Genomic DNA, 115,343 nt, shown 5'->3' on the forward strand with positions numbered 1-115,343 from the left:
AAAAAGAAATTGAAGCAAAATTCGGCGACGAATTCCGAAAATACAAACAAGAAGTCCCCCGCTTCCTACCCCGCATACCCAAAAAGAAAACTCCTACGCAGTAAGTATGGGGAGTACGCTTGGCGGATCACAGCACGTTTCCTGAAAGACACCCAAAAGGGCTTCTTGTTTTGGGCTAAGTAGCCTTGTGTCCTGCAGAAGGTGACCCTGCCAAAGCGCGGGCTGCGTTGCATGGGATTGTTCCCTGTTTTCATGTTTTGATTGAGGAGATAAATGGTTTTTCAACTGCGATTTTGTACTTCGAAGTCAAGAAAAATCTACGGAATCAACCAAAAATGACTCCGCGAGCCGAAAAAACCATGGATACCCAAAGCGTTTCTGTTTTAATCACTGGCGTTTCTTCAGGTTATGCTTTTTTTGGTTGTTTTGGTTGAGCTTTACTCTGCTTGAGCAGTTTCTTTTTGTTTTATGCAGGCGTTGTTTCTTCTTGGAAGGGCAGAGCTCGAAAGAAAAAAACGTTGACCACTATTTCACAAAAAAAGAAAAGTCTGATTTGAAGCGGAAAGGAAGAGTGGGAAGCCAGAGAAAGCGGGTTATGTGTATTCGCGGAAGGTATGGTTACATTTAGTGCATCGGAAAAACTGTGTAGACGCTTCATCTCCACCGCGAGTCTGCACCTGCCAGACGTACACTTGCATGTTTCCGCATTTGGGGCACTCCATACGCATGGTTGGCAGGGTATTAACTTGGTCTTCTTTTCCGATTATGGTTAATTGCTGTTGCAGGTCATGCTTAATGACTTTGCTTCCTACTTTAGCTTCTGTTGGCGTCTCTTTTGCGGGTTTAACATAGCTGCATTTTGGGCAGACGATTGAAACGCCATTTTCGGTTTTTTTGGGTACAAGCCGTGAACCGCATTCAGGGCAAAACTCCATGTTAACACCTTTTCTCTTCAACAAAGGCGCTCAAAACGATATAAAATTTGTCCCTTAACGCCTAAACAAAGGTGTTATGATGTAGCTTTTGGAAAGCTGGACTTGCTAACTTAAAATAATACCCTGAGAGTTTCGTGGTACCAAACGGACTTCGAGACATATGACAACTCATAAACCCAGCGAGTGGCAAAAAATCGACCACGCCTTTGCGTATTTGGCAAAAGCAGACAAACTTCCTCACCGCACCGAAGCAGAACAAGTGATGCTTCAACAGCTTCCTCTTCGCGTCCACAGAATTCTTGACTTGGGGTCAGGCAACGGTCGAACGCTTGCTCTGGTGAAACTCAAGCACCCCCAAGCGGAAGGAGTTGCCTTGGATTTTTCGGAGCCAATGCTTGAGCAAGCGCGCAAACGCTTCAAGGATGACCCTTCCGTTACGGTTATTCAGCATGATTTCAGCTTGCCCTTACCTGACTCTCTTGGCTGCTTTGATGCTGTCGTTTCAAGTTTAGCCATTCACCATCTTACGCATGAACGCAAAAAGACGCTTTATCGAGAAGTGTTTGGGTTGCTTAACTCGGGCGGCATATTCTGTAACTTAGAACATGTTTCATCCCCGACCGACGCACTGCATTTGCGTTTTATTGAGCAAGTCGGACAAACACCTGAAACAGAAGACCCATCTAACAAGTTGCTGGACGTTGAAACTCAGCTGAAATGGCTGGGAGAAATCGGCTTTGTTGATGTAGATTGTTATTGGAAATGGCTTGAACTCGCGCTTTTAGTGGGGTTCAAACCATAAAACTGTTAACATGCTTTTCCACAGTCTGACACCGTGGTTTAGTTGGTACCTAAAAGTGTTTGTTTCTAATGGGTGCATTCAACGAACTGCTCAAACAAATCAACGCATTGAACCACTGCGCCTTCATCAACTAAGTGGGCGGTGCCATCTGAGCAGTAGACTTTTTCACCCTTGTTGACTGAGCGGAACCGTTTGCTACATATTTTGAGTTGAGAGCAGCCGTCACAATCTCGCGACAACATTCTTTTCAGTTCACCTCCTTGCCTAACATCTATAGATATTTTTCCTTCTTTTAGGTGTGTCCTCCATAATCTATATACTATATGTAGTAAGATTGACGATGAACGACTCCAGCCATATGCCCAAAACAAGCCCAAAATGCTGTTTCGGCGAAAAATCATAAAGTAAAATAAAAGTAGGAAAAAAGAGTAGGACGCAAACTTTTGTTAAATTTTCTTCTTTTCAAGAACTTGCCGGAAAGTTTTTCCGCAACATTCAAACAAGCCGATCGTTAATTGCGTCCTTTTACCTGGCTTTGTCTGGCTTACCAGCCATCTTCCAGGTTTTTTTGGGCGATTTTACATCTTTCCCGCAATCGGGGCATTTAGCCATCTTCATACCTCCCAGTTCACCGATATGTAACCTTTTACAATAAAACATTTTCCGTACATCTACCAAATGAAACAGTGAAGCCCCATCGGAGACATTACCACGATTAAAACGTTAGTTATGTTACGCGGGCAGCTTTTCTTCGTGAGCTTCCATAATGGAGGCAACGGGCACATTTATTCGATTAAATGCCGCCAACACACTTTCACGGTTTACCCCGTCAACAACAAAAACCACACTGCCATACTCCGAACAACAATAACAAGACCGCAACGTAACGTTGCTAATGCCTGCATCCATCAGTTTTCTGGGCGCACCTACCGCACATGCATGCGGCTCCTGAACGGGACTTAAAATCGCCGTGTTCACAATAAAGGTAGGCACAAAATCGCTTCCTGCAATAAACGCAGGTTTAGGCGCTTATAAAAATCTGTGACAACACCAAAGCAATTACAAGGGTCACATAAAACTGCCGCTTTAAGGGAAAAGTTCAGAAGCCACTTTCTTGTAAACGTTGAAGTCAAAATCTGAAAACAACACAAAAAATACTTCTTCCACACTGTTCTCCCTGGACTCCAAAAAACGTTTCACTGCCCTCAGAGCAACTGGGCAGGCTCGCTCAATCGGATAGCCATACACGCCTGTACTTATCGAAGGAAAAGCAACTGAACGCAACCGGTTAGCAACAGCTACTTTCAGCGAATTAACATACGACCAAGCCAACAAATCGGGTTCCCCGCGGGTTCCGCCTCGCCAAACAGGACCAACCGTGTGAATAACCTTTTGGGCTTTCAAATTTCCGCCTGTTGTGATGACGGCTTGACCAGTTGGAAGCCCGTTTGGGTAGGCGTTTTGACGAATTTTTCGGCATTCTTCCAGAATTTTTGGTCCGCCTTTTCGGTGAATTGCGCCATCGACGCCTCCGCCGCCCATCAGAGACGAGTTTGCGGCGTTAACAATTGCGTCCGTAGTCATTTCTGTTATGTCCCCTTTAACCAGCAACACCTTTGCGTGACCAATATGAAATGTGTCCATTTCTGTTTCCTTCTACATAAGGGTGGTTAGGGTTTGCCAAAGGGCTGAGCTGAAGAACCACGCACCAAACCCAACTAGTATGGCGACGCAGAAAAAGGTGATGCCTTTGTGCACTTTTGGGGTCCAGAATTTGTGGGACTTAAAAATCACCACAGCCACCACCGTATACCATACCAAGTCACATGACCAGTGAAGCCCCGCGAAAATGGTGAAACCTGCTAGCCCAAACAGTTTCGCATTCAAAATCAGCGCGGTTCCTACGGTTAGCCACCACAAAATGAAAGCGGGGTTGGCAGCTGTGGTTTTGACTCCTGCAATAAGGGAATCCTGAGCTGAGCCAGCGTATTTCTCTTCAGGCTGGTTGCGTTTCCTAAACGTCTGCACCCCCAGATACATCATGAGTAAACCGCCCACGACGCCGATGCCCGCCTGTGCGTACCAGGGGATTTCAAATTCACTTAGCAAAAAGAAAATCAGAAACATTAAAGGAAATTCAACCAGCCCGTGTCCCAAAGCGATGAGTACCCCAGCGTTTTTGCGTTTTAGGGATTTCTCAATTGTAACCGCAAACAATGGACCTGGCAGAAGCACCCCTGACATTGATATGAACGCAACTGATGTAAGAAACAGCGGAAAGTCAGTGATAAGAGCCACGTAAATCAAGCTCCACGATGCAAGGGTATGGTTTGTATTGGCTCAAAAATGTTCCTCGAAGGTTACGTTTTTCCGCCCAACTTGTTTTGCATTACCGCGACCACTTCGGCGCTGTCTTTGGTTGCCGCATAAGCGTCTAGCAGGGACGCGTTGAGTTCAAAGAATGTGTGGCCCCACGTGAAAACTGAAAGCAGCTGCTTGGCTTCCTCCTGAAAACCCGCGATGTAAAGGGCGCCAGCCAACGCCTCAACCGTACTCAGCTTGGTGGCTTTGGCAAAGTTGGTTGGGTTGCCTGCGATCAAAACAGGCAGACAACGGGAGGTTCCGCGTACATGGTGTGACAGAACCTTTTCTGCGTGCTCCCAACTGCAATCTAATGCCACAAGACCAGCTTCAGCAACGCGTTCTCGGTCGGCGGGCGAAAATGCAGTTTTGGCAAATGGGTTGAGCACTATTGCTCGTTTAGGGAGCCACCGCGTCTGCTTTACTATTCGGGCTAGACCGTGTCTTTTGAGTTTTAGGGCGGTGCAGCGTTTGGGGTCGCATTGGTTCGCGTGGTAGATAGTTATGTTGATGCTAAGTGTTCTTTCCACTGTTTTTTTGCACCTTCACGTGACTTGCGGGGTCATTAAGTACTTGCGCAAGATAATCCAAAAGATCAGTTGCCACAAGGTGGTAGCCCAGCTTTTCAGCCGCAAAATCTCCTGCAGCGCCATTAACAAATGCCCCTGCCACTGCAGCCTCAAACGGATCAGCTTTTTGCGCCAGAAAAGCTCCAACAACACCCGAAAGCACATCGCCTGTACCGCCCACTGTCATTCCTGGGTTGCCTGTGAAGTTGAGTTTAACTCGGTTTCCATCCGAGATTATGTCAACTTTACCTTTCACCAAAAGCACAGCACCTAACTCGCCTGCGCCGCGTTTAACCTCTTTGACCCGCTCATCCAAGTCTTCAGGCAACGGTCTACCTGTCAATATGGCGTATTCTCCGCCGTGAGGCGTTAGCACAAGTGGCACCTTTAAAGGACGCTTAAACTCTGCAAACGCCTTCAACCCGTCTGCATCAAGAAGCAACGGTTTTCCAGCTTGCTCGACCATTTCAACGCAGGTTTTCATGAATTTCTTGGTCTCAGGTTCCAACCCTGCCCCGGGACCGATAGCCACCGCATCGACGGAAGCAAAGTAGGGCTTTAATGTTGCGATGTTTTCGGGGTTTAGGTTGCTGCCTTCAAGCTTGATGGTTATGAAGTTGGGAGACATTGAAGAAATTGTCTTGGCTGTTTTTTGGGGAGCCGCTGTGTACGCTATGTCCACTCCCGTGCGCAGGGCAGCCATAGACATCAAAGCAGGTGCACCTGAAAAAACTTCACTGCCTCCAATGAACAGTGCCTTACCAAAATCACCTTTATGTGCACAAGCGCCCCGTTTTCTTGTAACTAAAAATACATCGCCGGGACCTGCAAAGTTTTCCAAATCTTTTGGCAAACCAATGTCAGCAACGTAAACCGCACCGGCGTAGGTTTGGGCTGCAGCTAACCCTGCTTTAGGTTTGTAAAACGTCACTGTAACATCGGCTTTGACGGCGTTGCCTAAGACTTCACCAGTGTCTGAGTCAATCCCGGTTGGTACATCAACCGCCACTTTAGATGCTTTAAGAGAGTTAATGTATTGGACAAACTGTGCTATGCGCCCTTTAAGTGTTCCTTTGGTGCCTGTTCCCAGCAAGGCGTCTACTGCCACGTCGACTGGAACTTTGGGCACCTCGTCAACGGAGTTCGCTTCAATTGTAGGTATGGTCTCCTGAAGTTTTCTTAGGGCAACCCAGTTTGCTAAAGAAGCTGGATGTGCGATGTCTTTGCCTTTGCCCACCAGAACCACGGCGACCCTGCAAAACCCCATCGAAAGCAAATGCCTTGCTGCAACAAAGCCGTCGCCGCCGTTTCCGCCCAACCCGCAGAAAATGATGACCCGTTTGTCCTTGGTGAAGTCGGCGTTGATTTTTGCAGCGATGTTTCTGCCTGCGTTTTCCATTAGTTGCAGAAGGGATATGCCGAAGTACTCGGCGTTTGTTTCTATGGCTCGCATGCCGCGGCTGGTGATGTATTCTTGATGCATAGCGATCTTGATAGGTTATGCTGGTTATGGAAGATAAGCCTATCTTTGGACTTTTCTTGGAATTATGTGTTTGGTTCTTGAAAGGTGAAACGCGGAAAAAGTTTATTCACAACAAGGCTACATAGTATTGTTGAACCTTTTCAGCCCCAGAGATGCGGCTGAGGTTCTTAATTGTGAAGGTGAACCTTGTTTGAACAAAACTCCTGAGTTAAATTTAGGCAGCAAGGACGCATTGATCATCACCGACATACAGAAAGATTTCCTTCGGGGAGGCGCGTTACACGTTCCTGACGGCGACCAAATCATCCTCGTCCTAAACGACTACGCCAAGCTCTTCAAAGCCGCAAACGCAACCGTTATTGCTTCCCGCGACTGGCACCCCCAAAAACACATGTCTTTTCGCGAGCAGGGTGGTCCGTGGCCTCCGCACTGCGTTCAAGAGACCGAAGGCGCCAGCTTTAGCCCTGACCTCAAACTGCCAGAAGGAACCACAATTATTTCCAAAGCAACAAACCCCGCCAAAGAAGCGTACTCCGTGTTTGATGATACGGGTCTTGAGGAGCAGTTAAAGGCGGCAGGTGTGTCACGGGTTTTCATCGGCGGCTTAGCAACCGATTACTGCATTGTGAATTCCGTGCTTGACGCAACATCAATGGGGTTTGATGTGGTGGTGCTTTCGGATGCGGTCCGTGGCATCGACGTAAACCCTGGGGATGTTAACCGCGCTTTTGAAACCATGCGCCGCAACGGGGCGGTTCTGCTTACATTAACGGCTTTCCCAGAACCTGAACCACTTTCAGGCGCCGTTAACCCTGTTGATGTTGATGCGGATAAGCCTTTGACGGCTCATTACATCAAGAAGAAAGCGCGTATGCGACCGCGGGGTTCTTATAAGCAAGTTCGTCGTGAAAGAGGTTAGTAAAGTGAGGGGAATTGTGTGGTTTCAAAGTTTAAATTATTCCTTCATGGAGAGTGGGTTGATTCTCAGTCTGGCGAGACTTACCAGCGGGTAAACCCCGCCGACCCCGACGATGTTTTGGGAGAGTTTCAGAGAGGCAACCCTGAAGATGTCAAAACAGCTATTGAAGCTGCTGTAGGCGCCTTCGAATCTTGGTCAGAGACGCCTGCACCTAAACGGGCGCACTATTTGCTTAAGGCAGCCCAGTTTCTAACAGAGCAGAAAGATGTTCTTGCCCGATGCATGACCCGTGAAATGGGCAAAACCCTTCAAGATTCAAACGCTGACATCCAAGAAGCCATTGACGTAGCGTATTATGCTGCTGCTCAAGGACGACTTCTCAATGGGTACACTGTGCCCTCTGAGAAGCCCGACAAGTTTGCCATGACCTTAAGGCTTCCAATTGGCATCGCAGGTGTAATTTCTCCATGGAATTTTCCCATTGCAATCCCCGCCCGAAAACTGTTTTATGCGTTGGTTTGTGGCAACACCGTTGTTTTAAAGCCCTCCTCAGAGACGCCTATCTGCGCCGTTAAGCTGGTGGAGTTGCTTGAGAAGACGGGACTTCCCAAAGGCGTAGTAAATCTGGTAACAGGTCCAGGTGAAACTGTGGGCATGTCTCTGGTACGGGACAAGCGAGTGGGCGTTGTGAGCTTTACGGGGCATAAAAACACTGGAGAAACCATTGTGCGCGAGGCAGGGCTTAAGCGGGTAAATCTTGAGCTTGGCGGAAAGAACCCTCTTATCGTTATGGATGATGCAGACCTAAAACAGGCGGTTGAAGGCGCCCTTTGGGGTGGTTATGAAACAACTGGTCAACGCTGTACCGCTGCGTCCAGAGTGATTGTTCACGCAAAAGTCAAGGAGCAATTTGAGCGGATGCTTCTCGAACAAATTCGAAAACTTCGGTTGGGCAACGGATTAGACCACAAGACCGATGTTGGCCCCTTAGTTAGCAAAGCGGCACAAGACAAAGTCCGCAGCTACGTTGAAGTTGGCAAAGCCGAAGGCGCAAAACTGCTCACCGGCGGCAAAATCCCAAGCAACATGGAAGGGTGGTTCTTCGAACCAACGTTATTCACGGACTGCACAGGTAGCATGCGGATTTCCCGAGAAGAAATTTTTGGTCCAGTTGTTTCACTGCTTACTGCAAAGAACTTGGAGGAAGCCATCATTTTAGCTAACTTTGTTGAATACGGGTTGAGCTCCTCAATATACACAAACAACATCAAAAACGCATTTATCGCCATCAATAAGCTGCAAACGGGCTTGACATACGTTAACAGCTCCACCATAGGAAACGAAGTGTCATTGCCTTTTGGCGGGGTTAAACAGTCTGGAAATACTCGTGAAGATGGTCCAGAAGGGATACGCGAATTCACCGAGCTCAAAACCGCCTACATTGACTACTCAGGGAAACTTCAAAAGACTTTTCTCAATTAGCCACCTTTTCCCGTTTTCTTTTTCTTTGCGTTACTTGTTTTTTATCCTTAATATTGTCTGTATACAAAAGCATCAACAAACCTCTTTTTTAGCCTCCAACCCCCCATTTTTGGTTGCGTTTTCAGGTGCATCCGGTCGAAATTTTTCGAAGCGAGCCCAACCTTATATAATCATGCCCAAGATTCTTAAAAAAATCGTGCAGGGGGACAAAACAGCCCGCGCAAAACAGCAAAAAAGCGATACTGAAAACACAACAACGACCGAAAAGCAGTTTTCAAAGTTTTTTCCGCATACTTACTCACCCAGTAACCTCCTATTAGAGGCAACCCGCCCCCTTTTGATGGGTTACGCGACGCCAAGGACATGCAAACGGGGCAAAACTTGCCTTAGTAATCGATTTTTGGGGTTCTGGACGGGCGTTTCATCTTTTTCGTTTCTTCGAAAAGACACTGAATGTTGATTTTTTACAATAAAACGTTAAAAACCACCTTTAACATAGGCTGTTTTATGTTGAATACACGCAATTTGCCGCTTTTCCTGCAAGTCAGAGCGTTAAGGATGGCGAAGATAAGAGAAAAACGAGAGCGAAGGGCGAGAGTTTTGAGGAACACATTTCAGAAGGTTCGGCAGATAAGGACGGGTGAAATGGGCTGTGCATGTTGGTGGCGAGGATTTGTGGAGATTTGGGTGTTGTAGGGCATACAGGGTGTTTGGTTGATGCTTTTGTATACGGCGCTTAGGCAACCTGGTTTTTCAAGGCCATTTAAGGGTTGCTCGTTGTCGCGAAACACGGATTTTTGCAGATCTATCGCCATTTTTTGGGGGGTAGCCTGTGTCTATTGAGCGGAATCTGTTAATTTCGCTCCTAAAAATGACTGAAAAAGGAGCTGTTAAACAAGAAGAAATCAACATTGACTCGAAGCTGCCCAAATCGGCAACATCATTTTTGCTGCAAAACCTGCAAAGTCAAAACTTAGTTTATCTGGAAGGCGACAAAATAACCGTTAACCCTCAATCTCGAATCAAACTCGCAGTCAAAGCAGTACAAATAGGCGCCGACGTTGAAAACGTAAGTAACTACCTAAGCTGGCAAGAATTTGAATCCATTGCAGCCCTCGCATTAGAATACAACGGATACACCACAAAAAAGAACATGCGTTTTAAGCATAATGGACGTCGCTGGGAAATCGACGTAGTCGGATGCAGAAAACCCTTAGTCCTCTGCGTAGATTGTAAACACTGGACCCATGGCATGCACTTCTCAACCTTACGAAAAATGGTTGAAGCGCAGTCAAACCGGGTCGAGGCATTTGCAGAGTTTCTGCCCAACAAGGCAGCCGATTTGCCCTGTTTGCAGTGGGAAAAAGCAAAATTTATCCCCATCATTTTGTCACTGGTTCCGTTTGGAGAAAAATTCTATGGACAGGTGCCTGTTGTGCCCGTTTTGATGCTGCAAGATTTCATCAGTCAAGTCCCGCTACATGTGGATTCGTTACGACATGTTAACCGCGTCTTTAGCCACCTATGACATGATTTTCAGCAACGGTTTTTTAGCGAACTTTACTGCAGGATACAAACTAACCAAGAACATGCCTAAGAGAGCAGCAAAAAGCCACCCCACGATTTCAAGCACCGCAAAACCAGTAACAACAGGGTTAGCCATCAAGATTATAATGCATGTTATAGTCCCAAGCGACGCCCCTACGCCCAAGCTGGCAAGTAACACCGTCAGGCTCTGCATTGCCAAGATGTTGATAATGGTTCGGGGTTTGGCTCCGGTTGCGCGGAGTATGGCGAATTCTTGGTGTTGTTCGTCAATTCCAAGCATTAGATAACTAATTAGGCAAATTGCCGCGGCTGCAAGGGCAAGGGCGGGCAAAAACATAATCACATTCCAAAGCGAACCAAGAAAGCCAATGTTCTCGTTAAGCACTTGATTGAGGTCTAATGCAACAAACTCTGGATAGTTCTGGCTTAGCAACGTTTGAATTTGGGACAGGGTCGCCGAAAAATCCGCCGAGGAAGCTACAGTTAGTAGCAGAAGGTTAGGACTTAACCCAGTTATTGCTTCGAGCTGGTTTAAAGGAATGTAGGTTACGTTTCCGTTGTTCAGTGGGTCTACGCAGACGCCGCTGATTTTGAAGCTAACATTCTGCACGGTTACGCCTTGCATCAGTGGGTCTGAAGGTATTGTTTTGGTGCCAAGCGAAGAGCGAGTTGTGAGTGGAATGTAAATTGTTTGCGCAATAGAGTCCCCTATAACCGCCTGCAAATCGGAGGTGCCATTGAGGAAAAAGCCTTTAGTAAAGGGCACATTCCCCAGAGTATCGGCGTCAACGCCAACTATAAGTGAGCCACTTTGCCTATGGTCCCCCAACGTAACCGTCGCTAATGTTTCCGGATCCACGGTAAATCCGCTTTGCTCAAGAATTGTTGCATACCAAACCAGCCGTGCATCAACATTGTCGATGTTTGGTGTTTTGTTCAAGTCTTCAATTAAGGCTTGGGGAGCTGCAAGTTGGGAGTTTGAATAGTCAAAGTCACCATTTGCGGTCTCTCCTGAAAAAGAGAGAAGCAGCTGCGTGTACTGGGCAGCCAGGTTTTTGTCGGCAACCAGGATGGTGTTTTCGCCTGTTGCCTGCGTTAACCAAGAGGAAGTTGTGTCGCGGGCAATTATGCCGCCTGCAATGGATACGGTTAAGAGAAGAAAAACCACGGAGAGAAAAAGTACGATGCGGATGGTTGCCGATTTTCGGCGAAAAAGACTCCGAGAAGCAATACGCAAAGTTAAGGCTCTTTTGGACAGGGGTTTGAGTTTGGTTTCTTTGCTTATTCCAAAGTATTGTACGGGGGAGAGGGCTTTTATTGGAGAAGCACGTGCAGCTTCAAACATGGGTTTTGCCCCAAAAATTAATGCAAACACAAAAAAGACCACAAACACCAAGGGGGCAAACCAGAAATTTGGTGTTTGATTATAAACGTGGAAAATGCCCAGATTTAATACGAGGTAATCTGCGGCAAATCCAACTGCGACACCCAACACGCAGCCCAGCAAGGTGACAAACAGCAGCTCGGTGAAGAAGTATCCAAAAACCAGGCCGTTGGGGCAGCCTGTTGCCTTCATCAAACCATAGTCTCGGGTGCGTTGAGCCATCAACAAAAACACGATAAACGAGATAATGACGGCGCCCACAACAAAAAACAAGAAGCTCACAAACACCAAAAATTGTGAGAGCACATTGGACACACCGACAGTGAGGGTTTCTTGAGAAACAGAAGCAATGCCTAAGCCTATTTGTCCGCTGAAGAGCAAAAGAAACAGCGTCGACGCAACGCACGTGGTCAAGCTGAGCACGGTTAAACCCGTCTGGAGCCTTCGGCGAAGCAAGTCGTTAATGGGAAAGGCAGTTTCACTCATGTGGATTCGCCAGTTTTCCCTCTTCCAAATAAAACGTTACATCCGCAAGGGGCATTATGTCTGGATCGTGAGTTGAAACGATAACGGTTTTCCCCTCCGCCTTAAGCGCTTGTAGGATTTGGATGATTTTCTGCCCGTTTTTAGTATCCAAGTTGCCAGTGGGTTCATCTGCCAACAGCAGTGGGGGGTCGTTTGCGAGCGCCCTAGCGAAGGCGACGCGTTGTTGTTCGCCGCCGCTGAGTTGCGCGGGAAAATGGTTGGCGCGGTGTTGCATGCCAAAAGTTTGCAGGAGGTCGGAGACTTTTTTTTGGATTTCCGTGGGGGCGGTTCTTTTCCACTCCATTGGGAACGCGATGTTCTCAGCTACGGTTAGGGTTGAAACCAGGTTGTATGCTTGAAAGACAAAGCCGACTTGGTTGCATCGGTACTGCGCCAAGATATCCTCGTTTTGTTCTGCCAATTCCAGGTCAAAAACTGTTAATTTGCCGCTGGTGGGTTTGTCAATTCCGCTGATGAGGTTAAGCAGGGTAGTTTTTCCTGCACCCGAGGGTCCGTAAATGGTTACGAATTGACCTTGCATAACGTTGAGTTTTATGTCTTTGAGGACTGCAACTTGGGTGTCTTCCATCGGGTAAGCTTTGCAAAGTGATTCAGCGCAAACTACGGGTTTGGGTTGGGGCAGCATAACATGAAAATGCTGCTAGAACATAATATATTTTGAGGTACAATCCTTTACTGGACTAAAACGACTTTTCCAAATGTATGTTTCCGCGGTCGCGTTTGAGGATGCGAACTTTTTCGGGAAGTTTATCTTTTTCCCAGTCAGCCCACGGAATTTCCTTGAAAGTCCATTTTTTGCCCAGATGCGCTGCGATTACTGCATGCTTGAACTGCTGATCGGTTGGGATGAGTTCATTAAGGAAGCGGAAGAGTTTGTCGATTTGGGTTTTGGGAAAGTAGGCGTAGTAGGTGGCGTTTTTGACTTCAAATGCGAAGGAGTGTTCGTTTTTTCTGGCCATGATGTCTGGGAGAGGACTAAGGCTGGGATTGCTGACGGGTATGCGCACGGCGTGGTAGCCGTTTTTTTGGAGCAGTTTGACTAGAACGCTTTCGCTGTAGAAGCCACGTTTGCGCCATCGGCGAAGAGCGATTTTGTCGATTTCTTTCATTGCTTGGTTTCCCCCAGTTTTTGGAGGTTTGTTTGTTGGGTTGGCGATAAAAAAGTATTGCACATGGATATGACGAAGTTTGGGTGATGCTTTTGTATACGGCAGGCTTGTTTCAGTTACATGCTGGTGAATTATGGTTACATAAAAAACAAAATCGAACACCAATGCAACCAATGTAACCACATGAGGAAACTCCACCATGTAGCCACTGAAAATCTATCAAACATAGCCTACATCTGCAGCGACAAAACAATGGCGTCATACGACCTCTCAGGGAAAACGCAGGACAGTAACAACACAAGTAAACGCCAAACAAACACCTCAAAGCAAAAACAACAAAACCAAGAAAAAAAGAAACCCACCAAAAAGACGCCAACCACACAGCCAAGTCACAGCCTCAAAAGAACATACCTAAAAATCACGTTTTCCTGACCGCCCCCTAAAACAAAGAAACCCCCAAAAACCAAAACATAAAAGCACGCCCCTCAAAAGAAGGCGCTCTCGCTCAAATTGTGGTCAAGGAAAAAGTTTTTTGTCAAAGTTTTCTGAGGCGGGTGAAAAAACCTCTTGTCACTCGAAGGAACCTCGAAGGAGGGCGGTTTTTGCTTCGCATGGGGATTTTCGGGGGTACTTATATGAGGCTACGGTAATCCCCATGGGTTAGCCCTTAGAGACTAGCAAATACGCCCAAAATAGGGCGTTTTTACGATTTTACGCAATTTTTGCAGTTTTAGTTTTGTGTTCTAGCTGAAAAAATACCGCTGTTTTTTGAGGCTTTTCGATTCGTCTCCATACCAACGAATCAAGACCGTTTTTTACACAATAGACCCTAAAATAAGTCGTTTTTGCGCAACTAAGGCGTTCGGTCAAGCGAATTTTTTACTGTCTCCGAGGCAAACTGTTTTGTCCCCGAAAAACTCAAACAACCCAAAAAGCCTCACAATTGAATTTACGTGTTAACTAAAAAGTCAACCAGACGTGCCCAGCCAAACAACTCGAGGAAGCAATCTTTGACGGCCCACATGTACCCTCAACCAATCAAAAGTGCACCCTCATTGCCCCCGACGGGAACGAACCGTCAAAAACTAAAAAATACAAACATGCAAAAACCCGGCGGAAGGCTCTGCCCACAAAGCAAACCTGTATGTCTTAATCAGACACATCTAAGCTTTAATTTGACCTTCTACAACTCATTAAAAAAAGCAGTTTAGCTGGTGAGGCACACCGCCATTTTTTGGTAGTTAACTTTGTAAGGGAGTCCAATCGCCCAGTTGGACACGCTCCGAAAGTACGAGAAGTCAAACCAATTTTTTCTAGATGGTTTAGTGTTTTGACTGACTCAACTTTTTTAGTCAACGGACCAAAAAAAATTTTTGATTTCACTTTGCTTATCGGGGAAACCGTTCTATGAGGAAGGTTTGGCTTCACAAAAGCCTGCTAAACCTGTGGGTTTTATATGGTTGGTAACATGACGTTTTGAGGCATTGGTGACATTAGTGATTATGGTTTACACCACCAATATCGGGCTCACCAAAATAAACAATCAAAGCAAGCACAAAAACCGTATACAAAAGCATCAACAAACAACCCTTAGCGCACTTCCTCAAAAACCAAAAAAGAGCCCAGCAGCGGCAACCGGAAGGTCAAATCACAAAACCCGAAGAAAGCACTCCAACAATAGCGACCGCCTGTTGATAACAAGAGAAGCAATCGCCCAACAGAAACTGCTCTCAGAACCAAACCGCATAACCAGACAGGCAACCACCCGTTTTTCAAAACCGCAGTTACGTAGCCAAGTGGATCAAAAACAATCAGCGACTCAAAACGCATCTACAAATTAAATACGCATTGAAGAGTCTGTCTACAACTCAAAAGGCAAAGAGCTACAGATAGACTTTGTTAAGAGACAAACGCGTAAGAGGATGAGCATAAAGGGGGGTTGGTAAACAAGCTTCCGTGCTGTTCAGTTCAAACGATGACAAGAAATTCAGCCAACTCTTGAGGGGCAAGTAAGGTTTCCCTGTTCTGACACCTCAGTAACGAATGCTCATGCAGGTCAAAACCCCACACTTTGCCTCACATGCAATTCCAGGAACCCTTTTCCCGTCAAGCAGTTCATCAGCAAAGTGTGTCTGAACGACGGCAGAGTCGTCAGCAACGTAAGGCCAATACTTGCCTAAAAAATAATCGTTGGACTCTTTTTGCCAAGGTAGCAGTTAAAGCCACAACACCGCTTAGAACAAGCTCATTCTTAAGAACACTTGAGTGCACGGTTACTGGTTAATGGTTGCCCGCCAATAGAATGCTATGAATGGAGCAAGTGTCGTCAGGTTAACAAAAATTTGCGAAACCGGGTACGGCATGAGAAGCTAGGACACTATTGTTGATTACCCACAGTAACATTGAAGCGTTTTTGTGTAAGCACAAGCTTGTTTCTAAACCACAGGCGTCTGAATCAGAGTCACGGCACATTTACAAACGGGTTGTCAATCTGGCGGTGCTCTTTTCTTCAAAAGGAGAGACTGTCGTAGGGTCTATAGGTTGTTCTTATTCACACAAATATTTTCAGTGTAAAGCAACGTAGAAGAAGCGCGTATGCCCGATCATGGACTGCTGTATCATCGGTGATCACTCGGTCACACCTTGTCTGAGGTTAGCAGAAGAAAACCTTTTCAGCAATACAACCGTTACTTGGTTTGGTGAACCTATGTCCAGTTTTAAAGTAACCAACACCCACGTAAAGTTCTCCACCCAAGGCGAAATCGACTTCATTGACCTTTCCGAGAAAATTCAAGAAACGGTTTCGAAATCAGGCATCCAAAATGGCATAGTCCACGTTTTTGCACCTCACGCAACGGGAATTCTGATTTTAACAGAAAATGACCCTGCTCTGTTAAGGGACATCAAAGAGTTTTTGGAAGAACTGGCACCCAAGAACCAAACGTACAGCCACCCGTCAAATGCTCATTCTCATTTGAGGTCCATGATGTTTCCGCCTGACAAAACATTGCCTATAATTGGGGGCAGAGTGAAGTATGGAACTTGGCAATCCTTGATGTTTGTGGAAACAGATGTTTACCCACGGAACAGAACCGTCATTATTCAGGTCCTGGGTGAAAACTGAAATCTTTTTCAAAATTTTTGTTTCTTCGTCACCCGTAAAGGGAAAAAACGCGGTAAAAATGGGAAATTCCACTCATAACGCCAAAAACACAGCTATGAACACAGACATTTTTGCCATGAAAATGTGAATCGTGACCATTCTATAAAATTTCGAAAACAAAAATTCATCAAAACGGTGCCTGCCTCCAATAAAGTCACTGACAAAACAAAAACTGGAAGCATTTTTCTCCACAATACATGTAGAATCTGCAGCCATTGCATGCTCGACCGGCTGTTCACCAAAAGCACTTGCGGCTGCAGCCAAAAAAATAACTAAAAACGGCGCGAAACCAATCAAATTTACCTGACTTAGGCTCAAGGGTCTCGCTTAGCAGGGTATTAAGCGGTTAAGAAGAGCTCTTACCTTTCAGTTACGGGCTTAAAGTTCTCATCTGGGGCTGCCAAGTTTATGATTATATATAATTCGGGACTCTTCGAACAAACACGAACGAGCCAGACAAAAAATCAGGCAGCTCTCAAGGGAACAAAGGAAAAACAAGGTTTTCAAAAAAGGTGTGTTCGGTTGATGCTTTTGTATACAGAAAAGAATATGCAAGAACCACGTACATAACGTTAAAGATGCCCCCAAAAAGCAGGGTACAAGCGGTCAAACAGAAGTTGGTTTCATCAAGTCTTTGACAGTGGTGCCGACCGAAAGCTCGCAGGCTAAAACTACTTTTCGCAGTTTCCCTGGCTGGGACAAATGGAAAAGAGCATGAATTTAGCTTAAGACACACAATTTCTACGCTTAGAAGAGGAATTTTTAGCTGTTTATTGTAAAAAATCAACATTCGAAATATTTTCGACACTAATAAAATTGACAGATAAAAAATCAAACCGCAAAAACACCAAAAACAACTAACCAAACTACCCCGAAAAAACAAGTCGACCAAAAATTAAATCATAAAACCATCTTAAAAGTCACTTCAAAATTAAACAATCGTTTTTTGTAACAAGAGACAAAAAAGGCACACCCAAGACACACCGAAAAAACCCCAAACCAAGCCCCAAAAAGGCTGTAAGACAAAATTGGCGCGCCCAATCAGAGCCTTGCCCGCCAGTTGGGCCAAATTTGCCAACAAATACGCACAGAAAAGCAGAGCTAACAGTCCCTATGGAAAAGGGGATTTCATGATTATATAAGGTTCGGAGCTGTTCGAAAAAAAGCGTTTATGACAGGAGGCAGGTGCAGAACGGGGAAAGGAGGGAGACAAGGTTCAAACTTGGGAAATACAGAAGGGCTATCTTCGAAAACACGGTATTGCAAGACCGCTATTGGCCCTTTCAGAAGGGCTAAAGGAACTGAAGATATACAGGTGCACCTGCTTAAGTAAACATCAGCAGGGGAAACGCAGAGAAGCCATGCGTAACGGTTGAAAGGCGTAGATGCTTCCTGAAGCAAAGCTAGAGAAACAAAAGAAGTTAGTTGTGTTTTTTTCGAGGTTTTTGACCCAGCAAACCTTCAGCGAGCTTTAAGTCTACGGGCGTGTTCACATTGAAAAAAGTCTTCAGCTGCGGATCCATTTGTTCAATGACCAACGTTGAAACATACCGCACCCCACCCAAATTCTCAACCATATCCGAAACCTCCAAGAACTCGTCTTCAAGCGCCATAAGAGCAGCTTTCAACGCGCTCTGTGTGTGATAAACGGCATGCAACGGTTCAATCCGTTGGTCAGTCCACCGGGGAATCGCCGCGGTCCTGTTGTGGCAGAGCTCGAAAAGCAAATCCAGAACCTCAACCGAAACCAGCGGCATATCCGAACCAACAAGCAAACTGTATTCGCCGTGGGCAGCCTCAAGCCCAACCACTACACCAACCAAGGGCCCCTGAGCGTCATCATGGTCCACGATAAACTTCACTTCAGGCTTCAAGAATTGGGTGTACTCTTTAACCAAGTCCTCAGTTTTTGTTACGACAATAACTTCGTCAACAACCCCACTGACGGCATCGACAACACGCTGAAGCAAGGGCTTGCCCTTTAACTCCACGACCGCTTTGTCTTGTCCGAAGCGTTCAGAGAATCCACCAGCGAGCACAATTGCAGAGCGATTCAAAGGTTTTCCTCGGTATACAACCCCTACGCGTGGCATAAAGCCTTTACTAGAAAAGAAGCGCGTTGAAGAAAGAGGGAAGAAAAGCTTAATTGACTTCGTTGGCGTCGATTTTCTTTGCCATTTCAGTCAAAAGCACTGAGAATGGGTGGTCGGGCTTATCCTGGGCGAAGATAAAGTTTCCTTCGGCACGCAAAATATCGCAGAAGCAAGGAACAATGCCTAACAAGGGAACTTTGTAGATGTTCTTGACACGGTCGTAAAGTTCGTCACGCCGATTTTTAGAGTTATAGTCTAAGACCTTGTTGAGCACGATACCTGTTTTCTTCTCAAACAGGTTGTAGAGCTCTTTGAGCATGCGGCTGGTTCCATCCACATCCGAGCGGTCACCGGTGGTTGTCACGGCAACAAGGTCTGAGGCAACGATGGCATTGATGGAGCTGTACTGCATGCCGGGGCTTGTGTCAAAGACGATGTAGTCAAATTGTTTTTCGTTAAAGAGGGCGCTTCGCAGATGCAACAGGCGACCCAAGGCTCTCATTTCCCATTTGCGATCTTTGGCGGACATGTCACGAATGGCTTCGGTGGCGGGGTTTGCTAACCCAACGTTGAGGGTGCCTTTTCCTGGAACACGGGTGCTGATATCAACAAGGACTTTGTTTATGTCGCAAGTGTTGTTTAGGTAATCGTTAAACCAGTTTTCAGTGCTTGAAATTTTGAGTATGGCGAAAAGACTTGGTGCTCGAAAGTCCAAGTCAAAGAGGCAAACGTTCTTGCCTAGTTTAGCAAATGTAGCGGCAAGATTCACAGAAAGTAAGGTTTTGCCTGTTCCACCTTTGTATGAGTGTACCGCGATAATTTTTCCCATTCTTATTCCCCGCCAGTTTCCCGTTCCGCATAGAAATAAGCTTTTCTGCCAGTGCGTTCCTTTTTCAGGTAACCCATCAAAACAAGCTGGTTAAGATAAGCACTTTCCACGGCTCGGGCTCGGGAGGTTTGCTGGGCAATTTCGTCAGCTGTTGCTCGACCTGACCGGCAAACGGTCATGGCAGTTTTCCGAAGATGGTCAGGCATAGAAAGCAAAGTCATAACATCTAATGGCGTATCTTCAATGGGTTGAGAAACACCAGTACGGTCATGCTTCTGTAGCTCAATCATGACTTCCATTTTTTCATTCAACCGCTCTAAATTCTCGCGTATCTTCTCCAAAATCGCCACAGGCTTTTTTCCTAAACCCATATCTTTACTCAATGACATCCCACTTTGATTGCGTGCCCTTGTACTACAGTAGAACATAATTGTTTATTAAGTGTTACGATACAGAAATATGAATTTGTGACTTGTTTGTTTTTGCTCAAAAGAAGCGGGTACAGTCAATACTGCCACAAACGGGCATACAGACAGTTGAATGTTAAAATCAGGTAGTAAGGAGAGGGTGGTTTAGTAGGGGATGGGTGTTTGGCTTCGGGCTTCTTCAACGATGGGCAACACTTGTTTGAGTTCGCGGAAGTACTTCAGCACGGTTATGCCTCGTTGTGTGACTGCGAAGACGACTCTGCGTTTGCCGATGGTTCGTTCTTCAACCAGACCTTGTTTGATGAGGAAGTCGAGGTATTCTTTAAGGACGCTACAGTTGACGTTAGCTTTATACATGATGTGCGTCAGCTTCAGTGGTCCTCTGTGCGCTAGCACCTTAAGAATGTCGATGTACATTTCCAGTTTACTGCGTCTCATGATTAACTCCAACTCCGATTTCATATATAGCGTTTATGTATTGAAAATTCATAGTTTTCATCATGTTTTGCATCAGCATCCACTTCCGAGGCTCACACGGTTTAACACTTTTAGTCTATTTTCGAATGCAGTAACCATGTCATCTATCAATATTTGTTGACATTCTGTCGAGAGTTGCTTGATTTCATCACCAAATACATTAACCATTTTTGTTTCCAATTCATCTCGACTTTTGACACCAGTATTTTGGTTCAAGGCTTTTACACCAGTCCATTGACCACACATAGGTGTTTGGTATTTAACTGCCTTATGAAAACAAAATATGAATCCCCAATTCAGAACGCTCAACAACCGCCATCAGCACGTTTCCACTTCAAACTCAAAAGCCCAACCGCCAAACATACAATTACAAAACGCAAGTTCAGGTTTAAAAAAAAGATATATGCCAAGCATACTCTACATCAGACAATTAGGCAAACAGGCGAACACGATGACTTCAAACAACAACGAAACCAACAATGAAATGGTCGTCACCCCATGGGAAGTGAAAGGCAAAGTCGACTACGAACGGCTAATACGCGAATTCGGAACCCAACCCCTCACACCCGAACTTTTAGCCAAACTAGAATCCCACACCGACAAACTCCACCTGCAGATCGAACGCCGCATATTCTTCAGCCACCGCGACTTAGACACCGTTTTGAAGCTGTATGAGCAGGGCACCAAATTTGTACTTTACACCGGCAGAGGTCCTAGCGGTCCAGTCCACATTGGACATCTAGTTCCTTGGATTTTTACACGGCACTTGGCAGAAAAATTTCACACACGACTTTACTTCCAGATGACAGACGATGAGAAATTCATTGTAGGCAACGACACAAAACTTGCTGACACACGCAAGTGGAGCTACGAAAACACTTTAGACTTAATTGCAGTTGGATTCAAACCTGAAGACACCTTCATAATTTACGACACCCAAGACATGGACCTTCTCTACGACATCGCCCTTGAAGTTGCCAAACGCATCACATTCAGCACCGCACGTAGCACGTTTGGTTTCCAAGACAGCACCAACATTGGCTTGGTGTTCTGGCCTGCCATACAAGCGGCGCCATGTTTTATCCACAAAAAACTCACGGGAGAAAATGTACCTGCCTTAATCCCCGCCGCCATAGACCAAGACCCATACTGGCGTGTAACTCGAGACATAGCCCAAAAGCTTGGCTACTACAAACCTGCCCAGATACACTGCCGTTTCCTACCCGGCTTGGGTGCAGGAGGAAAGATGAGCGCCTCTTTACCGGAAACCAGCATTTTCACCGTGGACCCGCCGGAGGTTGTGAAAAAGAAAATCTGGAATGCTTTCACAGGCGGTAAAGGCACGGCAGCCGAGCAGCGGAAACTGGGCGCCGACCCGTCAATCTGCAGCATATTCCAATACTACGTTTACCTCTTTGAGGAGGACAATGCGAAACTGGAGGAACGGGAACGTCGATGCCGCTGTGGTGAAATGCTTTGTGGCGAATGCAAAAAAGACATAGCAGAAAAACTTAACAAGTTCCTTGCAGAACACCAGAAGCGCCGCGAGAAAGCCAAAGACGTTATCGAAAAATACCACATCAAGCGATGAAGAAACATCAAGCTCAACTCGCGATAAACTTTTTCAGTGAATCACGTTAGCGGCGGTAGATATGCTTCTGCACGTGCAGGGCGCTTAAGGATAGCAAAGTGCAGTACGATTCACATGTACTAAGCGTAATCTTTTTTGTTCAAACTAGAAAGGGGTAACAGTGAACAGTTTGTTGTTAAGCAAAGTCAGTTAAAGAAAGTGAAATCCATGTATGTCCAGTTTTTATTCCGCCTGAAAGCATACAACAAAATCGGACAGAAAATTCAACGCAGCCCTTGAGTACACAATAAAGAAATGTATATAATTAAAGTAGACATGAAGCAATAGTATACCACAAGCAATCTCTTTAGAAATACAAATTGTATTTCTCCAAAAACACAACCCTGTATTCAAGACCGGAACTTTTGCAGGCGTTTTTGCGCAAAGGGTTGCCAAATCGAAAAATGAAAGTTGGATGTACATAGTGTCTGAACATTTACCTGAATGGCCTGAACCAGGCGACTTAGTAATCGCCACTATCGAAAGTTTAAGGGATTATGGAGCCTACGCAAACCTTGACGAGCACAACAGACGCGGCTTTCTACACATCTCCGAAATCTCCAGCGCCAGAATAAGAAATATCCGTGACTTTGTACGGGAAAAACAAAAGATGGTGCTCAAAGTTATTCGAGTAAACGCAGAAAAAGGGCACATTGACTTATCTCTAAGACGCGTGACAAAACGGGAAAGAATCGAAAAAATCAAATCTTGGAAAAAGGAACGCAAAGGTGAAGCTATTCTTCATGCGGTAGCCGAAAGATTAGGGTTGCCCACACACGAAGTCTACCAGCAAGCGGGCGTTATTCTTGAAGAAAACTACGGCTTATACGAAGGGTTCGAAAAAGTCGTGAAAGAGGGCATCGAAGTTCTAACAAAGCTTGAAATACCTGAAGAAATGGCTAAAGCTATCGTACAAGTTGCAGAAGAACGCATACGAATTAAGATGATAAAGGTCAAGGGCACTCTTGAAGTTCGCTGCATGAAACCCAATGGCATTAAATGTATTCAAGCGGTCTTCAACACCGCCAAGAAAGCACAAAAAGCAAAAGATGCTAAAATCGAATTTGCAGTAATCGCCGCTCCTAGATATTGTGTGGAAGTTTCAGCAGATAACTGGAAACGTGCTGGAGAACTCTTGGAAAAGGTTGGTCAAAGTGTGGTGGCGAACATAACCAAAGCAGGAGGACAAGGCGGCTTTAAGAAGGATGTTAGGCGGTAAAACATGCGTTAAGAAAACAAGAAAATGATGGTGTCAGGTGGAAAAAATTGGTAAAGGCACCAAACCAACTATGACCAGGCAAAACGATGATTACGTTTTGCTTCAATAGAAGCCCACAAACGTCGGGAAGCTTTTGAGGGCTTCCCATGAACGTCTCATGAAAGGGCTAAAAGATATGGGATGTGGGCTATGATAGTCGCATGAAGTATAATGGAGAAATAGTTGTAAGTAACGTTGCTGACGAAGATGTCATTTTCGTTTTCGTCAAGAAAAACACAAACTCATCATTTACTTAAACAAAAAGCAATCGGGGGAGAAAACTCTGCTACCTAATGTACCATGGTCGCAGGAAGCACCCGTAGATGGTTCATCTGCATTTTTTCAACGCAAACCCAACTGGAGATTAGAAAACCAGTTTGTGCTCGTGAAGAATTGCTTCGTATTCAATAAGGCCTATTTTTTTGATGCCGCCTTGAAAATGTGACCGCGCTTTTCCACCTCTATGCGCAAATGCCTCTTTTCCTTTTAAGCACTCAAGCGGCAGGGGTTTGCGCCATTTGTCTACCGCAGTGACAAAAACGCCTTGGTCTGAATCTATGAAGTCACGGTGAATAAGGAGTTTTTTCTGAGTTTCATCTAGCTGAGTGTATGCAGAGTCTAAAATGCAGTTTCCGATAAAACGACCGCCATCTTTATGCACCAAATAAAACAAAGCGTGGTCGCCTTGCTTTAACAGAGGGAGGTTAACTTCAGGTTTTCCGTTTTCTGAGCGTTCTTTAATTGCCCAAAAGCCTTCCTGAGTGCGGTGTTCAAAAATGGTGTATCCTCTTCTACCATATAACCCGCCTATTTCGTCTTTGACTTTAAAAATCCAGTAGTTCGTCACGGTGTTTTCTCCATTTGTGTTAGTTTTAAGGGGTCAGGTAAATGCTTTGCTGAGCCGTTGTCAACTGTTCTTGATACTAAACAAACATCTTGAGTATGTGTGCAGTATCTTAAAGGTTCAGGTGGCTTGTGAATGAGAAGGGACAGATTTTCATATCTGTCGGCAGCTTGCCAAACAGTTTGCTTAGTAGCTGTAGCAGGTGTACCCACTGTAGGTTAACTAATCGTGTCATAAACGAAAAAATGTGTTGGCTAAAAGTGGCGCATATTGTAATCGTTAAATTAATTAATATAATTAACCAATCAAAAATTGAGAGAGAACAATGAATTATAAAGAACGGCAAGAAATAATTAAAAAATCGCCAATATCTTTTCAATACCTTAAGCGGTTCAACATTGGAGCAGGCACACTACAGCTAGTAAACGGGTTAGCAATACTATCGCTAACTTTTCTTTTGACATGGCCTAAAGGCACCGACATCTACACATTCTATCTTCAATTCCAACATGTCACCCCAACATCGCCCGCCATCTTTGGATTCCCCAGCCCACAAGTTATCTTTACCGTGGATTATCTTGGTGTGGTGCTGGCGGCTTTTCCTTTGATTTCGGCGTTTGCTCACTTCATGATTGCGTTTCCCAAAAATCAACAGTACAACGAGAACCTCAAAAAAGGCATAAACCCCTACCGCTGGTATGAATACGCTTTCTCCAGCTCCATAATGATTTGGGTCATCGCCACGTTTGTGGGCATCTGGGATTTCTGGTCGCTTGCAATGATTTTTCTGCTTAACGCAATGATGATTATGTTCGGGTACCTCATGGAAGTCATTAACCAAAAAACCGAGAAAACAAACTGGTCCGCCTTCATCTTAGGCTGCATCTCAGGCGGGTTCCCCTGGGTAGTGCTGTTCGCATACTTCACGGGCGCAGTTGTAGCAAGCGAGGGCAACGTGCCAGCGTTTGTTTACACCATTTTTGCGGTTTATTTGGTGCTGTTCATGAGTTTCGCGGTGAACATGGTTTTGCAGTACAAGGGTGTAGGACGCTGGAGAGACTACCTGTATGGGGAACGCGCCTACATCGTGTTAAGTTTTGTGGCAAAAACGCTGCTGGTTTGGCTAGTGTTTGCAGGGCTGTTTCGACCATTCTAAATCAACCCCCTCTTTTTTTGTCTATTTGGATGCTATTAGCAATTGAATGCAGAACCTATAGAGGGGTAGAGGTCTGTCAAAACGTAGCCTACCTACCACACCAGAAGAAGCCCAAGAAAAACCATAAAAATTGGAACTCAATGAATACGAGGCGTATTGTTTGGTGGACGAGGCTAGCTTAAAGCCGTCGTTTAAACCGTCGTTACACAATTGATAGGTTTGTGTTAATCTCGCGATATAATGCGTATTTGATGCTAAACAAAGAGCAGTTAAAAGCGAGAAAAAGCATCACATCTCACTAACATCTCAAATTTTATTTTTAGTACCCTTTAAAAATCAGGGTACCGTCAGATAGGAGAATTTAATATTTTGCTCGGGGTATTCTGTTAGCCATATCACGCCTATTCTGCCCCCGCCAGTCCTGTAGAAACTGGACACAACAAAATCATATCGCAACGTATCGGTTATCCAGTCTGTAACAAGAGCGTCCCAAGTCCCACTCACACACTTCTTGTAAAATATGTGATTTTCCGTAGGAACTGAAGACCAGAAACAGTACAAATCACCTGAAGAAGTATCCACAGTTAAAGTTGGCTCTAATGAGCAGTAATAATAAATTTTTATCCAACTATAAACATCTTGAGGGAAACTCCAAATAGCAGTTCGATTAACATATTTTATCGTTATTCTATAGAGAGGTTCGCTCAATTCATTGTCTCCTAAGTAAGTAGCTGATCTATAAACTATATGAATAACATCTCCTTTAGTTACAACTGAAAACTGGGCTGAACTAATGCTGTTTGTAATTGTCTCTGGATTTCCCCAAGAGGAGCCGTTCCAAAGCTGCCCAAAAAGACTTGTACCAGAAACGTAGAGAACGTAGATTTTGCCAGATGATAAGGGAACTAAAGTCACGCCAGTGCTTGAGGTTATACTGTATGGAAAACCAGTCGCAGTTGACCAAGTTCCATTATTTAAGGCTGACTTTATGACACTATAACTCGCACCAGTATAGTAGCTTATAAAAGGGTACCCATCTGAATCCACAGCTATAGTCGGAGTGCCGCCGACAAATTGAACTACTCGCGGATTATAGGAAGACCACGTTATTGTCCCGTTTGCGTTTGGCAGTCCCCGCCTGTAAAACAAGCCATTCCAAGCATATGCGTAATGCACATATGTCCCGTCAAAATGAATCGCTAAATGGTCTCCAGTTCCGCATTGAGCTATTTGTGTTTCAGCGCTCCAATTGGTTCCATCAGTGGATGTTTTATAGGTCAAACAGGCGCTTTTACTATAGAAAACCCAAAAACGACCATTAGCAAAAAAGGTTTTACGTTGTGAAGGGTAAACTGTAGCGTAACCATCACTTGTTGTGTCTACAACAGAAGGTGCGTTTATTCGGAGATAATTAGCAGTGAGGGTCATGTTTGAAAATATGGATAACGTTATGGGATTATCGTAGAAAGTTTCATTAGTGTAGGTATAACTTCGGAATGAATAACCGCTTGGAATACTAACTTGAATCGTGTGAACGCCTAAAGACATATTGAATGTACCACCTGTGGTTCCACAAGGCTGCCCATCTATAGTGACATTAGCTGTAACAGCGCTTCCAAAATCGTCAGCTGCTGGAATTTGCACAATATAATGGGAATAGGCATAGTTAGCGGTAACGGTCATGTTTGAATAAACAGGTATCCACGCGGGATTATTGCTGTTCGTACAGCCATTATATGTGTAGTTCTGGAAAACTAGGCCGTTTGGGATAGTTACTTGTATTGTGTGGTCACCTGGTAAAATGTTGAAGCTGTTTCCTGTAGTTCCGACCAATTGGCTGTCTATGTACACATTCGCGGGTACGGAGCCTCCAACGTTGTCGTATGCAAGTACCTGTAGTGAGTGAAAAGTCGGTGTATCGGAGGTATTCATGTATGCAAATCTTAGTTCAGGATTTGGGTACGGCGTCGTCCATATGACGCCAGTTTTGTTTTCGTAACTTCTGGCGAAACTAGCTATAACAGAATTTTGAAGGGAGTCACGTATCCAATCCATAGTTGAGGACCACGTTCCATTGATACATGTCTTGCAATAAATATGGTTGGCTCCTGAGCCAGACCGTGGAGCCCAAAAAAAGCACAGGTTGTTTGTTGACGATTCAATGCATAAACTTGTTATGGCACGAACGTCTGAGCGCTGCACTATTTGGGGTGAGCCCCAGCTCGAAGTGCGTTTCGCGTGATACAACGCACAGATGGGGTTGCCCCATTCGTCATAGTCTATTATGGCATCATAGGTTATGTGGACAACATCGTTTTGGCTGACAATCGAATCGCAATATGCGACTGGCAGGTTTTCTTCGTTTCCCCATGAAGAGCCATTCCATAATCGCCCTAGACCAATACCGACCCCATTGTAAAGGAGATATACTTTATTCGTGGCCAAGGGAACTATTGAAACGCTCCAAGGTGCACTACTGCCCCATGATGTTGGGGTATATGGAAAACCTGATGCTGTAGACCATGTACCATCATTGGTAGAAGACTTTATGACCATAGGGACATAGCTTGGATTATACCCGTTATATCCTATGAATGGGTAACCATTTGAGTCGACACAAATAGTGGCGGGCGCACTGTAACCTTGACTTAATACTCTGTATTCGTTTGACCAAGTTATAGTTCCGTTCGCATTGGGCGTTCCTCGTCGGTAATTCATCCAGTCATTCCATGTGTTCACGTAGTGAACATAAAATCCGTCGAAGTAGATAGAAAAATATGTGTTGGACCCACACGTGGTTACGTGAGTTGATAGACTCCATGTGATTCCGTCCGTGGACGTTTTGTAAGCCATGTAATAGTATTCATAATATTCGCCTGGTTCAACAAAGAAAGACCAGAAGCGTCCGTTCGCATAGAAACTTTTACGTTCTGTCGGAAAAGGTGCACCCGTAACAGAAGTTGAAGTTATTGTGCTTGCTTTAGGGTCGGACCATGCGTAGTGTACTGTTACTGTTGTATCCTGACTAAATATTGTAGTGCAGGGGTTAGTGTAAAGAGTGTAGCTCCGATAAGTGGAATAGTGAAAGGCATAGCCGTTTGGGACGCTTACCTCAAGTGAGTGGTATTCGGAGGATACGTTAAAGCTTTGTCCTGTTGTTCCTCGTAGCTGTCCATCGATATAGACATTCGCGGTTACTGGACTGCCTACGCTGTCTTCTGCCTCCAACGTTAGCAGGTAGTAGTAAATTTGGGGTGGTGGAGGCTCATAAATCGCCACCGAATGAGGCATAGACCATTCGCTTGATGCCCCTCCCGTATCTTGGGCGCGAACTTTGACGTTAAATTGCCCTGTGGATTCCCAGAAATGTGACGCTGTGACCTGCGTCCCACTTGCATTTGGGCCTATTGTAGTATGTTCTGTGCCGTCTCCCCAATCAAAAATGTAGTAAATGTTATCACCGTCAGGGTCTATTGCCTGCGCAGTGAAATCATAATAGTAGCCCATGATTAATGAGGACGTTGGACCGTCAAGAGAAAGTGCAGTTGGCGGGTTAGGCGGAGGAGGAGGAGGAGCTGTATAATACGCTACTATCGTTTGATCTGAGTTTATCTCTATGTTTACCGGGTTGGTGTAGTAATCTGTTCCATTGTAGCGGAAATGACTAAAAGTGCAATTATACAAAGTTGCATTGACACCAACACTGTAGCTCCCAGAAATCAACCTAGGATCCTTACCTATTTCCTTAAAGTCGGTACTGTTTATACTAAAAACTGGTGACATAAGGTTCCCATAGTTATCCCGAGCATCCAACATCAACATAGGCTGATACAACTTAATGTCACCATTACCATAAACCCTCAGCCAGCCTTCCCCTATTTCATAGCCGAAACGGGTCATCCATTCATACTCACCACTGTCTGAATTAAAACGGTACATCGGCCAGATTGCTGTAAACCCTCCATAAAGCGGCGTTTCATCAAAACTAGTACAGCCCGCAAAGTAGTCCTGCGACGCACGGTCTAACGCCTCATTTACCGTATAGTCAGCCGTCAAGGCATAAAAAAAGAACTTCTCAAGCCACAAATGATAAGGCGGCCAAACTGCGGTAGTCTCATTCCATATCCCTATTGTTTGGTTTAGAGCCGCTGATCCCCAGTCAAAGCCTATGTAGCAAAAAGCACCATTATCTGAACAATTGTACCCGTCGCCACTCATATAACCCGTGAGAGGGGTTGTAGTATTTGCGCCCACCATTTTGTGAGTCCACGCATATGGCATTCCCTGAACATTACCAGAAGTAGAATTTGGGCCGTTACCGTGATCTGTGTTAGCTGACATACATGCATTGATAAAAGCAAAGAAGGTGTTGGTTAAGGTAGTCTGGCTGGCTATATCCATATCATAAAGCATATGAGTACCATAATAGTCACTTAGTTCCATTGCATGTGTCCAGTTGTTTTCGTCTAAGTAATAATCTAAGCCTACATTGTCCTCAAAAAAATAGTGAAATTCGTTTGGAGCAAGCTGATAATTACTTGCACCAACGCCATGGTCAAAATCAACTACTGCAACACGAGGATAGTTTTGTTCATTATAGGAAATCTGGTACAAAATATCGTCTTTATATGAGCCCTTGTTACCCTGAAAGTCACTGGCGCTGTATCCGTTACTGGCGAATAAATTATTAATGTATTGAGCAGTGGCTTGCTGCTGTGAAACTTCTGGATTTGTTTTGCGCATACTTGACTTAATGGTATAATTGTATGCGCCCATACTTTCGGATCCCCAAACGGTGGAGCGCCCCTGCAAGGGAGTGGCGTCAACTGTTGAGATCGGAATTAAGAGCATTGACAACATAAGAACACAAAACAACACCCCGCTAACTTTGAACCAGCGAGGTTTTAGTAGAGTATTAGACCGAAAATGTTTCTTTTTCCATCTTAACCAGAGCAGACCAGCACAAAGCGTAACAGCGGCAAAAACTGGAACCGCGATCCAAGTATCCGATACCGAGTTTACCTTCGCGTCAACCGTAAAAGCTTGACCATTGGAGAGGACAACTGTGCAATCTTCAATAGCGGCAACTAAATCAGCTGGCGGATCCGAAGTGGAAACCCGTTCGTGAATATAGCAGACATCTTTTGTATCAGCCCAAAGGTAAACGTTCATGCCGTACACGTTGCCAGGGTAAAACTTATCTAAACTAACCCAAACATGCCGCAACGGAAAAAGTTCAAAAAGGTCTTGGCTATGCGCTTTATCAACATAAAGCGAAGGAGCAAAAATTGTTTCAATCATCATCGCGTTTGTTACATTAAACTTCGTAACTACAAACGTGCTATTGCCCGATGCTTTCGAAGTGTTATTGCTTGATGGTGCTATCCACGAATAAGTTTTCGCGCTTGCCATCGCTGTGTCTATTGCTTCTTCCTCTGAAAGGTTTACGCTTGTGCTACCGATTCTGTAGAGGTTCCAGTTGTCAATGAAGCATTTTAGGAAACCATTCTCGTAACGCAAGACTACGCACTTATCTGGCGCTTCTATTCCATTATATGAGTAGGTCCAACTGAAAGTTGTCGAATTCTCTTTAGAGGTTACTTCAAGCTTCATGTTTCCAGATGCTGCCGTTGAATTCTTGTTAGGATCAACCGTAGTGAGTGCTGATTCCAGTTTTCCGTAAAGCACATTTCTAGAATAGGTTTGGTAATTGCTAAGGAAGTCTTGAGCAGTTTCAAGGACGGTAGCGGCTGTTTTAGTTAGGTGTGGGAGCCTTCATTCTCAAGCACGTTTATCTTTTGCAGGTTCCCGTTTACGAACGTATGAACTATGTCCAGCTTGCTTCCGTTAGACTCAAGAGCATAGCGCACGTTCTCCTGAGGAAGAAGTTCTAAGTAAAAATCTTGATACTCGCTCTTTTGGGCTGACTGGTATTTTGTGAGGTCAAGACCCACCACCTCATTTGATATTGCTAAGCCTTCTTGTTGTTGAGTTGTAATGCTTTTTGCATGTACGTTAGGAGTTAATGTGGCATATGCGCCCAAAATCAAAATTAGCGAGAGAAAAACTATTGTAAAGTTTCGCTTAGACTGCCTAATCATAACCTTGTTTCCCCTCTTTTCCTCAAAATCCAAAAGCAGCAAGCTTTGGATTTTGCTCCCTGAGTACCCTTTGTTTTCCGATTTGCTTTTAAATTTTGCCATCAACAACGCTGTTCTTTTGGAGGAACAGGCTGTTCTTCAGGGAGAGTTAAAAAGGAGCCTACCCACACTGTATATTAAGGGACTAAGCTTGAACAAGCGCCTAGCAGTTATCTTTATCCTCACAAGCCTCATCAGCTTACTCACTGTTACAGTTGGACCCACAAAAGCAAGTTCCCAAACCATCATCGTACCCGACGACTACCCAACCATAACCGACGCCATAGGCAACTGCACCAAGGAAGACACAATTTTCGTTAAAAGCGGAATATACGCCGAGCAGACACTGGTTATAAACAAGACACTCACACTAATTGGCGAAAACGCTGAAGACACAATTATAAATAACATAGACTCCCACGCCATGGTTGAGTGGCTAGGTGGTTATCGTATGCCATTTGGAATAACCACCGCTGTAGATGTTAAAGCAAACGATGTAAAAATCTCAGGTTTCACCATAACCAACGCATCAACTGGCATCACCACAGAAGGTAACGAAACAAAAATAGTCGCCAATATCATAGAAGGACTAGACACCGATGGCGGCTATGATATAGGCATCAGTGCAAGCGGCAAAGGCACTCAAATTATAGATAATATTATAAATGCTGCAAATGTGGGCATCTTTGATAGCGGCTCATATCAAGTTATCATGCAAAACATTTTTAATTCAACAAGTTGCACCGTTGGCCCTTATGGACAATACAATATCATCGCAGACAACATCTTATACGGGTCGAGGGCAGGTATTAACTTACAGGGCAATTTGAATGTAGCTTATAACAATACTGTTGTAGATGGAGACATTGGAATTGAAATCACTGGCGTTAGTAATATAATCTACAAAAACGTCTTAAACCAAAATAATCTGGGAATCGAAATAGGACCATGGGCTATAAATGATTTTTTGAGTAACAACATTGTATGTGCAAACACAATAACCGATAACCAGCGCTATGGCATCATAATCGCTTCAGGTAGAAATAACACTGTTTATGCAAATCATATTGCAGACAACAAGGAAATCGGCGGCATGATTGCATGGAATCAATCATCCGGCATACTCTATAATGAATCTGACAGAGAGAGATGGCAGGGGCGGAATGCTGATAACAACACCTTTTACAACAATAACTTTGTAAACAATAGCGCATCTGAAGCTACTGATTGGAGTTGGCAAGGCACCAATTCTTGGGATAATGGCAAAGAAGGTAATTACTGGAGCGACTATAACGGCACAGACGCCAACGGTGACGGCATAGGTGATGTATCATACCCAGTAAATAAACCGTATAGGATACTAATCAGCAGTTTTCCTGAAGCCCAACTTCAGGATCCAACGGTAGTAAACCCTAACAACGTTTCTGACCGTTATCCGCTTATGGAACCCTTTGACACCGAAAGCATAACCATAGAGTTACCTGAATGGGCAACTGTTACCCCCCACCAAATCCCTTCATTTTCGCCTTCACCAAGCCCACCTCCAACCCAACCCCCAAGCCCCTCTCCAACACCTAAAACAACCCAAACCCCAAACCCCACACCAACATCAACAAGTGCACAAACACCCTCACCACCCCTAACAGAACAACCTTCGCCTTCAAACTCAGTTCCACCAACAAGCAACAATTCTAGCAGGTCAACAGACGCGTACTGGACAGCCGCAGCCGCCGTGGTAGCTGTGACCATAGTAATCATCGCAGCAACACTCATGCTCAGAAAACAGCACAACAGCAAATAAGAGACCAACTGTTCCTCTACAAGAACAAAACGTTCCCCAAGGAGAGCTAAAAAGGAGATTGCATTTTACCATCTGTGACAAAGGATGAATAAGCACATTGCGGTTATCTTTGTTATCATCAGCCTGACCGCTTCAAATACAATAACACTCCAGCCTGCCCAAGCAAAATCTAAAACAAGTGTTGTCCCAGACGATTTCCTCACCATAGCAGATGCAATCGGCAACGCCACAGACGGCGCCACAATTTTCGTTAGGAAAGGAACCTATCAAGAACACTCAATTGAGATAAACAAAACGTTATCGCTTATAGGCGAAGCCCCCAATACCACCATAATAGAGGACATAGACCCTCAAGTGCTCGTACTTCCCACCCAACTTCTACCAGAAAACAGCGCACCAATCAAAATTGCCGCCGATAACATCAAAATCTCAGGCTTCACCCTCACCAACGGCGGCAACGGCATCTCAGGAACAGGCAGCCAGACACAAATAACCGACAACCTCATAACAGCACCATATGGCTGCATAAACCTCAAAGGCTCAAACATAACCATCACACAAAACATCATAGAAAATAACGCTAACGGTGGCCTCAGTGGTTATGGCATCAAATGCAATGGATACTACAACACAATTGCTTCAAACAGAATTACTGGACCAAACAACTATGCAATTACCATAGAACACGAAAGCTCCTTAAACGTAGTATGTAACAACACCATAGTAGATGCGGGCAGTATACACGTATACGGCAACAGAAACGTAGTTGCCAAAAATAGCCTAACTCATGGCGGCATCTCAATAGACGGAACATCTAACACTGTCTATTCAAACAGAATCGAAGGGTCTGGTTTTGGTCTTGTTGGCTATAACAATACTTTCTATGCGAACTACTTGACATACGCTGTAAACGTTGGAAGCAACGTAGAAGATGCAGCAAATAATATTTTTTACGATAATAACTTTGTCGGCAGTACACAAGTTGGGGGCTGGATCGGCGTACGTGGACCTAACTTTTGGGATAATGGTGTTGAGGGTAACTTTTGGAGCGATTATAACGGTACAGACAGCAACAACGACGGGATAGGCGATTTTCCATACACAATTGACGCTAACAATCAAGACAACTACCCACTTATGGCACCATATAACATAGACAGTGTAATCGCAGAACTGCCAGAATGGGCAAACACCTCGCCGCCAACACCGCCTTTTCCGACACCCACACCGACTTTGCCTCCAAACACCTCAACACCAACAACAAACCCAACCACAACAATCACCCCCACTCTAGCCCCAACCACAACACAAACACTCCAACCTTCACCATCAACCCCCACACAGCAACCAACACAACTCGACTCAGAACCTTCAACAGGCAAAAATACAGGATTGCAAGCCAACATGCTCTTGATAGCCACAGTTACGGTCATAATAATTGCATTAGGGACAGCCTTAGCAGTGGTCTTCAGGAGAAGAAAAACCGACGCCTAAAACGGGCAAAAAGGTCCAAAAAGTGCTTGGCTAAACTAAACTTTAAAAAGCGGACGGTATAAACGCAAAAGCAAAATCCCTAAAACGCAAAAATAAATCTCGAAGAAAAACATTCGAATAGTAAAAAAGAGATTAAATTAAGCATATTTTGGAAGTTTGTTGGTGGACGAGGCGGGATTTGAACCCGCGGCCTCCACGATGCCAACGTGGCGATCATGCCAGGCTGATCTACTCGCCCAATTGAGGATGTTTCTGAACCTTAACCACAGCTTTACCCTATAAGCGTTTCTTTATTTTAGCCCTGTACTGTTGGGCTTTCAAAGCAAAGCAAACACGTTTTTCCCACAAACCCAGAGTTTTCTATATCTATGAGGGCTTGAGTTGTTGTGAGCAACTGTTCTTCGAGTACGCCTACTTGATTGAGGATACAAAAGGTTTATGTTTGTTGCTTTTAGCAAAGTGGCTGGGCACGTGAGTGATTTGGCTGTAAAAGCGAAGCTGGATTTCAAAAATATGTTGACTGATTGTGGGTATGGCGAAAAAGTTGTGGATGCACTTTGGCTCTGGTATGATTTTAGCGAGAAAAAGGGCGTTGCCAGTTTTTAGTTTTTGTGTGTGTAGTTTTTTGTACGGACAACTGTTTATCTCTCAGAGCGTGATTTGTTTTCTTAGCAAGGAATATATGAGCTTACGTAGTTAGAATTAGGATTAACAATTAATACCCTTACATTTGTACTAGGATTCATTTTTGGGATTCGTTAGCCTTATTAGCTCTACACTGCAATTATAGCAACGTGAGGATTCAGAGCAAATGTCGGAGAAACCACCATCCAAAGATGAAGCATTAGAAGCCTTGGACTTCATCGTTAACGTTCTTAAAGAACACGAAAAAGACTTAGACAAACTGGTATGTGAACTTGGCACTGTGGCGGGTCAACTTGGCGAATCGGGGGAAATTAACGACAAAGTCAGAAAAATCGAAGACAAAATAACCAACCTGCAAAACGAAGTTTGTACACTGGTAAAATCCTTATCCAACCAACCAACACAGACAACAGCATCAGGGACTCCTCAAACCCTAAGTACACAAATAACCCAAACTCCGCAAGTACCCAAATCTGAAACCTCAACACCCAGATGGAACCCAAACATACCCTTACTTTTCCGATGCAAAAAATGGGAAGACTTCCAAGCAATATCACTCAATGCACAAACAATCTCATTCACAATCAAAGAAGACACCCAAACATTCGAAGCCAACGCAATAAAAAACAACCAAATCATCAACTACAACGGACAAACCCCAACAATCGCAAACCTCCTAAAAATGTACCTAAGCAAAGAACTAAACGTCACCGAAAACCAAGTCTTAGAAGGCGAAATACTCACCAAATAACACACACAATTTCACGAAACTTCCACCCTAATTCTGAATACACAATCCTTTTATAATTCAGTCTCTTAAGTCTTGAGATGTAGCATGAAGGGTGATTGAGGTTGAAGGCGCACCATAGCCAGAGTACAGTTTTCCGTTCTCGAAGCCTTCTCCTTTCTCCTCGATAACGGATGGCTCTTGGTAGCCAACACACAATGACCTCACCCTTCTTGCGTAATTACTTGAGTTGCAGTGAATGTGTTTTTGGGCGTCGCTAGATGAAAGCGTGTGGAAGTTTTGCAGAAGTGTAAATCTAATCTGGGCTGTTTTAGGTGAAAGTAGAAAACAGAAAGGTTGAGGTTAAAAATGGAAAAATTGTTGTTAGCTTGGGGGGATGGCTTCTTGAAAAGTGTTTAATTCCACGTTCAAAGCGGGTTTCACTGCTTCGGAGACTCGTGAGGCTACGATGCGTTTGATGTTTTTTTCGCTGGCAATGTCAACGATGCGTTGGGTTATTATGCCGTCAAAAACTAAGGTGTCAATGCCTGAAACCTGCTGCAGACGTTCAGCTAGTTGGCTGACGGGGAGCCGCTCAATTTGTTCAAGTTTGTCGTTCATGAGAACCGCTTCAAGCGAGCCTACCAGTTCCTTGGCAGTCTGAACTACCTGTTCAGGGAATGTGACCTTTGGTTTTTCAACACGTTCAGGTGCCTTTTCGGGGCGTTCGACTTTTTTGGGTTTAAACAACTCAGCTACGGAAACCTTGCCTTCGATGGCGTCGGCGATTTCTTTACAGCTGCATTCTTCAATCTCTTTACCACGAGGAGCACGACCAACATATTTTATGCTAGTTACTTGCAGCAATTCTTTAAGAATCAGGTCACCACCGCGGTCACCATCTAAAAGTGCCGTCGCCTCTTTCTCCTTAGTTAACCGCTTGATTGATTCAGGAACCTTGGCACCTTCCAACGCTACCGTGTTAGTAATGCCGCAGCGCATAAGATTAATTATGTCTGCGCGACCTTCAACGACAAAAATTTCTTTAGATATTTCCAGAGTTGGCCCTGCAGGAAGGTCTTCAGCTCCAAACTTCTCAACTTTACCTGTCTTCATGGTTTCAGTGATTTCTTTGTAGACTTCGTCAACGCTTGGCATCGATTCGATGTTCCACTTGTGGAGGATTTCTTTAGCTCGGTCGATTATGACTTTTCGTCTGGCTTCGCGGATGTCTTCGATTTTGTCAAGAAAAACTTTTGCACTGCATGGACCCACGCGGTTAATGCTTTCTACACTTGCCGCTATGAGGGCAGTGCTTACGCGGTCTAAGCTTGTGGGTATTGTGATGTTTCCTGAGGTGCGGTCGTTTTTGCTGTGTAGTTCGATTTCGATTCTTCCGATGCGCCCGGTTTTTTGCAGTTCACGAAGGTCCAGTTCAGGACCAAATAAGCCTTCGGTTTGTCCAAAAACTGCGCCGATTACGTCGGGTTTTTCAACTACTCCATCAATTTCAAATCTAGCGTGTATAACATACTTTATAGTGAACGTTTGGGATGTGCCCATGATTGTTAGCCTCCTTTATGTGATGTTTAGGTTAGGTTTGACTGCATGAACAACCAGACGTTTGGTGTTCTATGCTAACTGTTAACTGTTATTTGAGTTACACCTTCCAAATATGTGTAAGCGTTTAATAACACTTGTGGTAAAAAACGACGACAATCATCACCAACTAATTCTGAATTAAACGTATCGTTAACTTGCAGAAGCCTCTATCGATTGGTCTTTTTACGTAACGCAAGTTTTTGGAGATTTTCCACCGGCGAATCATCGGCTTCACCTGCATCCATCAGGTGTTTAATATATCTCTGTGCATCTTCTTTGGCACGAGTTTCTTTACTGCTGAGTTCAACGCTGTTTTCAAGCTTTCTAATTGTTCGACCTAACCGGCGATGACCTTTTGTAACCACACGTGTTCAACTCAAAGCTTAACTGTTACAGCATGTTTTATAAGTTGGCTTTGTAATGGCGGCTTTTAGCGAAGCCTGTTCGGCGCTGAAGGCTCAGTTACTCGTCGTTCAGAACACTGCACAGAACCAAACAAAAATTCGCATGCACAAACATCTAAAGAAAAAAGTCGGAAAAAAGGGTGAATACAAGGAAAGAAAACACAAAAAACGCACAAGTCTAATCACATGACTTGTGTTGTAGTCCCGAGCCAGTCACTTAATTTTATCTACCCAAAAAGACGATATTTTATCAAAAAGTAACCGTCACCTCGAGACAGAATTTTTATGTGACTCCAGTCCAGAGTTGAGAGAAATGAGAAACTATGAAATTATAACTGCTTTTGAAAAAGTTTTCAAAAAGTTGGATGTAATAGACGCCAAAGTAAGCAACATGCCTCAAGTTAAGGTTAACGTTTCAAGCCGATTTCTACCCACATTAAATGCGTTGTCAAACCTTAATTCTGCAACGGCAAGCCAAGTCAGCATGGTAACTGGACGCTCAAGAGCTTTTGAAAGCAAAAATCTTAATGAACTTTATTCGCTGGGTGTGCTTAGTAAACGGGAGCAAGGTCACATGCGTGTTTTTCAAATCCGCAAAAACTCAGGCACTTAACCAACTTTAGCTAATTTTTTTCTCGTACGGACGGTAGAGTGCTTAAACGTGATTTTTGCATTCATTTTTTCCTTTTTCACGGGAATTTGGGGACAATTTGGAAAATAAGTTAATAAACCCCATGTGTATTCTTCGATGAACATCACAAACCGACCATAGAAACAAACGGCATGGTTGGAGGGCTGAAAAGGCCTTGACGGATAAAATCCTACTCTCACAGTAATGGATTTTCATTCGTTCTCTCTCTCCAAACGTCAGGGTCTCAGCAAGCCTTCAATCGTGCCGTTTGTGCATCCTCCGTTCTTTGGTGTTGAATTTTTGGAAAATATTGCGTTTGTTTGGTTCTAAACCGTAACAGTTTATTAAGTTGACAGGATTTTATGTAGATTTAAAGTGAGTTAAAAGAGGATGAAAAACGTGGACGTGCTCGCAAAGATTTACTGGATAAGAGTCCTGTTAGGCGGTGTCGCAGGATTAGTAAGCACAGGCGCAATTCTTCTGTTCCAATCGTTTAGTACAAACGTTTCGTTACTGGAAATGATGGGATCTGTTAACACGTTACTTAATGGAATTACCATAGCTTTACTGGTTTACTTGTTAAGCTACTATGTCCTTAAAGCGAAATTTACGTCACAAGTGGAGAAGCAATCAAAAATCATGAGTATGGGTATATTCATTTACTTCTTTACGTGGCTCATCGTGTGGGTTCTGACCTTAACAGCAATAATTGGCCCATTATAGGTCAACTATTCTTTTGTTTCTGGGTTAACCTCAACTTGACCATTTTTCTTTTTAAGAAAATTAGCAATCGTAGCTTGACTCTTATCGCTTTTCAGGGTTTCAATCTGTGCAGATTCGGCGTTTTCAGTTTCAGCGTCATCTTCCTGGTTTGGAGAGGGGGAATTAGGCGTTTCTATGCGGGCAAGAACACGCATAAAATCTGCCCAAGCCGAAAAGAAGCCACGGTCAAAATCGCCGTGAAGCCCGTTTCGTGTATGCTCTAAAAATTCGCGACGATAACCATGTAGCGCAGCTTTATCGGTAAAATCAAGTTTTGTAAGAAATGAGTAGTTATCATTGTTTCTTCTCGACAAAAGTACACCGTATAAGGCTCTAAAGTAGCCTCTGTTCCATTCAGTTTTTGTCATTCGCTGTTTAAGTCGCTCTAATTCACGTTCTGCTTCGGTGAATTGTCTTGAGGCGATAAGTTGGAAATATCGGGAGACTAATGCTTGTGGAACAGGCATGTTTAACGACCACGTGTTTTGGCTGCTTTTTCCTCTTCAGTGACATCTTCTATACCGTTTTCGGTTACTTTAAGGATTTCCTCGCCTTCAGGCAAGTAGGGGCTGGAAACCAGTCGGGCGATGCGTACTGGACCGTGTGATGCACGTCGCAGGTAGATGCGGGTGTGGCTTGTGTGTCCCACTATGTGTCCGCCAATTGGGTGGGTTGCGTCACCAAAGAATTGGTCAGGTTTAGCCATAACCTGATTTGTGACAACTGCAACAGCGTTGAATGCTCTTGCCAGTGAGATTAGTTTATGCATGTGCTTGTTGAGTTTTTGTTGTCTTGAAGCTAGCATTTCCCGTCCGATGTATTCGCTTCGGAAATGTGCGGTCAGTGAGTCAACAATTAGGAGTTTGACGTTGTTGGCTTTTATGATTTCGTCTGCGTTTTCTAGCAGGAACATCTGGTGGTCAGAAGTGAATGCTTCGGCATAAATGATTTTTTTGACGGCTTCTTCAGGGTCTAAGCCTAAGTGTTTTGCCATTTGCAAAATGCGTTCAAGCCTGAAAGTGTTCTCAGTATCCACGTAGAGTGCTGCTCCGTCAAGACCGCCTTGTTCTGGAGGTAATTGTACGTTTACACATAGTTGATGGCAGAATTGGCTTTTGCCGCTGCCGTATTCTCCGTAGAATTCGGTTATGGTTTGGGTTTCTAATCCACCATTTATCATTTTGTCGAGGGCTTTACTGCCTGAAGTTAAGCGTTGGACGTCTTTGCGCATTTTGTAGAGTTCGTCTGCACGTATGAAGTTTATGCCTATGGCTGAGCGGGCTGCATCGATGATTTGGAAGGCTTTTTTTTCGCTGACCCCTACAGGTTCTAGTTCTTTGGCGGTTGCCATTGCTAGGGATTCCACGGTGTGGTAGCCTATGTCTCGGAGTTTTTGGGATGTTGCTGGTCCTACTCCTGGAAGGTCTTCAATGAATTCGTATTTTGGTTTCTTTTTTTCTTCAGCTTCAACGGTTTTGTCTTTTGGGTCTTGTGACATGCGGTTCTCACGGTTTGTGTTGTAGACTATCTGGAACATGTGTTTGGGGATATTTAAGATAGTTGAATGAGGGTACTTTTTTGGTCGGGGAGGGAGATTGGTTGAAGTGAATTTCGTTTTTGTTATGCCAAGATATAAGTTGGTTCAGATGTATAGGTGAACCGTTAAACGTTCAGTGGGGCTGCAAACCTGAATAACACTCAAAGGACGGCGGTCATGTTGGAAGAGGTTGCGTTTAACCTCATAAGACAAGCAGTTATCTACTTACCGGTGGACGTCAAAGAGGCATTAACTAATGCGTACGCAAATGAAAGCAGTGCCATTGCCAGAACTCAGCTAAACGCACTCTTAGACAACATCGCTTTGGCTGAAGCCCAAGAGAAGCCAATTTGTCAAGATACAGGAACCTTGACATTCTACGTCAAAGCAGGTGCAGATTTTCCAAACATAGACAAACTTGAAAAGACGTTAAATTCGGCAGCAAAACGTGCAACACAGGAAATTCCGCTTCGCCCAAACGCCATAAACCCTTTCACAGGAAAAAATAGCGACGATAACACGGGGCGCTTTGTGCCAGTGGTGCATTGGGAAATCGTGCCGGGGGAAGAGTTGGAGTTAACGGTTTTGGTTAAGGGGGGTGGCTCTGAAAACGTTTCAGCTGTTGGGATGCTTTCTGCCGGTGAAGGGGTACGTGGGCTTAAGCGGTTTGTGGTTGATGCCGTTGTTAAAGCAGGCGCAATGCCTTGTCCACCAACGATTCTGGGTGTTGGCGTCGGTGGCGGCGCAGATGTCGCAGTTGCTTTAGCCAAGAAAGCTCTGCTTAGACCGCTAAACAAACCAAATGGAGATGTTGAAATTGCGGGTTTGGAGCGGGAGCTTTTGGAAGCGGCAAACATGACTGGTGTTGGCCCTATGGGTTTAGGTGGTGACACATCGGTTTTGGGTGTACATGTAGATTGGGCATTTAGGCATCCTGCGTCGTATCCTGTTGCAGTTGTTTTTAGCTGTTGGGCGTGTCGGCGTGCTTCGGCGCGAATCAACGCTGACGGCGAGGTAGTGTACTTGAATCACTGCATGGAGGATACGGTTTAGTTGAGTGTTTACCATTTTTCTTTGCCCCTTTCAGAAGCTGACGTACGAAAGCTCAGGGTGAACGATGTTGTTTATGTTTCAGGGATTATGGTTACGGCACGTGACCAAGCTCACCGAAGAGCATTAGAATGGGCACAGAAGGGGCAGGCGTTGCCCGTTAACCTTGAGGGTTCGGCCGTGTTTCATTGCGGTCCAGTCATGCGCAAAGAAGACGAAAGTTGGGTTGCGGTTGCGGCGGGTCCAACCACCAGTACGCGTATGGACGTTTATGAAGACCAGTTTTTGGAGGCGTTTAAGCCGCGGATTATTGTGGGCAAAGGTGGCATGGGCAAACGCACAACCAGGGCTATGGAAAAGGTGGGGGCTGTTTATTGCGCCTTTACGGGTGGTGCGGCGGTTTTAGCGGCGCAGGCAATTAAGCGTGTTTTGGGTGTGGAGTGGCTGGATTTGGGCATGCCAGAAGCGATGTGGGTCTTGGAGGCTGTTGAGTTTGGTCCGTTGGTGGTTGCCATTGATTCGCATGGAAACAACCTGTTTGCTGAGAACTCGGCGAAGGTGGAGGCAAACCTGCAGCGGATTTATGAACAGTTTGGGCTTTAAACGGTTAACCTTCGTTTTTGAGCCGCCAAATTTAGAAGCTGAGCATCAAGAGGGGTTAAGCGGCATCTTTGAACAGCAGAAAAAGGCAGAGAAAGCATGTTTTCTGGTTTTTCGCATGCCTAAGGTTCAGTTTCACCCGAAAGTTTTAGAAACATACTGACTACTCCACTGACTATAAGTTAATCTGGGCGGAGAATTCACTGTGAGCCTTTACGAGTTGGAGCTTCGCGGCGTAAAACTTCCCGAAAAAGAAGCAGTCTTAGGCGACTTAAACGCCGAGCAAATCGTAGAAAAAATGAACCACTTCAACCAAAGACTCAAACGCGAAGCCCACCTCCAAGTAGCTCCTTATGCCGAGTCCTATTTTCTTAACCTCATTGCCCTGTATCCCGTGAGCATGTGCAGCAAAACCATGACTGACACGCTTAAGCTTGTGGCGGCGCTTTTCTATTTCGGCAGCAAACCCCCAACCGAAGAAAACAAAAAACCATCACATGAAGAGGTGCAGGCTAAGGAGCTTTTTCCCCGAAACAAACCCAGCCCCACCCACGAAGGCTACAGCTACGAAGACCTTGCCTTAATTTTTGACAAGCCCCTTGCAGCCATCATGAGGGCAGTGCATCAGAAGCGGGAACAAGCCAAAGTGATGCTGGAAGATGCCCAACTACGCAGTCAATCCCCAAAAGCAGCATTTGAAGAACTGACGGATAAAGAGAAGGGAACGCTCGCGAAGTACACCAAAGACTGAGCCGCTAAACTTTATGGTTCAATAAATCTGTTCTGAACAATATTAATATAGCATATATGCCGATTTTTGCGTGAGGGAAAAAGGGACACGTGAACAGGTTCCGCTTTGTGGTTATTGGTATATTTGTGGCGTTGTGTTTGCTTCTGGGGAGCAATGCGTCAGCAGTAGCAAACGCAGATTTTTCTGGTGAAGAACAGTGGGTTGCGCGTCCGCTGCATTTTGTTGAGCCCGCCGCGGATGCATCTTCAGGTTATGCACCCGAGGAGGTCCGAGCTGCGTACCATTTGCCCTCCGACGGCGGGGAAGGAACGACCATAGCCATAATTGTTGCCTATGACGCGCCAACCATACAATCGGACCTGACTGTGTTTTGTCAAAGATACAACCTGCCCCAACCCACCTCTGAAAATTTTGAAATTCACAAAATGTCCGCACATACTGGGACTGACAGCGGCTGGGCATCTGAGACCGCCTTGGACGTGGAATGGGCAAGAGCTATAGCGCCACAAGCTAAAATCTTGCTGGTTGAAGCGCCCTCGCCCAAATTAAGCGACATGCTAGAAGCCATAGACTACGCCAGAAACCGCCCCGACGTAGTTTCCATATCTATGAGTTGGGGCGACGAAGAGTTCTCAAGACAAGCCCTCTTCAATGAACACTTAACCAGCACGTATGGTGCAGTATTTTTTGCCGCTTCAGGAGACGACGGCGCAGGCGTTCTGTGGCCCTCCAGCTCTAGCAACGTGGTTGCCGTCGGAGGAACCACCCTCAACCTTAATGCCGAGGGCTTGTTTGTGTCAGAAACTGCGTGGAGCAAAAGCGGCGGAGGTTTAAGCGCCTACGAAGCAATACCCGGTTACCAAGCAACATTTGGATTAGGCGGTTTCAAACGTCAAGTTCCCGATGTAGCCTATCACGCAGACCCAACCACAGGGTATTCTGTTTATAATGGTGGTAACTGGTATCGAATTGGAGGAACAAGCGCGGGAGCTCCCCAGTGGGCGGCCATTTACGCCCTTAACCAGTCTGCCTCAAACACGAACCTCTATCAACAAGCAAAATCCGTCGACAACGCAACCTACTTTCGCGACGTCACCTCAGGATCAAATGGAGCCTACACTGCATCGGCTGGATATGATCTTGTCACAGGATTAGGCACCCCCTTAACCACAAATTTCGCCGCCTCCCACGCCACACTCACAACAAACACAGTCACTTTGGTCAACGCTGACCAATCCACCCCGTTGGAAGAGCAAAACCGGTTTGAAGTCAGCTACCTTCAGAACGGAATGCAAAAAGTAGCCTACGCTTCAAATGGATCCTTAACAGTCATGGCTGACCCCGAAACCAACTTAACCGTTAACGGGCTCTCCACGGGTTCGTCAACTCAAGAAAAATGGGTACTTAACGCAGACGCCTCAGAAATAACAGGCTTCAACCTGACGCTTTACTACTACAACGTGGTTGCACAAACCGTGAACTACGCGGTGGAAGGAGGCGGAAGCTCACCAAACCCCACACTCAACTACGAAACAGCACCTTTGACCGCTTCGGAGCAGCAAGCCACCCAGTTTAAGACTTTGAGCTTAAGCGTAAACCCGCAGACGGTGTGGGTGCTGAAGGATTCAGAAATTTCTGTTTCTAACCTTCTTTACGCAGGCAGTTCTGAGAGGTGGTTAACACAACAAAATACTAGCCGCGTGCTAACGGCAGGCACTCAAAGTTTTGTTTACCGCCATCAGTATGCGCTCTTAACCAGTGGCGTAACCCAAACGGACACCCAGTGGTATGACAGCGGTGAAACGGCACATGTTAAAGCCTCGGGTGTCTTTGGTAGGACGGCAGGAACAGGCTACCGAGTCACATCATACAGCCTTGACAATGATGTTTCTGTCGCGGTGGAGCCGACGCTGCAAACCGCAACCATCCCAATCCTCATGAACACAGCTCACCAACTTGAACTGCACTCAGTCAAACAATACCAAATCAGCATAGATGACGCCATAGCTGCTGCATTGGTTTCTCTAACGCCGCCAACCATCAGCGGAGACAACTACTGGTATGATGAAGCCACCCTAATTGAGTTAACCATCCACGGAGTAAGCAACCGTTCAGAAGGCATTGGACAAAGAGTTTCAGCATACAGCGTCAACGGCTTATCCACAGTGGTGTCGTCTGCAGGTCCTGTTACCGTGATTGATATGCCGCTTTTTTCTGCGCAAACACTTTCAGCCACCATAGTCAGCCAATACCAACTGTTAACATCGTCAGGTTCGGTTAACTCAGTTAGCTCGCCGCCCATAAATGGCGATGCTGGATGGTACGACGCCCAAACTACTGTCACGTTAACTTTTGACTATTTATGGAATGAAAAACTGACCTCAAGACTAAACGCAGTTGGCTACACAATCGGGCAAGAAACGCCCATAACCATTCAGTCGGCGCAGAGCGGGACATTTACCGTTCAAGTGACTCTATCTAAGCCAGAAACCATTACCATATTGTCTGTAATCCAGTACCCCGTTTCATTTCAGTTCACAGACCAGAACAAAGACGCAATTACACCGTTAAAGTTTGAGGTAGAAACAGATACCACAGTCATTGAATCACCACGGAATGGTTTGTGGCTTAACGAAGGAACACAATTTCAAATCAACAGCGTTATCTGGCAAAACGTAGAAGTTAAACCCGCCCAACAGTTAAGCTACGTAGCTAACGCCGCAATCAGCGAAGTGGTTCAATGCCAAGTTTACGATGCTACCTTGACCGTGGAAGACTCTTTTGGCTTTCCTGTTTCAGGTGCAGAAGTGTCAATGACGCTGGCAAATCAGACCGTAATTAAAGCGGTTACTTCCAACGAGGGGGTTGTTACTGTCTTACGGATTCCTGTTGGAACATTCAACGCCAAAGCAACTTATCTAGGCGCATCAACTACGGTATCAGGTGATGCATCAAAGCAGCCGGTAACAATGATGCAGGTCTTGTTGAGTTTTCCAACAATTTTAGTGCTTTTGGCGGTAGCGTTTTCAGTTGTGGCAGTTGGGTTCATCACTGTTAAGCTACTGAAGGCGGCGGGTAAAGAAAAAAGCACGGAAACAGGTGTGCCTTTTGGTCATTAATGCCGCTGTGTCTTTTTTGGTTTCCCAATAAGCTTTTTAATTGAACCAAATAACCAGATAGCACTGGATGAGTGTTAAGAGAAAAATGATTTCAGCAAGAAAACCCTCAAAGAAATCAGCTAGAAGAGTAAAAGTTGCTTTTTGCACCGTTATTATGTTAGCCGCCTTTTTTGCAGCGTTGGCGGTTCAGCCTTTTGCGTTGGCTCAGTCCGATGAAGAATTGGCGGACAAATATGCGCCGGTTCTTCATTTCACAGCAAACGAAAAATTCCATCCAACAACGGTCGACTATTTCATAAGCAACTCAGTTCTTAAAGAACGCAACTTTGGAGATTCCTCCATTATTGATGCCTCTCCAAAACCTGGAACATTAGGCACTTACGCACAACCAAACATGTTTCTTGATAATACCCTGTCGACATTTGAGAACATAGCCGCGGACTACGCCAGTAAAGCTTCCAGCCTTAGATACACCGCGTACGTGCACGTAGTCAACGAAGGCGGCGCCACGGTCATTCAATACTGGCTCTTTTATGCATACAACAATGGTCACCTAAATGACCACCAAGGCGACTGGGAAGTCATTCAAGTCTTTCTGGATTCATCAGCTAACCCAACGGATGTCTTGCTGTCACAGCATGGCAACGGAGAAAACGCAGTCTGGAACGACGTAGAGAAACTTCAAAATCACCCAGTAATTTACGTTGCCGAAGGCTCCCACGCCAACTACTTCCGTTCATATCAGGGCAAAATAGGCGTAGAAAATGATGTTGTTGGAAACGACGGAAAAACCATCTCGCCAGAGGACTTATCACTTATAATGCTTGGGGAACCCGGAAATCACCCAGAAGAGCAGAGTTGGCTTGATTTTTCAGGACGCTGGGGGTATTGGGGTACAGATGAAGAAGTAGTTTTAGGTAAAGTTGGCCCCTATGGTCCAGTTTATAATCAAGACGGCATCAGATGGGCTCAGCCCGCCATGTACATGGCATCAACTTTTTCTGTGGATGGTTCCTACTTCACCTTAGCGTGGTTAGTCGCTAACTTTCTGTTGCTATTTCTGGTTTATTTCGCCGCAAGAACCGCTTGGAAAAGCTGGGGCATCATAAAAATGCACAAAAACGGAGGCTTACGAACAGGCGCTTTCTTGAAGGGACGAGGCGGCATAGGGTTAATCCTTGGCGTTATTGCAATTCTTGTGACTTTGGTTGCTCTATTTCTGCCGTGGTACTCCATTACCGCCCAGTCGGAAACGGGGGCATTAGCACAAAACGGCGGCGTCACCTTAATGACAATGGACGGCGTCAATGGGGTTGTCGTGAACATGTTTGTTACAGGCATGACTTCGGAGGCAGTATCTGGATACACGAACCTCTTCTCACTTCAAATCCCCTTCGCAATAATATTCGGGGTAGGCGCGCTCCTATTAGCATTAGACGTAATAGGCGTAAAGAGCGGCAGAAGCATGGGCAAAAAATTCCTAAGCGGAACCGTAACCACGTTGCTTCCGATAATAATTATTCTCCTGTTCATCTCGCAGCTACCTTCCTTTTTGCCCTTTGCCTATGGACTCTTTCCGGGGCAAAGCATGCCTACGCAGGTCTCCGACATGCTTTACACGATTGCAGGCAGCCCAATACAGGGTGTAGACAACGCATTGATGCCCGTTATCGGAAACACAACCGTAACTTGGGGTCTTGGTGCTGGTGCATACCTTTTCATCGTCGCAGCGATTCTACGGCTGGTAGGCGGAATAATAATGTACACAGCGCCAGAATTCAAAAAACACCAGCCAATAGCGTGAACCAACAGGGAAAAACCTAAGAACAAAACTTAGGCAGCTTTCCCAAACGTCCAATTTCTTTTTCTTAATAAGCTATTCCAAGATGGCTGCAAAAGACAGCTTGAGCCCTGCATTTTCCGTTCGGCGAATATTCACTTTCTGACGGAATCTTCCTACGGCCAACAGTTCTTTAAGCTCATCTTCTACAGGGTCAGGTCGGGAACAGAAAATAACTTCGCCCTTATCATTAGCCCAAACAATTAACCCTTCCGCTTTGCCTTTGTAGATTAAATGCAAAAAAGCGTTCTCTTCATCAACCTGCAATAACGCAGCAAAATTTCCTTCCCCTTTAAGCGTCGACATAAGCTCGTAAGCCGCAGCATTGGAGTCGTCGGTTTCGTTAAGTATTTCTCCAAAATAATGCGGAAGCACTTCAGAATCGATAAAACCGACTTTTTCGCTCTCAAAAACGTGCTTCCCAAGTTTATCTTTGAGCTCTTTGTAGTTTTCCACTTTCCCATTATGAACCGAAACAACCGTCAACTCGGACTCAAAATGCCCAATATACGGCTGCGCTGCCTCACGAAACTTGACGGAGCCAAAGTTCTCAGGGGTAGGGAACCGGACGTGACCCAACAAAACTGAAGCCTCCGTTAGCTTAGCATTCATTATTACTTTGTTCTTGACAATTTCTTCAAGCTGTGCAGCGGGGGAATCCACGGTTTTGCCCACTTTCTCGGCTATTATGTCGCCGTCGGGAAGCATAACAGCTATGCCTGCGCCGTAGCCTCCAAGAGGGTCATCTTCGTCGGGTTCTTTGCTGGTTTCGAGTTTTTTGAGGATTTGAAAAACCTTTTCGATAGGTAAAGGATTTCGCAGTACAAAGCCAAAAATGCCGCACATCGGTGCTTCCTCGTTAATACTTGTAGTTATTCTTGTTAATAGGTGTTCGCGGAGCCCCAGCTTTGGGGAGCTGCACGATGACGCTTAGTTTGACTGAAAAGACACGATGTATAACTAAACCTTTTTTTGTGTCCACGCAAAAGTAAAAACTGAGGTTTCTAGGAGGAAACAGTTGTGGCTAATTTAGTGGTAAAAAGTCCTGCATTCGAAAACAACACAAACATACCCAGCAAATACAGCAGTTGCGACGGTCAAGAAGTGAATCCACCACTAACCGTGGAGGGCATTCCTGCAGAAGCAAAAACGCTTGTACTCATCATGGATGACCCGGATGCTCCAAGTGGCACCTACGACCACTGGGTTGTTTGGAACATCTCCACGAATGGAAACATTGAAGAAAATTGCGTACCAGGCGTTCAGGGGCTAAACAGCGCGGGTGAACAGGCGTATGCAGGTATGAGTCCGCCTTCAGGTACTCACAGGTACTTCTTTAAAGTCTACGCGCTGGACACCAAACTTGAACTAAACCCCAAAGCAACCCGAAAAAGAGACATAGAAAGAGCAATGCAAGGGCACATTCTGGCGCAAGGAGAGCTTATCGGGTTATACCGCCGAAAAAGGTAACTGCATTTCTGAGGGTAGGCTGTTAACGCGGCAGGTTTCAGAAACATTCTTAGCCTAAAAAAAGACACATTAAGAGCACTTGAGGCAGCTGAGTTGAGAACCTGTTGAATCTGAGAAGAGCAGCACCAGCCATAGTGCTTATCGCAATTTTTGCTCTCTCAACATTCTTGGCGCTTGACCCCGTGAGCACCCAAGAGGGCGAACCGTTTTATGTGGGAGTGGAATTTGCCTACAGCCACAACCTCAACGACCCCAACATAATCCTCAGCGACCTCAAAGCATTAGTTGACAAAGTCCAGAACTACACGAACCTGTTCGTTATAGGCATCCCAGAAGTTGCCCTCAACCAAACTCTTCTGGACGAATCATGCGCATACATAAACCAAGCAAACCTCAGCTTCATAGTCTTCTACACGGACACAACAAAATACGACTACAACCTCAGAGAATGGACAAACAACGCCCAAGCCACCTACGGCGAAAAATTCTTAGGCGTTTACCGAATTGATGAACCCGGCGGCAAAGAATTAGACAACGCCACCTTCAACGGCAAACCCGACCGGTTCCTGGACCCAAACGCCTTTGACCCCACAGTAAAAAACTATGATGACGCAGCAGATTTGTTTGTGAACATATTGGGAGTACACTTAGACCTTCTCAGCGAAAGGCTGTACCCAAAAATCTTCACCTCAGACTATGGGCTTTACTGGTTTGACTACCAAGCAGGGTATGAGGCGGTTTTTGCAGAGTTTGTGTGGAATCACAGTCGGCAAATACCCATCTCGCTTTGCCGGGGAGCAGCGGCAGCGCAGGACAAAGATTGGGGAGTAATTGTAACCTGGATGTATGACGAGGAACCCTACATTGAATCGGGACAGCAATTATATGAGGATTTAACTTTAGCTTATGAGGCAGGGGCAAAATACGCCGTGATTTTCAACTACCCCAACGCCAGCCAGTTTGGGATTTTGACGGAGGAGCATTTTGAGGCGGTAGAGAACTTTTGGAACTATGTGCAAAGTAACCCGCAAAACCATGGAGTAAACCAAGGCAAGGTCGCCTATGTTCTGCCTGAAAACTATGGGTTTGGCTTCCGCGGTCCAAGTGACAACATTTGGGGAGTCTGGAACGCCGATGAACTGGCGACTAAAGTTTGGAGCGACACAGAAATTCTGATAAATCATTACGGCTCAAACTTGGACATCATCTACGACAGCCAAAGCTATGCAAACGAGTTTGAAAACCGCTACGAAAAACTGTACTTTTGGAACCAAACAATAAGCGAAGGATAACCAAAAAAGGGGTTAGTAAGGTTCGGTCCAAACCTCAAAGTAGCTTTGCGGGTGACTACAAACAGGGCAAGCGTCGGGTGCTTGGTTGCCTTCGTAAACGTGGCCGCAATTTCGGCACTTCCATTTGATTGGTGTATCTTTCGTGAAAACTTTCTGTTGAGTCACGTTTTCGAGTAGTTTGAGGTATCGGCGTTCATGATACGCTTCCACTTTGCTAACCTGCCTGAAGGTGTTGGCGATTTCGGCAAAACCTTCTTTTTCGGCAACGTTCCCGAAATTCGGGTACAGAGCGGTCCATTCAAGTTTTTCGCCGTCTGCTGCAGCCTTTAGGTTTTCCGCAGTTGTTCCAATGACGCCTGCAGGGTAAGCCGCTGTGATTTCTACGGTGCCTCCTTTGAGGTGTTTGAAAAAGAGTTCAGCGTGTTCTTTTTCGTTGTCAGCGGTTTCTTGGAATATGGCGGCTATTTGTTCAAAGCCTTCTTTTTTGGCAACGCTAGCAAAGAAGGTGTAACGGTTACGTGCTTGGGATTCCCCAGCAAAAGCGGCTAGGAGATTTTTTTCAGTTTGACTACCTTTTAACTCCATAAACAGTTTACTCCTACAGTGCATTGTACATTGAAAAATAAAAACAATTCTTGCTAATGCAGTGGAGCTGATGATGTTTTTAGCGTGTTGTCCAACACAAATACTTGAGATGTAGCTGTTTACCTAAAAAAACAGCCCCTGCGGAGTGACAGTTATGGACATTATTTACATAAAAAATGCAAAGGTCTGGCTAAGTGTTGGCTTGAAGTGCAAGGTTTAACTAAACATGCCGTGAAGGTGGAAGTGTTAAGATGCCATAAATACGTTTTTTGGCTATACGAGCATAACATGAATATTTAAAACGTTAATTCTGAAGATATACTACTGTTGAGTGTTAGAGTGTTAGATGGAGTAAACAATGATGAGTCATGTGTTTGATGATGAAACGCTTAGGGACATTTTTAAGCGGGTGATTGAAGACCCGAATAGCCAGTATAACAGTAAAGGGTATGTTGTGTGTCCAGTATGTGGTGAGAAGATTTTGATGGTTCCAACTTTGAGAGTTATGCATGAGGCTATCGAAAAGCATGTACTCAAACACAAGGAGGAGCTTAAAGCCAACCCAATAAAAGAACACCAAACCGCAATCACGATACGGTTGTCATTAACAAAACAAGTATTACAACACACTTGCCGGACCCAAACTTCACGATAACCTACCTATAAATTATCCTCAACGGTTCCTTTTTGTTTGCTGTTCAGAGGCTTTCTTAAGAACTTGAGAAACCAGAAAGTCTCGAATTCGGTCTGCCTCCACCTGCGCTTTTTTTTGGTCCGCAATTTTCTGCCGGTGAAAGGCAACATGAGCGTCTATACATTGACCCATAATTTTGGGGTCTGGAACTAACAGGATTTTTTGTCCGCATTCGCATTTTATTACGGGCAACCCTGTGGGTGCAGTCTGTTTGCTTCCGGAGTATACGTGTTCAGACATATGTTTTGAGCCGCCATTTCTTTAAGGTGGAGTACACCATGTCGGGGGAGTTATAAGCTGGAATGCTGTCACATGAGTTTGTGAAGCTGTTCCAGCAGGGGATAATTTCAAGTTAAATATAGTTAAAGGTTTTGTTGCGTGAAAAGTAACATTACTGTAATTGAAATAATTCAAAATATTCAGCCGCCTTCGTTATCTCCTTTTTACCCCGCGTTTTGTTTATGGGCTTAGTTTACCTATAAAGGTTTATTCCAAAATCGACTATAACCGCTTAGCCAGGAAACAGAGAAAGAAGAGAAAAGCAACTGCCCAAGTAAAATTAAAGCGAAATTTTTTTGAATTTCAAAATTTGCTCCATACTTAACTCAAAAGCTACAGCCGGATTCTCAAGTTTCCAAGCTTCAAGCACTATCGGGTGTAACTCCCCAAGCACTCCAATCGACACGTTTTCCACAACTATTTCTCCAACGCGCCCTTCAAGGAAGCTTGAGTGAATTACAGGGCGTATTTTCCAATTTAAGCCCAAATTCCTGAAAAAGGCGTCTAAACAGGCTTTCATTTCGCTAAACCCCGAATTCACGTGGCTAGTGACTGCCGCAAGCCTATCCTCGTCTACAGTTTTTGTCTCCTGTGATTGGTCAGGCAATGTAACTTTGCCTAACTCGAAGATTCGTTGAGGGAACTCAACGGATTGATTCACGCTAAGAAACTCTAGCAAACCGGGCAAAAGCCAATTGCGCAGGCAGGTCATGGTTACAAGTTTAGGGTTAAGAAGACCCACTGTTTGTTTGGGGTGGCAGTTCATTTTTGTTAAGAGGTTCTCGGGATTGGTCAGCGTATAGCTGAGCACTTCTTGGTAGCCTGAACCGACCATGAGTTCACGAACAACATTAATCATACGCTGTTGTGGCTGAGAAGAACCGGTTGTGGGCAGGTCCCGCCATAGCGGCTCGATATTGTTGTAGCCGTACGCCACTGCCACGTCTTCCACGAGGTCAACTTGATGCATCACGTCAACACGGTAGCAGGGAACCAGCACATTCACTGTTTCTGATGTTACTTTGCCAACGCCTAAGCCTGCAGTCAAAAGCAACTGGGCAATTGTGCCGCTGCTTAAGTGTAAACCAAGCAGCTTGTTGGTATACTCTACGTTAAGGGATACATGTCGGTCCTCAAAATTTGGGGTAACAACCGTCTGTTGAGGACACAGGTAATCAGCGGGGTAATGGATAGTTACAGAGTATTCTTTGCCGCCACGGTCAATTAAGGCAGTTGTCACCAGCATCAAAGTGTTAAGCACGGCTTGCTGCAGGGTTCCAGTGACTTCAATAAGCAGGTTGTGGGTATCTTGAGTTACTTTACCGAGGTCGTTAGAGTTTATGATAGGGGGAAAAGACAAAACTTTCTGCTCAGAGTCCAGAAAAATTGGGTAGAGCGAATGCTTTTTGATAATGTGGCTGTACTCTTGCCCTTTTGGGTGCTGTTCCAAGATTTCGCGAAGCGTCATTTTTTCTGAGAACCCTAACGGCACAAAACTGAATGCGTCTGGTTCAGCCACCGTATAGCTCAACGGTGGAGTAATGAGGTCAAGGCAGTACACGCCGATTGAGGTTTTTTGACGGTTTCTGCCGTACGTTCGATGCAGTTTATCCTGCAAATGCATAAGTCCACGAATACTTGTGTCAGTTAGGTTGATCCCCTTAATCACTGAACAAGCAATGAACGGACGAATTTGCCGCAATCTGGAATCCACAGTAACATCTAACGCTTGTTCACCAACAACGTAATTTCTTGGACCGCTCTCCAGTTTTAGGTAGCAACGCATGCCTCTGGCTAAACCTTCAACACTCCACAGGTCCGGGCGGTTGGTGTCCTTGAGCTCGATGCTTGCGATGTTTTCGGTTTTGTTGTAGGCTTTCACTTCGCTTTTCACGTATGCCAAATCGTCGTCAAGCTGCTCCATATCGCCGTTGTAGGTTTTACCAAGGAGCCGTTCAAATTCGGTTACGTCAATGTCGATTGTGGGCATGTCTATGTCACCTGTTTTCTCCTGAGCCAATCAAGGTCTTGGCTAAATATGCTGCGAATATCCTCCAAGCCCGCACGCATCATGAACAAACGGTCCACGCCTAAGCCCCACGCAATAACGGGGACTTTCACGCCAAGAGGCTGCGTGACTTCAGGGCGGAAAATTCCTGAGCCTCCAAATTCTACCCAGCCAAAGCCTTCCTTGTAGGCGCTTAATTCGACGCTGGGCTCGGTGAAGGGGAAATAGTCGGGTTTAAAGCGGATTTTGTCTGCGCCCGCGATTTCTTGGGCGAACTTGCCCAATACACCCAGCAAGTCTCGGAGGGTTAGGTTTTCGTCCACCACAATGCCTTCCACTTGGTTAAATTCGGAGAGGTGGGTTTTGTCGACCACTTCGGGGCGGTAAACGCGTGCGATGCTGAAGTGGCGGCTGGGAACCTGTAAGCCTTTCTTGAGAAGGGTTCTTGCGCTAAGGCAGGTGCCGTGTCCACGCAGAATCAGCCGTTGGGCTTCTTGTTTGCTGTATTGGTAGCCCCAACCTGTGCTGCCTGTTTGGTCGCCGTTTTCGTGTGTGGCTTTAACGCGCTCAACTGCCTGTGCGTATTTGGTGAGGTCTCCGTTTTGGAGGTTCTTAATGTAGTAAATGCCGTCTTGTTCCCTCGCAGGGTGGTCTTGGGGGGTGTAGAGGGCGTCAAAGTTGAAGAAGGCGGTTTCAACGGCGGTTCCAGACATTTCTTGAAAGCCCAAAGTAACCAGTTTTGCGCGGACCTCATCCAGAAAGCTTAGGTAAGGATGTTTTTTTCCGGGCCAAACGTTGGCGACTGGAGCTTGAATGTTGTATTTTTGGAAGCGGACATTGCGCCAGGTGCCTTTGATTATAAGCTCAGGCGTGACTTGAGTAACTTCTTTGGGGCCTACAGTAAGTTCAGCGGCTCCTGCGTCTATGGCTTGTTTGCCGTCTTGGGTTAGTTCAAGAAGCCGTTGAGTTTTGTCTTCCACAATTAGAGCTTTGCGTTTTTTCAGCGGCTCAACCGCGGATTGGAGTTCAAGAGGCAACTTGTCAAGGGAGACCTCTTCCTTGTCACACAGAACGTTGAGGAGTTTCTCGTCAGCGCCTTCTTTGGGCGCCAAAGCCACTTGAAGGGTGCCTGCTTTGGAGTCAAAGGTTGCCCATTTTTTACGTTGCGTCCACCCAAGCGCGATTTGAGCGAACTGTTTAGGAAGTTCAGCTTCCTGTGCCGCTTGCTGCAGGTCGACCTTTCCACCTAACGCAAAAACAGCGTTGACTAGGCGTCTTTCGGGTAAACCGTTTTGAGCGTGGATATTCCCTTCTTCGGTGAGTTTTATTTTAGTCTGAGGCTTAGCGTGAACTTTGGCGAGGGCGTTTTCTTGCAGAATAAGAGCCGCACGCATAACCGCCGCGTCAGGAAGCTCGCATTCCGCCATAAGTTGCTCCACCGACGCGTGCCCTTCAAGTTTATCCAGTGCAGCAAGAATTCGAATTTCGTTTTCCCTGAGCTCAACCATGCAGCATTACCTTGTTAACGTATGCGAGTTGGTAATGTAGTTCTGCAGAGAAAAATAAAAGGGTGTTGATGAAATGAAAATCTGCTCAGCCATGAAAAGCCGCTTTGGTCTCCTTTTTTCTGTTTGACGTGTTTCAGGTTGCTTTTTTGTTTCAGGTTGCAATTTGGGTTTTCTTCGCGTCAAAGAAAGGCAGGTCGAGGTTGGGGTTGACTGGTTAGGGCGAAAAAAGGCTCAGCAGAGGTAGGTCTTTGATTTGTTGGGTGCTGCTTCTGAATTGAGGCGGCGGTTGATTTATGGGTGGATTTAAACAAAACAAAGACCGAGCTTTGATGGAGGTTGTAAGTGTTTTTAAGGACTCTTTAACGTGGCGCGTGTTTCATGCATGGTTAGCTTTGGTCAATTGAAAAATCAACGTGGCTTAATTGTGGGAACTGGAAAAATGTTCAGTTGTGGTCACATTTGAGTGTAACATACCTTTTTAAGTTTTAAAACGTTTGAAAAAATGTTCAAGCTCAGTTTTAGGAGTTTTTTTCCTGATGGAATCAAGAAATGTTTCGACAGGCTATCGCGTTTTAGAAATAATTCTAGGCATTTTCGCCATCGGCATATCCGTATACACTCTGATTTACCCTGCAGCCGCCGCGGTGTCGTTAGTGTTTGTTTTTGGAATAGCCTTGCTTGTTGTTGGCATTTTAAGAATTGGAACTGGAGCGTTTTCAGGAGGAATACCGGATTCGGCGCGTTCAGCAAACGTGGTCATTGGAGTGTTAGCCGTCATTGTTGGAGCGTTGGTTCTGGTTTATCCGGGGATTGCCACGGTTACGCTAATTCTTCTTTTGGCTATAGCGTTGCTGGTTTACGGTTTGGGTCGAGTGGCATTTGGAGGCTTGGCGGGAAACCTTGGTGGCGGATTGCGAGCGCTTCTGGTAATAATGGGCATTTTGATGATTATCTTTGCTGCTCTGGTAATTATCTATCCTTCGATAGGCGTGGTCACCTTGGGGTTGTTCATATCGTTAGCCTTCCTGTTCATTGGCATTGACAGTTTGGCTGCTGGAATAGGCGGATAGGCAGCCAACCAAAGACACACAAATCATCAAGAAAACGCTGATAGGCAATTGATGCTTGAGGCAAAAAATTTGCCTACCAAATACCTTTCTTACACGGACCGAATCGGAGAAACCGCATTTGCCGTTGTAATGGTAATAATAATCAACGGCTACGTGGCGCTCTCGGACCTCAACACGGGTTTTCTCTACATCGTGACAGTGAACATTGGAGCTTGTGTCAGTTGGGGATTTATCGACGGATTCATTTACGCGATTTCAAGCTCCATCGAAAGAAACAATCTCCGCAAAAAACTGATATTCCTAAAATCGGTAACCAGAGAAAAAGAGGGAGAAACCCTCTTAGCGGCAGTTAAGAAAAGCTTCGACGGCACCTTTGTTGCCACGTTTGATGAAAAAGGAAAAGACGCACTAGCAAACGACATAATCACCCACGTTAAAAACGCCCAATTGGAAGATAACGAAATTTTAACCACTGAGGAGAAACGGGGGTGGTTAGCGATTCTTCTGATTTATGTGGCGGTTGGTTTTCTGCTTGCGTTACCTTTTCTGGTTTTACCTGAGAAAATTCTCGCGTGGTTTGTCTCAAACATTGTGGGCACAATTTGGATGTTTTGGTTTGGACTTCAACTGGGAAAAAGCGTAGGAAGGTACCGCCTGATTTTGGGGTTAGCTATGGCGGGGATAGGCATTGCCTTTCTGGTTCTCTCGTACTTTTTGTGGGCAGTCTAACCCATGAGCCTCCGCGAAAGCTATTTAGATGCCTGTTTTTGCAATAATCCGCGGAAGAACATCTTTTTGCATCTGCACAACACCAAACGTGGTAATCATGAAGCGGTCGTCAGCGGTTTTGGTGACCCAATCCGTTTTCACGAGCTCCCCTAAACGGGTGCTAGTGATTTTGCTGGATTTACCCAGCTTCGTTTGCAGCTCCTCCTTGGAAAGACTGCCAGCCTGCAGCAGGTTCAGTTTATGTCCCAAGTAGCTTGCCAAAAGCCAAAGAGCTAACGTTTCGTTGTCAGTTAACTTGTTTTTGGGCACCAAAACGTTGGCGCCTTCAGGAGAAAAAGCAAGCAACCCCTCGCAGTCCCGTGCCAAAGTCGCCACATCCACATTCAACAGCAAGGTGTTTGCAACTTCCAAGGATGGAAGGAACTGGTTGAAAAATTTTCCAAGCAAAAGCCATGTCTCTTGCGCCGTGCCCTCAAAGCTCTCCTCTGAGCCATGAAAGCTTACTTGAACGTGCACTTTGTCAGGTGGGGTTATCAACTCATTTTTCCTCGGAGTTTGGTGAGAATTTCTTCTTCAACCCATTTTTCGCCTTGGATGGTCAGTTTGAATTCGGGTTTGGCGGGGTCAGGTTTGAAGACTTGTCCGCGTTTGGTCATTTCGTTGAGGCGGGCGGGAACCATGCTTTTTATGCCGCTGCTTTCAAGAAGTTTTTGGATTTGGCTGGCGGTGTTTTTGCGTTCGTCGGAGGCATAAAGAACAAGACCAACGTTTTCGTAGTGGGTGAGTTTTTCGCGGGTGACGATGACGGGACCTTCGGTTGTGAGTTCTACGATGCCTTTGAGTTGGGCGCCGCTGGGGGTCAGACGGCTGGAAACGAAGTCTGAGAGGGTTTCCACAAAGTTTTCGGGGACGGATTGGAGCATGTTTAGGATTTCTTGGGGGGTGTCGCCTTGGATGACGACTTCGCCGAAGGGAGTTTTTATGCGGGCTTCGATGCGGTTCATAACGGTTAATCCTTGTCAATGGTAGAATATGGTTAAAACGCCCGTTTGTTTACTGACGTTGCTGCAACGCATATCCCATGCTACTACTTGCATGCAGAGCATTTTAGGATTTATAACACAAACATGTCAAAACCTGACGGTACACCCCACCGCGCAAAAAACAAAAAGAAAAGGTTAAGGTAGCTTCTGCTTGACAAGCTTGCTGACAGCTTCGGGGCTGGCTTTACCTCGGGCTTGCTTCATAACCAAACCCATAACCAACCCAAACGCGCCCTTGCCCTGCTTCTCAACAGCAGCCTTATTGGTGAAGATAACCTCATCAACCAGCTGGTTCAACTCGGCGGCGGAGAGCATCTTAAAGCCCAAAACCGCCATCGCTTCCTCCACACTTCGGTCGGGGTTCTTGGAAAGCCAGCTGAAAACATCCGCCGTTGCCTCCTTAGCCAACTCGCCCCTGCCAACGTTGTAGAAGAGGTCTTTTATCTGCTGGTCCGAAACGTTCTCCACGGGTACGCCGTCGCGTTTGAGCGCTTTAAGGCTCTCCGTTAAGAAGACCGCAACCGTGGTGGCTGCAACGCCGCTTTCCTGCACGATGGCTTCAAACAGCAGAGTGTATTCGGAGTCCAAAATCTGCTTTGCCAGCTTGTCGTTTAAGCCGTATTGGGTTATGAGGCGTTTTTGCTTGTTTTCGGCGGATTCAGGCAGGTTCGCTCGGATATGCTCTACAAGCTCTTGGGTAATCTGTGTGGGCGGGATGTCCGTTTCAGGATACATTCGTGCGGCGCCTGGACGGGGGCGCATGTACCTTGTGGTGCCGTCGTCTTTGGCGGTGCGGGTCTCCGCGGGAACACCCAAAAGCAGCTCCCGCGCCCGTTCAGCAACAGCCTTCAACGCGTCCACGGTGTTCTCAGCAGTGTCAGCCACAAAAACCACTGCGTCGCCCTCTTCAGCAGCAACAGCAGCTCGGACGGCAGCCACTTCCTCGGCGGTTATGCCGTAGTTTGGCATTTCGTCAGTGTGAAATATACCGCCAACTCTGCCCCAGAACTTAGCGCGGTCTGACAACTCGGTGCCGACACGGAAGTTAGGCATTAACTCTCGTCCCAAAACCCCAGCAAAACCCGCCAGCTTTAGGGCTTTGACAGCTTGTTTTCTGTCGATAGCTTTGCGGATGACCTTTGATTTCGTGCTCTGAAAGATGCCCGCTACGTCCACGATGTCTTCTTTGATGTCCGCGGGTTTGACTCCTTTAGCGGTAAGTTCGTCTTTGACGGCAATCAAGCCTAACTGCCGCATAACTTCGTATTCGACGACGGTGCTTATGAGTTCTAGTGCTTGAACGCCCTTAATTTCGATGAGGGCGCCGTTTGGCAAGGAAACGTTGAGGTCCTGTCGGATGGTGCCTAAACCGCGCATGACTTTGCCGGTGTCGCGCAAAATCCGCCCAATCGTCAACGCCACTTCCTGCGCTTCCTGAGGCGAATAAATCACGGGCGCCGTCGCCACCTCAATCAGGGGAATGCCTAGGCGGTCGATGCGGTAGCGGATGATTTTGCCGTCGGCTTCGGTGCCTGTTTTGCGGGCGGCATCTTCTTCAAGGCTTGCAGCCTGCATGGGGATGGTTTTGTCGCCGACTTTTATCCACCCAGCCAACGCGATGATGCTGGTGCGCTGAAAACCCGTCGTGTTGGATCCGTCAATGACCGTCTTGCGCATAACATGCACCTCGTCGATGGGCTTCATGTTCATCAGCAACGCCGCAGTAAGCACCACTTCCACAGCCTCCAAGTTCATCGGGTGCGGAGGCTCCTCATCCATCTCCACAAGGCAGGCGGAGTCTCGGTTGGCTTCATAAAGAACCCGCACGCCCTTTTGGAATTCAAAGTACGCTGCGGGGTCAATCTGTCCCAGTTCGCTCTGGGTGGGACGCAACCTACGCAGGAACACGATTGAGGGGTCCTCCTTAAACAGCAGAGGCGGACAACTGCAGAACAGTTTCTCTTTGGTTGCCAGTTGCTGGTGGATTTCTAACCCCACTTTTAAGCCCACTTTAGCGTAATCAATTGCCATTTTATTGCCCTCCTTCCGTGATGGTTGGTTCTTGAGGAAGCGTCCGCGGCGAAAACTCCCCTGCAACGCTGGTTTTAAAGAGGCGTTTGGCTTCTTGAGGGTCGCTGGTTTGTCCAAGCGTCCACATAAGCTTAACCAACGCAGTTTCGGGGAACATGTCATCGGTTGGAATCACGCCCAATCCCTGCAGGTCGCGTCCTGTGTCGTAAACGTTCATGTTAACACGCCCCCAAATACACTGAGAAGCCAACGCAACCACCACACCGCGCTTAACTGCGTTTCCTATGGCGCTAAAGCAAGAGCTGCTCACGTGCCCAAGCCCCGTGCCCTCAAGCAAAATCCCCCTAAACCCTTGCTCCACGTACCAATCGATGACTGCAGGGTCAAAGCCGGGGAAAAACTTCACCATAGCCACCTTCTCGCAAAAATCAGGTTTTAGGACAAGCTTCGCGTTGGGGTCACGTTTTCGATATTGGTCAGTGAGCATGATGACTGTGTCGTTTTCGGTTCGCGCGATGGGGGAGGCGTTCACGGGTTTGAAGGTGTCTCTTCGGCTGGTGTGGCATTTGCGGACGCGGGTTCCACGGTTAAAGATGATGGAGGTGTCTGCAACCGTCTCGTGCATCGCGATGGCGACCTCAGCAAAGGGTCCGTAAGCGGCGGCTTTCACTGCTCCGATGAGGTTTGTTGCCGCATCGGAGCTGGGACGGTCGGAACTTCTTTGGGCTCCAACCACAACCACAGGAACAGGCAGGTTTTGCAGGGCAAAGCTCAACGCAGCTGCAGTATACGCCATCGTGTCGGTTCCGTGGGCTATGATGACGCCTTGCGCGCCATGTTCGATGTGTTCGGCTGCGGTTTTTGCCATTTGTGCCCAATGTTTGGGGTTAAGGTTCTCGCTGTAGACGCTGAAAACAATCTGGGTATCCACCTGAGCAAGGTCAGCAAGTTCAGGAACAACCCCATAAAGGTCGCTGGCAGAAATAGCTGAACGCACTGCGCCTGTTCGGTAGTCAACACGGCTTGCGATTGTTCCGCCAGTGCTTAGAATCGCGACTTTAGGCAGGTCAGCTCGTTGGGGAGGAAGCGGCGGCGAAGCGAAGGCAGGTTTTGCGCCTTTGCCGATTTTCTCAATCACCACGGTTGGGGTGAGGCGGATGCCGATGTTGTAGCCGCTTTTCATTTTAACAACAACGTGTGTGTCGTCACCGGATTCAGAGCGGGGAATCAGGATGCCCTCGTAAGATTTGCCTTCGTCGCTGACGCGGACAAGGTCGCCCACTGCACATTCGGCTTTTGTTATGGCGGCTAATGCTTTGCCTTTGTAACCTAAATTCTCCTCAGTTTGACTCATGCCTGCTTCCTTCAAACCTGTTAATGTAGTTTAGCGGCTTTAACTCAACCGCACATAATGTATTTTGTGCTCAGCCCTTAATAACCAATCTAAACCCAAAAACACAAACGCACGAAACAGTAATGCCCTGATTGGAAATTTGTTCACGTTTTACCGCCAAAAAATTAAATAACACCAAATGTTGCAGTTCTAGCATAGCAAAATTTTTAAGAGTAAACCTTCGAAACAGAAGGAACGGAGGAAACAGAGAGTGAACTTTGAAACGAGCAAAAATCTAAGCGGAGTCGGCGCAATACTGCTTTTCGTAAGTCCAATTGTTGGCGCAGCAACAGGATTCGCAACTGGCGTATTAGGACTCATAGGCTTCATACTCTTACTTATCGGCGCATACGGGTTAGCTCAATACTACAGGGAAGCAGGCATCTTCAACAACATTCTTTACGGAACCATCGTAGGCATAGTCGGCGGAATCGTCGCAGTCGTCGTTGCAGCATGGGCAGCAATCAGCATGCTACCAGAACTTTTGGAGAAAATATACCCCACTTGGAATGGCGATTGGACCACTCTTCCAAACATGACCCCAGACACATCAAACTTGGCCATTGGTGACTTCTCACCCTTTCTTGGAATAATCTTCGCAGTCGTTGTAATTGTATTCATTGTAACAATAATCATGGCAATTTTCTACCGAAAATCCTTAACTATGCTTTCAGCAAAAACAGGCATCGGCTTATTCGGCACCACAGGAACCATTCTGCTAATCGGCGCAGTCCTAACCATAATCTTCATAGGGGCAGTGCTTGTGTGGGTCGCAATGCTTCTGCTTGCGATAGCGTTCTTCCAGACCCGTCCGCCGCCACCTCAACCTTCAATGCCGACCGAAAATATACCCCCCATGTAGCTGAGTTGAACCAATCAACTCTTTTTTTCTTCTTACACTCACCCACAGAACAACCTACAAATCATTAAACCATTCAACAAACATTAATTCACGAGCAAAACCTATATTTTTCTTCATCGCTAAAAAGAGGTGAGCCAAAAGGCGGTCAACGTTATGTGTCACAATAAAAATGGAGTGGAAGAACAAAACAAGCAGCAAAAAAACGATTTAGAAGACCAAATACTGCTGGAAAAGAAACGCAGTGAAGAATACTTGACGCGTCTAAAGTATTTGCAGGCAGATTTTGAGAACATGCGCAAACGGTGTGACCGACAAATAGAGGAAGTCAGTCAATATAGCAATGAACGCCTAGTTATACAGTTACTTGATGTGGTGGACGAGTTGGAGTTGGCCATCAAAACCGCACAGACCGCTCAAACAGCTCAAGCGCTGATTGAAGGGGTCCAGATGACGCTGAAGCGGTTGCGAAAAGTTCTTGAACTAGAAGGAGTCACTCCAATAGAAAGCGTCGGAAAGCCTTTTGACCCCACCAGACACAACGCCATCGCAGCCGAAGAACGCGAAGACGTAGAAGTGTGTATGGTAACTGAGGAAGTCAGAAAAGGCTACCAGATGAAAGAGAAAGTAATACGACCAAGTATAGTCAAAGTAGCAGTAAAAAAAGCGCAGTCACAAAATAAAGAGGAAAAGAAAAATGAGTCAACCTAAAACGGGAGAAAAAATTTTAGGAATCGACCTTGGAACAACAAACTCAGCAGCAGCCATCTACGAGAACGGCAGACCCACCGTGATTCCCAGCGCAGAGGGACCAACAATGGCGGGCAAAATGTTCCCCTCAGTGGTTGCTTTCACCAAAGACGGGCAACTTTTAGTTGGGGAACCTGCCAAACGTCAAGCCACCGCCAACCCTAATGGAACCATTTTTGAAATTAAACGGAAAATGGGAACAAAACAAAAAGTAACCATGAACGGCAAAGAATACACGCCCCAACAAATCAGCGCCTTTATCCTTCAAAAAATCAAGAAAGACGCTGAAACCTATCTGGGCACCCCAGTCAACAAAGCCGTCATAACGGTTCCCGCCCACTTCGATGATAACCAAAGGCAAGCAACCAAAGACGCTGGCGAAATCGCGGGCTTTGAAGTTATGCGCATAATCAACGAACCAACAGCCGCGTGCCTTGCCTATGGTATTGACAAGCTGGAAAAAGAAATGAAAATTTTGGTTTTCAGCTTCGGAGGCGGAACCCACGACGTAACCGTCATGGATTTTGGCAAAGGCGTCTTCCAAGTCTTATCCACCAGTGGTGACACCCAACTCGGCGGAACCGACGTTGACAAAGCAGTCATGGGCTACGTTATTGAAGAATTCAAACGTCAAACGGGTGTTGACGTAACCAACGACCAAATGGCGACTGCCAGACTTAAGGAAGCGGCAGAAAAAGCCAAAATCGAATTAACCACGCTCACAACCACCGACATCGACCTTCCCTTCTTAACGGCAACCAACGCTGGACCTCAACACCTTCACCTCACCTTAACCCGAACCAAACTGGAAGCCTTAGCTCAACCCATTGTGCAAAAAACTGAACGCACCATCCTTAAAGCCCTTGAAGACGCAAAGCTAACCCCACAAACTGTAGATAAAATCATTTTAATTGGCGGCATGACCCGTATGCCCTTGGTTCAACGGTTTGTGGAGCAGATTTTGGGCAAATCACCAGAACGCGGCTTAGACCCCATGGAATGCGTCGCCATAGGAGCATCCATACAAGGCGCAGTCCTCACAGGCGAGGTCCACGATATTCTCCTGTTAGATGTTACGCCCCTTTCGTTGGGTGTGGAAACCATGGGCGGCATCTTCACCAAAGTCATCGACAAAAACACCACCATCCCTACCAAGAAGTCACAGGTTTTCACAACCGCCGCAGACTTCCAAACCGCCGTAACCATCCATGTACTGCAAGGCGAACGACAAATGTCAGCAGACAACGTTTCGCTGGGCATGTTCAACTTAGAAGGCATTCCACCCTCACCCAGAGGCGTGCCCCAAATCGAAGTAATTTTTGACATCGACGCCAATGGCATGCTCAACGTCACTGCAAAAGACCGAGGAACAGGCAAAGAAAACCGCATCCGCATAACCGCCTCAAGCAGGCTCTCCAAAGAAGACAAAGAACGGATGGTTAAAGAAGCCGAGCAGTTCGCAGACCAAGACAAGAAGAAAAGGGAAGAAGCCGAACTGCGAAACAGCGCTGACAGCATGGTTTACACTGCGGAGAAAACCAAGAAGGACTTAGCGGACAAACTCACCTCTGAGCAAAGTGGCAAAATTGACACCGCTGTTAATGCACTAAAAGACGCACTGGCAAAGGCAGACTTAACCGCCATCAAAGAGAAAACTGACGAGTTAGGCAAGGTGCTTCAGGAAGTTGGCACAGTGATTTACCAGCAAGCAGCTGCTCAAGCACAGGCACAGCAACAGGCTCAAGGCGAACAAGCAGGACCACAAACGCAGGAACAACCAGGACAACAACAAGGACATCCCGGTCAGGAGCAGTCTTCAGGCGACAAAGTTGTCGATTCTGAAGATTACAAAGTGAAGTAACAAGCGAAACAGTCTTAATCTACCTTTTTCTTCCTTTTGTTAATCGCGGTAAATTGGTATGGCAGAGAAAAGAGACTACTACGAAGTTCTGGGTTTATCCAGAGATGCATCAAAAGACCAAATTAAAGATGCTTATCGAAAACTGGCTATGCAGTATCACCCAGACCGCAACAAAGCCCCTGAAGCTGAAGACAAATTTAAAGAAATCTCGGAAGCTTACGCAGTTCTTTCCGACGACCAAAAGCGGCAAAAGTACGACACGCTGGGCCACTCAGGCTTTGACCAGCAATACACGCAGGAAGACATCTTCCGAGGCGCTGACTTTAACGACATCTTCCGTGACGTAGGCGGAGGATTCAGTGATATTTTCCGCATGTTCTTCGGAGGAGGTTTTGGAGGCGGAGACTACGGCGGACAACGTGTTAACCGAGGACAAGACCTGCTTTACGAAATGAGCATTACGTTAGAAGAAGCTGCTCAAGGCATCCAAAAAGAAATTGAGATTCCACGAACTGAACAATGCGAGGTCTGCGGTGGGTCCGGAGCCGCACCGGGAACGCAGCCGACAACTTGTCCCCGATGCAGCGGAGCAGGCAGAGTTCAAAACAGGCGGCAAAGCATGTTTGGCACGTTTGTTCAAGTTACTCCTTGCCCACAATGTAAGGGAAAAGGAAAGATAATCGAAATACCATGCAAGAACTGCAACGGGTCAGGGTTAGTTAAAAAACGCAGGAAAATCACGGTAACGGTTCCCGTCGGTATTGACGAGGGCTATCAGCTACGGCTTCGCGGCGAAGGTGACATGGCTGAATACGGAGGCGAAGCGGGTGACCTCTACGTGTTGGTTCACATATTACCCAATGACCTGTTTGTACGTAACGGGGACGACCTGCACTACGTTTTGATGATTGGTTTTCCACAGGCAGCATTAGGCACTGAAGTTCAGGTGCCCACCCTTGAGGGACCAGCCCCGCTTAAAATCAAAGCAGGAACCCAGGTAGGCGACGTAATACGGCTAAAGGGCAAGGGAATGCCAAGATTCCGCGGCTACGGCAAAGGCGACTTGCTTATTCAAGTAGGTATAGCAGTACCAGAAAAACTCACAGGCAAGCAACGGGAACTGTTAGACCAATTAGCCAAAGAATTCGGCGAGGACATACAGCAGAAAAAGCACCGCTTTTTTTAGACTCTAAAAGTCCACCCCCCCAAGGGTACGGAAAAATTTTAAAGCAGAAACAGCAAATAGAAGGGAATTGTGAATTATAATATGGCTATAAACTTAGACGTATTGTTGATATCGCTGGTAATCAGAATCCTTGTGTTGACACCGGTTCTGTGGATTTCGGGCAGAATATTGGTTGGCGGCAATAAGGCAAAATTCACTGACGCCATCTGGATAGTCGTGTTAGGAACCGTCATTGCAGGCATCATCGAATACTTCTTCATCGGCTGGATTTCAAGCATCATCGTGCTGCTAATTTGGCTTGGCTTGGTTAAACACTTCTTTGACTGCGGCTGGCTCAAGGCGTTCGTCATAAGCGTAATAGCGATACTAATCTTTGTAGTAATCACGTTTCTCTTTGAACTTGCAGGCTTCGCAATTTGGAGTTTGACGTTTTAAAACCAAACCTATAAAATTTCTTTTTTTCTTTTCGAGATGTAGGTAAAACTTAAATTGCCAAACCAACAATCCCAGTGCAGGGAAGCCTATGGTTTATTGTTCTAATTGTGGAAAAGAAATACCTCAAAACGCCGGTTTCTGCCCCAACTGCGGCACTAAAGCAAGAATTGAACCTCCATCCGCAACACCCTCCGACGAAATGAGGGAAGCACTCACCAAAATGAGCATAGAGATGGAAAAAGCCTTCAGTATAGCAGCAAAACAGGTCCAGGAAGCCTTCAAAACCGCAAAGGATAACGTGCAGAAAACAGTTTACAAGGAACCTATTGTTTGCCCTAACTGTGGAGAAAAAAACGTAGCTAACGCTACTTACTGCTTTAAATGTGGCAAAAACCTCTCCGAAACAGAACCTGCTAAACCAACTGAAGGCAACTAAACCCAGGTCTCCACGATGTAGGGACCTTCAGTAAGCGCATTGGTAGACGCGGTCTGTTGCGGCTTTTGCAGGTTCTAGGCATAGAAACAAAGCAGAAAAGTAGAGGGGAAGGAGGCTATCAAAACGTAGCCTACCTACCTGAAGCCAATTAAGATAGAACTATGAAAATACGAAGGCATCAACCTAACGCTTGTCGCTAAAAAAACTTAAAAAAGAGGCTTCGTCACGAGACGAAGAGATAGCAGCAATAGACGTGCACCCCGCTTGTCAAAACCTCAAAATAACCGCATACCAAAAAAGCGAAAGTTTGGGGAAGTATGCTAGTGATTAGACCATGTTTGTCTTAAGGTTTTTTAGGTGAAACATCTATTCATACCGCAAGGACGGGGACGCGTGCACAAAGCCAAACGAGTATTCATAACCGCACTGTTTAGCTCAATAATATTTGTCACCAACTTCTTCGTGCCACCCCCAATTAACTATTTGCTCATCGTCGTTCAAGCCGTCATTCTTGCGTTGGCAACGCTTTTTGTAGGCAGAGCAGGAGCCACATATGTAGGCTTAATCGGAGGCGCCATGTCTGCACTGGCGCGACCAGCATTTGGTCCCTTCACCTTCATTTTTACTCTCCTCTATGGAGTTCTAGTCGATTTGTTCTTCATCGCCTGCAAAGCATACCCAACAAAAGAAGGCGCAAACAGAAATCGAATCATTCTTGCCATGGCTTTTAGCACAGCCATAATCGGCTTCACAAGCTACTACATCATTGCCGTATACGGCAAAATCATTGAACTCGCACCACCCGAGTTAACACCTATGATGTCAGCTCTGGTTATTTTCGTTGCAACTGGAAGCGGCATATCCGCCGGCTACGCAGCCGCCTACCTCTGGAACAGATACCTAAAAAATGTCCCCCTATAAAAGCGGAACCTTCCCCGACATATTTCTGGACACGAAATATCCCTTTTAAGCCTTTAGCGGCTCAATGCATGATGGAGAAAGGAGGAAGGCGCCCTTACCCCTCTCCTCGTCAAAAAAGGGGAGCTAAAAGGTACACCTGACGTGGTTGAGATTGCAAGTTAGGAGTTAGCTACCAGATTGGCTAACCCTTCTTGCAAAGTAACTTTTGCATTAAACCCAAGCTGTATGGAGGCTTTAGAGGCATCCCCGTAACTGAAACGTATATCGCCTATGCGGGGTGGGCCATGCACAACATCAAGTTCACGCTGAGTTACCACACTTAACGCACCAACTAAGTCGTTGATACTTGTGGGTTGCCCCGTACACACGTTAAAAACCTCGCCACCCACGTCCTTGGCTTCTAACGCCAAAGCTAAAGCTTGAGCAATATCACTAACGTGAATGAAATCACGAGTTTGCTCACCGTCACCCTCCACAGTTAAAGCTTTCCCGTCTTTTGCTTTACGAAGAAACTTTGTGATGACACCACTGTAGGGGCTGTTCTCGTTTTTAGGACCGTAAACGTTGAAAAACCGCAAAGACACCGCCCCAATGCCATAGCATCGGTGGAAGGCTTGACAATAAGCTTCACCAGCAGCCTTCGAAGCAGCATAAGGAGAAAGAGGATGCAAAGAAGTAGTTTCCGTAACCGGCAGAGTTTTAACGTCACCATAAACAGCGGTTGAAGACGCAAAAACAAGCTTTTTAACGCCTTGTTTTGTAGATTGCTGAAGAACGTTAAGTGTTCCTGCGACGTTAACTGCGTTATTTAATTCGGGGTTTTGGACTGACGCGGTTACGTCGATGAGGGCAGCCAGATGAACCACTGCATCGATACCTAAGAGGGCGTTGTTTAGGTCTTGGGGGTTGCGTATGTCGCCCTTTACGAAACGAAAAGTTGTTTCGCCTTGACTTTTGGAGAGGTTCTCAAGTTTTCCTGTTGTTAAGTTATCAAAAACGGTTACGTGGTAGCCCTTTTGGATAAGCAACGGCACCAGATTGGAGCCGATAAAGCCAGCTCCGCCAGTAACTAAAACGTTCTTCATACACATCGATAGCTTATCTGCGGGTAGACGATTAAACTTTTTTGGCGTACAATCAAGACAAAAAAAATTCAGCATACATAAACAAAAAAATACTGAAAAAATAAAGAAAGCTTAGACCAAGGGTAACCTTAGGCCAGTTTTACTGCTTTGTTTTCCGCACTGAAAAAACTGTCAACGCAGCAAAACAGGCAGCCAACGCGGCAAACGCGCCTAAAGCGTATTCAGGCAACACAAATATACCCTCAGAACCCTCGGTTGTTATGGCTTCTTGAGGTTCATATTGACAGTCGCCGGCGAATGTGGCTTTGACGGGGTGAAAACCGTAAGGCAGGGTAGCTGGAACTTGCCAGTCAAAGGTGTAGCTGCCTTGAACGCCTGTTGTAACTGTGGAGATTGTGTTCCAGGAGGCACCGTCAAAGTAGCTGAGTGTGATGGTTTTTCCAGAAATACCGATGTTGCTGTTGCTTGCAAGTGTTAGTTTTCCTGTTAGGGTTGTTTGCATGTTTCCGTTTGTGTCAACGGTTGTTGGGGTACAGGTGATGTTTAGGGCAGTTTCAGCTGCAGCGGTTTCTGTTTGAAAGAGTGCGGTTATTTCGCCTGCACCATAGACACGGAAGGTCGTGTGGCTGGACTCGGGGTCGGCGATGGAAATTGACTTGGTTGCTTTCCACACCTTGAAGGCATAGTTTGTGTTGGGTGAAGCGGATAAGGGATTACCGCTTGAGTCAGCCGCATACCATACTTCGCCAGTGGGTTCCGTAGAGCCGCCTTTGAGAGGGTCAACATTGAAGGTGACCTTGTATTGGTGAGTGTAAACCCAAATGTTGGTGTCGGAACCGCCGCTTGAGGGAGTTTTTCCACTCCACGTTTTGTTACTGCTGACCCACCGCTCAGATGCCGAAACAGTTATTGTTCCTTTGGGGGTTATTGACCACTCACTGTTTTTCTTCATGTCAATCTTGGTCGGCGTTTGGGTGAGGGTGAAGTCTTGGCTTTTTCCAGACGCATCGATGTATTGAAGGACAGGAGGTTCCAGAATTGGCTCCTTGTCGGAGGTGGAATAACTCACAGTCATAGAGTAGGTTGAAGCAGCCCAAACACAAGGCACCGCACTCACTGCAATTGTTAAGATAAGTAAGATGGTTAAAGTTTCAAGTTTGTGATTTATCATAGCAATCGTGTTTATTCAGAGAACTTTCGCCATATAACAGAAGTTTCTGCATTTGATATAAATCAAAAATCGATATACACTTGTAAACTCAAAGTCTAATAAAGAACAAAAATAGAAGCTGAAAAAGGCAACAGCTTCAAAATGGGAACTAAAGGTAGTTGAGTACCTGGCTTCTCCAGACAAATGTCGGCGTATCGCTCTTGTTAACAAGCACCTGCTTAATTAAGCCTGTTTTTTCTATCTCTTCAAGTCGGTGGGTTAGCTCATCGTCAGAAATGGACTCCTGCGAGATAGCTTCATACTGTTTAGCGATATCGTGAATTGTTAGATTTTTAATTCGCTTTGTTTTGGCAACGGCTTGAACAAGTTGCTGCTCCTTTGTGGGAAGTTTATTGTAGAGATTCGCCAACGACTGCCTTGTCCGGTAATCCAAGTAAATACCGTAAAGAACAAGTAACACCAGAATTGCGCTGGCTACAATTGATAGAGAAAGACCATTTTGGCTTAATGCTAAGGCTACACCAGTCCAAGTTTTTATAGGCTGCCAATGATTGTTGATTGCCACTGCTATGGGGAATTCTTCATCTTCAGCTGCAGACACACCATCCACAGATGACGGGTAAACAACTAAGCTAATTTTTATGCTTTTAGTCTGCGTTGTTCCATTCACGTTGAATGCAGCGGTTTCGTACCAGTAGAGGACAACTTGAATTTGGTTGGTGCTTTTGTATTCAAAAGCAAAATAACGAGCCGTGATGGGCGGGTTCTCTTGAATTTGAACATCCCGAAGGTCAAGCTGATCTACGCTCGCCTGTTGACCTTGGCTAAGAGGAAAATTGATGAGACAGGTCTCCCACCTGTGCTCGGATGAAACGCTAGGCGCGATTTCTAGAGTCGTCCAAATAGTTGACTTCGATCTATCAATAGGATTATAGGCGTAAACAACTGAAGCATCTTGACCAGCAAGCTCCTCAAAGGCGGTATCGCGATAGATGTAGTTCAAAGTATAACCAGGTATCTCAGGCAGCATTGAGTTGGTGGTGTCGACTTCTATACCATTTGGGGTTTCATATATTACCTGAGCGGGTCCTTGAGTCAAGGCAAAGACGGGTGTTTGAATTGACAGAAGCATTACAACTACAGCGAGTATTCCCACAATTTTCGCCATATCAAAACGAGTTATCTTAGTTTGGGGATACTTGAAAAGTTTTCCGCAGTTAATGCAGAAAGGCCGAACAGGATTCGCGGGTGTAGGAGTGCACGTTGGACAGGGCTCTGGAGGCGCAGGTTTTTTGAAGACTTTCTCCGTTACTGCAAGCAGTATCAGGGTACCGATAAACATGAGGACAGTGGCACCTACAGCGTGAAAGACTTCCAGCGCTAAGGCTTCACCGTAGCCGTAGCCGATTCCTAAAATGGTTGTGATGCGAATTATGTTAAGCGCTATAATTAATGGAATCCCCATTATTATGACGGCGGCTTTGTTGAGAAATTTGCCACGTGTTATGTACGCGATGAACAAAGCGAATATAATGAAGCCGATTATGCTGTAGATTCCTGAGCAAGCAACATCCACACTGAACTGTATAACTGAATTGTCTGGTCGAGTGAGGGTAATAATGGGGCTCCCATAATTAGTTGATAACGTTGTCCCCAGCCCAAACAAGTTTGCTAAAGCGTTAGAGGCTGAGGCACTGATGTTTGCCAAAGCAGAACCAACGCCGTAGAGAATTTCAACTGGCGGAGGCGCAAGGAAAGTAAGAAAGGCTATGGGAAAAAGAAGCTGTTTTAGAGTTTGAAAGTTAAACAGTAAAAGAGTTAAACCCGCCGTCAGAAACGGTAGGGTAAACATGTGGTACTCTAACGGTATGAACGTGTAGCTCCCATACCAATATACAAGTATGGCCACTGCACACAAAGATATCCCTGCAAGAGGGCTAAGATATTGCCCAATCCCGCCCGCCTGATTCACATGGGACTTGAGGGAGGCATTTATCATTTTTCTTTTTCTTATCAACAAATAAGCGAAGAGGAGAGGGATAGCGAGTATATGGAATGACGATTCGTCAACTAAAGCTCCTTTGAAAACCAAAGTTAAATCTTCAAAATACAACGCGATTACTGCTGTAGCTATTACTGAAAACTTGAGGGCAACAGCTACTCTATGCTGAGTTATCGCTGAAGCTATCTTTCCGAATTGAGGTTTAGAGGGTTGCATCAGGAAACACGCAAGTTAATAGATTTAATGAGTTAGGTCGATTGATTTATATTTGATGGATTTTCCCTACTGTTTTCTATATCACCAAAAAAAGGAAGCACGTAAACGCCGTTTGCCTCAATAATACATGGGTACGTCTGCAAATTTGCATTTCAAAAGTACAATGAATATGACACAAAATCAGAACGCGCTAATTTTCTTGGAGCAACAGGCTTCATTAAACAAACAATTAAGAAAATAGGAAAAAGGTATAATTCAAGCCGGCTGTGGCATAATCTGCGGGTCTCTACTTCACACATCAAGTAAACTGCTACTTGCGGTTCAGTTCAAGGGCAGCCACTTTTCATTTGCGAATTCTAACAATTATCAGAAAAGCAGCCACACAAGCAAGCAAGGCAAGCAGTGCACCCGCATTGGATTCTGGAACAACAAAGGGCGGTGGAGATAATGAAGGCGATGGAGTAGTAGTGGGGGTAGCCGTTGGAGTAGGCGTCAATGTAGATGCTGGGGATGCGGAAGGAGTAGGAGTAGGTTCTGATGGTGGGGTAGCAGTTGGGGATGAAACAGGTGTTGAGGTCGGAGTTGGCGAAGCGTTGGGTCCTGAATCACCCACGCCCAATGGTGTTCCAGTAAGGGCAAGTGCGGGAAAAGTCCCAATTATTGTGTGTGGAGATTGAAAGTCTGTTGTTACAGAAACCCACTCGTCCAATGTGGAGTTGAAATAGTATAGTACACAGTTTTCGTTGAAATTTTGATGGGTAAGAGTTACTTTAGCGAGCACATCAGAAACGAAAGTTACATTTGCAGTAACTTTTACGTCATAGTAGGCAGGAACTGCACCGTCAACTACTAATGGAGCGCCTGCATCTGATGGGACGTCAGTGCCCCATCTTTCTGTAACAACAGTTAACCATGCATCGTTGGGCAGGTTTTCGCCAAAGATTTCTACGATGACACCTGTACTACTATTGTGGTCAACGTATGCGTGATGAGTAGTTGGGAATAATTCTGTTGTGTCGCTAACTTGTTGAGGGTTCAAAATGGTATAGCTGGGAGTAGTTAAGTAGGATATGGAAAGAAAAACAGCAAGCCCAATTATAAGAGCTAGAAGAGCAACAGAAATCACTTTGTATAAATGGTTTGCTTTCAGAAATCTGTCCCGTAGTGCACGTATGAAGGACATGTGTTGACGCCTTTCGCAGGATATGCTTGTCAGAAGGCTTTAAATTGATATGGAAAAGTGCATAATTGTTCTACACATAAACAGTTAAATTACACGGCACCACAGAGAAACAACTGCAGCAAAGAGACAAAAAACAAGCAAAACAAAGAACAAATAATGGAAAGAAAAACTATGAAAAAGCTTGCAACAAAATTCTTTTCAGAATAGTTGCGCCATGTTTCATTTTCAACTTCTTTTCACCAACTCTTTTTCTATACTGTATTGGCACTTCGACGATTTGATATCCCTTTTGTTCAATCAAGTGGTTCAATTCGACCTCTACGTCAAAGCTCTTAGACTTAAAAACGAAACCTCTGAGCAAAGCCGCACGGACCACCCGCAATCCAGTAAGAGGATCTTTCATTGACACACCGTTGAGGACCTTATGAGCAAAGCACAACAGTTTATTCCCAAGGTAGAACCGGCTTCGAAGAGCGTTATCGTCCACGTTCCCGTTGAAGCGATTCCCACAAACCATGCCAACATTCGGGTTCTTCGCCAACACATCAATCATTTCGGGTAAATATTCAGCGGGATAAGTAAAATCGGCATCGGTAATAACTAAATAGTCAACATCTTCATCGGTGTATTCAAGCCCTTTTGAAAGCGCATCACCTTTGCCTTTTCCATCCTGGAAGAGTACATCTGCACCCAAATCTTTGGAGACATCAACTGTCCGGTCATCACTGTTCCCATCAACAACCAAAATTCGAGGACCAATAAGATGCTTTTGAACCTCAGTGATTGTCAGCCCGATGCCTTCTTCCTCATTTAAAGCGGCAATCAAAACTAACGTTGAGTTGAAACGAGAGCAATCTTCTGAAGTAGAGCCAAGATTTTTGTATGCTTCTTTTTCCTGTATCTGCAATCACAACACCTTACATAGTTGTCTGTATCGTAAGGGTTGCGAAATTTGATATAAGCAAGATTTCTGTCGAAGAAATAGTCTGCTAAATCGCCATAAATCGAAAATGGATGCATATAACCATACAGAAAGAAGGTAAAAAGAAACCTAACTACTGTTAGGGTCAAAAAAAGTGAAAAAAGTAGAAACAAATTTTCTTCGAAAAGGTGGAGAAAAAAACGTATACGGTGAAACGGAAATTGGTCACAAAATAGCTATCAATAATGGAAAAACTGCTTTTATAGAAATCGAAAAAATAAAACGGCGGGCGGGTTAGTTGTTTTTCAGCTTTTTCCATGGAGTTGGATGCAAAATCTCATCTGTAGCTGAAGGAGCCCACCAACTCCCGTTTTCAGTATACCAAGCAACAGTAGAACTCAAGACATCCAAGAAACAAGATTTCGGTTGCCAGCCTAACTGAGTTTGAAGTTTGGATGAATCCAAACTATACCGAGTATCGTGCCCCGGTCGGTCCTCGACGTAAGTTATAAGGTCTTGAGGTTTTTGCAGTAGTTCCAGTATTCTTTTCACTATCTCCAAGTTAGTGACTTCATTTCCCGCCGAAATATTGTACACTTCACCAGCCTACCCTTCTCCAAAACCGTCGTCACGGCAGCACAATGATCCTGCACATAAATCCAATCACGAATATTAGTACCAGCACCATAAACGGGAATGGAAAGACTTTTCAAAGCGCGAAATATCGTTTTTGGAATAAGTTTTTCAGGCATCTGATAAGGACCAAAATTGTTTGTGCAACGAGTTATCGAAGCATTTAAGCCAAAAGTCTTGCGATAAGAAAGAACGAACATGTCCGCAGCAGCTTTGGAAGCAGAATAAGGATTTGAGGGAAAAAGAGGGTCTTTCTCTGTAAATGACCCCTCAACAGCTGTACCATAAACTTCGTCGGTTGAAACCTGAACCATACGAACTCGTGGGTTGTGTTTTCTTATGGCTTCAAGAAGGGTATAAGTACCAACTGTGTTGTTTTTCAAGAAAGTTGAAGGGTCACTTATGCTTCGGTCAACGTGAGTTTCAGCAGCTATGTTGACAACTGCATCCACTTGTGTCATGACTTCTTGCATAAAATGTGGGTCACAAATGTCACCCTTCAAAAATTGGTATCGACTGTCCTCAGCCAAATCACTAAGGCTTGAAGGGTTAGCACCCACCCCAACTTTGTCGACATTTAAGAGCCCGCCAATCCTTATGCACCGTCAGTATGTGTTTGCAGAAGTTGCTCCCTATGAATCCTAATCCGCCTGTGACAAGAAGTTTCATAGCAATCACTTATGAGGAGGATAATTCCAATCCCAAGTTTTACCAATACGAGAATCATTAGTCTTGCCATTAATGAGTTTAGGAATTAAAGTCGTGTCATTCCAAGGTCGACGCTCCTCATCAGGGTCAGCACAATCGTACAAGTTAGTAGTGAAATACAGCAGCATCACCTGTTCATCACCAACCGCCTTAAAACCATGCCAAAAATAGCCAGGCACACGCACCACTTGCGGCAAGGTTCCTGTCGAAATAATTTCATCAAGTTCGCCTGTTTCGTCATCAAAAATACCGATTTTTATTGTGCCTTTAATAGCAATAAAGTAGTCAACTTGACCGCGCTTGTGTCGGTGCCAAGCGCGAATTATGCCAGGAAAAGTTGTAGATAGATTGGCTTGAGCTGGAACGTCACCACCTAGCAAGTCCAGCCAGTCGTTCCTGAAAACTTCAGTAAAGGTTCCTCTTTCGTCAGGTATTCTTTTGAATGGTTTAATTATAACTCCGGGTAACATATCTTTTCCTCAATATCATTTTGTTTCATATTCTTTTAACGGGTAATGTTCAAACTTCCACTTCCGAGTAATCTCCGACATGAAGTTTTATTGTGTTGTTCTTGCGGCTTTTTGCAACTTGGGCTTTTTTGCCAACCAAACTGTCTTCGAGACGGCACACATCATTAACAACTACGCATTCTAGGATAACGCAGTACTCAAGATGCGAATTAGAAATCTGGGAACTATCTCCCACACTTGTGAAAGGCCCTATAAAACTATGTCTAACTTGCGTGTTTTTGCCAATTATACAGGGTCCTCTGATGGTACTGTTAATAACTGTGGCGGTTTTGTCGATGGATACTCGTCCGTCTACACTACTGTTTTCGATTTTGCCTTCAACTTTAGAAGTTATGTACTCATCAAGAATTTTTGCGTTTGCGCTAAGGATATCATCTTTTTTACCGGTGTCTAGCCACCAACTGTGGAGAACTTCGGCCTTAACCTTAAGGCCCATATTCACCATTTCTTGAACGGCGTCAGTTATCTCAAGCTCTCCACGCCAGCTGGGCTTAATGCGTTCAATTGCAGAGTGAACTTTATTTGAGAAGAGATATGTTCCGATTATGGCTAAGTTGCCCATGGGGGTTTTGGGTTTTTCAACCAAACGAATTATATTTCCGTTCTTGTCTAGCTGTGCAATACCAAAACGGGAGGGGTCATCAACTTCCTTGAGCACGATAAGGGCGTCTAAACCTTCGCGTTCAAATTTTTCAACGTAACCTTTTATGCCCTGACCAGTGACGTTGTCTCCTAACACATAACAAAAGACTCTTGACCAAGAAATGGTTGGGCGGTTTTAACGGCATGCGTTAAACCCAGAGGCTCTTGAGAAATATAATCTACGCTAAAACCCCATGCGGCACCATCTTTAACATACTCTTCGACGTAGCAACCTGTTTCGGGCGCAGTAATTATGCCAACTTGGGTCACGTTCGTTTCTTTAATTTGATCCAAAACGTACCCTAAGATGGGCTTGTTAGCTACAGGTATAAGCTGTTTTGCGCAGGTAAACGTCAGAGGTCTAAGGCGGGTAGCTTTTCCTCCACTTAGTACAAGAGCTTTCACTTCAACATCACGGGCATTGTATTGCTTTGTTAGGTTAACATGTTTTCTGTATAGGGAATAGTTAGTATGAATATGACTCTTCGGAAAGTCATTTTGTAAAGCAACCACATACTACAGGTTGCCTTTAAGTACGTTGAGGTAAACAAAGTTGTTTGGGGTTTAATTTAAGTCAAACGTTCAGGCATTTTCAAAGTTTAAAGTAGGTCATGAGCTTCCCGAAAATACCCAAGATTGTTTTCAGGATTTTTCCAACTGTACCCAGACTGCTTGTCATGTCACACAGGTTTACAATGTCAAACTGGTTAATTGACCTAGTAAGCAGAGCTGATGGAATAAAGACAACAATGAAAAGTAATACACCCAGTATTAGCGTAATCCAGCTGGAAAAATGCATCAAAGAAATTGCAGCATAAGTTACTGATGCAGCAATAGCAGACGAAAACAGAATTTTTGCAGAAGAAAGCCAATCGACCGTAATCCCATAGTTTTTTTGAATAAAACGTAACCCAAGAAAGATTCCAGGCAGCGCAGACACAAGAGTCGTGACAATTAAACCAATGACGCCATAAGCCATAATCAAAAGGTAGCCCATAGGAAAACCAATAGACCCATTCAGTAAGGCTAGCTTTAAAACGTATTTTGTTTTGCCTTGACCATTCAGAAAACCACTCAAACTCAAGTTGCCCAGAGCAGTATATAAATACTGAATGGCAAGCAGTGCAAGAAAAAGCGGAGCTGTATTGTAAACAGTTCCGAAAAGCGTTTCTACGGCAGGTTGCGATAAACATATCACTATAGCGGTTACTGGCACAACCAATAGTGAAGCATATTTGACGGAAAATTGAAAAGCACTTTTTAGAGCGTCTATATCTTTTTCGGGGTCCAGTTTAGAGAATGCTGGGAAAAGCATACTTGTTATTGGAATTGAAAAAAAGGTTATTAGAACAACGAAGTTCATGGCTACTCCGTAGTTGCCAATCATTGTGTTGTCGGTTGCGTAATGAATTGGCAGAAGAAAAGCATAAAACTGTGGAAGAAGCCCGCTTATGACGGTTACGACAGACAATGGTAGGCAATATGTTAGCATAGCGGTTAAGTACGCTTTTATTTCAAGTTTATGTGAGTAAGGTTTAGGCAAACGTCTATAGATGGTCCAAATTAGGATCATACCAACTATGCTTGCGAATATTACTCCTGAAGTGAAGCCGATTGTGGCGCCTGCAGCTCCAAATCCTAAGGCAACTAAACCTATTATGAGTGCTGTTTTGAAGACACTTTGGACAATGAGCATTATGCTATTGAGTTCCATTTTTTCGTAACCAGTAAAGGTAGCTGTAGCGGTGACCACTATACTGTTAGCTAGAACCGCAAAAGAAACAATTTGGATAAGTGGCGCGATAGCTGGACGGCTGAACAGGTTTGTTGCCAAGAAATCTGCAAAAAAGAACGAGAAAAAGGTAAGTATTAAGCCCAAGACAAGTTGGAATAGTATACCCGACAAGTATATGCTTCGGATTTCGTCGGTTCTACCTTCCGCACGGAATTGAGCTGTGAATCGTATGATAGCGGAGTTCATGCCCAAGTTCCCGAACGTGACGAGAAGGTTAGGGACCGTTAATACGACCAAGTATAGTCCGTATTGGTCAGGGTTTAGCATGCGAGCGATGAATATTGTCCCTACTGACGAGATCAGAGTTGAGATTACTAGTCCCCATAGGTAGTGAAAGCTACTCTTAGCTGAAACTTTCGCTATGGCCGCGGCCTTGCTCATACAGTTGCCTCAATAATATTTTTATTTATGTGTCGTTAATGTCGGTGCATAAACTTTTTTTGGTTATGAATAAGTTTTCCTTAAGCAATTGCGACTGTTGTTTCAACGTCAATTACTTGTTTTGTCAACTGTCTCCGCCATTAACATCTATGTATCCTCGTCTCTGTTGAACTGTTTACGTTAACGAAAATATTTAAGCTAAAATTTTAAATGCTAACGTTCAGATTCAGAATTTATAGTCTACGCTATCAATAAATTAAATCACAAAAGCCATCTGCTTTCTAAATGTATATTGAATCAAAAATTAGAAAAAACGTTAAAAATCGCGTATTTGAGGTTGTGTGTTTGTTAAATTTTTTTAAAAGCACCCTAAAAATTCACTATTCTTAGTGCAATGGTAGAAAAAAAAAGTACGCTCATCGCTAAAGCCGCACTTTTTAGCTGTTTTTTGTTTAAGGTGAGGTAGGTCTTAGTTAAATTGGGTGATGCAAGCTCAAAGGTAACGAGCAGTAAAATGGCCGCTATCGCAAACAAGAAAGTAACATCATCTAAAGCTAATTGTGGGACCTGCATCTTATTCACCTTTTAATGTGTATTCTATTGTTGTTGTTTTAGCTTCGACGTTTTGGGTTTCTGTTTTTATAACTACGGGTTTGCCAGAAGCTTTTGCCAGGGCACACGCGATAGCACTGGATAGGAGACAACCTGTCTGCATATGAGTTCTAGGTTGATTGCTTGCTTGTTGACAGATTTCGTTTAATATGTTTCCAGTAAGGTCTACCGTAACAAGGTTATTTTCGGTTTTGATTACTACAGTTTCTGCAAGTTCTAAATCTTCCGTGAGAAGTTTCGGAAGCGTTTTTTGTAAGTTTTCTAGTGTTGTTCGGGCAAAAGTGATGCCGAGTTCCTGTTCAAATAGATGGGACAACGATAAACCGGAAGGTGTGAGTAAAACACCGTTTTCTTTTAAGAAGAATTTTCCGTTTGTCTCTTCCGATGTAGGTAGCAATGTTATTTGGGCATTTTTAGGTACGAATATGAGGCTCTGCTCGACGGTTTGGAGATTTTTCGGTGGGAGATAGATGCCTTTTTCTGTAAGGTTTAGTTCAGTTAATATTCGTTCGACAGTGCTGTCGTCAGGGTTAGCTGAGGCGGCGAGCAAGGTTAGGGGCACTTGCGTGGTGGGTCTGAGGTAAAGGAGTATGGATCCCCAAGCGGCGAGTGTAACACCTAATATTGTTAGAAAACTCGAAATGTAAAACGAGGATATTATCACTAACAAGATGCCGGTTAACAAAATAAAAACCGTAGCGATTCGATATGGAGAACGCTTTTTTTTCTGGGACATACTCTTCACTCAAACCAACATTTTCTTCTGTTATTTTAAACTGATTAGACCACTTAACGAATATATCTTTTTTAATATAAAGGGAAATACTTTTTCAGCAACGGATTGCACTCTTTTATGTTTGTTTTTTCGTGAGGTAGAAAGCGGCGCAATCGCCTACACCAGACTTATTTAGTTTGTTTGCTTGTTTTTCAAATTGTTGTATTTGCGCTTTCGTGAATATTGAGTTGGACGGGTTAATGCTGTAGGATCGATCAGATTGTAGGGCGATTCCTTTTTGGTATTGTATGCTGCCCCAAAACTGAAAACCTCGTGAGGTAAAAACTATTTTTTCAATATTGAAACCTGCTTTGTCAGCTAACACTTTCATACTTTTTGTTGAATGAATACATAAGTGACGTGGACAATCTAGATTAACCCAGTTATCGCGGTAATGTTTCCATGCGTAACTTGAACAGACAGGCATGTTGATTAGGCATAAGCCATTTGTAGAAAGTAAAGTTTTAATTTTATGCAAAACCCCAAGTTGGGAAGGCATATGTTCGAAGGAATGTTCAAAAGTGATCAAATCATACTGTCCATTTAAAGCATCTATTGTTGATTTTAAGATGTGCACACCATTACTATAGGTTATGTCCGATTCGATAAACGCATCAACGCCGCGGAGGTCTTTAAAACCAGCAGCGGCCATTCGATAAAGTAATTTGCCGTTACCACATCCTACGTCTAAGATACGGCTTTTTTTGGTTAATCTTGTGGACAGTGTACGTACTTGCAATAATCCGTCTATTCTTAGCCAGTATGCCTCACATAAGTTTGCCCAGCAAGAGAGGGACCCCACTATTTTACTGGCTCCCGTTAAGGCATAGACCATTTGCCTCTTTCGAATAAAACGGGATAACAAACTCCCATAGTCGGCAGGTTTTGTGAAGCTATAATAATCGGAGCGGTAATATTTTGCTAAATTTTTAGGAATAGTAACTATCTGCAGGCAACCGCATTGTGGGCACTCAAGATAATCGAAACTGTCTTGGAAACCAAACAATTTCTCTTTGACAGGTATTACAGAATTGTTGTCAGCATTCCCACAAACGATACATCGCATAACGCATACGTCCTATATGGAACTCATTGAGCAGAAAATGAATAAAAGAGTTTAGATTATGACATCAGCACATTTTAAATTTGGGGTTAGTACAGCGAATTCGAACAGGTTTTGCGGGTACACCAACTGACACAGTGTACGGTTCAACGTCTTTTGTAACTACGGCTCCAGCGCCAATCACGGCACCCTCTTTAATTTCCACCCCAGGAAGAACTACGACGTTTAAACCAAGCCATACATCGTTATGAATAATCACCCGCTTAGTTGTACTAGAATATCTCACTAAAGGAGAATTAACATCATGACCCTGAGAAGCGATTTTTACACCTGAAGCAAGCATCACCCTATTCCCTATCGTTAAACCTCCACCCCCCCATATCAAGCTAAATGCACCTAAAGCCACGTCATCCCCGATTGTAACCTTCCCTGGTTCGTGGATAATAATCGGAAAATCAACGTAGAGGTTTTTTCCGCAAGATTTTAAGCTTCTTTGCAATTTACTTTTCTTGGCAGCATAGGAACCGCCTTCAAACTGAGGGCTATTCAGTATCTTATCGGCGCAAGTCATGACAGCGTGCATTATTCTCGTTTCTATCGCCTCGTAAAGAAAGTAAAAATTATGGGAGATAGTCTTTTAGGTTTTCTTGGTAGAATTTGACGGTTTTTGTTATTCCCTGTTCTAATGAAGTTTGTGGGACCCAATTTAGAAACTTGGTTATCTTGTCATAATTTGTCACAAACCGCTTGACGTCCGTTCTATTTAAAGTAGGAGGAAACGGCACACACTTAAATTCTCCTTGCCCAGCAGTCTTTATTATCATTTTAGCAATGTCCAGCAGTGAAGTTTCTGTTCCTGAGCCAACAAAGAAAAGTTCGCCAACAGACTTGTCGTTTTCTGCAACAAGAAGTAGGGCGTTCACAACATCATCAACGTAAACATAGTCTCGGGTCTGCAATCCATCGCCGTACAAGGGGATACTATGGTTTGTAAGGGCATAGCCGACAAAAAGGTTCAGCGTTCCGTAATGAGGATACCTCATTTGGGCGTGGGGACCATACACGTTGCTTAGCTTTAAAACTGAAGTCTTAACATCATAAACCTCATTATACATTAGACAGTACTTTTCAGCGAGCATTTTGTCAATGCCATAGCTGTTCTTTGGGTCAAGAGGATGCAGTTCATCAACAGGCAAATATTTTGGCTCACCAATGGTAACTCGGCTGCTTGTAAAAATCACCTTTGCCATGCTATTATTTAGACGGCAACCTTCCAGAACATTTAACGTCCCCGTACAGTTAATGCTTAAATCCACATGGGGCGTGTCCATGGCGATTTTTTGGTCAACCTGCGCAGCTAAATGAAACACAAAATCTTTATCCGTCACGTGCTCTGCGACAAGCGTCTGGTCGCGCACATCACCGTTTACAACTTTAACTTTTTCCCTTATGTTCTTGATGTTATTTATGTTTCCACCATAGGGAACTAAAAGGTTGTCTAATATGGTTACATCGGCACCTTTTGCTACTAAAACGTTTGCAAGGTTGCTGCCAATGAAACCAAATCCGCCGGTAATTAACACTTTAGAGTTTTCAAAACTTTTTTTCATCATTTCAATACCTCAAGCACTATGAAGTTATCACAGAATAGACAGTTATGTTCAGTTCACACCTTTCCCATGTATAAGCAAAGAGAATTTATAAAACAACATGAAAAAATAATAGCTTATCACATTCTTTTTGTTAACGCCTTAACATTAACAATCCAGATACCGCTATAAGGCAAAAAAAGACTTTTAAAGTCATCAGACACGCATTTAAAATTATGCCGATTCTGCAAGGTTCCACCAAGATTTTTCAAATTCCAAAAAACCGCCTTACCTAAAACGCCAACGTAGTCGCGGTCACCTGACAGCAAAAAGTTTAGACCCAGCCCAACTGCATCAAGCAAATAACCTGATACAGAAATAATCAAGGAAAAACCAAACTGGTTCTTAATTAACATACGCAAACGGTTTTTGTAGAAGTGAAAAGCAATCGGTTTTTTCATCTTTTTCTTTTTAGCACTTGAAACAGAGGAAGTCGCACTGCCCATATGGTAAATGATGCTTTCAGGAATATACACAATCTTGTAGCCCATCCTGTGAAGCCTCCAACAAAGATCAGTTTCGTCAAAATACGCAAAGAATGATGCATCATATCCACCAGCTTTAGCAAATAAGTCTTTCCTAAAAATCGCCATCCCATGAAACACTTCCTGCCGACAGTCAAATTGACCTGTATCTACTTGGCCACCGCCTCTGTTTAAACAATTACCGAATTTATCCATGAAACGGCCGGCACCACATGAAACATCAAACTTGTTTCTCTCAAAATAATTAAGATATTTTGAATCACAACACCCAATAGAGGAGTCTGCCTCCAAAGCCATCACTAGAGGCGTTAGCCATTCAGAATCTACCTCCATATCGTTGTTTATGAATGCAAGATATTTCCCGTTAGCCACAGAGGCGCCAATGTTGTTTCCGATGGTAATACCTACATTCTCTTTAAGAGACATCACTGTAACAGATGGACAGTTTTGCTTCAGATAAGAAACACTTCCATCACAAGACCCGTTATCAACGACGATAACTTCCATGTCGGGATAGTTTGTCTTCAATAGCATAGGCAATGTTTTCTGCAGAAGCTTCATCCCGTTTAGGTTCAAAATAATTACTGAAACTTTTGGAAAATCACGAACAGCCGTATTTTCATTTTTGTTTTTGATCCATAACTCCCCCAACTAATGTAGCTTTTAAACGTTAGCACCAAGTGACTTTAGGTAGCTACAGCAGGCAATTTCGGTAAAGAAAGCCAAATTTGGCCATTTCCGTTTGAATATACCAAATTAGATTGGTCTAGAAAAGGCGTGATGTCAGAAGTATTATAAGTTTCACTAACGCCTCTCACCATCAAACCGTTATTGACGTTTAGCTGCCTAAGATAAATAAAATTGTTAGGCGACAAGGTTGTTTGATTATTAAGTTCTTGAGTTTGTGTGAACGCTATTAAACCATAGCTTGAAAGACTGTGAATCCTCGAAACCGTATCCGCATATATCAAGGTCGTTTGATTTATCTGACCAGACAACCATACCGCACTAAAAATGTCTGGTCGGGTATTGTAAACAGTGTAAAAGCCCCTTTGCAAAGCTAAATCTTCGGAATTAAGCATCCTATTGTGATCAATCGAATAAGATTGAGGGGCAGCATTTGTAGCAAAATTGATGAAACCGGATTGTGAAAGGAAATACCCTATCAAAACCAAGGAAAGCAAGATAGTTACTACTTGACGATTCTTAGTGACCTTAGAAAAGTTGGTGCGCCTGACTTTTGCTAAAAGATATCGTCCTGTATCGACGAGATTCTCACCACCCAATACAAAAAAGGGAGCAAGAAAGATCATGCTTATTGAATACAACCGGGTTAAATTAAGAGCAGGAGCTATGTTAGGAATAATAACTGAGAATGCTAGAATAGCCACCCATACAAGTAAAAAGCTACGGTAAGTTTCATTAAAAGGAATTCTTCGAGGCCGTACTAGCATAACCAAAACTCCAAACGCAATGAAGGCATGCACAATAAGGAAAAGAGCCCAGTTTATTCCACCTGCAACAGTCAAAATTGGCGTAGCGCTGATTGAGGTTCGGCTAGCAGGATTAAGAAGAGCTTCCGTAGAAAACCTTGAAAAAACTGAAGTGACAATTGAAGATAAAGTTGTTAAAGGTGCAACCGTTAGACTATACCATGAGAAAGTCATGACAAAAAGCAATAAAACCATAGAACCATTAAGTACACGATCAAAAACACGCCTCATTCGCAATAATAAATAAAAAGATAGAAGGAACACCAAATAGATATAGGTTACAGAATAATGCGAAACTACCATCCCCGCACCAAAGATTATCAAAAGTAGCCGTCTTTTTCCAAAAAACATCTTTGAGTCCAACAAAACGAAGCATGATAAAACCAAAAACAAAAGTGCCACTATTTGCTTATCCAAACTTAAGAATTCAACACCGAAAAACGTCAATGGAGTTGAAATAAAAAAAAGCACTGCCAAAAGCGACTTGAATTTCTCCCAATGCTTACTTAAGGTCACATACATTGTTAAGGGAATAAGAGAAAAGAGGAACGGGTAGAAAATCTTGAAAAGTAATTCTCCTTGAATATTCATCAAAGCGGAATATATTGTTGGGAGTATAGTAACGCTCAACATGGAGTTATATCGCGCATAGTCAAGTTGACCGTAAATTGGTATGAGCTGCCAATTGCTGTTGTTCGAAGTTAATCTAAAAATGTAGAACTCTATGTTGGAATCAAAACCCATTATATACTGTGAAGTAAACACTATTTGAAATACCAAAGCCAAAGAAACACCCAGAATAACCAGAGGATACAGGTTTGGGGGTATAAGTTTAGTAGAAGAACATACAACTGCAAAGACCGCTGCTATCCCCACTATTGAAAATGTCAGCAGGAGGGCAGAAACAAATGGGACCGATACGTACAAAGCACCCGTTAAGCTTGCAATAATTAGCAAAATAAGAAGGACTAACAGAGGGTAAACTGTCTTTGAGTGGATGAAATCAGAGACGCAATTTGTAAAAGTTCCCGTTATTTCATTCCGGTAACAAATCAAAAAAAGGATTATTGTGGGAAGACTCAAAGAAACTTCTAATGGAACTACCGACAAAGGTCTCAAGAAACCAAGCACTAAACTTAAGCCATTAAGAATAAACCCAACAAACATTGTATAAGTTAAGCTCAACCCCACTGCAAACAAGAACGTTTCGATTGTTTGAAGCTCGTTGAGGTGAAGAAACTTAAGGAAGACGAAACCCGGAATGAAGGTCAAATAACAAAATACAACAATTTGCCTAATAATTGGAATATCAAGGCTAACAGTGATGAACAGTAAAGATTGGATCACTACAAAGGAAATAACATCAGGTTTCATGAGGGATCACTGTTGTACCGCAAATAATTATAGCTATCTAAATAGTGTTTGATAAAAAACTATCAGTTCAAAATACTCTTTTCGGCGACTACAATAACTTGGTCCAAAAAAGTTTAAAAAAAATTATTGGTTTATTGCGAAAAACGCAGGCAGTTTAGCTCAACTTTTAATTTTAAAGAAAGTGAAGCCAAGACAGCAGTCTCCCATCACTAAGTTTTCCCTTCATCGTTCATGCCTGCATATTCTGCATTCTCAATAGTTGTCTTGTCTCCAGCTTACAATACCAGAGCATCCGCAGCAATCCACCCATACTTTATCTTATAGAGCCTGCCACATTCGGCATTACCTTGACAGGATTACGGTCGAAATAAAAAGGCAAGCTGAGATAGCAAAAAAATATCTCTAACCATAATTAATCCATGTTTTTGCAAGACTCGAAATTAGTCTCGAAGCGAAAGAGATTTACGCGATACATGACTAAAAAAACTCAGTACGGTAAACCAAATTGAAGCGGCAAAACGTAAAAAATAGGCTCCTACATTTTTTGGTATTTTTCTGTCTCCTTTAATATCGACATTGTTCACTTCGTCTAAGTCAACTCTAAGGTTACCCTTTTCAAGAGTCGTTATGCGGTCACCTTGACAGCTATCCATGTCCAAAAGTTCCTCATCAGCATACAAATTGAGCGCGTCTTTTGACACAGTTGAAGTTTTATTTGAAATTGACAATTTTTTGATCTCGACTGTTAACAATCGAACCATCCAACATCACCTCAGCAGAATACAAGAGTCATTTATACAACTAAAGTGCAGTAAATTCAAGTGAACAAGACATTTGTTGTAAATCCAGCATACGAGCTTTTGTTAATAACTTGCAACATCTGGTGAAGCAGACATACTTCCCCCCGTTCAGCGCACTCCCGAACCGCGTAAGAAATACAAACCAAAGTCAGCTCTGAAGTGGCAAGAAAAAGGTGTATTTGTGTAGCTCACCAATCCAACAACATTTATTAAGTCGCAATATACAAGACCAAAACGTGTTCAAGATGATTTTCCAAGGTCACCAAATGGCGTCGAGAATAGGGGCGACAATCGCATTATGCATTTTGTTATTAGTACCTTCTTTCGCGACGGCAACATTAAACAACTCACAAGTTCAAATTTCATCTATCGGTACAGTAGCACATAACAACGTTTTACAAACTTCACGAATAATTGAAGCAGATACACCTGTCAACATATTTCACCCCAACGCTGTGAATTACCAACCCAATGCTGAAGCGATACTCCATAACCTTGGAATTAACACAATTAGAATTCAGGGAGGAAGCGAGGGGAACGTTTGGGGGACAAATATGGTAACAAATGCTGAAAATGATTCGTGGGCAGACAACTTAGACAGCTTATTAACAACAATAGATGCAATGGGATTCAAAGCAGCGTTCTTTACGCTTGGAAGTGCATGGGGAAATCATTTAGGAATAAATGAGCCTATCGTCTCCATAATACAACAAGACATGCAACCCATGGAAGTAGAAATTGCAAAAACATACATCGATAAATTGGCGGGAAACAACAAACTGCAACATAACTTCATAACTGACCCCAGAATCGCGTACTGGAGCGTAGCAAACGAAGTATTTCTGGGAACATACATTGACCAAAGCACGTTCGTGCCGAGTAGTAACTACGATTGGGTGATACAGATGTGTGATTACATCAGAAGCAAAAATGGAAAAGTGGTAGTAGCTTCTCCAGTTGTCGATACAACAGCAATAGACGGCTGGCACTACAACACTGATTTTCAATGGACAGTCCCCTTGCTAAGCGGCCATGTTGATTATGTTGAGAGACATTTTTATGGCTTATATGAATTAGCAAATTACTATTACCTTGGAAATCAACAGTACAACTGGACTGCTTGGAAAACTTACATGCAAAGCCAATTGCAGAACATGATCTATTACAGAGGAGAATTTTCACTGAACCAAGTCATACTTGGAGAGTTTGGAATGTGGAGAGGAACTGGATCAGATATTGGCTTAACAAACTGGTACTTCAGTGATGAAAACATAAAAGATTATTATACTGCCATATTTCAAGTAATAGAAGAAGTGGGATTTCTAAACGTTGGTTTCCATTGCAGTTTTGCAGAAAAAAAAGCCAATGGAACCATGGCAAATACGGGTTCCCCTTTTGGAGTTATTGACCCCGACGGACAACCCTATCCGTACGCTGCTGACATAATCAAGCAAAACTTTGCTTTACTCAAAAGGACATAAAGAAATGAAGTAATATATAGACCAATGAACTTTTATTAGGATAGACTTAACAGCATCATGATATCTTACACCCGGAAGCACGAATTTCTTTTTCTCATATCCGAAAAAGTCAACACCCCGTTTATAGATTTAAGTCCAACAACTCTCTAATCAGCAGACCACTATCAAGTACAGACGCCTCCAACACAGGTACTGTTGATTCCAGTTCAGCTCGAATGGCAGCCCTATTTTTCCACGCCTCATCAAGTTTTTGAATTATTTCAGTATAGCGGGCTGTTTTAAACATCATTGAATATTTTCCCTGACCAGCCATTTCCATAATTCCTTTGTATTTATGGCTCCAACCAAGCGCAACAACAGGAACACACATAGAAAGGGAGGCAATGTTTGAATGCATCCTTGACCCAATAAACAGAGAACACTGACCAATTATGCCTTTGAGCTCCTCAGGCGAGTAATCACCAGTCACCATTTTAATTTTCTCTTTATGCTTAACTCTTTCAAGAACTAATTTAGAAATGTATCTGTCATCATTAACCGCGTACTGTTCTGGAATAATAACGTGAGGGATTAGCAATACCTGAGCACCCATATGCTCAACTATATAATCTGCCATCTTAGCGGTTAGAGAAAGATAAGATTCGCGATTAGATTTATAGAGTTTATAAATCAACTCATTTGTACCGATTCCAACTATCGGAACACGTGTAGGTACTTTTTCTTTCGCAAATATTTCTTCAATACGATTTTGAGATGCAGGTTTCATAGCAAAAGCTATCTCGGCAGCCAACTTAACGTTAGAAAAACCAATTTTTTTTAAAATTTCTATTGTTTCATTCTCTCTAACGACCACCAGGTCTGCTTTATTTAAGTATATTTTCGCTATAGGGTTCATCACTTTTTTGAATGGCCCTATTGATTGCGAATAAACCACAATTTTCTTTTTAAAAGCAACAGCTATGTAACCGTATAGTAAAGGAAAAATCGAAAAAGCACCATGGTCACTGAAACTATCTCCGGCAAGATCAATAACAAGATCAGAGGAATGATACTGTTCAAGAACATTTTCCGAAATCAGAAAATCGACATCTATACCAGCGTTATTAAAGCTAGACCAGATATGTGATCTTAGCAAAAGGTTACTCAATCGAAAGAAAGACTGCACGTAAGCAAATCTAGAAAAGGGAGACTTATTCGAAAAACCTACAACGTTAACACCATAGCGACTGCATAACTTGGCATCAAGATCAGGACAGTTTATCGAAACCAGAGTGAATCTTGAATTTGGTATAACCTTGCGCAAAGTCTCTACAGTACTTACAACCTGAGCAGCAGAACCCTTGTTCCAAGAACAATTGGTGTTAATTAATAATATGTTAGTCACGACTATACCCATCAAGATTGTGCAGAGATTAAATTTTGGTAAACAGCTATTGCTTTTTGGGCGTTGTGTTCCCAATCATATAGCAACTCCGCCTTTTTTCGGGCGTTCGCACCAAGCATTTTTCTTAACTGCGGGTTTTCTATCACCTTAAAAACCAAATTGACTAATTCAGAATCTGGATTTTTACAGATAAGAGCATCCTTGTTATTTTCAAGTTCTAGACCCTCCGCCGCCTTAGTAGTTGCAACAATAGCTTTTCCACAAGCCAAATATTGCAACATTTTCAGCTTGGTTCCACCTCCACTTGTTAGTGGCACAACTGCAAGGTCAGCAATGGCGATATAATCAAAGGGATTTTCAACAAATCCGGTTAGTATTATATGAGGGGAAGAGATTTTTGGAGGATTCTTACCCATTAGAAGAAGGTACACGTTAGGATATTTTTTAATAATTTGCGGTAAAAGGCGTGTTAAATTTTCCACTGCGTGCATATTAGGAGCATAGTTGAGTGTTCCATGGAAAATGAGTACAAAAGCATTTTGTAAACCGTATGCTTTTTTGATGTTATCGCGCAGAATCAATTTTTTTGATTCATTTATACCCGTTCTATTCACAGCGTCTACCACCGTCATTTTTCAAGGTTGCAGTAGAGGACGTTACAGTAAACTTTTTGCTTGCAATCTTGGGGTAAATATCTATCAATGCCCATAATTGAGGGTTTGAGGACAAAGATAATCGAAGATACGATAATAAAGCAACCGGATAATCACGAAGTTTCGGCTGCAAAGGTTCCTGATTATACGTTGGAACGCGTTTGTTTAATTGCTTGAACACCTTTACGCGAGCTTCATGCTGCCGTTTTCTTGCTATAATAGATTGTGACTGCATGATTGCGTTACATGATACGCTTTTTAGCTTTATTTTCTTCATTTCAAGTGCTTTTTTCAATATTTCTTGCCCTAACTTGTTTCTGGAAATAATTATTGATTCCCCAAGCGAACTGTCAGAGTGGTGCCAAGCATCAGCCAACGAATAATCAGCCAATTCACAGGATTTATCATTGCAAAGCATACACCGAGGAGTGTGGAAATATGAATTAAAAACATGTCCCCAATAGTACGGGTCAAAATGGTCCATCGATTTTTCGCGTCCACCCTTTAAAGTTAAAGTTAATCTACCGGGCCAACCGTTTCCGCGGTAATTAATGGCCAGTACATCTTGTTTGTTAACATTTAATTTTTTGAGAAGGTAATCAGTTGCGGAAAAAGTCGGTGCATGATTACAGAATAGCCCAAAGTGTAAAACAATTTTTTTTGCCAAATTTTTATCTATTAGTTCTGTCTTTCGTAGCCCAGCGATGTGACATGGAAGACCAACTACTGCAAATTTACCTTCTGATTTGGCGAGAATCTTTAACGCAGAGTTTAATGGAACGGGACAATATTTAGACTTAGCAGCTTCAAGTATCTCTTTTTCTGTTCGTGCAATATAAGGTTCGGGTTCTAAAGGCCGAGCAACATTCATTCGAGTGACCAAAGCACCATCAATGTACTTCTCACTCAAGCAAAACCGCAAAAGTTCGCTAACAAGTCCACCAGAAGTTGAATTACTGCGTAAAGTAGTATCCGTTGAATGGCCAATATAGCACCCGATGTGATTACCGATAAAAGAGTCACTCTTGTGACCGAAAACATCAAGATTTAATTTATTAAAATTAATAGCCGCACCAGGACAAACCAAAGAGCAAAGTCCACAATAGTTGCAAGAGTCGTTTACAATAGGAAGATAAACACTTTTAGTTTTTTGCATACGTATAGCCGATTTTGGGCAAATACCGTCACAGGTACCGCAGCCGGTGCAAAGACCTGATTCAACAACGCCACTAATATTACTTCTTTCTGGTTGTGTTCTATATTCCCCCATTGTTTTCTCGCTACCGATTTAATTTTTTTATTTGGAAATCATTTTCTCAAGAGGCTGCAAGGTTAAATTCCAATCAAGTTCATGTGCTTGTTCGAATGCCGCCGCACTTAGTTTTTCCCATTTATCTTGATCGGAGTAGCAATGAACTAAGTCCACAAAGTTGTTTTCATTAAAAGGCAAAACTCCTTTCAATTCATGTGAAAATTGTAACCAATCAGGAGATAATGAAGGCAAACCGTAGGAAAGGTACGTGAGGATTTTTGAGGAATGGAACTTTATTGGCCCTTTGCAGACTGTGTTTAAACCAAACTGATAATTTCGAAGAATGTCCAAGGAATCAGCAAATCCTTTGTAATTTAGGTGAAATTTCCTAGGTGGTTTGTGCCTGCCGTAAAGGTCAATTGGAAATGGACTTTTTTTGGTTAAAATTGAAATGAGGTCTCTATTGACCCAATAGTAGCCAGCAGTGCCTATAAAAACTACAGCGGTTGGAGAGGTATAAGATACTTTTTCTTCTTTTGGGTAACAACCGTACTTCAAAGTGACAAAATTGTTGCCGTTTAAAATATTTTTCCGAACATGATCCTCAGTTGTTTTCCAAGGAAAAACGACGAAATCTGATTTCTGCATGATTTCAATTTCTAAGTCTCTGTAAGCGGCGATTCGCTCAGGTGAACATTTATTTGAATAATATAGCTCGTCTACTTCAGGCGCTTCGTAACTAAATATTTTCACACAGCCCAAATCGCGGGTTAAAACATAAGAAATAGGATGTTCAATACAAATAACCGCATCATAACGACCTTGTCTAATCACCTTTTCCAGTCGGTCGGCACTGTATTTCATGTGTCTTCGCTCATGACCACTTAAAAACGCCAGACCACGAGTATAGTACCACCACAGCTTAGATGAATAACCTTCACCAGGATAGTGGTATACACTAACAACGTGATTTTTTGATTCTAGAAATTTTTTGTATGATGTCACTCTGCCTAGCGGACCACCATATTTACGACCGATTATTAAAATTTTCAAATTATTCACAACTTCGTCTCATTTTAAATCCAAGTGTTGAATATGTGAGGAGAAAACAGTAAAGTCAACATAACTCTGAAATGCACTTAGTTATCAAAAGGTACACTTATCAAGCTCTATCGAATTAGGGATTATCGTCATTTTTTTTCCCGAGATTCCCATTGCTTGAAGTATCCTTTTGTCATCTGAGGATACAGTAAAAACTGCATTGCACAAATTACAAGATTTAATTTCGATTTTTCTTGTAAGTGCTGTCTGCAATTTTCCCGAGTTCAAACTTTTTAGCCGTTCAGATTCAACGTTGTGAGCATCATACACTATAGGGATATTAAGCAATTTACCGATTACAAAAGCAGAGAATAGGGAATAAGGATATTCACTTTGTATGACAGTTATGTTCTCTTTCTTGCAAACAAAGAAAAGCTTCAGCATTAGATATAGGTCAAGTATTTGCGAATAAAAAACCTCAGACTTAATAGTCTTTCCTGTTATTCTAAATATTTGATTTAAAGCTTCTTGAAAGAATTTTAGTATACCAGGAAAGAGGAAAATCATATGACGAGGATAAAGATGAATAAGCATTTTCCCATTTTTTACTTCACGATATGTGTCTTTGTCATTAATCAATGCAGACAAAGACTTACTGGCTACGCGATCAATTATATATACGTTAACACCCTTTTTTGAAAGGGCTCTCGCAAAACTTTCTATTCTTTCCACTCCCCCATTGTATACACCTAACCAAACATGTGTACACATACAAACATTGATTTCAGAATTGTTATTAACTTGCGTTAAGCTTGCTGTACTCATATATGCACTTTCCATGGAGAACTATGCTAATTTCTGATACAGCTCTATATACTTCTTGATTAAGGTGTCCCAGTTGTGGTTTTTACTTACTTGTTGATATGCATTTTGGCTTAGCTTTGCTCGAAGTTTCTTATCGGACAAACCTAAACAGATTTTTTCAGCAAGGTCTTTAACGTCGCATGCTTTAGCAATTAGACCATTGTGACAATCTATTATGTATTCACGAGCAAAAGGATAATCAAAAACTACTATAGGCTTTCTGTTTGCAAGGGCTTCCAAGACTGCAACTGGTTGACCTTCGTATATACTTGGAAGGGTAATAAGGGTTGTCCCTTGAATTTTTTTCGTTAAGAATTCTTTTGTAACGTACCCGTGAAATCTAACGTTTTTTTTCAGCCCCAAGTTATCCGTTAAAGATTTTAATACGGCTTCCAGTGGACCTCTGCCACAGACGTCAAGAGTAACGTTAGGAAACTCTTCCTTGACAAGTGCCATGGCTTTTATCAGTTGCATGATACCTTTGTTGTAGAATAATCGACCCCAATAGAGTACTGAGCATTCGTTCTCCTTGGCTTTCGGATCTAATTGAATATTATCTAAATGAATACCATTATAGATTACTGAAACTTTACGGTAGTCTAACTCGGGATTTCGCCTTTTCATCTCGTCAACTCGCGCAGTGCTGCAAACTATAGCATGGTCTGCATGGTGCAAGCTTGCGTTGACAAGAAATTCATTTAGAGGGTACTCGAGGACTTGGTAAACAAATTCTCCTGGCGACCAAGAAAAAAGAGGTGAATCCAGAAAAGCCTTAGTTTCACAATGTCCACATCCGTGAACGTGAACAACAAACGTGCCTTGCCAGTTTTTCCTAAAATAAGCCAACACACCAGCAGCGCGGGTGTCAATACAGTGAATTATGTCGAACCGTTTTAAGGCACCAATCAAAGGCCCCAGATTTTGAAGAGGAAACCACAAATGCCGAGGAGGCGCCCTAATTATAGGCATACGAACAACTTCTAAGTGGTTATTGACTTTTTCAGAGGTGATTTTGTCGGCTTTTCCACAAAAGACTGTGGTGTCAACCCCATTTTTCGAAAGACCTTGGGCAAGGTCATAGCAGACAGTTGATACACCACCAAGAGAAGATGGCGGATACTCACCTGAGACCAAAGCAATTTTCAAATTTTTACGCAATTTTTGCACCAAAAGAACCGAGCTTTAACGTGAAACATTGTCACAGTCATAGGCTCAAGCATCTAACAAAGAATTGAAAGGGAATTTAGTTGTGATCTCTGAACCAGTTAACTGTGTTCTTAACGCCAGTCTCCAGGCTAACTTGTGGTTGAAAGCCCAAAGTTTTTATCTTTGTAATGTCCGCCACCATTTTTGTTATGTCACCCTTCCACGAGGAACCTGTAAACTTGATTACTGTTTTACCAGTTAAACCGACCTGCTCGATAACCAGTTTAGCAAGGTTTTCAATTGTGATTGGATTACCGCCGGCTATGTTGTAGATTTCTCCAATTTCGCCCTTTTCAGCCAAAAGCTTGAGCGCGTTAACGGTATCGGACACGTAGGCGTAGTCGCGCATGTTTGAAGGGTTGCCGAGAACTTCTAGCTGTGTGGGATCTGCATTTAGTTTCTTGATGAAATCGTGAATAACATAACGTGACTGTCTTGGCCCGTAGGTGTTGAATATTCTTCCCATGACGGGTTTAACCCCGAAACTCTTCATGTAAGCGGACAGGTACTTTTCTCCTGCAAGTTTGCTTATACCGTAGGGGGATACTGGCTCTTTTGGGTGTAGTTCGTCAACGGGAGTGTATTGGGGTTCACCATAAACCGCTGCTGATGAAGCATAAACTATCCGAATAGATGGATTGTAGTCTTTGACGCCTTTGAGGACTTTCACTGTGCCCTCAGCATTGACTTTCATCTCTTCAAAGGGGTCATTAAAGCCCATGCTAGTTTCTTTGGTTCCTGTGTTAGCGGCTAAATGGAAAACTAAGTCAACATCGCACAAACACTCCATGACTGTTTCTGAATCACGTATGCTACCTAAAGTGAACTTTGCTTTTTTGTTTACGTTTTCCATTTTTCCGTTTGATAAGTCATCTATGACGGTTACATTTGCGCCTTCTTCGATTAAAGAATCAACCAGATGAGAGGCAATAAAGCCTGCTCCTCCAGTAACAAGGATATTTCGGTCTTTCATGGTGGTTTTCATTTTCTTCATTCCTTACTCTTTTCGGGTAAATTGAGGAGTTACGCGCTGAAGTTGTTTTTAGCCCAGTGATACGCTGCTTTTGTTTCGTCAGCAAACTTTTGGAATGTGAATTGTTCTTCTATTGTTCTACGGGCATTTTGACTAAGTTTATTTGCAAGAGATTTATCCGACAACACTTCAACGATTTTGTTCGCCAAAGCTTTAGGGTCAGAAGGCGGAACAAGCAGCCCGTTAAATTCGTCTGTTATCATTTCGGGAATACCAACTATTCGGGAAGCAACTACTGGTTTTTGGCAACTCATGTTTTCAAGAACTCTGAAAGGGAAATTCTCGTATAGAGTAGGGGCAACGAAAACGGAAGCTATGGAGTAAAGACCAGGTATATCGTTGAAATCCCGAATGTACCCAACAAAATTGTAATTACGTTGAGGGATATGCATCTGCTGTATCATTTGTCGGTAAAGTTGTGAATTACCGCCACCCGTAAACACGAAGTGCGCATCCTTAACTTCACGTAGTATATACGGCATAGCCTTCACTAAAACGTGCACACCTTTGGTGGAGATCATTCTGCCAGAAAACAAAACGATGGGACCGCCGGCGTTGTTGTATATGCTCTCGATGAATTCGGAGCGTTTCACATTGGGGCTGAACTTTCGGTGGTCAACACCATTATACACAACCTGTATATTTGACTTCCTTGCGCCAAAATCCTCGGATAAAACATTCTTCATCCAGCCAGATGGAGAAATAAACGCCGATGACTTCTTCATGTAAGCCTTTTCAAGCCCTTCTAAGAAGGGCGCAAAAGTAAGCATCCACCGTTCGGAAGATTCAAAGCCTCCGAAGCCAACATTAGATTTCTTGATTGCACTATTACGCCTTGAAAAAGTTTCATGCACTGTTGTCAAGTAGCATAATTTCTTGGAGGCGAGTTTGAGTAAAATATCAGACATAGGTTGGTGTTGTCCGTGAATAACATCAAAATGGTGTTCTTTATGTAGGCGTGGAATCCATTTATAGCAAAGCCTCTGAAAGTTCGCCTGAGAAAAAAAGGTGTCTTTGCCCTTTGCTAAGATTTTGATGTTTACGTTATCGCCGAATGATAAAGATTCATCTTTGACGCTTTTGTCTTCAGGAACTAACCTTTGCGTTGCGAGGACATGAATTTCAACATCTTTTGGGAGATATTTGAGTAAGCCTACAGCGTATGTACCGCCGCCGCCCCATATGGGGTAAAGTTCAGGTGCTAAAAAACAAACTTTCATGTTAGATCCTCAAACCCGATTACAACGGTTTAGTTCATTTTTTAGCAATCGGAATGTTTCAGTGGCATGACGCTCTTTTGATACGCCGACAACAACGCCGCTTAAATCTTGGAGGCTTTCAACATATTCAACTGCATCTGCTGGACGAAGATAACCTGATGCTAGAATACTCATAGCAATCACTTCAGCATCGCGAGCACATTTTAGAGCAGCTTCACATTCAGCCTTTGAAGGCTCCATTTGGAAACCGACTTTGTTAAAAGAGGTAGTAAGAGTTACATCTTTGAAGTCGATATTCCACTCTCCAAATTTGTTTACGAGATAAGTGAAGTTACGAGTTTCAAAACCGGCTTTGATGCTACTTTTTTTCATGAATCTTATGTATGACTTAAAGAGGTCCTCAAGATTCAGCGCTAAAGCCATATCCGTTATTATTTCATGAAGCATAACTGATTTCAGGCATGAAACGGTTTTAGTTACAGATTTTATCCGAGAAATCTCATAAGAAACGTATGTTTTAAGTAAAGCTGATGGATTAAAACCTAAGAGTCCACCAGCATTTAATGCAAGAATTTTTGCGTTTGAAGAGAAAACCATTTCCTTGGCAAGTTGCCTTGCTAAACCTGAAACACCACCCGCGTTTGTTGCGCGTCGGACGTACTCGTAAGCGTAGGGCACAATTGCGTGAAGCTGCACGTTGTCAATTTTTGTTTCATTACTCAGAGTTTGAAGTATTGATAGGGTAGTATCGTCAACTGAGAACATGAAACCATCGGCGCCGTTTTCCAATGCCAGCTTCACAAGTTGAGCAAAATATTCAACACTTCCATGACCCTTGTCATTGGATCTTGCTCGAACTCGAGCTTGAGAAAGGTGACTTATACCGTGAAACGGATTGTCGCCTACTAAAAAGCTCATTGATTGCTTAGGCATACGCTTTACTCCTTACATCTTCAAGCAGACGATCTACACGTTTGCCATTTTCAAAATCTGAGTCGATATGTGCTTTGTTTACTATTGCTTTGACAAATGTTTCGTCTTCTCGGAAATACTCCGAGCCACCAAGCATGAATCCAACATTATCGCCTAAACTCTGCCGATACCATTTTTTGGGTTCTTCTTGATTCAGTTTAAGGGCAACTTCGTCGTCGTTAACTGTCAATGAACCTTTATTTCCAGTAATCGAAAGACCAAATTCAGGCATTCGGTAACCGTTTTTACACCAAGAAACTTCAAATGTTCCTGCCAGTGCATTAGAAGTTTCGACCTTGAAGTATGCCGAGTCCACTGAATCAGGAGCAACCTTTGAGTCTATTTTTGCTGTTGACACTGTTAAATCCCCAAAAAACCATGTTGCTAAGTCAGCGACGTGAGATCCAAGGTCTTCAAGGGCACCACCGCGCGCTTTTGATACCACCGAGCCTTCAGGTACATCCGCAAAATCGGATGAAAATGCATAAGCATCAAATGAAATCAATTCGCCCAACACATGCTGGTCAAGGAGGTTTTTTGCATGATTGAAGGTTACAGCAAAACGCTTCATGTAACCCACCATGTTAACACTTTTGTTATGATCTGCAAGTTTAACTAATTCTTGTGATTGTGCAAGTTTTGAGGAGAGAGTTTTTTCAACAAAAACATTGTTCGCTATCTTCTTCTCGTAGATCTCTTTAATTATAGAATAGTGTGAAGGAATAGGTGTTAGAACAAAAACGGCGTCCAAATTTAAATCTGCAAGTTTTTCTAAGTCATCAGTAACTGTGGAGTCACGAAATGTGCGTTCTGCAATTTTTCGCATTAATCGACTTTTATCGCATAATGCGGAGACTGTCACGTTTGGAAGAACATTAAGCAGACATGCATGCATTATACCCATTTTGCCTAAACCTATGACGGCAATATTCAGTTTGTCAGTTATCGTCGGCGCCATTTTCACAAACCTTGCTATTGTCTTGCTATAGAGTGGAAAATGAAGAAGGTATTTTGTTGATTTGGTCAAAACTTTTGTTTAAGCAGCTTTATCTTTTTCGACCATCGATTTTATCCAGCTGTAGGTTTTGGTCAAACCTTCCTCCAGCGTCACTTTAGGCTCCCAATGCAAAGCTTCTTTCACTAAAGTCAAATCAGCGTTTCTACCTCGTACACCTTGAGCAGCGTTCAAATCGTGTTTCTTAGATATTTTCTTCCCAGCAATTGCTGCGATGATATCAGCAAGCTGATTTATCGTTACAAGCCTGTCAGAACCGATGTTTATTGGTTTGGCAAAATCAGATTCCATCAGCGTTATAGTTCCCTGAACAGCATCATCAACATAACAATAACTTCGGGACTGCTTTCCGTCTCCCCAAATGGTAATTTCGCCAGGGTCAGGAGCCTCAGCAATTTTTCTACATAGCGCTGCCGGTGATTTTTCTCGTCCACCTTTGTATGTTCCTTCAGGACCGTAGATGTTGTGATATCTGAGAACGCGAATCGTCATACCGTAATCGCGTTGATAAGCTTCACAGAGTTTCTCAGTGTAGAGTTTTTCCCAGCCATAGAAATTGTCGGGGTCAGCTGGATAGGCATCTTCTTCTTTCAGGCCGGGCAGGTTAGGATTTGTTTGACGGTAGGTGGGATAAATACAAGCAGATGATGTGTAGAGGTATCTTTTTACGTTATTAATTCTTGCGGCCTCGAGCATATGGGTGTTTATCAAAACATTGTCATGCATTACTTCGGCACCAATTTCAGTGATAAAACCAATTCCACCCATGTTTGCAGCGAGATTGTAAACTTTGTCCATTCCTTCTGTTGCTTTGAGGCAGTTATCCCATACTCGCAGGTCAAGGTTCATTTTTTCATCGTAATATGCATCTTCCATGTAGTCGTCGAATTTTATATCGACTATTCGAACGAAATGTCCTTGCTGCCGCAGATATCGAGATAGGTGACTTCCTATGAAGCCACCACCACCAGTAACTAATATGCGATCCATTCTTTTGTATCCCCTAAATTTGACTTAGTTTTTTGTAATCTACTATATAACTATGATGGATTAAGACTTTATAATGATAAAAACAGTTCATGCTTACCAATTCTTTCTCACATCAATTTGTTAAGGTAAGGTACTTGTCAAATTGAGCTGAAGATACACATAACGATTATCGTATTCAACTGCGCCATTTTTAGCGTTATAAGCCCACAATTCCACTAAAAGGCGATAAGTAAAAGCGGTGCTATTTGAATTCCATATCGCAGCTTTGTTGACCTCAATATTGTTGTTGTTTATGGACATACTTCTGATTGAAGACTGATTTTCTCTTTCATAGACCCCCGAAAAAGAGAAGGCTAAGGGTAGCTCAACACTCTGGTTCTTTGGTAGCAAAAATTGATAGGTGTAAAGAGACTGCAATGGACTTGGACTGCTTACGGTTGCATTAGGCAGAGAATCAGTTTCATTTAATAACTTTAAATTTACCGCATAGTACGCCGCGGACCCTAAACGGTTTCCAACTCCAATATAGATTGAATAGTTTTGTCCTGAATCAATGTTGTAGGGGTAGTCTTGGGCTTTTTGGTTTGGACCTAGAAGGTAAAGTTCGGAGAACTGTTCTTCTGGCGGCAGGTGTATTACGTTGCTTAATACGGGTGAGGCAAGGAGCAATATACCAATTAGACCAACTGAAAAGAGCCCAATTTTGTATCCAATGAGCCTCATGGTCTATCTTCCACTTTGTCTACTTCGGATAATATTCTATTGAATCTTCGTTTAATCAAACTCCAAGTTACAATTAAAGCTGAAACAAGTATCAATGAACCAATTGCTGCAAGTGCTATATTGGAAGAAAAAGCTGTTTTTGCATCATTTGTAGCCGTTATCTGAGCACTGTTTGCTTCGACCATAACTTGTTGCGCTTTAGTAATAACGGTTTCTGCAACGCTTATGGTGGTTGTGTTATCGCCAATTTGATAAGCATTTTCTGCTTGCGCTTGCAGAGTTGCAGTATCATTTAACTGATTTAACAGGTTAGTGATGTCAGCACCAGCATTTTCCGCGTCCAAAATCGCCTGAAAAGCTTGGTTAATTGCGGTTGTGGCTTCTTGTATTTTAGTTTCTGCGGAATCGAATTGAGCAAAAGTATAAGCCACGCTGCAAACGTAGCCGTAGGATACTAAAAAAATCAGAGCTAATGTTACGATTAGTTTGAATTTGATATTTCCCACAGGGGCACCCTGAAAAAGTTCACATCTGAAGCTGAAAAATCCCCCTCTGACGAGAGCGGATGCGAATTCTTTGCTTAGAGCAAATGTGTTGCCTTAGGACGTCTGTCGATATTGTACACAAACTTTTGAGCCGTATCCATTTAAACATTTAGGAATGAAATTCTGCTATGTATTTTTAAAACAAATAAAAAAGTTAACAATTTTATTCTCCTAATTGAAGTGCATTTTTTTGGGAAACGATATTGAAGTGTTGAGCGAGTTGAAGGAGCAATCAAAAATATTTATATATTAAGTGTCAAGTAGCAAGAGTAGCAAGAGGGAGTTAATTTGAAGACTAATAAGCTTGTTAAGGTTTTGTTTATGCCTGTCGTTCTTTTTGCTTTTGTTATTGGTTGGTGTCTTTATTTTGTGGGTGAGGATAAGCAAAAAGTTGCGAATTCACGGTCTTCAGTGAGGAAAAGTGCGGGTAAGGATTGTGTAGAATTTTCGGTGGTTCCTTTGCAGGAACGAAAGGTTGTTGCAGAATAAGCCGTTTTTCGTTTTTTGTGGGATTTTGTGGAGGCTTTTGCCTGAGTTCCGTTTTTAGTTTGTGGTTGGTTTCATTAGGGTGGGTTATTGGGTTGTTTCGAGCATTATTCGTTTGAGAATGTCCATGCCATGTTTGACTTTAAGTTTCTTTTCGCCCACGCGTTCCCGGTAGCCAATTGGCACTTCTACGATTTGATATCCTTTACGTTCGACTAGATGGTTAAGTTCAACTTCAATGTCAAAACCTTTGGATTTTACGACCCAGTCTTTGAGAATTTCTGCACGCACTACGCGCAAGCCAGTTAAGGGGTCTTTCATTTGAACGCCATTAAGGAAACTGTGAGTGAAGGCAATCAACCGGTTTCCCAAATGAAACACTGTGTGCAATGCTTTAGTGTCTAAGTTTTCTGTGAAACGGTTTCCGCAGACCATGCCGACGCGCGGGTTCTCTTGAAGAATGGCGATCATTTGTGGGATGTGCTCGGCGGGGTAAGTGAAGTCGGCGTCTGTTATAACTATGTAGTCAACATCTAAGTTTGAACATTCGATTGCTTTGGCTAATGCATCTCCTTTGCCTTTGCCGTTTTGAAATGCTATTTCTGCGCCTAGATTCTTGGCAACCTCTACGGTTCGGTCAGTACTGTTGCCATCAACGACAAGAACACTACAGTTGATGTGGGCTTGCATCTCAGCAATGGTAAGTCCAATACCGTGTTCTTCATTCAGGGCAGCAATAATAACGTGCGTTAAGGGAGTTGCCTCTGCTCCTTTCTCCATCATAATTTTCCCCTTTCTTTTCTTTAACCATCTTATTAACCTTTCCAATATTTAAAGAACTATGGAAAAAATATCTACAACTATTGAGTAAAATCTAATTTGCGTCCAAAACGGACTTTTCTGATTCATCAACCATCGAGGGCGCACAAAGGTTAATCAACATTTCACGTTCGACCTCTAATGCCTCACAAAGCTGTTTGACTTTCAGAAAATGTTCATGATAAGTGCGGTATTTTTTTAGAAAAACCAATCCCTTGTCAGTTAAGACGTAGGTTGAATCGCGAACCTCAAGAAAGCCAAAACATACAATTCGATTCAAATATTTTTCCACAAGCTTGAAACTCAGATTTGCCGTGTACATAATTCGGGTTTTTGTAGCACCTGAATGCGCAACCTCTAGAATGGCTGCAACAATGCTTAGCTTATCACGGTTTTTTCCGAACATAAACACACCTGAGTAAAAATCTGAATGTACACAAAGCAGAACGTTTCAGCGCGGTCTTCAAGAAGTGATACGGAGTTAAACCTACCGAATCCCTTCCTGACGGAAGTGGAACTGAAACAAAATCAGCTTAATTAAATGTCAAGCTGCTGTTCTTTTCCTCCCAAAGGCATCATAGCCTTTTCTCAGCAGAACATCATTTAAGGATTCCGAATGAAAACTCAATAACATATAGATAAAAATAGATTTCCAATGCAAAATCCATCGGCCACTATACTCCAAAATAGCGTTTATAGAGTTGTGATGGAAGCTCGAGGTGAAACCTACTTCACTGGAGGCAGAGATAAGACCGAAAGATTGTAGCGAACCATTTGCCCCTTTGCAACTAACCAGTGAAGTCATGTTTTGTTTTGTCCCCTTTTTGAGTATTCAAATGGAAACCTAAAAAAAACAATATAAACATAATTCTCCACCCGTAATATTCCACTGGTCGTAGGTACACCCAGAAGAAGCAATAACGAGGCGCGGAGGCTTAACTGAAGATGAATGTTTATGGAAAAAAATAGGCGGTATAGGACGTTTTTTGGAGAAATATTCACGGCATTCGCAGATAGTGTTAAAGATTTTGAGTTTCAAACAAACAGCAAAAGAAAAACACTGTTCGCGAACAACACGCTATGATGAAGCAAACGAACTTTCAAATAAGAAATAGAAAGCAAAATGCAAAGGTAATGCATTAATTAAAATTCATAAGCAAAACATTGAACAAAAATCAGCAGAGCATCACACATAACAACACATTAAACACCGTCTGAAACCGCCTGTGCAGACAGACATTTGGGTCAGATTTGGGGTCAATTCTGCAAAACTTTAATAATTAAACCAAACATCAACAAAGCTCCAAATAACAGAAGCGAGAGGGATAAATTGAAAAAAACAACAGCAGCGGTACTTTTAACATTATTAGCCATAAGCGTTTTTTGTGCCTCAGTGACTACAGATGCCTACGCAAAACCTGAAGATGTACAAATTCTAAGCTATAGCTGGTATACTTATCCTGCTTCAAGTTACAGTCAAGGCGCATTCATCGTGGTTGGCGAAGTGCAAAACGTTGGCATAACAAACTTAGACGGCGTTCGAATAATGGGCATCGTTTACACTAGTGATGGGCAACCTCAAGCAGAGTCAATGTGCCAAGCTTTTGTAGAGGATATGCTTCCTCAACAAAAAGCGCCCTTTTACATGTACTTTGATGTGAACAATGCGTACAGCGGCAACATGACTTGGATGGACCTGGTAGACCATGTTGACCTTACCGTTGTCTATGCAAATGACACTGAGACTCAGCCAGACACGAATCTTGTAGTTTTAGGCAATGCATCCTATACTGACCCCAGTCGCAATGGTCTTTACACGGTCACTGGAATTATCAAAAATAATGGAGTGCAGCCAAGTAAAAATCTGGTGTGGGCAGTTACAACGTTCTATGATTCTTCAGGAACGGTCATAGGGGTTAATCAAACTGCTTCACCACATATGAAAACGTCGCTAGCTCCTAACGCCACGTTTGCATTCACCGCTACACCTGTAGACTACACTCTACTTTCAGGACAGGTTGCCAGCTTTTCAATTTTAGTTCAAAGTCGCCAAATAGCCGTTGCAAGCCCCACCCCAACACCGACCCAGTCAGCCAATCCTTCACCAACGCCCACAACTGCCATCACCCAGCAGCCAACGCAGCCACCGCAAGGTCAACCGTCAACTGATGCAGGTTCGTCTCAGGAGTGGCTGTATGCCTTGGTTGGCGCGGTTGCGGGGGCAGTCGCAGTCATTGTGGTTATGGTTGTGTTCAGAAAGAAGAAGTGAAGCGGCAGCCCAGCATTTTTTGGCTGTTGCGTCACTTTTTTTTGATTTTTGAGATTTTTTGTTTTCGCTGAGTGGATTTCTTTGAGCAAAAGGGTGGAAGGCGTTTCTATTCGATTGTTGGTTCACTTTCTTCGCTTGTGTCTTGGAGCGAAGGCGACTCTTGTTGTTCAGTTTCGGGTTCTTGGGGTTTGGTGACTTTGCGGGCGTGTGTTATGTAGCCGGTGTGTCCTGTCATGAGTGTTTGGGGTCGAACTTTGCCGCGTTCGGTCTGCATGTTCCGCATTATGCATTCGAATGTTTCGATGTTAAGGAAATTATTTTCTTTTAGGGCTTCAACAGTTTTGACCACTTGGTCAATTGTTGGGCTAAATGAGACGATGGTTCCTGAGGGTTTGAGGGCTTCATATGCTTGTGGAACAACAAGCCAAGGCACAGCCATGTCCAAAACCACGGCGTCAACATCGCGTTCGTCGATGCCTGTGACTACGTCTTTGAGTTTAAGTTCCACATAATCGATATGTCCGGAGCGGGTGAGGTTTTTTTCGGCGGTTTTTTGTCCTTCGGGGCGGATGTCGTAGCTGTAGATTTTGCCTGTGGGCTGCACGTAGTGGGCAAGTGCGGTGGTTAGTGCGCCTGTTCCTGTGCCTGATTCGACAACGCGGCTTCCTGGTCCGATGCCGCTGAACATGACGATGAGTGCTGCGTCTTTGGCGTAGATGATTTGGGTGTTGCGTTGGGATTTGAGGATGTAGTCGGTGAGTTGGGGTTTGAGGACGGTGAAGTTTATGCCTAGGCTACTTTTGAAGGTTGAGCCGAATTCTTTGCCGATGAGGTCGTCAAATTTAACGTAGCCTTTGTGGGTGTGGAAGGTTTGTCCTGCTTGGACTTTGATCATGTAGGTTCGGCGCAGGTCTAGGTATAGTAGGATGTTGTCGCCTTCAGCGATTTTCTGGGAGGTCAACTGGTTATTTTTCTCCTTGGTTGTGTGTACCATGCAAATTTATGCTTTTAAACTTTGAAGCTTGTGCGGGAGATTTTGCGTGGGTAATCTATTGTTGGGTGCTGGTTTGCTTGAAATTGTCTATACCCCTCTATGTTTTGGCAAAGCCCGTTTTTGGTTGTTTTTTAGATTTAACGTTTGTTTTGGGTTTTTGTTGCGGCATAAAATGGCTGAGAAAGGCGTGGAAGGGCGGGAAATGGCTGTTTTTGATTTCAACAATGGCGTCTGGACACATTTTCTTTAGGGCAAGGGGTCAAAACCCTATTAGCTGGCTACATGTTTGCAGTATGTGATTCTGATAAAAGACGTTGTGGCAAACAAAAATTCCATAGGGTACAGTTGCATCTTTTGCTGCAGGTTTATTGTGTAAAGAAATCTTTACAAATAGGCTTTTATGCAGAAAACGCGTTTGTACAGTTTGATGGCTATGAACAAGGCGAGTGTGGTTATAGCTGTTGTTTTAATGTGCTCACTCATAGCTGCGGCGACAGTTATTGCTGCAAATCAGCCTTTGAGTCAAGAGCCCAATCCCGCCGTGCCTATCAGCACTCAAACTCCCGAGTCTACATCAACTTCCGCGACGACTGCCAACCCACTTCCACCTGATTCTGCCCCAGCAAAGACCACGCAGCCACCACCCACAGAGAAACCTCCTGCCTCTTCTCCTCCAACAGCATCCCCAACCCCCACCTCTATATCCTTCATCGTTCCAGACCACATCGAGGTAGAAACCAAAGCGTTGTCAAACCTGTTTAACGCCACATTAGACTACATTTTCTTAGATGGAACAAACCAAACAGCGGAGCGCCATGACCTCTTCGGGTTCGGAACCTCGCGCAACTACACCTACTACCCCGTAGATGTTGCGTTGAAGTTAACTTACATTGGTGCCTCTGAAGATGAACCGTATGGAGCCAAAATCGAAGGCTACTTAGTCAATCTCTCCACAGACACAGATGTTGTCGCCAGCTACATATGTTATGTTGGAACAAACCTCAAGGCAGGTTTTGACCCCTCGCGAAACGAACTTACACCATACTTACAGATTGCCCTCAATTCGGCTGCTGGAACCCCCAATTGCTTTTCATTGTGTTTGAACTTGACAGCAGGTGAATCGTTTAGCGCTTCACTCGGGTCCACAGGTTCGCTGGGTACACTTAGAAACATGTCCCGAACCCTAAGCGTATGGACAAATGGCACCCCAACCGAAGTGACTGCAACAGTATACAGACTAGGCTGGATAGTATTCACCGAGGAATCCGTCGCGTTTGTGGCAAACCCTGCATCTGAAGATGTTTTGCAGGAGGTTCAGCTTGAAAAGGTCGGCGTTGACTTCCGCTACGGCAACAAACCTATTTCTTAACTATCTACCAAGCCTTTTTGTCTGTTCTAAACAGTCTTTCTCTGCAGCATTTTTGAGCCGAAAAATAACTTAAGAAGCCGCCTTCCCACAGCCTTGCAGGTGCTGCCCTGTGACTTTGGATAGGCATGTGGAGTTTAAAGTAGTGATGCAAAGAGGAAGCCGACTTCAAGTCCCCAAACTTATCCGCTGGGAATTCAAACTCGAACCAGCACAGGTCCTGCGGATTGCGCTACATTTTGACGGCCACTGGGGTACGCGAGAAGAATTCTTTGGACACATCAACAAGGCTGGACGCATAACTGTCCCCAAGTTAATTTGCAGCTTGCTTAAAAACACTTATAATGGGCATGAGTTGGCGGAGGCAACTTTTGTGGTAGAGTTGGAGCCCGCTGACAAACCCGACGAATAGGAATAACAAAAAGGACGGACGTTAAGAAACGATTCAGGTTCCGTTAACGGCATACCTTAGGTTCAGCCTGTTTTTTCTCTTCCTTCTCCACCATCCGCTTGACCTTTTTCTCCATCTTCAACTCGTAAGCATGTTCTTTCACGGGCGGCGCCAAGGTCTTCTCGGTATAGAGCAGGTTGGGGAGCAAAATTCGTTGTTCGCCTGTTTTGACGACGATTTTTTGTTCGCCGATGGAGTCTTCAAAATCTTCCTGGGCTTCAACAATCCAGTAGCCTTCGCTTTGGGAGACAATTCGGACTTTATGCAGCCCGCGGTAGTAGCGGATTTCTCCACTCAAAACGACCACTCCTGCAAATATAAGCACACGGCAACATAAAAACGCCTAGCACCCTACAAGAGGTACGCTTTGTTTTTCTGAACCAGCGTGATTTGGCTGTTAAGGTCACGCATAAACCCCGCAAACAAGTCCGCCTGCTCCGTATGCACCGGAAACACCCGCTTTGCCCCAATCGTTTTCAAAGCGGCTTTGAGCTGCAGGGGCATCATGTGGCCTGAAACATGCACATGGTACTGCGGCAGCCCATAGTGCCGTAGCCAGTTAAGGAGGCGTTCAAAGTCGATTTCCATTTCCTCGTTAAACGGCTCCGAAGCCGACAACACATAGCAGCTTCCCGCCGCGGGCTTTAGCGCCACGAGCTCCTCAAAATCATAAAACCCAAGCGCCAAAACCATGCCGCACTGGCGCTTCGAAGCTTCGAAAACATCAAAAACCTTGTTTTCCCCGTCAAACCGCTCCATCAACGCCCGTTCCCACCGTTCATAGCGTTGCTTCGACTTTCGAAAAATCATCAGGTTGGGGTCAGAGAGGTCAGGAACTTGCAGGTGTTTGTCGGTTCGCAGTGCATCCAGCAGTTGGGCTTGGCGTAATGAAACAGCAAGGCACCGTCCGTTCTGTTTGGCTATGTGAAAGAAGCTGTTGAGGCGGTCCACGTCGGAGTAGCCAAACTCTGCCAGCACAATACCGTTTGATTGTGAGATGATGTTGTTGAGTTTGGTTTGCACTTCTACTTCGTTGGACACGGAGGCGCCGGTCATGTTGGTGGCTTCCGAGATGACAGCCACGGGGTCCGCCTGCTTGGCTGCTTCGATGAAGTCGCGGGTCATTTCGGGTTTGGCGCCGTGGTCCCGAAAATCTCCGGTGTACACGACGGAGCCGTTGGAGGTGTGAATTATAAATCCGTAGGCGCCGGGCACGGAATGGTCAACGTGGATGGGTTCAATCTCTAAGCTGCCGATGTGGATTTTGTCGCCTGTGCGGAACGGTTGGAAGCATATGTCTTTGACGCTAAACTCCAAGTCAGCACGGCGCACTTGCCCAAGGGTCTGCAAAATCGTCTGTGTGGTTTCTCCGCAGTAAACGGGGATTTCCCGTTTGATAAACGACAGATAGGCGGTGTGGTCTAAGTGCCCATGCGAAATAAAGACGGCGTCCGCTTGGGGCTCGGAGGCGTCAAACTTGTAGAGCCCCCCAATTTTGGGCAGAATACCCAGCTCCTGCAGGCTCCTTTCGCTGCGGGGCGACAGAAAAGGCGGTGAATAAAACAGCTTCTTTTGGCTAAAGGACATGCCAAAGTCGAAGAAGACGCGGGTGTCGTGGTCTTGGAGCAGGATTTTGTTGCCGCCGATCTCGTCGACTCCACCATAGAAGGTGAGGCTGGTTGTGGGTTTCACCATTTCTTGCACTTTGGGCCTTCAATTTTTCTGCAGGTGTTAGCCATGGCGCGCAGCACACGGGGTAGGGTGAATATGCTAAAGACGCGGGTGTAGCGGGTTACCGCGGCGCATTTGATGGCTTGGGGGTTTCCGCCCGCTTGGAGGTAGCCCTCGATGAAGGCTTCTGTTATGAATTCAGCTTTCTGCTCGCCTCCATTCAATGGCAGATAGTGCCCGCAGTAAAACAGGAAACAGGCAACATCCCAAGCGCGGTCGCCACTTCGGCTGGCTTGCTCAAAATCAATCAAGGACAAGTTACCTTGTGTGTCGACCAAGATGTTTTCGGGTTTCGTGTCACCCAAAACCACGTTTAAGGCGTGCACTTTAGCGTAGGTTTCCCCTACTTTTTGAATAATGTTAAAGTCATTTTCGGTTAAGTCAGAGTTCTGGGTTAAGGCGATTCTTTTAATGAGGTTGCTGAAGTTGTCTCCTTCTAGGAACTCCATGAAAACCAGTCGTTCACTGGCTGAAACATGCAGGATTTTGGGCACACGAAAACCCGCCGCGCCGAGAAATTCGTTTATGGCGCATTCCCGTTCCAGCCGTGACCTGCCCATGAGGGCAAAGCTACGGGCGCCGATGCTCCACATCGACAGCGGGAACCACTTCATACCTGAGAGGTCTTTGAAGCGTTTCACCAGCACCTTCTTTTCTGTGTGGTCTGAATATGCCCGAATAAGGTACACGTCGTTGAGAAACCCGCCAAACTCCTCCACTTTAATTCGACTAAACTTTCCATCGTTTAACACGCGTTTGGCGTAGTCACGGATGTCAACTTTATCCGCTAAAGAAACCACACCATCCGTTGTGGGCACAAACACGTACTTCTGGGGGTTCACAAAGTTTCTGGAGAAGTCAAACTCTTTCTTCCAAGGCGGCGTCTGAAAACGCACAAACGCTTCAAAATTCTGTGACAGAAAATTTAGCAGTTGTGGGAAAACCCCAAAGAAGGCGGCAAAGATGGCGCGGGGCGCGGTTTTTATAGTGTTGGTGAAGCGGACGCGGGGGGTTTTGCTGGCGGTGATGAAGCTGGAGGATATTGTGACCTCGTGTTCAGACAGGGTTAAAGGCCCGTCGTTATGAAGTTGGCGCAGGGCATCCATGTAGCCGCTAAGAATAAAACTTGTTTTTTCGCGGTTTGCTTCTTCGCAGAGAATGTAGGAGGAGCCGTAAGCCATGGGTGGAAAAACCCTGACACGGTTTAACAGAACCTCATACATGAAGTATTCAGGTTTAATCCGCAGGGTGTAGGAAAGTTCGGGATAGCTTATAATGAGGTTCTCCAAAAGCTCCAGAATTAGTCGCTTCTTTAAAGCGACCTCTTGCAAGTGTAAATACGCAGGGTTGTCTAAGGCGGTGTAGGGGAAAAGCAGCAAACGAGCCAAAGCTTCACCAAGAAAGCCACGGTCAACGTCGCGCTCAAAAATCCATTGATCCACCACTAGGAAAACTACGTTTCGACCATCGATAATTTTGACGTAGCTGAGTAAACGGGGCTGAAAACCCTTCAGAATCACTAGAACTTCGATTGTGGATTTGGCGGTGGGCACTTCAAGGGTGTAGTCGTCGGATTGGCAAACCGCGACGGTTTCGTGGGGTCCAGTAACGTGTCTGCAAAAGTTCAAGATTTGACGTGTAAGGTCATCGTCGCCACCACTGGAAAGTTGATTCAAACCGTCACCTGACCTGCCGTTTACTATATTGAACAGAGCAGGTTGTATATAACAAGTATCTCCTGAACCCGAGATCGGGTACGGCAAGCGATTTTAGATTAAACCAGAAAAGTTGACGCAGACAGGTTTTCGGCTCTTACAAGGTTTTGACAGGAAAGCTGCAACGAGGTTTCCGCAGAAAGTAAAAAAGTGACGCCTTTTGTAGTTAGGTAATAGAGTTTCGTGTAACCATGGCAGTCTATGGTGTCGCCAATTTTTAGGTAGCCTTGTTTTTTTAGGTATTTTAAGGATGAATAAATTTGGAGGGGTCGGATGTTTAAGCCGAAGCTATCTTGTATTGTTTCTCTGAGTTGGGAGCTGGTTTTGGGCTGGTCTTTTAGCATATCGAGTAGCATGAAGCTGAAGAGCTTAAGGGAGGGCGTTCTTTGGAGGTTTGCTTTTTGGGTCTGCATTTTGGATTCCTGCTGTTTTACTGTTGTACAACAGTACAATTATATCTTTTACAGACATATTTCAGCGTGCTCTACCATAGAAAAACTCACTAATAAACCTTCAGTAACCAAAATCCCAAGGAAACATACATAAAACAACCAACAAAAACCCCGCCAAAACCCAAAAACACCCCTCAAAAACAACTACACATCACCTGTACAACACTACACCAAAACCCACCACAACATCAGAGCATCTTCGAAACGTAAGGACCATCATACCCGTATCCAAAACGCAAATAATACTTCTTAGTGCCCAACGCACTAATCACCAAAATCTTCCTCGCACCATAACAGTCACAAGCAACACGTTCAGCTTCACGTAGCAACGCTTCCCCATAACCCTTATGCTGCCAAGCATCAGCCAAATGCTTGCCGACTGGAACCAGTTGCCCATAAACGTGAAGCTCCCGCACAATCGCCGAAGCCACAACCGAAATTTCGGGGCGATGCGCCATAAAAGAAGGAACCCGAAGCCGCAGGTACCCCACCAAAACGTCGTTTTCCCGATCCTCAGCTGAAATGAAAACCTCTTTGCCTCCCGAAGCTTCGTAGGTAACAGATGCAATTTGGACATTATTCAAATCTGGCTTCACCCCATCAGCCATAAGACGGTGTCCCACCTCACGGCAGCGGATGCATCGGCAGCGTTTGCCCTCTTGGGCAAGTTCTAGTTGGGCAAGCTGACGCAAATTACTCTTCTTCACACCCGCCACTATAAGCCCCGCGGGGATGTCACGTTGAACTCGCATGATGCGCACCCATGGTGGAATCATCTTTTTAACTTCAGCAATTAACTTTGCAGCTTCTTGGGTGCAATACGGCTTGTAGGCGTCTTGCTGGTACCATTGATGCGTTTTCGTGCCGTCTATAACCAAGCAGGGGTAAATTTTGAGCATGTCAGGTTTAAAGGCGGAGTCAGTGAAAATTCGCCTAAACGCTTCCAAGTCCTTCTCAAAACTTGAGCCAGGTAACCCAGGCATCATGTGGTACACGACTTTTAACCCTGCATCCTTGGCAATCTGGGTCGCTTCTTGCACGTCAGCAACAGTGTGAGTTCGACCCACTAAACGGTAGATTGTATCATCAGGATTTTGCACCCCCAACTCAATGCGAGTAACACCCATATCCAGCATGGCGTTAATGTGAGGCTGCTTTGCCCAGTCAGGACGGGTTTCCACCGTTATGCCTACGTTACGGGTTTTGCTGGTTTCTGCGTTCTTCTTTGCCTCCTCCAAACTATGCGATTTCTCGCCTGTTATTGCATCAAGGCAGCGCTGAATAAACCAGTGCTGGTATTCGGTTGGGGTAGCAGGGAAGGTGCCGCCCATGACAATGAGTTCGATTTTGTCCACGCGGTGACCAATTGCCGTAAGCTGGTCAATACGGCTTTGGACCTGCAGATAAGGGTCATAGCTGTTTTGTCCACCACGCATAGCAGCAGGTTCATAACCTGTGTAGCTTTGGGGACTACCCGTTGTGGGGCCACCTGGGCAGTAAGCACAGGGTTCAGGCTGCGGACACGGATACGGCTTAGTCATGACCGCAACCACGGTAACACCTGAGATGGCGCGAGTAGTTTTCCTGCGCAAAATGCCTCCAAGTTTGCTTTTCTCGTCAGAGGTCAGAACGGCTAGCAAATCAGCGTTTGAAGGAATTTGCTGCAAGTGATGTTTAGCGGCGACCCTGAGCTTGAGCCGGTGAGCGTCGTCAGCAGTAGGGGAAGGCAGAAGCAGGAGGGCGTCAACGATGTCACGGGCAGGTTCAATTTTGGACTTGGACATGGCGTTACCAGTACAGTACAGAACTCGTTAAGAAATACATAAACCACGCTGCAAAACTTCAGAATTCCAGTGATGCCCGCAGGGTTGTTTAAAGGAAAAGAGCCATACGATATTCGTCAGTGAAGCGGTTTTTGTAGTGCATTTCTTTTTTTAGAACGCCTTCAATCTCAAAACCCGCCTTTTTGTACAGGTGAACGGCGCGGACGTTTTCAGTGTGTACGGTGAGGCAGACTTTGGTGAGGTTTCTTTTTTTGGCAAGCGTTATCATGTGGGTTAGAAGTGCGGTGCCGATGCCCTGATTCTGGTAGCTATCGTGGACTGTCAACCCTAAATCTGCCTTGTGCCCAAACGCCTCCTCCGAGTAGAACTTTAGCGAAGAAACCCCCACAATTCGCCAAGCACCAGCCTCTTTAACCACTGCAACAACCGCCAAAACGGCTTGAGGGTTTATGTTGCTTGTCCACCCTTCGATTCTTTCGCGGGGAAACGGCGGAACCAGATTTGAGATGCTTTCCTGCGAGAGGGTGGAGAACATTTGCCAGAGCATTTCTGTGTCATCGGCTTGTATGGGGCGAAAAAGCACGGTTTTTCCGTTTTTCGCAGTGAAATGAACACGACTGCTGCTTAGGCAAACCATAGGGACACCTTATGTGGAAGCTGGAAACAGAAAACGGATAAAAGGAACCCACAAACTCAGAAGTAAAGTAAT

General features: G+C 44.3%; 111 protein-coding genes, 1 tRNA gene and 2 pseudogenes (1 of these 114 running past the window's edge). 41 read left to right on the forward strand and 73 right to left on the reverse strand.

What is annotated here, in order from left to right; genetic code table 11:
• Nucleotides 1-104 carry the final stretch of an isoprenylcysteine carboxylmethyltransferase family protein gene (locus ACBZ72_04735; protein ID XES78181.1) on the forward strand. It extends 601 nt beyond the left edge of the window, so the window shows 104 of its 705 coding nt (coding positions 602-705); its start codon lies off the left edge, out of view; it ends in the stop codon at nucleotides 102-104.
• 81 nt (nucleotides 105-185) lie between these two features.
• Complete coding sequence (locus tag ACBZ72_04740; GenBank protein XES78182.1) at nucleotides 186-434, forward strand: hypothetical protein; 249 nt, start codon at nucleotides 186-188, stop codon at nucleotides 432-434.
• A gap of 159 nt (nucleotides 435-593) precedes the next feature.
• On the opposite strand, the gene ACBZ72_04745 is transcribed toward ACBZ72_04740, so the two are convergent.
• Complete coding sequence (locus ACBZ72_04745; GenBank protein ID XES78183.1) at nucleotides 594-956, reverse strand: transcription factor S; 363 nt, start codon at nucleotides 954-956, stop codon at nucleotides 594-596.
• Between the two features lie 139 nt (nucleotides 957-1,095).
• Here ACBZ72_04745 and ACBZ72_04750 point away from each other — a divergent pair, with 139 nt between their 5' ends.
• Entirely contained in the window at nucleotides 1,096-1,737 is a 642-nt protein-coding gene (locus tag ACBZ72_04750) for a class I SAM-dependent methyltransferase (protein XES78184.1), read from the forward strand.
• 65 nt (nucleotides 1,738-1,802) lie between these two features.
• Here the strand turns inward: ACBZ72_04750 and ACBZ72_04755 are convergent, their stop codons facing one another.
• The 6 genes from ACBZ72_04755 to ACBZ72_04780 form a co-directional block, all read right to left on the reverse strand.
• Nucleotides 1,803-1,979 carry a hypothetical protein gene (locus ACBZ72_04755; GenBank protein ID XES78185.1) on the reverse strand — a complete coding sequence of 59 codons (177 nt, stop codon included), beginning with the start codon at nucleotides 1,977-1,979 and terminating at the stop codon, nucleotides 1,803-1,805.
• A gap of 490 nt (nucleotides 1,980-2,469) precedes the next feature.
• Nucleotides 2,470-2,730, reverse strand: coding sequence for a hypothetical protein (locus tag ACBZ72_04760; protein ID XES78186.1), 261 nt, complete (start codon nucleotides 2,728-2,730; stop codon nucleotides 2,470-2,472).
• Nucleotides 2,731-2,823: 93 nt separating this feature from the next.
• Nucleotides 2,824-3,381, reverse strand: coding sequence for an O-acetyl-ADP-ribose deacetylase (locus ACBZ72_04765; GenBank protein ID XES78187.1), 558 nt, complete (start codon nucleotides 3,379-3,381; stop codon nucleotides 2,824-2,826).
• Nucleotides 3,382-3,393: 12 nt separating this feature from the next.
• Nucleotides 3,394-4,035 carry a LysE family transporter gene (locus tag ACBZ72_04770; GenBank protein XES78188.1) on the reverse strand — a complete coding sequence of 214 codons (642 nt, stop codon included), beginning with the start codon at nucleotides 4,033-4,035 and terminating at the stop codon, nucleotides 3,394-3,396.
• A gap of 62 nt (nucleotides 4,036-4,097) precedes the next feature.
• Entirely contained in the window at nucleotides 4,098-4,628 is a 531-nt protein-coding gene (locus ACBZ72_04775) for a DUF367 family protein (GenBank protein ID XES78189.1), read from the reverse strand.
• On the reverse strand, nucleotides 4,612-6,150 hold the full coding sequence (locus ACBZ72_04780) for an NAD(P)H-hydrate dehydratase (GenBank protein ID XES78190.1): 1,539 nt from the start codon (nucleotides 6,148-6,150) through the stop codon (nucleotides 4,612-4,614). Before ACBZ72_04780 ends, ACBZ72_04775 begins: the two co-directional genes overlap by 17 nt.
• Before the next feature lie 190 nt (nucleotides 6,151-6,340).
• On the opposite strand from ACBZ72_04780, the gene ACBZ72_04785 reads away from it, so the two are divergent.
• The 3 genes from ACBZ72_04785 to ACBZ72_04795 all read left to right on the forward strand — a co-directional run bounded on the left by ACBZ72_04785 (nucleotide 6,341) and on the right by ACBZ72_04795 (nucleotide 10,079).
• Nucleotides 6,341-7,069: a nicotinamidase gene (locus ACBZ72_04785; GenBank protein ID XES78191.1), complete on the forward strand. Its 729-nt coding sequence runs from the start codon at nucleotides 6,341-6,343 to the stop codon at nucleotides 7,067-7,069.
• A gap of 18 nt (nucleotides 7,070-7,087) precedes the next feature.
• Nucleotides 7,088-8,551, forward strand: coding sequence for an aldehyde dehydrogenase family protein (locus ACBZ72_04790; protein XES78192.1), 1,464 nt, complete (start codon nucleotides 7,088-7,090; stop codon nucleotides 8,549-8,551).
• An 832-nt stretch (nucleotides 8,552-9,383) separates the two neighbouring features.
• The gene (locus ACBZ72_04795; GenBank protein ID XES78193.1) at nucleotides 9,384-10,079 is read left to right on the forward strand and encodes a restriction endonuclease; all 696 of its coding nucleotides are present in this window, start codon (nucleotides 9,384-9,386) and stop codon (nucleotides 10,077-10,079) included.
• Here the strand turns inward: ACBZ72_04795 and ACBZ72_04800 are convergent.
• The 3 genes from ACBZ72_04800 to ACBZ72_04810 are packed head-to-tail and all read right to left on the reverse strand — an operon-like array spanning nucleotide 10,074 to nucleotide 13,138.
• Nucleotides 10,074-11,969 carry an FtsX-like permease family protein gene (locus ACBZ72_04800; GenBank protein ID XES78194.1) on the reverse strand — a complete coding sequence of 632 codons (1,896 nt, stop codon included), beginning with the start codon at nucleotides 11,967-11,969 and terminating at the stop codon, nucleotides 10,074-10,076. The genes ACBZ72_04795 and ACBZ72_04800 overlap by 6 nt on opposite strands.
• Nucleotides 11,962-12,654 (reverse strand): ABC transporter ATP-binding protein, encoded by a 693-nt coding sequence (locus ACBZ72_04805; protein XES78195.1) that lies wholly within the window; start codon nucleotides 12,652-12,654, stop codon nucleotides 11,962-11,964. Before ACBZ72_04805 ends, ACBZ72_04800 begins: the two co-directional genes overlap by 8 nt.
• A 55-nt stretch (nucleotides 12,655-12,709) precedes the next feature.
• Nucleotides 12,710-13,138 (reverse strand): hypothetical protein, encoded by a 429-nt coding sequence (locus tag ACBZ72_04810; GenBank protein XES78196.1) that lies wholly within the window; start codon nucleotides 13,136-13,138, stop codon nucleotides 12,710-12,712.
• A 183-nt stretch (nucleotides 13,139-13,321) separates the two neighbouring features.
• Between ACBZ72_04810 and ACBZ72_04815 the strand changes: the two genes are divergently transcribed.
• Together ACBZ72_04815 and ACBZ72_04820 are read left to right on the forward strand one after the other, a co-directional pair.
• On the forward strand, nucleotides 13,322-13,570 hold the full coding sequence (locus ACBZ72_04815; protein ID XES78197.1) for a hypothetical protein: 249 nt from the start codon (nucleotides 13,322-13,324) through the stop codon (nucleotides 13,568-13,570).
• 2,275 nt (nucleotides 13,571-15,845) lie between these two features.
• Nucleotides 15,846-16,262: a secondary thiamine-phosphate synthase enzyme YjbQ gene (locus ACBZ72_04820; protein XES78198.1), complete on the forward strand. Its 417-nt coding sequence runs from the start codon at nucleotides 15,846-15,848 to the stop codon at nucleotides 16,260-16,262.
• 72 nt (nucleotides 16,263-16,334) lie between these two features.
• On the opposite strand, the gene ACBZ72_04825 is transcribed toward ACBZ72_04820, so the two are convergent.
• The 6 genes from ACBZ72_04825 to ACBZ72_04850 form a co-directional block, all read right to left on the reverse strand.
• Nucleotides 16,335-16,619: a hypothetical protein gene (locus tag ACBZ72_04825; GenBank protein ID XES78199.1), complete on the reverse strand. Its 285-nt coding sequence runs from the start codon at nucleotides 16,617-16,619 to the stop codon at nucleotides 16,335-16,337.
• 1,103 nt (nucleotides 16,620-17,722) lie between these two features.
• Nucleotides 17,723-18,358 (reverse strand): molybdenum cofactor guanylyltransferase, encoded by a 636-nt coding sequence (locus ACBZ72_04830; protein ID XES78200.1) that lies wholly within the window; start codon nucleotides 18,356-18,358, stop codon nucleotides 17,723-17,725.
• 85 nt (nucleotides 18,359-18,443) lie between these two features.
• Complete coding sequence (locus ACBZ72_04835) at nucleotides 18,444-19,223, reverse strand: AAA family ATPase (GenBank protein ID XES78201.1); 780 nt, start codon at nucleotides 19,221-19,223, stop codon at nucleotides 18,444-18,446.
• A 2-nt stretch (nucleotides 19,224-19,225) separates the two neighbouring features.
• Nucleotides 19,226-19,606 carry a transcriptional regulator gene (locus ACBZ72_04840; GenBank protein XES78202.1) on the reverse strand — a complete coding sequence of 127 codons (381 nt, stop codon included), beginning with the start codon at nucleotides 19,604-19,606 and terminating at the stop codon, nucleotides 19,226-19,228.
• Between the two features lie 189 nt (nucleotides 19,607-19,795).
• Nucleotides 19,796-20,089 carry a winged helix-turn-helix domain-containing protein gene (locus ACBZ72_04845; protein XES78203.1) on the reverse strand — a complete coding sequence of 98 codons (294 nt, stop codon included), beginning with the start codon at nucleotides 20,087-20,089 and terminating at the stop codon, nucleotides 19,796-19,798.
• A gap of 72 nt (nucleotides 20,090-20,161) precedes the next feature.
• On the reverse strand, nucleotides 20,162-20,437 hold the full coding sequence (locus ACBZ72_04850) for a hypothetical protein (protein XES78204.1): 276 nt from the start codon (nucleotides 20,435-20,437) through the stop codon (nucleotides 20,162-20,164).
• A gap of 142 nt (nucleotides 20,438-20,579) precedes the next feature.
• On the opposite strand from ACBZ72_04850, the gene ACBZ72_04855 reads away from it, so the two are divergent.
• Together ACBZ72_04855 and ACBZ72_04860 are read left to right on the forward strand one after the other, a co-directional pair.
• Nucleotides 20,580-21,719 carry a tryptophan--tRNA ligase gene (locus ACBZ72_04855; protein XES78205.1) on the forward strand — a complete coding sequence of 380 codons (1,140 nt, stop codon included), beginning with the start codon at nucleotides 20,580-20,582 and terminating at the stop codon, nucleotides 21,717-21,719.
• A gap of 463 nt (nucleotides 21,720-22,182) precedes the next feature.
• Nucleotides 22,183-22,977 (forward strand): translation initiation factor IF-2 subunit alpha, encoded by a 795-nt coding sequence (locus ACBZ72_04860; GenBank protein ID XES78206.1) that lies wholly within the window; start codon nucleotides 22,183-22,185, stop codon nucleotides 22,975-22,977.
• A 403-nt stretch (nucleotides 22,978-23,380) separates the two neighbouring features.
• Here ACBZ72_04860 and ACBZ72_04865 read toward each other — a convergent pair whose 3' ends face one another.
• Nucleotides 23,381-23,863 carry a hypothetical protein gene (locus ACBZ72_04865; GenBank protein ID XES78207.1) on the reverse strand — a complete coding sequence of 161 codons (483 nt, stop codon included), beginning with the start codon at nucleotides 23,861-23,863 and terminating at the stop codon, nucleotides 23,381-23,383.
• Nucleotides 23,864-24,185: 322 nt separating this feature from the next.
• Here ACBZ72_04865 and heR point away from each other — a divergent pair, with 322 nt between their 5' ends.
• Nucleotides 24,186-25,016: a heliorhodopsin HeR gene (gene heR / locus ACBZ72_04870; protein XES78208.1), complete on the forward strand. Its 831-nt coding sequence runs from the start codon at nucleotides 24,186-24,188 to the stop codon at nucleotides 25,014-25,016.
• 336 nt (nucleotides 25,017-25,352) lie between these two features.
• Here heR and ACBZ72_04875 read toward each other — a convergent pair whose 3' ends face one another.
• Entirely contained in the window at nucleotides 25,353-30,629 is a 5,277-nt protein-coding gene (locus tag ACBZ72_04875; protein XES78209.1) for a PKD domain-containing protein, read from the reverse strand.
• A 146-nt stretch (nucleotides 30,630-30,775) separates the two neighbouring features.
• The gene (locus ACBZ72_04880) at nucleotides 30,776-31,219 is read right to left on the reverse strand and encodes a hypothetical protein (GenBank protein ID XES78210.1); all 444 of its coding nucleotides are present in this window, start codon (nucleotides 31,217-31,219) and stop codon (nucleotides 30,776-30,778) included.
• An 88-nt stretch (nucleotides 31,220-31,307) separates the two neighbouring features.
• On the opposite strand from ACBZ72_04880, the gene ACBZ72_04885 reads away from it, so the two are divergent.
• Together ACBZ72_04885 and ACBZ72_04890 are read left to right on the forward strand one after the other, a co-directional pair.
• On the forward strand, nucleotides 31,308-32,957 hold the full coding sequence (locus tag ACBZ72_04885; protein ID XES78211.1) for a nitrous oxide reductase family maturation protein NosD: 1,650 nt from the start codon (nucleotides 31,308-31,310) through the stop codon (nucleotides 32,955-32,957).
• Nucleotides 32,958-33,041: 84 nt separating this feature from the next.
• Nucleotides 33,042-34,451, forward strand: coding sequence for a nitrous oxide reductase family maturation protein NosD (locus tag ACBZ72_04890; protein ID XES78212.1), 1,410 nt, complete (start codon nucleotides 33,042-33,044; stop codon nucleotides 34,449-34,451).
• Nucleotides 34,452-34,611: 160 nt separating this feature from the next.
• On the opposite strand, the gene ACBZ72_04895 is transcribed toward ACBZ72_04890, so the two are convergent.
• Nucleotides 34,612-34,689 (reverse strand) — tRNA-Ala (locus tag ACBZ72_04895).
• 233 nt (nucleotides 34,690-34,922) lie between these two features.
• Here ACBZ72_04895 and ACBZ72_04900 point away from each other — a divergent pair.
• A complete protein-coding gene (locus ACBZ72_04900; protein XES78213.1) occupies nucleotides 34,923-35,057 on the forward strand; it encodes a hypothetical protein in 135 nt (44 codons plus the stop codon).
• 205 nt (nucleotides 35,058-35,262) lie between these two features.
• Nucleotides 35,263-35,847 carry a hypothetical protein gene (locus ACBZ72_04905; protein ID XES78214.1) on the forward strand — a complete coding sequence of 195 codons (585 nt, stop codon included), beginning with the start codon at nucleotides 35,263-35,265 and terminating at the stop codon, nucleotides 35,845-35,847.
• Between the two features lie 57 nt (nucleotides 35,848-35,904).
• On the opposite strand, the gene ACBZ72_04910 is transcribed toward ACBZ72_04905, so the two are convergent.
• The 3 genes from ACBZ72_04910 to ACBZ72_04920 form a co-directional block, all read right to left on the reverse strand.
• Entirely contained in the window at nucleotides 35,905-36,042 is a 138-nt protein-coding gene (locus tag ACBZ72_04910; protein XES78215.1) for a hypothetical protein, read from the reverse strand.
• 165 nt (nucleotides 36,043-36,207) lie between these two features.
• Nucleotides 36,208-37,386, reverse strand: coding sequence for a DNA primase DnaG (dnaG, locus tag ACBZ72_04915; protein XES78216.1), 1,179 nt, complete (start codon nucleotides 37,384-37,386; stop codon nucleotides 36,208-36,210).
• Nucleotides 37,387-37,592: 206 nt separating this feature from the next.
• Nucleotides 37,593-37,790 (reverse strand): hypothetical protein, encoded by a 198-nt coding sequence (locus ACBZ72_04920; protein ID XES78217.1) that lies wholly within the window; start codon nucleotides 37,788-37,790, stop codon nucleotides 37,593-37,595.
• A gap of 352 nt (nucleotides 37,791-38,142) precedes the next feature.
• Between ACBZ72_04920 and ACBZ72_04925 the strand changes: the two genes are divergently transcribed.
• Nucleotides 38,143-38,442, forward strand: coding sequence for a hypothetical protein (locus ACBZ72_04925; protein ID XES78218.1), 300 nt, complete (start codon nucleotides 38,143-38,145; stop codon nucleotides 38,440-38,442).
• A gap of 408 nt (nucleotides 38,443-38,850) precedes the next feature.
• The gene (locus ACBZ72_04930) at nucleotides 38,851-39,183 is read left to right on the forward strand and encodes a hypothetical protein (GenBank protein ID XES78219.1); all 333 of its coding nucleotides are present in this window, start codon (nucleotides 38,851-38,853) and stop codon (nucleotides 39,181-39,183) included.
• 5 nt (nucleotides 39,184-39,188) lie between these two features.
• On the opposite strand, the gene ACBZ72_04935 is transcribed toward ACBZ72_04930, so the two are convergent.
• Both ACBZ72_04935 and radA read right to left on the reverse strand, forming a co-directional pair.
• Nucleotides 39,189-39,689 (reverse strand): hypothetical protein, encoded by a 501-nt coding sequence (locus tag ACBZ72_04935; protein XES78220.1) that lies wholly within the window; start codon nucleotides 39,687-39,689, stop codon nucleotides 39,189-39,191.
• A gap of 2 nt (nucleotides 39,690-39,691) precedes the next feature.
• Complete coding sequence (gene radA / locus ACBZ72_04940; GenBank protein ID XES78221.1) at nucleotides 39,692-40,720, reverse strand: DNA repair and recombination protein RadA; 1,029 nt, start codon at nucleotides 40,718-40,720, stop codon at nucleotides 39,692-39,694.
• A 216-nt stretch (nucleotides 40,721-40,936) separates the two neighbouring features.
• Between radA and ACBZ72_04945 the strand changes: the two genes are divergently transcribed.
• The 5 genes from ACBZ72_04945 (at nucleotide 40,937) to ACBZ72_04965 (ending at nucleotide 48,083) form a co-directional block, all read left to right on the forward strand.
• Nucleotides 40,937-41,812, forward strand: coding sequence for a fumarate hydratase (locus ACBZ72_04945; protein XES78222.1), 876 nt, complete (start codon nucleotides 40,937-40,939; stop codon nucleotides 41,810-41,812).
• Nucleotides 41,813-42,412: a FumA C-terminus/TtdB family hydratase beta subunit gene (locus tag ACBZ72_04950; GenBank protein ID XES78223.1), complete on the forward strand. Its 600-nt coding sequence runs from the start codon at nucleotides 41,813-41,815 to the stop codon at nucleotides 42,410-42,412. It abuts the gene before it with no gap.
• A gap of 202 nt (nucleotides 42,413-42,614) precedes the next feature.
• The gene (locus tag ACBZ72_04955; GenBank protein XES78224.1) at nucleotides 42,615-43,160 is read left to right on the forward strand and encodes a hypothetical protein; all 546 of its coding nucleotides are present in this window, start codon (nucleotides 42,615-42,617) and stop codon (nucleotides 43,158-43,160) included.
• A gap of 89 nt (nucleotides 43,161-43,249) precedes the next feature.
• The gene (locus ACBZ72_04960; GenBank protein XES78225.1) at nucleotides 43,250-46,279 is read left to right on the forward strand and encodes a hypothetical protein; all 3,030 of its coding nucleotides are present in this window, start codon (nucleotides 43,250-43,252) and stop codon (nucleotides 46,277-46,279) included.
• A gap of 85 nt (nucleotides 46,280-46,364) precedes the next feature.
• Nucleotides 46,365-48,083: a Vps62-related protein gene (locus tag ACBZ72_04965; protein XES78226.1), complete on the forward strand. Its 1,719-nt coding sequence runs from the start codon at nucleotides 46,365-46,367 to the stop codon at nucleotides 48,081-48,083.
• A gap of 72 nt (nucleotides 48,084-48,155) precedes the next feature.
• Here ACBZ72_04965 and ACBZ72_04970 read toward each other — a convergent pair whose 3' ends face one another.
• Entirely contained in the window at nucleotides 48,156-48,965 is an 810-nt protein-coding gene (locus tag ACBZ72_04970; GenBank protein ID XES78227.1) for a hypothetical protein, read from the reverse strand.
• A gap of 174 nt (nucleotides 48,966-49,139) precedes the next feature.
• Between ACBZ72_04970 and ACBZ72_04975 the strand changes: the two genes are divergently transcribed.
• Nucleotides 49,140-49,589 (forward strand): YbhB/YbcL family Raf kinase inhibitor-like protein, encoded by a 450-nt coding sequence (locus ACBZ72_04975; GenBank protein ID XES78228.1) that lies wholly within the window; start codon nucleotides 49,140-49,142, stop codon nucleotides 49,587-49,589.
• A 104-nt stretch (nucleotides 49,590-49,693) separates the two neighbouring features.
• The gene (locus ACBZ72_04980) at nucleotides 49,694-50,881 is read left to right on the forward strand and encodes a hypothetical protein (GenBank protein ID XES78229.1); all 1,188 of its coding nucleotides are present in this window, start codon (nucleotides 49,694-49,696) and stop codon (nucleotides 50,879-50,881) included.
• Nucleotides 50,882-50,893: 12 nt separating this feature from the next.
• Here ACBZ72_04980 and rbr read toward each other — a convergent pair whose 3' ends face one another.
• On the reverse strand, nucleotides 50,894-51,466 hold the full coding sequence (rbr, locus tag ACBZ72_04985) for a rubrerythrin (protein XES78230.1): 573 nt from the start codon (nucleotides 51,464-51,466) through the stop codon (nucleotides 50,894-50,896).
• Nucleotides 51,467-51,824: 358 nt separating this feature from the next.
• On the opposite strand from rbr, the gene ACBZ72_04990 reads away from it, so the two are divergent.
• Nucleotides 51,825-52,121, forward strand: coding sequence for a hypothetical protein (locus tag ACBZ72_04990; GenBank protein ID XES78231.1), 297 nt, complete (start codon nucleotides 51,825-51,827; stop codon nucleotides 52,119-52,121).
• An 18-nt stretch (nucleotides 52,122-52,139) separates the two neighbouring features.
• Here ACBZ72_04990 and ACBZ72_04995 read toward each other — a convergent pair whose 3' ends face one another.
• The 3 genes from ACBZ72_04995 to ACBZ72_05005 form a co-directional block, all read right to left on the reverse strand.
• The gene (locus tag ACBZ72_04995; protein XES78232.1) at nucleotides 52,140-52,400 is read right to left on the reverse strand and encodes a hypothetical protein; all 261 of its coding nucleotides are present in this window, start codon (nucleotides 52,398-52,400) and stop codon (nucleotides 52,140-52,142) included.
• Between the two features lie 319 nt (nucleotides 52,401-52,719).
• Nucleotides 52,720-54,429 carry a phenylalanine--tRNA ligase subunit beta gene (gene pheT, locus ACBZ72_05000; GenBank protein ID XES78233.1) on the reverse strand — a complete coding sequence of 570 codons (1,710 nt, stop codon included), beginning with the start codon at nucleotides 54,427-54,429 and terminating at the stop codon, nucleotides 52,720-52,722.
• Nucleotides 54,430-54,431: 2 nt separating this feature from the next.
• A complete protein-coding gene (locus ACBZ72_05005; GenBank protein ID XES78234.1) occupies nucleotides 54,432-55,955 on the reverse strand; it encodes a phenylalanine--tRNA ligase subunit alpha in 1,524 nt (507 codons plus the stop codon).
• 536 nt (nucleotides 55,956-56,491) lie between these two features.
• On the opposite strand from ACBZ72_05005, the gene ACBZ72_05010 reads away from it, so the two are divergent.
• Nucleotides 56,492-57,025 (forward strand): HdeD family acid-resistance protein, encoded by a 534-nt coding sequence (locus tag ACBZ72_05010; GenBank protein XES78235.1) that lies wholly within the window; start codon nucleotides 56,492-56,494, stop codon nucleotides 57,023-57,025.
• 69 nt (nucleotides 57,026-57,094) lie between these two features.
• A complete protein-coding gene (locus ACBZ72_05015) occupies nucleotides 57,095-57,754 on the forward strand; it encodes a hypothetical protein (GenBank protein ID XES78236.1) in 660 nt (219 codons plus the stop codon).
• Between the two features lie 24 nt (nucleotides 57,755-57,778).
• On the opposite strand, the gene ACBZ72_05020 is transcribed toward ACBZ72_05015, so the two are convergent.
• The 4 genes from ACBZ72_05020 to gatD all read right to left on the reverse strand — a co-directional run bounded on the left by ACBZ72_05020 (nucleotide 57,779) and on the right by gatD (nucleotide 62,182).
• Nucleotides 57,779-58,291, reverse strand: coding sequence for a hypothetical protein (locus tag ACBZ72_05020; protein ID XES78237.1), 513 nt, complete (start codon nucleotides 58,289-58,291; stop codon nucleotides 57,779-57,781).
• Nucleotides 58,288-58,758 (reverse strand): hypothetical protein, encoded by a 471-nt coding sequence (locus ACBZ72_05025; protein ID XES78238.1) that lies wholly within the window; start codon nucleotides 58,756-58,758, stop codon nucleotides 58,288-58,290. The genes ACBZ72_05020 and ACBZ72_05025 overlap by 4 nt, the downstream gene beginning before the upstream one ends.
• Before the next feature lie 174 nt (nucleotides 58,759-58,932).
• On the reverse strand, nucleotides 58,933-60,828 hold the full coding sequence (gene gatE, locus ACBZ72_05030; GenBank protein XES78239.1) for a Glu-tRNA(Gln) amidotransferase subunit GatE: 1,896 nt from the start codon (nucleotides 60,826-60,828) through the stop codon (nucleotides 58,933-58,935).
• Nucleotide 60,829: 1 nt separating this feature from the next.
• The gene (gatD, locus tag ACBZ72_05035) at nucleotides 60,830-62,182 is read right to left on the reverse strand and encodes a Glu-tRNA(Gln) amidotransferase subunit GatD (GenBank protein XES78240.1); all 1,353 of its coding nucleotides are present in this window, start codon (nucleotides 62,180-62,182) and stop codon (nucleotides 60,830-60,832) included.
• Nucleotides 62,183-62,432: 250 nt separating this feature from the next.
• On the opposite strand from gatD, the gene ACBZ72_05040 reads away from it, so the two are divergent.
• From ACBZ72_05040 to ACBZ72_05070, 7 genes are all read left to right on the forward strand, one after another.
• Complete coding sequence (locus ACBZ72_05040) at nucleotides 62,433-63,083, forward strand: DUF996 domain-containing protein (protein ID XES78241.1); 651 nt, start codon at nucleotides 62,433-62,435, stop codon at nucleotides 63,081-63,083.
• Nucleotides 63,084-63,236: 153 nt separating this feature from the next.
• Nucleotides 63,237-63,791 (forward strand): nucleotide exchange factor GrpE, encoded by a 555-nt coding sequence (locus tag ACBZ72_05045; GenBank protein ID XES78242.1) that lies wholly within the window; start codon nucleotides 63,237-63,239, stop codon nucleotides 63,789-63,791.
• A complete protein-coding gene (dnaK, locus tag ACBZ72_05050; GenBank protein XES78243.1) occupies nucleotides 63,778-65,691 on the forward strand; it encodes a molecular chaperone DnaK in 1,914 nt (637 codons plus the stop codon). Before ACBZ72_05045 ends, dnaK begins: the two co-directional genes overlap by 14 nt.
• Nucleotides 65,692-65,749: 58 nt before the next feature.
• Nucleotides 65,750-66,877 (forward strand): molecular chaperone DnaJ, encoded by a 1,128-nt coding sequence (gene dnaJ, locus ACBZ72_05055; protein ID XES78244.1) that lies wholly within the window; start codon nucleotides 65,750-65,752, stop codon nucleotides 66,875-66,877.
• Nucleotides 66,878-66,958: 81 nt separating this feature from the next.
• Nucleotides 66,959-67,312 (forward strand): hypothetical protein, encoded by a 354-nt coding sequence (locus tag ACBZ72_05060; protein ID XES78245.1) that lies wholly within the window; start codon nucleotides 66,959-66,961, stop codon nucleotides 67,310-67,312.
• An 88-nt stretch (nucleotides 67,313-67,400) separates the two neighbouring features.
• Complete coding sequence (locus ACBZ72_05065; protein XES78246.1) at nucleotides 67,401-67,748, forward strand: zinc-ribbon domain-containing protein; 348 nt, start codon at nucleotides 67,401-67,403, stop codon at nucleotides 67,746-67,748.
• 393 nt (nucleotides 67,749-68,141) lie between these two features.
• Complete coding sequence (locus ACBZ72_05070; GenBank protein XES78247.1) at nucleotides 68,142-68,669, forward strand: hypothetical protein; 528 nt, start codon at nucleotides 68,142-68,144, stop codon at nucleotides 68,667-68,669.
• A gap of 158 nt (nucleotides 68,670-68,827) precedes the next feature.
• On the opposite strand, the gene ACBZ72_05075 is transcribed toward ACBZ72_05070, so the two are convergent.
• From ACBZ72_05075 to ACBZ72_05095, 5 genes are all read right to left on the reverse strand, one after another.
• The gene (locus ACBZ72_05075; GenBank protein ID XES78248.1) at nucleotides 68,828-69,760 is read right to left on the reverse strand and encodes an SDR family NAD(P)-dependent oxidoreductase; all 933 of its coding nucleotides are present in this window, start codon (nucleotides 69,758-69,760) and stop codon (nucleotides 68,828-68,830) included.
• A gap of 133 nt (nucleotides 69,761-69,893) precedes the next feature.
• Nucleotides 69,894-70,925, reverse strand: a complete 1,032-nt coding sequence (locus tag ACBZ72_05080; protein ID XES78249.1) for a hypothetical protein — start codon at nucleotides 70,923-70,925, stop codon at nucleotides 69,894-69,896.
• A gap of 148 nt (nucleotides 70,926-71,073) precedes the next feature.
• A complete protein-coding gene (locus ACBZ72_05085; protein XES78250.1) occupies nucleotides 71,074-73,143 on the reverse strand; it encodes an exosortase/archaeosortase family protein in 2,070 nt (689 codons plus the stop codon).
• Between the two features lie 343 nt (nucleotides 73,144-73,486).
• On the reverse strand, nucleotides 73,487-74,182 hold the full coding sequence (locus tag ACBZ72_05090; GenBank protein ID XES78251.1) for a hypothetical protein: 696 nt from the start codon (nucleotides 74,180-74,182) through the stop codon (nucleotides 73,487-73,489).
• A 313-nt stretch (nucleotides 74,183-74,495) separates the two neighbouring features.
• A complete protein-coding gene (locus ACBZ72_05095) occupies nucleotides 74,496-75,233 on the reverse strand; it encodes a glycosyltransferase family 2 protein (protein XES78252.1) in 738 nt (245 codons plus the stop codon).
• A gap of 169 nt (nucleotides 75,234-75,402) precedes the next feature.
• Here ACBZ72_05095 and ACBZ72_05100 point away from each other — a divergent pair, with 169 nt between their 5' ends.
• Complete coding sequence (locus ACBZ72_05100) at nucleotides 75,403-75,546, forward strand: hypothetical protein (protein ID XES78253.1); 144 nt, start codon at nucleotides 75,403-75,405, stop codon at nucleotides 75,544-75,546.
• Here the strand turns inward: ACBZ72_05100 and rfbB are convergent.
• The 12 genes and pseudogenes from rfbB to ACBZ72_05160 form a co-directional block, all read right to left on the reverse strand.
• Nucleotides 75,543-76,441 (reverse strand): annotated as a pseudogene (gene rfbB / locus ACBZ72_05105) (dTDP-glucose 4,6-dehydratase). The gene ACBZ72_05100 and the pseudogene rfbB overlap by 4 nt on opposite strands.
• A gap of 114 nt (nucleotides 76,442-76,555) precedes the next feature.
• Nucleotides 76,556-77,059: a dTDP-4-dehydrorhamnose 3,5-epimerase family protein gene (locus tag ACBZ72_05110; GenBank protein ID XES78254.1), complete on the reverse strand. Its 504-nt coding sequence runs from the start codon at nucleotides 77,057-77,059 to the stop codon at nucleotides 76,556-76,558.
• A gap of 49 nt (nucleotides 77,060-77,108) precedes the next feature.
• Nucleotides 77,109-78,274: pseudogene (locus ACBZ72_05115) on the reverse strand (glucose-1-phosphate thymidylyltransferase).
• A gap of 79 nt (nucleotides 78,275-78,353) precedes the next feature.
• Nucleotides 78,354-79,937: an oligosaccharide flippase family protein gene (locus tag ACBZ72_05120; GenBank protein XES78255.1), complete on the reverse strand. Its 1,584-nt coding sequence runs from the start codon at nucleotides 79,935-79,937 to the stop codon at nucleotides 78,354-78,356.
• 369 nt (nucleotides 79,938-80,306) lie between these two features.
• The gene (locus ACBZ72_05125; GenBank protein XES78256.1) at nucleotides 80,307-80,510 is read right to left on the reverse strand and encodes a hypothetical protein; all 204 of its coding nucleotides are present in this window, start codon (nucleotides 80,508-80,510) and stop codon (nucleotides 80,307-80,309) included.
• A gap of 1 nt (nucleotide 80,511) precedes the next feature.
• Nucleotides 80,512-81,285, reverse strand: coding sequence for a hypothetical protein (locus tag ACBZ72_05130; GenBank protein ID XES78257.1), 774 nt, complete (start codon nucleotides 81,283-81,285; stop codon nucleotides 80,512-80,514).
• 115 nt (nucleotides 81,286-81,400) lie between these two features.
• Nucleotides 81,401-82,390 carry a class I SAM-dependent methyltransferase gene (locus tag ACBZ72_05135; protein XES78258.1) on the reverse strand — a complete coding sequence of 330 codons (990 nt, stop codon included), beginning with the start codon at nucleotides 82,388-82,390 and terminating at the stop codon, nucleotides 81,401-81,403.
• A 64-nt stretch (nucleotides 82,391-82,454) separates the two neighbouring features.
• The gene (locus ACBZ72_05140) at nucleotides 82,455-82,958 is read right to left on the reverse strand and encodes a DapH/DapD/GlmU-related protein (GenBank protein ID XES78259.1); all 504 of its coding nucleotides are present in this window, start codon (nucleotides 82,956-82,958) and stop codon (nucleotides 82,455-82,457) included.
• 49 nt (nucleotides 82,959-83,007) lie between these two features.
• Nucleotides 83,008-84,000, reverse strand: a complete 993-nt coding sequence (locus ACBZ72_05145; protein XES78260.1) for a GDP-mannose 4,6-dehydratase — start codon at nucleotides 83,998-84,000, stop codon at nucleotides 83,008-83,010.
• A gap of 116 nt (nucleotides 84,001-84,116) precedes the next feature.
• Entirely contained in the window at nucleotides 84,117-85,172 is a 1,056-nt protein-coding gene (locus tag ACBZ72_05150; GenBank protein XES78261.1) for a glycosyltransferase family 2 protein, read from the reverse strand.
• A 35-nt stretch (nucleotides 85,173-85,207) separates the two neighbouring features.
• Nucleotides 85,208-87,388, reverse strand: a complete 2,181-nt coding sequence (locus ACBZ72_05155) for a DUF2206 domain-containing protein (protein ID XES78262.1) — start codon at nucleotides 87,386-87,388, stop codon at nucleotides 85,208-85,210.
• A gap of 440 nt (nucleotides 87,389-87,828) precedes the next feature.
• Entirely contained in the window at nucleotides 87,829-88,149 is a 321-nt protein-coding gene (locus ACBZ72_05160) for a hypothetical protein (protein ID XES78263.1), read from the reverse strand.
• A gap of 593 nt (nucleotides 88,150-88,742) precedes the next feature.
• Between ACBZ72_05160 and ACBZ72_05165 the strand changes: the two genes are divergently transcribed.
• Complete coding sequence (locus tag ACBZ72_05165; protein ID XES78264.1) at nucleotides 88,743-89,669, forward strand: hypothetical protein; 927 nt, start codon at nucleotides 88,743-88,745, stop codon at nucleotides 89,667-89,669.
• Between the two features lie 121 nt (nucleotides 89,670-89,790).
• Here the strand turns inward: ACBZ72_05165 and ACBZ72_05170 are convergent, their stop codons facing one another.
• The 13 genes from ACBZ72_05170 to ACBZ72_05230 all read right to left on the reverse strand — a co-directional run bounded on the left by ACBZ72_05170 (nucleotide 89,791) and on the right by ACBZ72_05230 (nucleotide 102,528).
• Complete coding sequence (locus ACBZ72_05170) at nucleotides 89,791-91,053, reverse strand: polysaccharide pyruvyl transferase family protein (protein XES78265.1); 1,263 nt, start codon at nucleotides 91,051-91,053, stop codon at nucleotides 89,791-89,793.
• An 11-nt stretch (nucleotides 91,054-91,064) separates the two neighbouring features.
• On the reverse strand, nucleotides 91,065-91,667 hold the full coding sequence (locus ACBZ72_05175; GenBank protein ID XES78266.1) for a glycosyltransferase family 4 protein: 603 nt from the start codon (nucleotides 91,665-91,667) through the stop codon (nucleotides 91,065-91,067).
• Nucleotides 91,660-92,976, reverse strand: coding sequence for a Coenzyme F420 hydrogenase/dehydrogenase, beta subunit C-terminal domain (locus ACBZ72_05180; GenBank protein ID XES78267.1), 1,317 nt, complete (start codon nucleotides 92,974-92,976; stop codon nucleotides 91,660-91,662). The genes ACBZ72_05175 and ACBZ72_05180 overlap by 8 nt, the downstream gene beginning before the upstream one ends.
• A 27-nt stretch (nucleotides 92,977-93,003) precedes the next feature.
• A complete protein-coding gene (locus ACBZ72_05185) occupies nucleotides 93,004-94,020 on the reverse strand; it encodes a hypothetical protein (protein ID XES78268.1) in 1,017 nt (338 codons plus the stop codon).
• Nucleotides 94,021-94,104: 84 nt separating this feature from the next.
• Nucleotides 94,105-94,824 carry a glycosyltransferase family 4 protein gene (locus tag ACBZ72_05190; GenBank protein XES78269.1) on the reverse strand — a complete coding sequence of 240 codons (720 nt, stop codon included), beginning with the start codon at nucleotides 94,822-94,824 and terminating at the stop codon, nucleotides 94,105-94,107.
• 21 nt (nucleotides 94,825-94,845) lie between these two features.
• Nucleotides 94,846-96,021, reverse strand: coding sequence for a glycosyltransferase family 4 protein (locus ACBZ72_05195; GenBank protein XES78270.1), 1,176 nt, complete (start codon nucleotides 96,019-96,021; stop codon nucleotides 94,846-94,848).
• A gap of 85 nt (nucleotides 96,022-96,106) precedes the next feature.
• The gene (locus tag ACBZ72_05200) at nucleotides 96,107-97,063 is read right to left on the reverse strand and encodes a GDP-mannose 4,6-dehydratase (protein XES78271.1); all 957 of its coding nucleotides are present in this window, start codon (nucleotides 97,061-97,063) and stop codon (nucleotides 96,107-96,109) included.
• Nucleotides 97,064-97,092: 29 nt separating this feature from the next.
• Nucleotides 97,093-98,322, reverse strand: coding sequence for a glycosyltransferase family 4 protein (locus ACBZ72_05205; protein XES78272.1), 1,230 nt, complete (start codon nucleotides 98,320-98,322; stop codon nucleotides 97,093-97,095).
• A 9-nt stretch (nucleotides 98,323-98,331) separates the two neighbouring features.
• A complete protein-coding gene (locus tag ACBZ72_05210; protein XES78273.1) occupies nucleotides 98,332-99,255 on the reverse strand; it encodes a hypothetical protein in 924 nt (307 codons plus the stop codon).
• On the reverse strand, nucleotides 99,248-100,321 hold the full coding sequence (locus tag ACBZ72_05215; GenBank protein XES78274.1) for a Gfo/Idh/MocA family protein: 1,074 nt from the start codon (nucleotides 100,319-100,321) through the stop codon (nucleotides 99,248-99,250). The genes ACBZ72_05210 and ACBZ72_05215 overlap by 8 nt, the downstream gene beginning before the upstream one ends.
• 9 nt (nucleotides 100,322-100,330) lie before the next feature.
• Nucleotides 100,331-101,299, reverse strand: coding sequence for an NAD-dependent epimerase/dehydratase family protein (locus ACBZ72_05220; protein ID XES78275.1), 969 nt, complete (start codon nucleotides 101,297-101,299; stop codon nucleotides 100,331-100,333).
• A gap of 120 nt (nucleotides 101,300-101,419) precedes the next feature.
• On the reverse strand, nucleotides 101,420-102,022 hold the full coding sequence (locus tag ACBZ72_05225; protein XES78276.1) for a DUF1616 domain-containing protein: 603 nt from the start codon (nucleotides 102,020-102,022) through the stop codon (nucleotides 101,420-101,422).
• Nucleotides 102,019-102,528 carry a hypothetical protein gene (locus tag ACBZ72_05230; GenBank protein ID XES78277.1) on the reverse strand — a complete coding sequence of 170 codons (510 nt, stop codon included), beginning with the start codon at nucleotides 102,526-102,528 and terminating at the stop codon, nucleotides 102,019-102,021. The genes ACBZ72_05225 and ACBZ72_05230 overlap by 4 nt, the downstream gene beginning before the upstream one ends.
• Before the next feature lie 327 nt (nucleotides 102,529-102,855).
• Between ACBZ72_05230 and ACBZ72_05235 the strand changes: the two genes are divergently transcribed.
• On the forward strand, nucleotides 102,856-103,056 hold the full coding sequence (locus ACBZ72_05235) for a hypothetical protein (GenBank protein XES78278.1): 201 nt from the start codon (nucleotides 102,856-102,858) through the stop codon (nucleotides 103,054-103,056).
• An 84-nt stretch (nucleotides 103,057-103,140) separates the two neighbouring features.
• Here the strand turns inward: ACBZ72_05235 and ACBZ72_05240 are convergent, their stop codons facing one another.
• Nucleotides 103,141-103,836, reverse strand: a complete 696-nt coding sequence (locus ACBZ72_05240) for a glycosyltransferase family 2 protein (GenBank protein ID XES78279.1) — start codon at nucleotides 103,834-103,836, stop codon at nucleotides 103,141-103,143.
• 91 nt (nucleotides 103,837-103,927) lie between these two features.
• Nucleotides 103,928-104,278, reverse strand: a complete 351-nt coding sequence (locus ACBZ72_05245) for a winged helix-turn-helix domain-containing protein (GenBank protein XES78280.1) — start codon at nucleotides 104,276-104,278, stop codon at nucleotides 103,928-103,930.
• Between the two features lie 924 nt (nucleotides 104,279-105,202).
• Here ACBZ72_05245 and ACBZ72_05250 point away from each other — a divergent pair.
• The gene (locus ACBZ72_05250) at nucleotides 105,203-106,141 is read left to right on the forward strand and encodes an FxLYD domain-containing protein (GenBank protein XES78281.1); all 939 of its coding nucleotides are present in this window, start codon (nucleotides 105,203-105,205) and stop codon (nucleotides 106,139-106,141) included.
• A 106-nt stretch (nucleotides 106,142-106,247) separates the two neighbouring features.
• Here the strand turns inward: ACBZ72_05250 and ACBZ72_05255 are convergent, their stop codons facing one another.
• Complete coding sequence (locus ACBZ72_05255) at nucleotides 106,248-107,135, reverse strand: tRNA (adenine-N1)-methyltransferase (GenBank protein XES78282.1); 888 nt, start codon at nucleotides 107,133-107,135, stop codon at nucleotides 106,248-106,250.
• 46 nt (nucleotides 107,136-107,181) lie between these two features.
• Between ACBZ72_05255 and ACBZ72_05260 the strand changes: the two genes are divergently transcribed.
• From ACBZ72_05260 to ACBZ72_05270, 3 genes are all read left to right on the forward strand, one after another.
• Nucleotides 107,182-107,385: a hypothetical protein gene (locus ACBZ72_05260; GenBank protein XES78283.1), complete on the forward strand. Its 204-nt coding sequence runs from the start codon at nucleotides 107,182-107,184 to the stop codon at nucleotides 107,383-107,385.
• Between the two features lie 219 nt (nucleotides 107,386-107,604).
• Nucleotides 107,605-108,504, forward strand: a complete 900-nt coding sequence (locus ACBZ72_05265; protein ID XES78284.1) for a hypothetical protein — start codon at nucleotides 107,605-107,607, stop codon at nucleotides 108,502-108,504.
• A gap of 109 nt (nucleotides 108,505-108,613) precedes the next feature.
• Nucleotides 108,614-108,913 carry a hypothetical protein gene (locus ACBZ72_05270; GenBank protein XES78285.1) on the forward strand — a complete coding sequence of 100 codons (300 nt, stop codon included), beginning with the start codon at nucleotides 108,614-108,616 and terminating at the stop codon, nucleotides 108,911-108,913.
• Between the two features lie 43 nt (nucleotides 108,914-108,956).
• On the opposite strand, the gene ACBZ72_05275 is transcribed toward ACBZ72_05270, so the two are convergent.
• From ACBZ72_05275 to ACBZ72_05300, 6 genes are all read right to left on the reverse strand, one after another.
• On the reverse strand, nucleotides 108,957-109,250 hold the full coding sequence (locus ACBZ72_05275; GenBank protein XES78286.1) for a hypothetical protein: 294 nt from the start codon (nucleotides 109,248-109,250) through the stop codon (nucleotides 108,957-108,959).
• 53 nt (nucleotides 109,251-109,303) lie between these two features.
• Nucleotides 109,304-110,647, reverse strand: a complete 1,344-nt coding sequence (locus ACBZ72_05280) for an MBL fold metallo-hydrolase (protein XES78287.1) — start codon at nucleotides 110,645-110,647, stop codon at nucleotides 109,304-109,306.
• Entirely contained in the window at nucleotides 110,641-112,359 is a 1,719-nt protein-coding gene (locus tag ACBZ72_05285) for a lipopolysaccharide kinase InaA family protein (GenBank protein XES78288.1), read from the reverse strand. The genes ACBZ72_05280 and ACBZ72_05285 overlap by 7 nt, the downstream gene beginning before the upstream one ends.
• A 98-nt stretch (nucleotides 112,360-112,457) precedes the next feature.
• Nucleotides 112,458-112,811 carry a hypothetical protein gene (locus tag ACBZ72_05290; protein ID XES78289.1) on the reverse strand — a complete coding sequence of 118 codons (354 nt, stop codon included), beginning with the start codon at nucleotides 112,809-112,811 and terminating at the stop codon, nucleotides 112,458-112,460.
• A 227-nt stretch (nucleotides 112,812-113,038) separates the two neighbouring features.
• Entirely contained in the window at nucleotides 113,039-114,634 is a 1,596-nt protein-coding gene (locus ACBZ72_05295) for a tRNA uridine(34) 5-carboxymethylaminomethyl modification radical SAM/GNAT enzyme Elp3 (protein ID XES78290.1), read from the reverse strand.
• 88 nt (nucleotides 114,635-114,722) lie between these two features.
• A complete protein-coding gene (locus ACBZ72_05300) occupies nucleotides 114,723-115,271 on the reverse strand; it encodes a GNAT family N-acetyltransferase (GenBank protein XES78291.1) in 549 nt (182 codons plus the stop codon).
• Nucleotides 115,272-115,343 lie beyond the last annotated feature (72 nt).

Source organism: Candidatus Bathyarchaeia archaeon, assembly GCA_041447175.1.
GTDB lineage: Archaea > Thermoproteota > Bathyarchaeia > Bathyarchaeales > Bathycorpusculaceae > JADGNF01.

What these genes read in the sequence shown, in the direction of transcription:
- ACBZ72_04750 (XES78184.1), top strand. Translation starts at nt 1,096, where the DNA reads ATGACAACTCATAAACCCAGCGAGTGGCAAAAAATCGACCACGCCTTT.
- ACBZ72_04755 (XES78185.1), bottom strand. Translation starts at nt 1,979, where the DNA reads ATGTTGTCGCGAGATTGTGACGGCTGCTCTCAACTCAAAATATGTAGC.
- ACBZ72_04765 (XES78187.1), bottom strand. Translation starts at nt 3,381, where the DNA reads ATGGACACATTTCATATTGGTCACGCAAAGGTGTTGCTGGTTAAAGGG.
- ACBZ72_04780 (XES78190.1), bottom strand. Translation starts at nt 6,150, where the DNA reads ATGCATCAAGAATACATCACCAGCCGCGGCATGCGAGCCATAGAAACA.
- ACBZ72_04800 (XES78194.1), bottom strand. Translation starts at nt 11,969, where the DNA reads ATGAGTGAAACTGCCTTTCCCATTAACGACTTGCTTCGCCGAAGGCTC.
- ACBZ72_04805 (XES78195.1), bottom strand. Translation starts at nt 12,654, where the DNA reads ATGCTGCCCCAACCCAAACCCGTAGTTTGCGCTGAATCACTTTGCAAA.
- ACBZ72_04810 (XES78196.1), bottom strand. Translation starts at nt 13,138, where the DNA reads ATGAAAGAAATCGACAAAATCGCTCTTCGCCGATGGCGCAAACGTGGC.
- ACBZ72_04815 (XES78197.1), top strand. Translation starts at nt 13,322, where the DNA reads ATGAGGAAACTCCACCATGTAGCCACTGAAAATCTATCAAACATAGCC.
- ACBZ72_04820 (XES78198.1), top strand. Translation starts at nt 15,846, where the DNA reads ATGTCCAGTTTTAAAGTAACCAACACCCACGTAAAGTTCTCCACCCAA.
- ACBZ72_04835 (XES78201.1), bottom strand. Translation starts at nt 19,223, where the DNA reads ATGGGAAAAATTATCGCGGTACACTCATACAAAGGTGGAACAGGCAAA.
- ACBZ72_04845 (XES78203.1), bottom strand. Translation starts at nt 20,089, where the DNA reads ATGAGACGCAGTAAACTGGAAATGTACATCGACATTCTTAAGGTGCTA.
- ACBZ72_04855 (XES78205.1), top strand. Translation starts at nt 20,580, where the DNA reads ATGACTTCAAACAACAACGAAACCAACAATGAAATGGTCGTCACCCCA.
- heR (XES78208.1), top strand. Translation starts at nt 24,186, where the DNA reads ATGAATTATAAAGAACGGCAAGAAATAATTAAAAAATCGCCAATATCT.
- ACBZ72_04875 (XES78209.1), bottom strand. Translation starts at nt 30,629, where the DNA reads ATGAAGCTTGAAGTAACCTCTAAAGAGAATTCGACAACTTTCAGTTGG.
- ACBZ72_04880 (XES78210.1), bottom strand. Translation starts at nt 31,219, where the DNA reads ATGGCAAAATTTAAAAGCAAATCGGAAAACAAAGGGTACTCAGGGAGC.
- ACBZ72_04890 (XES78212.1), top strand. Translation starts at nt 33,042, where the DNA reads ATGAATAAGCACATTGCGGTTATCTTTGTTATCATCAGCCTGACCGCT.
- ACBZ72_04905 (XES78214.1), top strand. Translation starts at nt 35,263, where the DNA reads ATGTCGGAGAAACCACCATCCAAAGATGAAGCATTAGAAGCCTTGGAC.
- dnaG (XES78216.1), bottom strand. Translation starts at nt 37,386, where the DNA reads ATGGGCACATCCCAAACGTTCACTATAAAGTATGTTATACACGCTAGA.
- ACBZ72_04925 (XES78218.1), top strand. Translation starts at nt 38,143, where the DNA reads ATGAGAAACTATGAAATTATAACTGCTTTTGAAAAAGTTTTCAAAAAG.
- ACBZ72_04930 (XES78219.1), top strand. Translation starts at nt 38,851, where the DNA reads ATGAAAAACGTGGACGTGCTCGCAAAGATTTACTGGATAAGAGTCCTG.
- ACBZ72_04935 (XES78220.1), bottom strand. Translation starts at nt 39,689, where the DNA reads ATGCCTGTTCCACAAGCATTAGTCTCCCGATATTTCCAACTTATCGCC.
- radA (XES78221.1), bottom strand. Translation starts at nt 40,720, where the DNA reads ATGTCACAAGACCCAAAAGACAAAACCGTTGAAGCTGAAGAAAAAAAG.
- ACBZ72_04945 (XES78222.1), top strand. Translation starts at nt 40,937, where the DNA reads ATGTTGGAAGAGGTTGCGTTTAACCTCATAAGACAAGCAGTTATCTAC.
- ACBZ72_04965 (XES78226.1), top strand. Translation starts at nt 46,365, where the DNA reads ATGATTTCAGCAAGAAAACCCTCAAAGAAATCAGCTAGAAGAGTAAAA.
- ACBZ72_04970 (XES78227.1), bottom strand. Translation starts at nt 48,965, where the DNA reads ATGTGCGGCATTTTTGGCTTTGTACTGCGAAATCCTTTACCTATCGAA.
- rbr (XES78230.1), bottom strand. Translation starts at nt 51,466, where the DNA reads ATGGAGTTAAAAGGTAGTCAAACTGAAAAAAATCTCCTAGCCGCTTTT.
- ACBZ72_04990 (XES78231.1), top strand. Translation starts at nt 51,825, where the DNA reads ATGATGAGTCATGTGTTTGATGATGAAACGCTTAGGGACATTTTTAAG.
- ACBZ72_04995 (XES78232.1), bottom strand. Translation starts at nt 52,400, where the DNA reads ATGTCTGAACACGTATACTCCGGAAGCAAACAGACTGCACCCACAGGG.
- pheT (XES78233.1), bottom strand. Translation starts at nt 54,429, where the DNA reads ATGCCCACAATCGACATTGACGTAACCGAATTTGAACGGCTCCTTGGT.
- ACBZ72_05005 (XES78234.1), bottom strand. Translation starts at nt 55,955, where the DNA reads ATGGTTGAGCTCAGGGAAAACGAAATTCGAATTCTTGCTGCACTGGAT.
- ACBZ72_05010 (XES78235.1), top strand. Translation starts at nt 56,492, where the DNA reads ATGGAATCAAGAAATGTTTCGACAGGCTATCGCGTTTTAGAAATAATT.
- ACBZ72_05025 (XES78238.1), bottom strand. Translation starts at nt 58,758, where the DNA reads ATGAACCGCATCGAAGCCCGCATAAAAACTCCCTTCGGCGAAGTCGTC.
- gatE (XES78239.1), bottom strand. Translation starts at nt 60,828, where the DNA reads ATGGCAATTGATTACGCTAAAGTGGGCTTAAAAGTGGGGTTAGAAATC.
- gatD (XES78240.1), bottom strand. Translation starts at nt 62,182, where the DNA reads ATGAGTCAAACTGAGGAGAATTTAGGTTACAAAGGCAAAGCATTAGCC.
- ACBZ72_05045 (XES78242.1), top strand. Translation starts at nt 63,237, where the DNA reads ATGTGTCACAATAAAAATGGAGTGGAAGAACAAAACAAGCAGCAAAAA.
- dnaK (XES78243.1), top strand. Translation starts at nt 63,778, where the DNA reads ATGAGTCAACCTAAAACGGGAGAAAAAATTTTAGGAATCGACCTTGGA.
- dnaJ (XES78244.1), top strand. Translation starts at nt 65,750, where the DNA reads ATGGCAGAGAAAAGAGACTACTACGAAGTTCTGGGTTTATCCAGAGAT.
- ACBZ72_05060 (XES78245.1), top strand. Translation starts at nt 66,959, where the DNA reads ATGGCTATAAACTTAGACGTATTGTTGATATCGCTGGTAATCAGAATC.
- ACBZ72_05065 (XES78246.1), top strand. Translation starts at nt 67,401, where the DNA reads ATGGTTTATTGTTCTAATTGTGGAAAAGAAATACCTCAAAACGCCGGT.
- ACBZ72_05075 (XES78248.1), bottom strand. Translation starts at nt 69,760, where the DNA reads ATGTGTATGAAGAACGTTTTAGTTACTGGCGGAGCTGGCTTTATCGGC.
- ACBZ72_05080 (XES78249.1), bottom strand. Translation starts at nt 70,925, where the DNA reads ATGATAAATCACAAACTTGAAACTTTAACCATCTTACTTATCTTAACA.
- ACBZ72_05085 (XES78250.1), bottom strand. Translation starts at nt 73,143, where the DNA reads ATGCAACCCTCTAAACCTCAATTCGGAAAGATAGCTTCAGCGATAACT.
- ACBZ72_05110 (XES78254.1), bottom strand. Translation starts at nt 77,059, where the DNA reads ATGTTACCCGGAGTTATAATTAAACCATTCAAAAGAATACCTGACGAA.
- ACBZ72_05120 (XES78255.1), bottom strand. Translation starts at nt 79,937, where the DNA reads ATGAGCAAGGCCGCGGCCATAGCGAAAGTTTCAGCTAAGAGTAGCTTT.
- ACBZ72_05125 (XES78256.1), bottom strand. Translation starts at nt 80,510, where the DNA reads ATGCAGGTCCCACAATTAGCTTTAGATGATGTTACTTTCTTGTTTGCG.
- ACBZ72_05130 (XES78257.1), bottom strand. Translation starts at nt 81,285, where the DNA reads ATGTCCCAGAAAAAAAAGCGTTCTCCATATCGAATCGCTACGGTTTTT.
- ACBZ72_05135 (XES78258.1), bottom strand. Translation starts at nt 82,390, where the DNA reads ATGCGATGTATCGTTTGTGGGAATGCTGACAACAATTCTGTAATACCT.
- ACBZ72_05140 (XES78259.1), bottom strand. Translation starts at nt 82,958, where the DNA reads ATGACTTGCGCCGATAAGATACTGAATAGCCCTCAGTTTGAAGGCGGT.
- ACBZ72_05145 (XES78260.1), bottom strand. Translation starts at nt 84,000, where the DNA reads ATGATGAAAAAAAGTTTTGAAAACTCTAAAGTGTTAATTACCGGCGGA.
- ACBZ72_05155 (XES78262.1), bottom strand. Translation starts at nt 87,388, where the DNA reads ATGAAACCTGATGTTATTTCCTTTGTAGTGATCCAATCTTTACTGTTC.
- ACBZ72_05160 (XES78263.1), bottom strand. Translation starts at nt 88,149, where the DNA reads ATGGTTCGATTGTTAACAGTCGAGATCAAAAAATTGTCAATTTCAAAT.
- ACBZ72_05165 (XES78264.1), top strand. Translation starts at nt 88,743, where the DNA reads ATGGTAACAAATGCTGAAAATGATTCGTGGGCAGACAACTTAGACAGC.
- ACBZ72_05180 (XES78267.1), bottom strand. Translation starts at nt 92,976, where the DNA reads ATGGGGGAATATAGAACACAACCAGAAAGAAGTAATATTAGTGGCGTT.
- ACBZ72_05190 (XES78269.1), bottom strand. Translation starts at nt 94,824, where the DNA reads ATGAGTACAGCAAGCTTAACGCAAGTTAATAACAATTCTGAAATCAAT.
- ACBZ72_05200 (XES78271.1), bottom strand. Translation starts at nt 97,063, where the DNA reads ATGAAGAAAATGAAAACCACCATGAAAGACCGAAATATCCTTGTTACT.
- ACBZ72_05205 (XES78272.1), bottom strand. Translation starts at nt 98,322, where the DNA reads ATGAAAGTTTGTTTTTTAGCACCTGAACTTTACCCCATATGGGGCGGC.
- ACBZ72_05210 (XES78273.1), bottom strand. Translation starts at nt 99,255, where the DNA reads ATGCCTAAGCAATCAATGAGCTTTTTAGTAGGCGACAATCCGTTTCAC.
- ACBZ72_05220 (XES78275.1), bottom strand. Translation starts at nt 101,299, where the DNA reads ATGGATCGCATATTAGTTACTGGTGGTGGTGGCTTCATAGGAAGTCAC.
- ACBZ72_05225 (XES78276.1), bottom strand. Translation starts at nt 102,022, where the DNA reads ATGAGGCTCATTGGATACAAAATTGGGCTCTTTTCAGTTGGTCTAATT.
- ACBZ72_05240 (XES78279.1), bottom strand. Translation starts at nt 103,836, where the DNA reads ATGATGGAGAAAGGAGCAGAGGCAACTCCCTTAACGCACGTTATTATT.
- ACBZ72_05245 (XES78280.1), bottom strand. Translation starts at nt 104,278, where the DNA reads ATGTTCGGAAAAAACCGTGATAAGCTAAGCATTGTTGCAGCCATTCTA.
- ACBZ72_05255 (XES78282.1), bottom strand. Translation starts at nt 107,135, where the DNA reads ATGGTACACACAACCAAGGAGAAAAATAACCAGTTGACCTCCCAGAAA.
- ACBZ72_05265 (XES78284.1), top strand. Translation starts at nt 107,605, where the DNA reads ATGTGCTCACTCATAGCTGCGGCGACAGTTATTGCTGCAAATCAGCCT.
- ACBZ72_05280 (XES78287.1), bottom strand. Translation starts at nt 110,647, where the DNA reads ATGGTGAAACCCACAACCAGCCTCACCTTCTATGGTGGAGTCGACGAG.
- ACBZ72_05290 (XES78289.1), bottom strand. Translation starts at nt 112,811, where the DNA reads ATGCAGACCCAAAAAGCAAACCTCCAAAGAACGCCCTCCCTTAAGCTC.
- ACBZ72_05295 (XES78290.1), bottom strand. Translation starts at nt 114,634, where the DNA reads ATGTCCAAGTCCAAAATTGAACCTGCCCGTGACATCGTTGACGCCCTC.
- ACBZ72_05300 (XES78291.1), bottom strand. Translation starts at nt 115,271, where the DNA reads ATGGTTTGCCTAAGCAGCAGTCGTGTTCATTTCACTGCGAAAAACGGA.